The 115343-nt window shown below is 43.4% G+C and carries 98 protein-coding genes, 2 tRNA genes and 4 pseudogenes (1 of these 104 running past the window's edge); 57 read left to right on the top strand and 47 right to left on the bottom strand.

What is annotated here, in order from left to right; genetic code table 11:
* Window positions 1–5: the final stretch of a tetratricopeptide repeat protein gene (locus IM473_RS04510; RefSeq protein ID WP_287658829.1), read on the top strand. It extends 949 nt beyond the left edge of the window; only the last 5 of its 954 coding nucleotides appear in the window; its start codon lies beyond the left edge, outside the window; it ends in the stop codon at window positions 3–5.
* A 14-nt stretch (window positions 6–19) separates the two neighbouring features.
* On the opposite strand, the gene IM473_RS04505 is transcribed toward IM473_RS04510, so the two are convergent.
* Window positions 20–2947, bottom strand: coding sequence for a DEAD/DEAH box helicase (locus IM473_RS04505; protein ID WP_287658827.1), 2928 nt, complete (start codon window positions 2945–2947; stop codon window positions 20–22).
* 214 nt (window positions 2948–3161) lie between these two features.
* Between IM473_RS04505 and IM473_RS04500 the strand changes: the two genes are divergently transcribed.
* The 3 genes from IM473_RS04500 (at window position 3162) to IM473_RS04490 (ending at window position 5598) form a co-directional block, all read left to right on the top strand.
* On the top strand, window positions 3162–4094 hold the full coding sequence (locus tag IM473_RS04500) for a GGDEF domain-containing response regulator (protein ID WP_287658825.1): 933 nt from the start codon (window positions 3162–3164) through the stop codon (window positions 4092–4094).
* On the top strand, window positions 4091–4873 hold the full coding sequence (locus IM473_RS04495; RefSeq protein ID WP_287658824.1) for a transporter substrate-binding domain-containing protein: 783 nt from the start codon (window positions 4091–4093) through the stop codon (window positions 4871–4873). Before IM473_RS04500 ends, IM473_RS04495 begins: the two co-directional genes overlap by 4 nt.
* 188 nt (window positions 4874–5061) lie before the next feature.
* Window positions 5062–5598: a tetratricopeptide repeat protein gene (locus IM473_RS04490; RefSeq protein ID WP_287658823.1), complete on the top strand. Its 537-nt coding sequence runs from the start codon at window positions 5062–5064 to the stop codon at window positions 5596–5598.
* Window positions 5599–5652: 54 nt separating this feature from the next.
* Here the strand turns inward: IM473_RS04490 and IM473_RS04485 are convergent, their stop codons facing one another.
* Both IM473_RS04485 and IM473_RS04480 read right to left on the bottom strand, forming a co-directional pair.
* Window positions 5653–7452, bottom strand: a complete 1800-nt coding sequence (locus tag IM473_RS04485; RefSeq protein WP_287658822.1) for an SLC13 family permease — start codon at window positions 7450–7452, stop codon at window positions 5653–5655.
* 4 nt (window positions 7453–7456) lie between these two features.
* Complete coding sequence (locus tag IM473_RS04480; protein ID WP_287658821.1) at window positions 7457–10237, bottom strand: cation-translocating P-type ATPase; 2781 nt, start codon at window positions 10235–10237, stop codon at window positions 7457–7459.
* A gap of 312 nt (window positions 10238–10549) precedes the next feature.
* Between IM473_RS04480 and pds the strand changes: the two genes are divergently transcribed.
* Both pds and crtB read left to right on the top strand, forming a co-directional pair.
* On the top strand, window positions 10550–11980 hold the full coding sequence (gene pds / locus IM473_RS04475; protein WP_287658820.1) for a 15-cis-phytoene desaturase: 1431 nt from the start codon (window positions 10550–10552) through the stop codon (window positions 11978–11980).
* Between the two features lie 105 nt (window positions 11981–12085).
* Window positions 12086–13018 (top strand): 15-cis-phytoene synthase CrtB, encoded by a 933-nt coding sequence (gene crtB / locus IM473_RS04470; RefSeq protein WP_287658818.1) that lies wholly within the window; start codon window positions 12086–12088, stop codon window positions 13016–13018.
* 93 nt (window positions 13019–13111) lie between these two features.
* Here crtB and IM473_RS04465 read toward each other — a convergent pair.
* A pseudogene (locus IM473_RS04465) lies at window positions 13112–13586 on the bottom strand (hypothetical protein).
* 257 nt (window positions 13587–13843) lie between these two features.
* Between IM473_RS04465 and IM473_RS04460 the strand changes: the two are divergent.
* Window positions 13844–14086, top strand: coding sequence for a hypothetical protein (locus tag IM473_RS04460; RefSeq protein WP_002762569.1), 243 nt, complete (start codon window positions 13844–13846; stop codon window positions 14084–14086).
* Between the two features lie 64 nt (window positions 14087–14150).
* On the opposite strand, the gene IM473_RS04455 is transcribed toward IM473_RS04460, so the two are convergent.
* Window positions 14151–14843 (bottom strand): pirin family protein, encoded by a 693-nt coding sequence (locus IM473_RS04455; protein WP_287658815.1) that lies wholly within the window; start codon window positions 14841–14843, stop codon window positions 14151–14153.
* A gap of 451 nt (window positions 14844–15294) precedes the next feature.
* Here IM473_RS04455 and IM473_RS04450 point away from each other — a divergent pair, with 451 nt between their 5' ends.
* Window positions 15295–16023: a PEP-CTERM sorting domain-containing protein gene (locus IM473_RS04450; protein WP_287658814.1), complete on the top strand. Its 729-nt coding sequence runs from the start codon at window positions 15295–15297 to the stop codon at window positions 16021–16023.
* A 216-nt stretch (window positions 16024–16239) separates the two neighbouring features.
* Here the strand turns inward: IM473_RS04450 and IM473_RS04445 are convergent, their stop codons facing one another.
* Window positions 16240–16884, bottom strand: coding sequence for a Uma2 family endonuclease (locus IM473_RS04445; RefSeq protein ID WP_287658813.1), 645 nt, complete (start codon window positions 16882–16884; stop codon window positions 16240–16242).
* Between IM473_RS04445 and IM473_RS04440 the strand changes: the two genes are divergently transcribed.
* The 3 genes from IM473_RS04440 (at window position 16883) to IM473_RS04430 (ending at window position 24537) form a co-directional block, all read left to right on the top strand.
* Window positions 16883–17842, top strand: coding sequence for an enediyne biosynthesis protein UnbU (locus IM473_RS04440; RefSeq protein WP_287658811.1), 960 nt, complete (start codon window positions 16883–16885; stop codon window positions 17840–17842). The two genes, IM473_RS04445 and IM473_RS04440, sit on opposite strands and share 2 nt — an antisense overlap.
* A 118-nt stretch (window positions 17843–17960) precedes the next feature.
* On the top strand, window positions 17961–23921 hold the full coding sequence (locus IM473_RS04435) for a type I polyketide synthase (RefSeq protein ID WP_287658810.1): 5961 nt from the start codon (window positions 17961–17963) through the stop codon (window positions 23919–23921).
* 49 nt (window positions 23922–23970) lie between these two features.
* Window positions 23971–24537, top strand: a complete 567-nt coding sequence (locus IM473_RS04430; protein ID WP_287658809.1) for a hypothetical protein — start codon at window positions 23971–23973, stop codon at window positions 24535–24537.
* 130 nt (window positions 24538–24667) lie between these two features.
* Here the strand turns inward: IM473_RS04430 and IM473_RS04425 are convergent, their stop codons facing one another.
* Complete coding sequence (locus IM473_RS04425; RefSeq protein WP_287658808.1) at window positions 24668–25609, bottom strand: RpnC/YadD family protein; 942 nt, start codon at window positions 25607–25609, stop codon at window positions 24668–24670.
* Window positions 25610–25663: 54 nt separating this feature from the next.
* Here IM473_RS04425 and IM473_RS04420 point away from each other — a divergent pair, with 54 nt between their 5' ends.
* Window positions 25664–25876: a hypothetical protein gene (locus IM473_RS04420; RefSeq protein WP_287658807.1), complete on the top strand. Its 213-nt coding sequence runs from the start codon at window positions 25664–25666 to the stop codon at window positions 25874–25876.
* Window positions 25873–26286 carry a type II toxin-antitoxin system VapC family toxin gene (locus IM473_RS04415; protein WP_287658805.1) on the top strand — a complete coding sequence of 138 codons (414 nt, stop codon included), beginning with the start codon at window positions 25873–25875 and terminating at the stop codon, window positions 26284–26286. Before IM473_RS04420 ends, IM473_RS04415 begins: the two co-directional genes overlap by 4 nt.
* Window positions 26287–26298: 12 nt before the next feature.
* Here IM473_RS04415 and IM473_RS04410 read toward each other — a convergent pair whose 3' ends face one another.
* The gene (locus tag IM473_RS04410) at window positions 26299–26682 is read right to left on the bottom strand and encodes a hypothetical protein (protein ID WP_287658804.1); all 384 of its coding nucleotides are present in this window, start codon (window positions 26680–26682) and stop codon (window positions 26299–26301) included.
* A 303-nt stretch (window positions 26683–26985) separates the two neighbouring features.
* Between IM473_RS04410 and IM473_RS04405 the strand changes: the two genes are divergently transcribed.
* A complete protein-coding gene (locus tag IM473_RS04405; RefSeq protein ID WP_172970477.1) occupies window positions 26986–27417 on the top strand; it encodes an acyl-CoA thioesterase in 432 nt (143 codons plus the stop codon).
* A 194-nt stretch (window positions 27418–27611) separates the two neighbouring features.
* On the opposite strand, the gene devC is transcribed toward IM473_RS04405, so the two are convergent.
* Both devC and IM473_RS04395 read right to left on the bottom strand, forming a co-directional pair.
* The gene (gene devC / locus IM473_RS04400) at window positions 27612–28775 is read right to left on the bottom strand and encodes an ABC transporter permease DevC (protein ID WP_287658803.1); all 1164 of its coding nucleotides are present in this window, start codon (window positions 28773–28775) and stop codon (window positions 27612–27614) included.
* A gap of 16 nt (window positions 28776–28791) precedes the next feature.
* Window positions 28792–30159 carry an ABC exporter membrane fusion protein gene (locus IM473_RS04395; RefSeq protein WP_287658802.1) on the bottom strand — a complete coding sequence of 456 codons (1368 nt, stop codon included), beginning with the start codon at window positions 30157–30159 and terminating at the stop codon, window positions 28792–28794.
* A gap of 50 nt (window positions 30160–30209) precedes the next feature.
* Here IM473_RS04395 and IM473_RS04390 point away from each other — a divergent pair, with 50 nt between their 5' ends.
* Both IM473_RS04390 and IM473_RS04385 read left to right on the top strand, forming a co-directional pair.
* Window positions 30210–31262: a DUF1702 family protein gene (locus IM473_RS04390; protein ID WP_287658801.1), complete on the top strand. Its 1053-nt coding sequence runs from the start codon at window positions 30210–30212 to the stop codon at window positions 31260–31262.
* Window positions 31263–31313: 51 nt separating this feature from the next.
* Entirely contained in the window at window positions 31314–33212 is a 1899-nt protein-coding gene (locus IM473_RS04385) for a CRTAC1 family protein (RefSeq protein WP_287658800.1), read from the top strand.
* 245 nt (window positions 33213–33457) lie between these two features.
* Here IM473_RS04385 and IM473_RS04380 read toward each other — a convergent pair whose 3' ends face one another.
* The 4 genes from IM473_RS04380 to IM473_RS04365 all read right to left on the bottom strand — a co-directional run bounded on the left by IM473_RS04380 (window position 33458) and on the right by IM473_RS04365 (window position 37688).
* The gene (locus tag IM473_RS04380; protein WP_287658799.1) at window positions 33458–33952 is read right to left on the bottom strand and encodes a hypothetical protein; all 495 of its coding nucleotides are present in this window, start codon (window positions 33950–33952) and stop codon (window positions 33458–33460) included.
* Between the two features lie 47 nt (window positions 33953–33999).
* The gene (locus IM473_RS04375; RefSeq protein WP_287658798.1) at window positions 34000–35661 is read right to left on the bottom strand and encodes a metallophosphoesterase family protein; all 1662 of its coding nucleotides are present in this window, start codon (window positions 35659–35661) and stop codon (window positions 34000–34002) included.
* A 76-nt stretch (window positions 35662–35737) separates the two neighbouring features.
* Entirely contained in the window at window positions 35738–37480 is a 1743-nt protein-coding gene (locus IM473_RS04370; RefSeq protein ID WP_287658797.1) for an ABC transporter ATP-binding protein, read from the bottom strand.
* Window positions 37481–37496: 16 nt separating this feature from the next.
* On the bottom strand, window positions 37497–37688 hold the full coding sequence (locus IM473_RS04365; protein ID WP_046660734.1) for a hypothetical protein: 192 nt from the start codon (window positions 37686–37688) through the stop codon (window positions 37497–37499).
* Window positions 37689–38546: 858 nt separating this feature from the next.
* On the opposite strand from IM473_RS04365, the gene IM473_RS04360 reads away from it, so the two are divergent.
* The 4 genes from IM473_RS04360 (at window position 38547) to IM473_RS04345 (ending at window position 44055) form a co-directional block, all read left to right on the top strand.
* Window positions 38547–39869 carry a CmpA/NrtA family ABC transporter substrate-binding protein gene (locus IM473_RS04360; RefSeq protein ID WP_287690359.1) on the top strand — a complete coding sequence of 441 codons (1323 nt, stop codon included), beginning with the start codon at window positions 38547–38549 and terminating at the stop codon, window positions 39867–39869.
* Window positions 39870–40043: 174 nt separating this feature from the next.
* Complete coding sequence (gene ntrB / locus IM473_RS04355) at window positions 40044–40871, top strand: nitrate ABC transporter permease (RefSeq protein ID WP_287658795.1); 828 nt, start codon at window positions 40044–40046, stop codon at window positions 40869–40871.
* A gap of 132 nt (window positions 40872–41003) precedes the next feature.
* Complete coding sequence (locus IM473_RS04350; RefSeq protein WP_287658794.1) at window positions 41004–43010, top strand: ABC transporter ATP-binding/substrate-binding protein; 2007 nt, start codon at window positions 41004–41006, stop codon at window positions 43008–43010.
* Between the two features lie 46 nt (window positions 43011–43056).
* Window positions 43057–44055, top strand: coding sequence for a nitrate ABC transporter ATP-binding protein (locus tag IM473_RS04345; RefSeq protein ID WP_287658793.1), 999 nt, complete (start codon window positions 43057–43059; stop codon window positions 44053–44055).
* A gap of 283 nt (window positions 44056–44338) precedes the next feature.
* On the opposite strand, the gene IM473_RS04340 is transcribed toward IM473_RS04345, so the two are convergent.
* Window positions 44339–44965 (bottom strand): DUF2301 domain-containing membrane protein, encoded by a 627-nt coding sequence (locus IM473_RS04340; RefSeq protein WP_287658792.1) that lies wholly within the window; start codon window positions 44963–44965, stop codon window positions 44339–44341.
* Between the two features lie 244 nt (window positions 44966–45209).
* Here IM473_RS04340 and thiO point away from each other — a divergent pair, with 244 nt between their 5' ends.
* Together thiO and IM473_RS04330 are read left to right on the top strand one after the other, a co-directional pair.
* A complete protein-coding gene (gene thiO / locus IM473_RS04335) occupies window positions 45210–47141 on the top strand; it encodes a glycine oxidase ThiO (protein ID WP_287658791.1) in 1932 nt (643 codons plus the stop codon).
* Window positions 47142–47201: 60 nt separating this feature from the next.
* The gene (locus tag IM473_RS04330) at window positions 47202–47954 is read left to right on the top strand and encodes an SAM-dependent methyltransferase (RefSeq protein ID WP_287658790.1); all 753 of its coding nucleotides are present in this window, start codon (window positions 47202–47204) and stop codon (window positions 47952–47954) included.
* A gap of 203 nt (window positions 47955–48157) precedes the next feature.
* Here the strand turns inward: IM473_RS04330 and IM473_RS04325 are convergent, their stop codons facing one another.
* From IM473_RS04325 to lpxD, 3 genes are all read right to left on the bottom strand, one after another.
* Window positions 48158–49693 carry a TolC family protein gene (locus IM473_RS04325; protein WP_287658789.1) on the bottom strand — a complete coding sequence of 512 codons (1536 nt, stop codon included), beginning with the start codon at window positions 49691–49693 and terminating at the stop codon, window positions 48158–48160.
* Window positions 49694–49761: 68 nt separating this feature from the next.
* Entirely contained in the window at window positions 49762–51303 is a 1542-nt protein-coding gene (ggt, locus tag IM473_RS04320; protein WP_287658788.1) for a gamma-glutamyltransferase, read from the bottom strand.
* 142 nt (window positions 51304–51445) lie between these two features.
* Window positions 51446–52477 carry a UDP-3-O-(3-hydroxymyristoyl)glucosamine N-acyltransferase gene (gene lpxD / locus IM473_RS04315; RefSeq protein WP_287658787.1) on the bottom strand — a complete coding sequence of 344 codons (1032 nt, stop codon included), beginning with the start codon at window positions 52475–52477 and terminating at the stop codon, window positions 51446–51448.
* A 564-nt stretch (window positions 52478–53041) separates the two neighbouring features.
* Between lpxD and IM473_RS04310 the strand changes: the two are divergent.
* The 4 genes and pseudogenes from IM473_RS04310 to plsY form a co-directional block, all read left to right on the top strand.
* Window positions 53042–53219, top strand: a pseudogene (locus IM473_RS04310) (RNA-guided endonuclease TnpB family protein); the annotation flags it as partial.
* 116 nt (window positions 53220–53335) lie between these two features.
* Window positions 53336–54361: an ABC transporter ATP-binding protein gene (locus IM473_RS04305; protein WP_287658786.1), complete on the top strand. Its 1026-nt coding sequence runs from the start codon at window positions 53336–53338 to the stop codon at window positions 54359–54361.
* 82 nt (window positions 54362–54443) lie between these two features.
* Entirely contained in the window at window positions 54444–55139 is a 696-nt protein-coding gene (gene fabG, locus IM473_RS04300; RefSeq protein WP_002799931.1) for a 3-oxoacyl-ACP reductase FabG, read from the top strand.
* A 69-nt stretch (window positions 55140–55208) separates the two neighbouring features.
* Window positions 55209–55892 carry a glycerol-3-phosphate 1-O-acyltransferase PlsY gene (plsY, locus tag IM473_RS04295; protein WP_407069724.1) on the top strand — a complete coding sequence of 228 codons (684 nt, stop codon included), beginning with the start codon at window positions 55209–55211 and terminating at the stop codon, window positions 55890–55892.
* Window positions 55893–56109: 217 nt separating this feature from the next.
* Here plsY and IM473_RS04290 read toward each other — a convergent pair whose 3' ends face one another.
* Window positions 56110–57111 carry an Npun_R2821/Npun_R2822 family protein gene (locus IM473_RS04290; protein ID WP_287658876.1) on the bottom strand — a complete coding sequence of 334 codons (1002 nt, stop codon included), beginning with the start codon at window positions 57109–57111 and terminating at the stop codon, window positions 56110–56112.
* A 180-nt stretch (window positions 57112–57291) separates the two neighbouring features.
* On the bottom strand, window positions 57292–58797 hold the full coding sequence (locus IM473_RS04285) for a hypothetical protein (RefSeq protein ID WP_287658785.1): 1506 nt from the start codon (window positions 58795–58797) through the stop codon (window positions 57292–57294).
* Between the two features lie 127 nt (window positions 58798–58924).
* Here IM473_RS04285 and IM473_RS04280 point away from each other — a divergent pair.
* Window positions 58925–58997, top strand: a tRNA-Glu gene (locus tag IM473_RS04280).
* A gap of 18 nt (window positions 58998–59015) precedes the next feature.
* Here the strand turns inward: IM473_RS04280 and IM473_RS04275 are convergent.
* Entirely contained in the window at window positions 59016–60365 is a 1350-nt protein-coding gene (locus tag IM473_RS04275) for a sensor histidine kinase (protein ID WP_287658784.1), read from the bottom strand.
* Between the two features lie 300 nt (window positions 60366–60665).
* Between IM473_RS04275 and IM473_RS04270 the strand changes: the two genes are divergently transcribed.
* The 3 genes from IM473_RS04270 (at window position 60666) to IM473_RS04260 (ending at window position 62330) form a co-directional block, all read left to right on the top strand.
* A complete protein-coding gene (locus tag IM473_RS04270) occupies window positions 60666–61139 on the top strand; it encodes an EVE domain-containing protein (RefSeq protein WP_287658783.1) in 474 nt (157 codons plus the stop codon).
* Window positions 61140–61142: 3 nt separating this feature from the next.
* Window positions 61143–61997: a prohibitin family protein gene (locus IM473_RS04265; RefSeq protein ID WP_287658782.1), complete on the top strand. Its 855-nt coding sequence runs from the start codon at window positions 61143–61145 to the stop codon at window positions 61995–61997.
* Between the two features lie 261 nt (window positions 61998–62258).
* Window positions 62259–62330 (top strand) — tRNA-Gly (locus tag IM473_RS04260).
* A 62-nt stretch (window positions 62331–62392) separates the two neighbouring features.
* On the opposite strand, the gene IM473_RS04255 is transcribed toward IM473_RS04260, so the two are convergent.
* The 6 genes from IM473_RS04255 to IM473_RS04230 all read right to left on the bottom strand — a co-directional run bounded on the left by IM473_RS04255 (window position 62393) and on the right by IM473_RS04230 (window position 66508).
* The gene (locus IM473_RS04255) at window positions 62393–62662 is read right to left on the bottom strand and encodes a type II toxin-antitoxin system RelE family toxin (RefSeq protein ID WP_194016025.1); all 270 of its coding nucleotides are present in this window, start codon (window positions 62660–62662) and stop codon (window positions 62393–62395) included.
* Complete coding sequence (locus IM473_RS04250; protein ID WP_287658781.1) at window positions 62659–62877, bottom strand: hypothetical protein; 219 nt, start codon at window positions 62875–62877, stop codon at window positions 62659–62661. Before IM473_RS04250 ends, IM473_RS04255 begins: the two co-directional genes overlap by 4 nt.
* Window positions 62878–63055: 178 nt before the next feature.
* Window positions 63056–63454, bottom strand: a complete 399-nt coding sequence (gene vapC, locus IM473_RS04245; RefSeq protein ID WP_287658780.1) for a type II toxin-antitoxin system VapC family toxin — start codon at window positions 63452–63454, stop codon at window positions 63056–63058.
* The gene (locus tag IM473_RS04240; RefSeq protein ID WP_002758634.1) at window positions 63441–63653 is read right to left on the bottom strand and encodes a type II toxin-antitoxin system VapB family antitoxin; all 213 of its coding nucleotides are present in this window, start codon (window positions 63651–63653) and stop codon (window positions 63441–63443) included. Before IM473_RS04240 ends, vapC begins: the two co-directional genes overlap by 14 nt.
* A gap of 230 nt (window positions 63654–63883) precedes the next feature.
* Window positions 63884–64588, bottom strand: coding sequence for a Holliday junction resolvase-like protein (locus IM473_RS04235; protein ID WP_002737990.1), 705 nt, complete (start codon window positions 64586–64588; stop codon window positions 63884–63886).
* A 495-nt stretch (window positions 64589–65083) separates the two neighbouring features.
* On the bottom strand, window positions 65084–66508 hold the full coding sequence (locus IM473_RS04230) for a protein adenylyltransferase SelO (protein ID WP_502845922.1): 1425 nt from the start codon (window positions 66506–66508) through the stop codon (window positions 65084–65086).
* An 82-nt stretch (window positions 66509–66590) separates the two neighbouring features.
* Between IM473_RS04230 and IM473_RS04225 the strand changes: the two genes are divergently transcribed.
* Both IM473_RS04225 and IM473_RS04220 read left to right on the top strand, forming a co-directional pair.
* Window positions 66591–66848, top strand: coding sequence for a CRR7 family NDH-1 assembly protein (locus tag IM473_RS04225; protein ID WP_287658778.1), 258 nt, complete (start codon window positions 66591–66593; stop codon window positions 66846–66848).
* Between the two features lie 42 nt (window positions 66849–66890).
* A complete protein-coding gene (locus tag IM473_RS04220; RefSeq protein ID WP_287658777.1) occupies window positions 66891–67301 on the top strand; it encodes a salt stress protein, Slr1339 family in 411 nt (136 codons plus the stop codon).
* Window positions 67302–67307: 6 nt separating this feature from the next.
* On the opposite strand, the gene IM473_RS04215 is transcribed toward IM473_RS04220, so the two are convergent.
* From IM473_RS04215 to IM473_RS04205, 3 genes are all read right to left on the bottom strand, one after another.
* Entirely contained in the window at window positions 67308–68537 is a 1230-nt protein-coding gene (locus IM473_RS04215; RefSeq protein ID WP_287658776.1) for a hypothetical protein, read from the bottom strand.
* 55 nt (window positions 68538–68592) lie between these two features.
* The gene (gene menD / locus IM473_RS04210; RefSeq protein WP_287658775.1) at window positions 68593–70302 is read right to left on the bottom strand and encodes a 2-succinyl-5-enolpyruvyl-6-hydroxy-3-cyclohexene-1-carboxylic-acid synthase; all 1710 of its coding nucleotides are present in this window, start codon (window positions 70300–70302) and stop codon (window positions 68593–68595) included.
* 174 nt (window positions 70303–70476) lie between these two features.
* On the bottom strand, window positions 70477–71817 hold the full coding sequence (locus tag IM473_RS04205) for an ArnT family glycosyltransferase (RefSeq protein ID WP_287658774.1): 1341 nt from the start codon (window positions 71815–71817) through the stop codon (window positions 70477–70479).
* Between the two features lie 87 nt (window positions 71818–71904).
* On the opposite strand from IM473_RS04205, the gene IM473_RS04200 reads away from it, so the two are divergent.
* The 3 genes from IM473_RS04200 to IM473_RS04190 all read left to right on the top strand — a co-directional run bounded on the left by IM473_RS04200 (window position 71905) and on the right by IM473_RS04190 (window position 74713).
* Window positions 71905–72900: a formylglycine-generating enzyme family protein gene (locus IM473_RS04200; RefSeq protein ID WP_287658773.1), complete on the top strand. Its 996-nt coding sequence runs from the start codon at window positions 71905–71907 to the stop codon at window positions 72898–72900.
* Between the two features lie 60 nt (window positions 72901–72960).
* Window positions 72961–74223 (top strand): glycosyltransferase, encoded by a 1263-nt coding sequence (locus IM473_RS04195; RefSeq protein ID WP_287658772.1) that lies wholly within the window; start codon window positions 72961–72963, stop codon window positions 74221–74223.
* 67 nt (window positions 74224–74290) lie between these two features.
* Window positions 74291–74713: a M67 family metallopeptidase gene (locus IM473_RS04190; RefSeq protein WP_287658771.1), complete on the top strand. Its 423-nt coding sequence runs from the start codon at window positions 74291–74293 to the stop codon at window positions 74711–74713.
* Here IM473_RS04190 and IM473_RS04185 read toward each other — a convergent pair.
* The 3 genes and pseudogenes from IM473_RS04185 to IM473_RS04175 form a co-directional block, all read right to left on the bottom strand.
* Window positions 74692–75255: a DUF4334 domain-containing protein gene (locus IM473_RS04185; protein ID WP_287658770.1), complete on the bottom strand. Its 564-nt coding sequence runs from the start codon at window positions 75253–75255 to the stop codon at window positions 74692–74694. The genes IM473_RS04190 and IM473_RS04185 overlap by 22 nt on opposite strands.
* Before the next feature lie 78 nt (window positions 75256–75333).
* On the bottom strand, window positions 75334–75777 hold the full coding sequence (locus tag IM473_RS04180; RefSeq protein ID WP_287658769.1) for a site-specific integrase: 444 nt from the start codon (window positions 75775–75777) through the stop codon (window positions 75334–75336).
* An 11-nt stretch (window positions 75778–75788) separates the two neighbouring features.
* A pseudogene (locus IM473_RS04175) lies at window positions 75789–76274 on the bottom strand (hypothetical protein); the annotation flags it as partial.
* 245 nt (window positions 76275–76519) lie between these two features.
* On the opposite strand from IM473_RS04175, the gene IM473_RS04170 reads away from it, so the two are divergent.
* Complete coding sequence (locus tag IM473_RS04170; protein ID WP_287658767.1) at window positions 76520–77683, top strand: cysteine desulfurase family protein; 1164 nt, start codon at window positions 76520–76522, stop codon at window positions 77681–77683.
* A gap of 62 nt (window positions 77684–77745) precedes the next feature.
* On the opposite strand, the gene IM473_RS04165 is transcribed toward IM473_RS04170, so the two are convergent.
* From IM473_RS04165 to IM473_RS04145, 5 genes are all read right to left on the bottom strand, one after another.
* Complete coding sequence (locus IM473_RS04165) at window positions 77746–79218, bottom strand: NADH-quinone oxidoreductase subunit M (protein ID WP_287658766.1); 1473 nt, start codon at window positions 79216–79218, stop codon at window positions 77746–77748.
* Window positions 79219–79455: 237 nt separating this feature from the next.
* Complete coding sequence (gene ribE, locus IM473_RS04160) at window positions 79456–80127, bottom strand: riboflavin synthase (protein WP_287658765.1); 672 nt, start codon at window positions 80125–80127, stop codon at window positions 79456–79458.
* Window positions 80128–80142: 15 nt separating this feature from the next.
* A complete protein-coding gene (proA, locus tag IM473_RS04155) occupies window positions 80143–81438 on the bottom strand; it encodes a glutamate-5-semialdehyde dehydrogenase (RefSeq protein ID WP_287658764.1) in 1296 nt (431 codons plus the stop codon).
* Window positions 81439–81806: 368 nt separating this feature from the next.
* Window positions 81807–82979: a 1-deoxy-D-xylulose-5-phosphate reductoisomerase gene (dxr, locus tag IM473_RS04150; RefSeq protein WP_287658763.1), complete on the bottom strand. Its 1173-nt coding sequence runs from the start codon at window positions 82977–82979 to the stop codon at window positions 81807–81809.
* Between the two features lie 468 nt (window positions 82980–83447).
* Window positions 83448–84281: an acyl-CoA desaturase gene (locus tag IM473_RS04145; RefSeq protein ID WP_002748596.1), complete on the bottom strand. Its 834-nt coding sequence runs from the start codon at window positions 84279–84281 to the stop codon at window positions 83448–83450.
* A gap of 119 nt (window positions 84282–84400) precedes the next feature.
* Here IM473_RS04145 and IM473_RS22665 point away from each other — a divergent pair.
* Window positions 84401–84499 (top strand): annotated as a pseudogene (locus IM473_RS22665) (aluminum resistance protein); the annotation flags it as partial.
* A 207-nt stretch (window positions 84500–84706) separates the two neighbouring features.
* Window positions 84707–85993, top strand: coding sequence for an ABC transporter permease (locus IM473_RS04140; RefSeq protein ID WP_287658762.1), 1287 nt, complete (start codon window positions 84707–84709; stop codon window positions 85991–85993).
* Between the two features lie 12 nt (window positions 85994–86005).
* Here the strand turns inward: IM473_RS04140 and IM473_RS04135 are convergent, their stop codons facing one another.
* A complete protein-coding gene (locus IM473_RS04135) occupies window positions 86006–86668 on the bottom strand; it encodes an ABC transporter ATP-binding protein (RefSeq protein WP_287658760.1) in 663 nt (220 codons plus the stop codon).
* A gap of 576 nt (window positions 86669–87244) precedes the next feature.
* On the opposite strand from IM473_RS04135, the gene IM473_RS04130 reads away from it, so the two are divergent.
* The 9 genes from IM473_RS04130 (at window position 87245) to IM473_RS04090 (ending at window position 100222) form a co-directional block, all read left to right on the top strand.
* Window positions 87245–87898 (top strand): hypothetical protein, encoded by a 654-nt coding sequence (locus tag IM473_RS04130; RefSeq protein WP_287658758.1) that lies wholly within the window; start codon window positions 87245–87247, stop codon window positions 87896–87898.
* A 715-nt stretch (window positions 87899–88613) separates the two neighbouring features.
* On the top strand, window positions 88614–88943 hold the full coding sequence (locus tag IM473_RS04125; RefSeq protein WP_287658757.1) for a hypothetical protein: 330 nt from the start codon (window positions 88614–88616) through the stop codon (window positions 88941–88943).
* 328 nt (window positions 88944–89271) lie between these two features.
* Complete coding sequence (locus IM473_RS04120) at window positions 89272–90885, top strand: cytochrome b5-like heme/steroid binding domain-containing protein (RefSeq protein WP_287658755.1); 1614 nt, start codon at window positions 89272–89274, stop codon at window positions 90883–90885.
* A 153-nt stretch (window positions 90886–91038) separates the two neighbouring features.
* Complete coding sequence (locus IM473_RS04115) at window positions 91039–92226, top strand: type III polyketide synthase (RefSeq protein ID WP_287658754.1); 1188 nt, start codon at window positions 91039–91041, stop codon at window positions 92224–92226.
* Window positions 92227–92269: 43 nt separating this feature from the next.
* A complete protein-coding gene (locus IM473_RS04110; RefSeq protein ID WP_287658753.1) occupies window positions 92270–94171 on the top strand; it encodes an ATP-binding cassette domain-containing protein in 1902 nt (633 codons plus the stop codon).
* A gap of 26 nt (window positions 94172–94197) precedes the next feature.
* A complete protein-coding gene (locus tag IM473_RS04105) occupies window positions 94198–95757 on the top strand; it encodes an HlyD family secretion protein (RefSeq protein WP_287658751.1) in 1560 nt (519 codons plus the stop codon).
* A 659-nt stretch (window positions 95758–96416) separates the two neighbouring features.
* Window positions 96417–97640, top strand: coding sequence for a methionine gamma-lyase family protein (locus tag IM473_RS04100; RefSeq protein ID WP_287658748.1), 1224 nt, complete (start codon window positions 96417–96419; stop codon window positions 97638–97640).
* Between the two features lie 192 nt (window positions 97641–97832).
* Window positions 97833–98648, top strand: a complete 816-nt coding sequence (locus IM473_RS04095; protein WP_287658747.1) for a prohibitin family protein — start codon at window positions 97833–97835, stop codon at window positions 98646–98648.
* Window positions 98649–98959: 311 nt separating this feature from the next.
* Window positions 98960–100222 (top strand): vWA domain-containing protein, encoded by a 1263-nt coding sequence (locus tag IM473_RS04090; RefSeq protein WP_287658746.1) that lies wholly within the window; start codon window positions 98960–98962, stop codon window positions 100220–100222.
* Here the strand turns inward: IM473_RS04090 and IM473_RS04085 are convergent.
* Window positions 100216–101118, bottom strand: coding sequence for a DMT family transporter (locus IM473_RS04085; protein ID WP_287658745.1), 903 nt, complete (start codon window positions 101116–101118; stop codon window positions 100216–100218). The two genes, IM473_RS04090 and IM473_RS04085, sit on opposite strands and share 7 nt — an antisense overlap.
* A gap of 151 nt (window positions 101119–101269) precedes the next feature.
* On the opposite strand from IM473_RS04085, the gene IM473_RS04080 reads away from it, so the two are divergent.
* Together IM473_RS04080 and gshA are read left to right on the top strand one after the other, a co-directional pair.
* A complete protein-coding gene (locus IM473_RS04080) occupies window positions 101270–101662 on the top strand; it encodes a pre-16S rRNA-processing nuclease YqgF (RefSeq protein WP_016515004.1) in 393 nt (130 codons plus the stop codon).
* A gap of 39 nt (window positions 101663–101701) precedes the next feature.
* A complete protein-coding gene (gshA, locus tag IM473_RS04075; RefSeq protein ID WP_287658744.1) occupies window positions 101702–102856 on the top strand; it encodes a glutamate--cysteine ligase in 1155 nt (384 codons plus the stop codon).
* Between the two features lie 4 nt (window positions 102857–102860).
* Here the strand turns inward: gshA and IM473_RS04070 are convergent, their stop codons facing one another.
* Window positions 102861–103148 carry a YggT family protein gene (locus tag IM473_RS04070; protein ID WP_287658743.1) on the bottom strand — a complete coding sequence of 96 codons (288 nt, stop codon included), beginning with the start codon at window positions 103146–103148 and terminating at the stop codon, window positions 102861–102863.
* Window positions 103149–103400: 252 nt separating this feature from the next.
* On the opposite strand from IM473_RS04070, the gene fumC reads away from it, so the two are divergent.
* Window positions 103401–104804: a class II fumarate hydratase gene (gene fumC, locus IM473_RS04065; RefSeq protein WP_287658742.1), complete on the top strand. Its 1404-nt coding sequence runs from the start codon at window positions 103401–103403 to the stop codon at window positions 104802–104804.
* A gap of 121 nt (window positions 104805–104925) precedes the next feature.
* Here fumC and IM473_RS04060 read toward each other — a convergent pair whose 3' ends face one another.
* The 5 genes from IM473_RS04060 to map form a co-directional block, all read right to left on the bottom strand.
* A complete protein-coding gene (locus IM473_RS04060; protein ID WP_287658741.1) occupies window positions 104926–107253 on the bottom strand; it encodes a WD40/YVTN/BNR-like repeat-containing protein in 2328 nt (775 codons plus the stop codon).
* 134 nt (window positions 107254–107387) lie between these two features.
* Complete coding sequence (gene pth / locus IM473_RS04055) at window positions 107388–108014, bottom strand: aminoacyl-tRNA hydrolase (protein WP_287658740.1); 627 nt, start codon at window positions 108012–108014, stop codon at window positions 107388–107390.
* Window positions 108015–108063: 49 nt separating this feature from the next.
* On the bottom strand, window positions 108064–108288 hold the full coding sequence (locus IM473_RS04050) for a DUF2811 domain-containing protein (protein WP_287658739.1): 225 nt from the start codon (window positions 108286–108288) through the stop codon (window positions 108064–108066).
* Window positions 108289–108726: 438 nt separating this feature from the next.
* Complete coding sequence (locus tag IM473_RS04045; RefSeq protein WP_287658738.1) at window positions 108727–109128, bottom strand: universal stress protein; 402 nt, start codon at window positions 109126–109128, stop codon at window positions 108727–108729.
* 103 nt (window positions 109129–109231) lie between these two features.
* Window positions 109232–110077 carry a type I methionyl aminopeptidase gene (gene map / locus IM473_RS04040; protein ID WP_287658737.1) on the bottom strand — a complete coding sequence of 282 codons (846 nt, stop codon included), beginning with the start codon at window positions 110075–110077 and terminating at the stop codon, window positions 109232–109234.
* 349 nt (window positions 110078–110426) lie between these two features.
* Here map and trxA point away from each other — a divergent pair, with 349 nt between their 5' ends.
* The 7 genes from trxA to IM473_RS04005 all read left to right on the top strand — a co-directional run bounded on the left by trxA (window position 110427) and on the right by IM473_RS04005 (window position 114653).
* Window positions 110427–110744, top strand: a complete 318-nt coding sequence (gene trxA / locus IM473_RS04035) for a thioredoxin (RefSeq protein ID WP_002765348.1) — start codon at window positions 110427–110429, stop codon at window positions 110742–110744.
* 33 nt (window positions 110745–110777) lie between these two features.
* A complete protein-coding gene (locus tag IM473_RS04030; RefSeq protein ID WP_287658735.1) occupies window positions 110778–111062 on the top strand; it encodes a DUF427 domain-containing protein in 285 nt (94 codons plus the stop codon).
* Window positions 111059–111532 (top strand): pantetheine-phosphate adenylyltransferase, encoded by a 474-nt coding sequence (gene coaD / locus IM473_RS04025; protein ID WP_002758057.1) that lies wholly within the window; start codon window positions 111059–111061, stop codon window positions 111530–111532. Before IM473_RS04030 ends, coaD begins: the two co-directional genes overlap by 4 nt.
* Before the next feature lie 36 nt (window positions 111533–111568).
* Complete coding sequence (locus IM473_RS04020; protein ID WP_004163116.1) at window positions 111569–112228, top strand: ATP synthase subunit B family protein; 660 nt, start codon at window positions 111569–111571, stop codon at window positions 112226–112228.
* 150 nt (window positions 112229–112378) lie between these two features.
* Window positions 112379–113176 carry a hypothetical protein gene (locus tag IM473_RS04015; protein ID WP_287658734.1) on the top strand — a complete coding sequence of 266 codons (798 nt, stop codon included), beginning with the start codon at window positions 112379–112381 and terminating at the stop codon, window positions 113174–113176.
* 127 nt (window positions 113177–113303) lie between these two features.
* On the top strand, window positions 113304–114146 hold the full coding sequence (folP, locus tag IM473_RS04010; protein WP_287658733.1) for a dihydropteroate synthase: 843 nt from the start codon (window positions 113304–113306) through the stop codon (window positions 114144–114146).
* A gap of 48 nt (window positions 114147–114194) precedes the next feature.
* Window positions 114195–114653, top strand: coding sequence for a cupin domain-containing protein (locus IM473_RS04005; RefSeq protein ID WP_002800061.1), 459 nt, complete (start codon window positions 114195–114197; stop codon window positions 114651–114653).
* 17 nt (window positions 114654–114670) lie between these two features.
* On the opposite strand, the gene IM473_RS04000 is transcribed toward IM473_RS04005, so the two are convergent.
* Window positions 114671–114871, bottom strand: coding sequence for a hypothetical protein (locus IM473_RS04000; protein WP_079207132.1), 201 nt, complete (start codon window positions 114869–114871; stop codon window positions 114671–114673).
* Window positions 114872–115343 lie beyond the last annotated feature (472 nt).

The following is a 115343-nucleotide window of genomic DNA, read 5'->3' as shown; positions in this document are numbered from 1 at the left end:
TTTAAAAGAGCGATCAATATTATAAAGGAAAGCGCTTCATGGCTGTGACGGCGAGACGGGCATTATCTTTAAGGACTTGGGAAACTCGGGGAATTTGGGGAATTTGCCAGAGAACATCGACGGTGCGCCGTAATAATCGCACTAGATCTCCCTCATCGAGGCTAGTATTTTCGCACAATTCCGGCCAGGATGTCCCCTGGGCCCAACGGGAGGCAATCCCCATCAGTTGGGTTTCTAACCAGACGGGAATGGTGATATCGTAGCGAGATTGAGCTTGATAGAGTAAACGGCGAACTTCTCGCAGACCAGGGGAATTTCCTTCTCCTTGCCGCAAAATATCGATAACTTCTGGCACAGGCGGGTAATTGCACCAAGTATCGGGGCGAGGGGGTTCCGTAATCATGGCGCTGATGGCGGCGGCTAGTTGGCTAGGAGTCAATCTGTCCAAATCTCCGGACATCATCGCTAATCCTAACCAGAGTTCATTTTCCCCGCGAATAGTGGCCGCCGCTTCTCCGAGGGGAGTGGGCAAATAAACCTCTAATGCTTGGAATTCTCGCAAAATCTCGATTAGATTCAGAAATTCTTCCCAGTAGTAGGATTTACGCGATTGTTGTTTTTGGTATTTAATCTGGGTCTTGTGTAACTTATCGCGAGCAATCTCTCGATCGTAGTATAATTTCATCAATCGTCCCGGATTTTTGCGTTTTTGCAGGGGATGAGCAGCAATTTGACTATTGACAATTTCAATTCTTTGTGCCTGTGTTTCCAGTTCCACCACCGGTGGGATGCCCTGCACTTGTTGGGGGATGAAATCGGCGATCGCCTGAGTATTTTCCTCACCCTTGCGCCACCCCCCGAGGGAAACAGCTTCTAGGGAAGGGGGTATCAGTTCGCCTAATGCCGCAGGAGGGAGAAAACCTCGATCGATCTCGCTAATATCGGCATAGGCGGCTAAATACCAGCGATTATCACTGCCTAAACAAACAAGGGTTCGCACCTGACCGGCTCCGTGCAGGGTATTGACAAAGATAGCGGGGACGGGGGCGGGGACCTTAATATGTTTGCCCTTGAGATGGAGGATAGTTCCGACGGGAATATTCGGCAATTTTAGATGTATTTCCTGTCTTTTCTGTGCCTCTGACTGACTAGCGAGGATTTTATACAGTCTTTCTTCTTCCCGCAGTCTTTCCCGTAGCTTTTCGTAACTGAAGACCTGCTCCCGCTCGATACCGGCTAACTCCATATCCAACTTAGCTAATTCGGTGGTTAAGGCAGTAATCTGTTGTCGTTCGGGGCTTAACTTCAAACGAGCGAGATATTCCGCGAAACTGCGCTCTAAGAGGTCTTTTACCTCCTCTAGACTGTGTTTTTGCAGGAGATTTAAGACCATGCCGTAACTGGGCGCAAAACAGCTTTGCAGGGGTTCCGGTTGGGCGGTGGCCAGAAAAGCCGCTTCTTTTGTCCCTTCAAAGGGCGTTTGTACTGTCACCACATGGCCGACCGCGTCCATTCCCCGGCGACCGGCCCGGCCGGCAATCTGGACAAATTCCGAGGGAGTCAGCATACTATGACCATCATCGGTGCGCTTGGAGAGGGCCGAGATGACGGTGGTGCGGGCGGGCATATTAATCCCGGCCGAGAGGGTAGCGGTGGCAAAAACCACCTTAATTAAACCGGCTTCAAAGAGTTGTTCGACTAATTCTTTCCAGAGGGGTAAAATCCCGGCATGGTGAACACCACAGCCCCGGGTGAGGGGTTCCACTTGGTCGGCGCGCACCAATTGGGAAGCACTGGCCAGGAATTCAAATAGTTGATTTTTCGTCTCGGGGTCGGCGGTTAAGAGGCTGAGGAGTTGCTCGTCAGACTGGGGGTTATTAGCGAAAAAAGCCAGTAATTTTTGGTGTAGGGGCGGATTTTCGACGGCAAAGAAGGAAAGGGTCAGTTCTTGCAGATTGGGATTATCTTCCAGGAAGAAAATGAGTAACCGGTAGTAAATGGCTCTAGCTTCTTCTGGATTAACGAGATTGAGGTTTTTTAGCTCTCGAATCGCCTGATCGCAACCTTTGCGGCTGAAAATGACGTAAATAGCCGGGAGCATATCCTTGTCCCGCAGAGTGGTGACAATCGAGGCGATGGTGGGACAATCTTCTCGTTTTAAGCGTCGGGGTTTGCCGTGGCCGACTTTTGAGCGTAGTTTCGGGTTAACTTTGCTCTGTTTTGGGTCGAGCAGTGGGAATAATCCCTCTTTATTGGCGAAATAAAAGCGCAGGGGGACGGGGCGAAAATCGGAGTTAATTAGCTCGCAGCTGGAGGTCTGCTGATTGTCGCCGGATTGGGGCAGTTGCCGCACCCAGTTAATCCAGTCGGTGAGTTCCCCCGGGTTGCCAATGGTGGCGGAGAGGGCGACTAATTGGATACTAGGGGGACAGTAGATAATTGATTCTTCCCAAACGGTGCCACGACCTCGATCGCTGATATAGTGACATTCATCGAGAACCAGGGTTTCCACGTTTTCTAGGGAAGTGCCTACCTCACCGATCGGAGTTTGGTACAGCATATTGCGAAAAATTTCTGTAGTCATGACTACAATTAATGCTGAGGGATTGATCACCACATCGCCGGTAATCAATCCCACTTCGGCAAACAGCAGCGGGGAATCCTCATCGCCATCGGTGGGGGTACGACCGAATTTTTCTTGAAAATCCCGGAATTTTTGGTTAGAAAGAGCTTTCAGGGGAGTGGTGTAGAAAACCCGTTTGCCCCTTTCTAGGGCGCGATAGATAGCGTATTCTCCGATTAAAGTTTTGCCGGAACCCGTGGGAGCGCAGACAACCACTGATTTACCGGCGGCGAGAGCGGCGATCGCCGATTGCTGGAAGTCGTCGAGTTTAAAGGGAAAAATGGTTTTGAGATCCAAAGAAGTAGGGTTGAGGGACTCTTTCACGTCAAGTCTAAGAGGAGAAATTTTCTTAATTGTGGCTATTCTGGCTGGCTTTTTTTATTCTAGTCGAAAAAAGCGGACTTCTATAAACTAGGGACAGCTTGACCTTTGGGGGTGATTCCCGATCCCATCATACTTCATCTTTATGAGAAATGCTGTATCACTAATAATTGTATCTCTATTTTGTTCTTAACTTGATTAATTATACCTACTGGTGATGATTAAATTTCGTCCTGAAGACTGTCTAGTTTTATTGGTTGATGATGTCAGTCAAAATCTCCAATTGGCTCTGGAGATTCTTAATTCTGCTGGTTATGCCACCATTTTTGCTAGTAGTTTTCAACAGGCAATAGAACGAGTAAAAACTGCTAATCCTGACCTAATTCTTCTTGACTTAATGATGCCAGAAATAGGGGGTATAGAAGTTTGTAAAAGGCTAAAAAGTGATAATTTATACGCTCATATCCCGATTATTTTTGTAACAGATAGTAACAAAAAAGAAGATATTATCAATGCTTTTAATTCTGGGGCTGTGGACTATATAAATAAACCCTTTCATAGTTGGGAACTGTTAGCCAGAGTTAAAATTCATTTAGAAATGAAAAAAACTCAAGAAGAACTTAAAAATATCAACTCTCAACTAGAAAAGCTAGTCAGAACTGATAGCCTAACCGGGGTCAATAATCGTCGAGAGATTCTCTCCTTGGGCGAGAAAGAATTTCAACGATGTCATCGTTATCATCGTTATTTTTCACTGTTAGTCATCGATATGGACTATTTTAAACATATTAACGATACCTTTGGTCATCTCCTAGGAGACAAAACTTTAATTACTGTGGCTGGGGCAATTAAAAACTGTCTGCGTCAAGTGGATAGTTTTGGGCGCTTTGGGGGCGAGGAATTTGTCGCTATTCTCCCAGAAACTAATCTTGAGGATGCCGAAACCTTAGCCCGGCGCATTTGTCAAGTAATTAATAAGTTAAATATTGAAATTGATCGACAAAAAGTGCGAGTTACTGCTAGTATTGGTGTGGCAACATTTAGCACTCAAGATAATAATCTGGAAGAGGTGATCGAGCGGGCGGATCGTGCTATGTTCGCCGCTAAAAATCAAGGTAGAAATCGAGTTAGTCTAGGTAAAACAGTATGAAAAATTTGTTATTTATTCTTGGTTTTTTGCTCTTAGGTGTAGCCCCAAGTTTTAGCGCCGATCTCGATACAATTATACGCCGGGGAAAATTAATTGTCGCTGTCAAAAATAATCTCCCTCCCCTCGCTTTCCTTGATTCTCAGGGCAATCTGCAAGGATTGGAAATCGACATCGCTAAACGTCTAGCTGAAGAAATTCTCGGTTCTGACAGTGCTATTATTCTCAAACCCGTTAGTAATCAAGAACGTTTACAGGTGGTTATTGATGATCGGGTGGATTTGGCGATCGCTCGTGTGGCGATTACTCCCGCACGTCAGCGTCTCGTGGATTTTAGCCCCTTTTATTACCTCGATAGCAGTGGTTTTGTGACAAAAAACCTGCAATTTCAGCGTTTAGAAGACCTAGCTAATTCTAGAATCGCCGTACTCAACGGCTCGACGACAATCGCCCTTGTGCGTTCCCATTTACCTAACGCTACCCTGCGCGGGGTTGCTTCCTATCAAGAAGCTTTAAATTTACTGGAAACGGGGGAAATAGACGCTTTTGCGGCTGATAATAGCCTTTTAACTGGTTGGGTGCAGCAATTCCCCAATTATCGTCAATTACCGATCCAGTTGGGGGCGATCGCTCTAGGAGTCGTTCTCCCTAAAGGTTTACAGTACCAAAGTCTCCGAGAACGCGTCAATCAAGCGATCGAGCGGCTAGAATCCTCCGGCTGGTTAGTAGAACGGGTGAACTATTGGGGACTCCCCCAGAGAATTCGCGAAATGGGGAGATAGGGTGTGGAAATTATAAATTATGAATTATGAATTATGAAGTGGGGAGAAGGGAGTTTTTTGCTGTGAGCAATGAACAGTGAACAGTGAACTGAAAACTCACATCTGAGCGGCGATCACTGATCACTGACTAAATCCTGCTATAATTTGGGGGAATAAGTATAAAAATATTAATTGCTCGATCGCTAATTATGGAAGATACCCTGCCGCTTATTTACGTTTCTGGATTGCTAATTTTCGTGATCGGTTTAGGAATTTTTGTCATCGTGCAAATCTTTAAAACCCGTCGAGTGGAAGGAACTTTTAACAAGCTACAAAAGAAATTGCAAAACGAAAAAGGTACAGCTAAAGATTACTATGAGTTAGGGAGTCTCTATCTCGATAAAAAACTCTATGTTCAAGCATTGAGCTTACTACAAAAGGCTTTAAAAATCTCTGGGGAAGAAAGCATCGAACCAGAAAATCAAGCCCTAATCTACAATGCGATTGGTTTTTCTTATTTTGCCCAAGAACAATTAGAATTAGCGATTCGTAACTACAAAGAAGCAATTAAACTTTATCCTGAATACTCGATCGCTCTCAATAATCTTGGCAATGTTTACGAAAAGAAACAAATGGCTAAAAAAGCTCTCGAAACCTACGAAGAAACTCTCAAATTTGATCCTAATAATACCGTAGCGAAAAAGCGGGCCGAATCCCTGCGTAAACGCTTCGCTGAATCGAAATAGTTTTGACTACTATCAAATTCTTTTTAGAGCTCGAAGAATCTTCGATCTCTTTCTTTATTTCAAGCCATAAAACACCACGATTAAAACTGGGGTTAAAATCGTCAAAATTAAATTTAGGGGTGCACCCAAACGGGTAAAATCGAGGAATTTATAGCCGCCTGGTGCATAAACCATGGTGTTAGTTTGATAGCCAATCGGTGTTAGATAACTATTAGAAGCAGCAAAGGTGACAGCATACATAAAAGCCAAAGGATTTAAACCCAAAGTTTTCGCCACTTCCACGGCGACGGGAATCATTAAAACCACGGCGGCGTTATTAGAGAGGATTTCAGTCAAAAATGAGGTAATTAGATAGAAGAAAACTAAGATCCAAAACCCCGAAAGATGGCCGCCGATAGCCACTAAATTATCTGCTAACCATTTAGTCGTTCCCGAGTTATCCATGGCAGTACCCAGGGGAATTAAACCCGCTAATAAAAAGATAATATCCCAACGAATGGAACCATAGACTTCCCCCGGTTTTAGACAGCCAGTAATTACCATTAAAACCACCCCAACTAAACTGGTGACGAGAATTGGTTGAATATCAAAAGCAGCAATAATAATCACTAACAAAGTAATTATTAAAGCAATAATCCCCTTGTCCTTTCGCAGGGATTCGATATCTTTTTCTTCTAAGACTAATAATTCTCGCGTGGTTTGTAAGCCAATAAAACTCTGTTTTGGTCCTTGAACCAAGAGCAAATCGCCAAACTTTAAAGGAATTTTCCCCAATCTTCCTTGTAGTAATTCTGAACCACGCCGAATCGCTAAAACCGTTGCGTTATAACGCTGACGGAATTTCAAATCTTTTAAAGTTGTCCCAATTAAACGGGAATTAGAGAGAATCAAAACCTCGGCTAATTTTTCCTCACCTGTAGTAATTGTCGATTCAATATCTCCTTTCTGAAATTTGACATCGGCAAAGATTTCTAAGCCTCGTTCATCTTTAATTTTTAATAGTTCTTCCCGACTACTATGAACGATTAAAATATCGCCAGCATTGAGAACTTTATCGGCTAAAGGTTGGGATAAATGTACCTTATTTCTGATTAATTCCAACACATCAAAATTAAACTTTCTTTGTAGTCCACTTTGAGATAAAGTTTGACCGATAAGATTAGAACGAGGGCTAATAATTACCTCACTCAGATATACTTTAGAACCATAATCATCCTCTAAAAATTCCCCGGTGGAAGATTTGCGATCGGGTAGTAATTTCGGGGCAAAAATTGTTAAATAAATCAAACCTGCCAAAAAAGTGACTAATCCTAAAGCAGTGAATTGAAATAAGCTAAATTCCCCATAACCCAGCTTGGCAGAAATACCACTAGCGAGAATGTTAGTAGAAGTCCCCACCACGGTAATCATCCCCGCTAAAACCGTCGCGTAGGAAAGGGGAATTAATAACTTAGAAGGGGAAATTTTTTGTTTTTTACACCAATCTTCGACGATGGGTAAAAAGATCGCCACCACTGCCGTGTTATTAATAAAAGCACTAATCGGCCCCACTAATGCCCCTAGGACAAATACCTGTTGGTGGGGACTTTTGCCCCCCCAAACCAACAAGCGATCGCGAATCACTTGAATCACTCCCGTGCGGGTAATTCCGGCACTAAGTACAAACATCGCCATCACTGTCACCGTGGCAGAACTACTAAATCCGGCGATACCTTCTTCGGGAGTAACTAAACCCAAAAGAATCAGGACAATCGCCACGCATAAAGCGGTTAAATCTACCGGTAGCCATTCCGCCACGAAAGCGACTAAAGCAACGACTAAAACCGTTAAAGTCAGAATAATTGGTGTTGGCATTGATTTATTTTTTCGTCATGAACCAGCGAATAAATAACTTCTCTAACTCAATCCAAACAAACATTAAGGCGCTAAATCCAAAACAGATTAATAATTCTGTGCCACTAATCCATTGAGTGCCGAAGAAGTTTTGTAGGGGAGGAGCATAAATTAACAACAATTGTAGGATCGTTGTCAAGCCCACGGCGGCGATAATGTAAGGATTAGAGAAGGGATTCATTTGCACAGCTAACTGGGTATGGGAACGCACCGCTAAAGCATGACCCATTTGTGCTAAACAGAGGGTAGTAAATACCATGGTTTTCCAGCGTCCGGGATCTCCGATTTCGGGGGTTGCCTGAGTATATTGGTAAGCCCAAGCCATCATAATAATGGTCAGAATCGCAAACACCACACCGATGCGAATCATATACCAACCCAAACCGCGGGCGAAAATGCTTTCCCGGGGGCTAAAAGGTGGACGTTTCATCACATTAGGTTCAGCGGGTTCCATTGCCAGAGCCAGAGCCGGTAAACCGTCGGTGACAAGGTTCATCCAGAGGATTTGCAAGGGAGAAAGGGGTACACCGCCTAAACCGAGCAGCGGAGCCGCCGCAATCGTTAAAACCTCGCCAATATTACTGCCGAGAATGTATTTAATAAAGCGCCGAATGTTACTGTAAACCACGCGCCCCTCTTCGGTGGCAGCGACGATGGTGGCAAAATTATCATCCAGCAAAATCATATCGCTGGCTTCTTTGCTGACATCGGTTCCCGTAATCCCCATGGCGATGCCGATATCCGCTTGTTTTAGTGCCGGAGCATCATTGACTCCATCCCCCGTCATGGCGACAAATTTGCCCCGTTTTTGCAGGGCTTGGACGATTCTCAGCTTATGTTCGGGAGAAACGCGAGCATAGACGCTCACACCATCTACCTCTGCCTCTAGGTCATTCTGAGACATTTTTTCTAATTCTTTACCCGTGATTACTCGCTCCCCGGCAGCAGCAATGCCTAATTCAATGGCGATCGCCTTGGCCGTTAATTGGTGATCCCCGGTAATCATAATCGGACGAATTCCCGCTTGACGACAGAGAGCAACCGCTTCTTTAACTTCTTTGCGGGGTGCATCGAGCATTCCCACCAATCCCAACCAAACCAGGGATTGTTCCTCACTATCTTCTCTTTCCGCTTCTGGCACTTCTGTCATCGGTTTATAGGAAAAACCTAAGACTCGTAGGCCATTACCCGCCATTTCGTCATTTTGTGCCAAAATACGGCTTCTTTGTTCAGATGTTAAGGGTTGACTTTCCGCCCCAACTTGGATCAGAGAACAACGTTCGAGAATTAATTCCGGTGATCCTTTGGTAAACATTAAATAGGCAGAATCCCCCAAACCTAACTGGGCATTCTCACAGATTACTGACATTCTCTTTCTTTCGGAAGAAAAGGGAAATTCGCCTAAACGAGGGCTTTTTGGTGCCAATGCTTCCCGATATAGTCCTCCTTTACCCGCTAACGTCAGTAAAGCTCCTTCGGTGGGATCGCCTAAAATTGACCATTCTTGAGCTTTATTTTGCAAAAGTGCATCATTACACAGCACACAAGCCGTTAAAATTGCCTGTAGTTCGGGATCACTTTCACTAGCACCATTAAACTCACCGATGGGCGCGTAACCTTCCCCTGTGACAGTAATTGTCTGCCCGGAAGTATTGACTTTCTGCACCACCATTTTATTTTGAGTTAAAGTTCCGGTTTTATCGGAGCAAATCGTCGTTACCGAGCCTAAGGTTTCCACTGCCGGCAATTTACGAATTAAAGCTTGTCTTCTCACCATTCTTTGGGTTCCAATTGCCAAAGTCACCGTTACCACTGCCGGTAAACCTTCGGGAACAACGGCCACAGCCATACTGAGGGAAGTTTCGAGGAATGATTCAAAAAACTGCCAACCAAAGCGAATTACGCCACCAAGCACGACTACAGCCACTAAAGCTAGGGAACTACTCACTAAAACGTTACCTAACTGCGACATTCGCTGCTGTAGGGGAGTTGGTTCACTTTCTACTCCTTGCAACAAAGCGGCGATTTTACCGATTTCCGTATCCATTCCCGTCTTGGTAATCGCCACTTTCCCCCGTCCCTGTACTACTTCTGTACCCTGATAGACGAGGTTAATGCGATCGCCCAAAGAGGCATCTTCTGGTAAAACCTTCTGTGCTTGTTTATTCACCGATTCCGCTTCCCCCGTGAGGGCAGCTTCGCGAATTTGCAGGTTTTGTGCTTCTAATAATCTGCCATCGGCGGCAATTTGTACCCCCGCTTCCAGTAACATGATATCCCCGGGGACAAGTTCCTTGGCCGTCACTTCAAAGGTGCTACCATTACGAATAACTCTAACTTTGGGCGAGGATAACTGCTTAAGGGCTGCTAATGCCTTTTCTGCCCGACTTTCCTGTAAATATCCTAAAATACCGTTTAAAATAACAATTGTAAAAATAGCGATCGCGTCTTTGGGAAATTCCCCTTTTTTCAGATCCAAAACTGCCGAAACCACCGCCACGGCGATCAGCATCACTAACATAATGTTAGTAAACTGTTCCCATAAAATCATTAACGGGCTACGTCCCCCCGTTTCTTTTAGTTCATTTAATCCGAAAAAATCCTTTCTTTTAACAATTTCCGCCTCGATTAAGCCGGTTTCCCCATTGGTTCTCAGTATTTCTAGGGTTTGTTCCCCAGTTAAATTATGCCAAGCACGATTATTCTCTATTTCCGAGACTTGAGGTGACGTAGTGGGAAAAGTCATAGCGATCGATTGAAGAGGGTGTACGCGTGAACTAAAAAGGTAAGCGAATTAAGCTAATTACATATCACAATATCAGTTATCAGTTATCAGTGACCAGTAAGCAGTTATCAGTGACCAGTTATCAGTAAGCAGTCAGCAGTTATCAAGGAAGTGGGGAGACCACTTCGTGCGCGTTGCGGGGGGAGAATAAATAAAAATAATCTCCTGTCTCCTGCCGACCGCCTTCTCGACAATCTGAAAAAAATGTAACGAAATGTGAAGTATAATAGCGAATGTGATAGAGACAAAACATTAGAGAGTAGATAGGAAACGATGCGAGTTGCGATCGCTGGTGCGGGACTAGCCGGATTATCTTGTGCGAAATACCTTGTCGATGCGGGACATACGCCCATCGTACTGGAACGTCGCGATGTATTAGGGGGAAAAATTGCCGCTTGGAAAGATGCCGATGGGGACTGGTACGAAACCGGTTTACATATCTTCTTTGGTGCTTATCCCAATATGCTGCAATTATTCCAAGAATTAGGCATAGAAGATCGCCTACAGTGGAAAGAACACTCGATGATCTTCAATCAGCCGGAAAAACCGGGGACCTATTCGCGGTTTGACTTCCCAGATATTCCCGCCCCAATTAACGGTATTGTTGCCATTCTTCGCAATAATGATATGTTAACTTGGGAGGAAAAAATTAAATTTGGACTCGGTTTAATTCCTGCCATTGTTAAAGGCCAAAGTTACGTCGAGGAGATGGATCAATATTCTTGGTCGGAATGGTTAGAGAAGCAAAACATACCGCCTAGGGTAGAAAAAGAAGTGTTTATCGCTATGTCGAAAGCCCTAAACTTTATCGATCCTAACGAGATTTCCGCCACGATTCTACTAACAGCCCTCAACCGCTTTTTACAGGAGAAAAACGGCTCAAAAATGGCTTTTCTCGACGGTTCACCCACGGAAAGACTCTGCCAACCTTTAGTCGATTACATCAGCTCTAGAGGTGGCGAAGTGCGCTTAAATGCCCCTTTAAAAGAGATACTCTTAAATGAAGACGGCACAGTTAAAGCCTTCTTAATGCGCGGTTTAGACGGTGGGGAAGATTATCTTTTTGAAGCCGATATTTATGTTTCGGCGATGCCTGTAGATCCTTTAAAAGTTTTGATGCCTAAGCGTTGGCAAGAAGATAAATTCTTTCAAAAATTAGAAGGATTAGAAGGGGTTCCCGTCATTAATTTACACCTCTGGTTTGATCGCAAACTAACCGACATCGATCATTTATTATTCTCCCGTTCGCCCTTACTCAGTGTTTATGCTGACATGAGCAACACCTGTAAAGAATACGCTAACCCCGATCGCTCGATGTTAGAATTAGTTCTCGCTCCCGCTCACGATTGGATTACTAAATCCGATGAAGAAATTATCGCCGCCACGATGAAAGAATTAGAAAAACTCTTTCCCCAACATTTTACTGGCGATCATCCCAGTCAATTGTTAAAATATCATCTGGTGAAAACTCCCCGATCAGTTTATAAAGCCACCCCTGGCCGACAAGCTTATCGACCTTCCCAGAAAACTCCGATCGAGAATTTTTATCTCGCCGGTGACTATACCATGCAAAAATATTTAGGAAGCATGGAAGGAGCGGTTTTATCGGGGAAATTAGCGGCAGCAGTGATCAGCAAAGATCACCCCGCAGCACCGCTAAACCCCAATAAAACCCAATCTACACCAGTGTCCAGCGCTCGTTAATTCTCTGGCTAGGGACTAATGACGAAAATGGCCTTGAGTGAGACAATGCTATATCATTAGCCACAGTTCGCCGTTAATCTAAGTCAATCATTCCGCCCCAGCAGAATGCTCCAATTGCCAAAACCGACCCACCCCACCAAACCCCTCGTCTCCCTTGCGGAGTCCTACGAACTCTGTCGCCGGATTACAGAGAAGTATTCTAAAACGTTTTATCTCGGTACTCTCCTGATGCCGAAAGCAAAACGTCAAGCGATCTGGGCAATTTATGTCTGGTGTCGTCGTACCGATGAACTGGTCGATGGTCCCCAAGCCCGGTTAACTACCCCTGAAACCCTTGATTTATGGGAAAAACAGCTAGAAACAGTCTTTTCTGGGGTTGCCCTTGAGGATGCCGATGTCGCTCTCGTGGATACTCTAGAAAAGTTCCCCATGGATATCCAACCCTTTCGGGATATGATCGCCGGGCAACAGATGGATCTCTATCGCAGTCGTTATCAAACCTTTGATGAACTAAAACTGTACTGCTATCGGGTGGCGGGGACGGTGGGGTTAATGTCCAGCGCCGTGCTAGGATTAGAAGATGGCGATCGCTCGGCTCCTTGGCGACGCAATCAAAGCGTCTATATCCCTCAAGAAGAAGCGATCGATCTCGGTATTGCCAATCAATTAACCAATATTTTGCGGGATGTGGGGGAAGATGTCCATCGTGGGCGGATTTATCTACCTTTAGAGGATTTAGATCGTTTTAACTACAGCGAAGACGATTTACTCAAAGGGGTTAATGATCACCGTTGGCAGGCGTTAATGCGCTTCCAAATTGAGCGGGCCCGTTATTACTACGATTCCGCCGAAAGGGGGATTCGCGCCCTTAATCCCGATTCCCGTTGGCCAGTTTGGGCGGCTTTACTGCTTTATCAAGGCATTTTAGACGTAATTGAAGCAAATAATTATGATGTCTTCGCCCGTCGTGCCTTCGTGCCTTTACCTAAGAAAATGCTCTATTTACCCGTGGCTTGGTTGCGATCGCAAGCGTTATAAAAATTCGACGGGTTTTGCTGCTTGCCGACTCCACCCGTCGAGTCTCAACTATTAAGTTTTCCCAATTCAGCTGCTTAACTTGGGTTGGCTTTTTCAGCGCGATTTAGGAGTCACCAACCAGAAAGGTCCAGTTTCCGTGCAGGGAACATCTCGATCGGTTTCGTAAACCACAAGACCATCTTGCCGATCCAAAACTAAGGCTTCTCCTAGACGGACGTAGGATATAAACGGGACAAGATAGCGGACGACAGGCTCATCGCTACAGGCCGGCAACACCCGATCATTAAAATACTCGTATCCTACATCCTCGACGCTTTCATAGTAGCGGACGCTGAGCTCATCGAGCGCTTTTCCCGGAAAGCGGTATTGGATAGCTGACCAGAGAAATTCTGGCAGCGGTCGATCGGGCGATAATAATGTTCCAGATTTCATGGCTTTTCCCCCTAAAACCAAAGGAAGCGGGGAACTCTGACCAATAGTCCCGATCGGGACTATTGGCTTCCGCTCCCTACCCCGGCAATTTTTTACTAGGGATGGGAGCTGGCGCGGGGAGTTCCCTTGTATTCATTGTAACAAATTTCCCCGCAAGGGTTCGGGGCGATACCGTGAGAACAGGTTCTCTTGATTTCTCGTTACAAAGATTGACAAATTTATCCCTTTATTTTGGCGATAATAATAATTAACCGGCGACAAGCCAGAAAAAATAGTGGAAATAGGGAAAGACGGACGAGGATGGGACTAACTAACTAGCAATAATGATAGCGAGAAAAGAAGTGGTTTAGTAGTGCCGAATTCTCGTTCCCGATCATTTAGGAGGTAGGAAAGATGACAATTTATGTCACCCGCGAGGGATATAAACTGGTGGCCGATTCCCCACTGGAATTGGTGGAAAAATTACAACAATGTCAGGGCAGAATGACGGAAACAAGACAGGACTTCATGACTCGGATGGCCGCACAGATGGTAGCTAGCCAAGGCGTTACTGTTCCCATCACCGATCCGGAGAATTTTATCGCCGAGCTAATCCACAACGATTTTCTGAGCGTGGTGGACAGTATTGATGGCTAAAAGTCGGCCGGGGAATTGGCGGCAAAACTTAGCCCCTAGGGTTCCTAACACTCACTCAACCCCACTACCCTAGGTCAAAAAGCAAAATTTCCGAGTCTTCTAGGGATTGAATAGCCAAAGAAGTTTCCTCGCTAATTGCCGCTCCATCCCCCGCTCGTAAATGCACGCCATTTAGGGTTATTTGCCCTCTAGCCACCTGTAACCAGGCATAACGACCTACATCTAAGGAATGGGTGAGGGACTGGTCTAGGGGCAAAATTCCCGCATAGAGATTAACATCTTGATGGATTTTGACTGCATTACCCGCACCGGTGGGAGAGGCGATTAATTGTAAGGTATGGGGAGAAAATGCGATCGCTTTTTGTTCATAACTGGGTTCTAGGTTTTTTGGGTCGGGAATAATCCAAATTTGCAGAAGATGGAGGGGATTAGTGGCAGAATGATTAAATTCACTGTGTTTTATTCCTGTTCCTGCGCTCATCCGTTGAATTTCACCGTGTCGAATCACGGAACCCGTGCCGAGACTGTCTTGGTGTTCTAGTTCTCCCTCCAAAACATAGGTTAAAATCTCCATATCGTGGTGTCCGTGGGTGTGAAATCCTTTTCCCCCAATCACTTTATCCTCATTAATAACTCTTAGACTCCTAAAATTAATCTGTTGGGGATCATAATATTGGGCAAAAGAAAAAGTATGATAGGTATCCAACCAACCATAGTTAGCGTGGCCTCTTTCCTCCGCTTTGCGTATAGTAATCATCGGTTTTCCTCTTGTTTATCTCTATTATATTCTCAAGGCTTTTTGCTAGATCAACTAAGGATAGCTGATGGGTTTTGTTATCCCTTTTCTGTCAGAGGAGGGATAGGAAGTGTAGATAGTCACGGCAAGCGCATCTTAACAATCCTTGACAAAATCAACCTAGAGGTCGATTTGGGTATATTTGGGTAGAATTTGCCCTCTCAATTGTTAAGCAACAATCGACCAAATAGGTCAAGTTTGTAACTATTGTGATTGACTGCTATCATTTGAAATGCCTACACAGCAAGCGGCTGACAAAATTAGCCAATTATCAACAGCGTTTGAGCTACGCTTACCCGGGTAAATAGTGTAATAAAACTTAATAAATTATCCTGATTTATAACTTGACAAGAAAAATTATTACTGTAGAATTGCAGGAAAGAATGTAGTTACTCGAAGGAGTTTCAGTCAAATGATTAATACTCGGTTAAAACCCGTCACTACGGGTCTCATTGGTGCTGTGGGTTTGGGGGTTGCTTTATTAGGGATGCCAGAAGGAGCGAAAGCTGTAGATATAAAGGCAGGCCGCGACTATTTTGAGACAAATCCCTCAAATACGACTGTTACTATACCTGGTATAGGTGTCGTTCCGCTTCAAGGATCTCCCATTACTCCAGCCCCATTTCCAGGTTTTCCTGTTGATACCATTCTTGAAAGAATTGGAGATTGTACCTTCGATGAGGGATTAGGCGATCTAAATCCAAACTCTTGTACAGTTGGTCTAAAAATCATCGCTTTGAGTGTAAAATCGGCTAGTCCTGTTGGTCTTCCTGGTGGTGGACAATCATTCATTTTCATTACCTTAAATGGTGCCCAAAGTGACGGAAGCATTACAATTAACAATAATAATACTTGGGAGGCAAACCTACCAGTTAAAGCGGTTGCTAAAGATGAAAATGGAGGGGTGTTAGCATCTTTTGGTCCATCAACACTGATAGGGAGTGGTACTTGGAGTATTAGTCCAAACACGGGTAACTTTTTACCTATCACGACCATCCCATTTACAGGGCCAGAAGAGACTCATGGTTTTCTTAGAGTTTTTGATATTCCTCCAGTACCCGAACCTTCAACTGTATTAGGCTTAATTGCGGTAGGTTTAAGCTCAATAGTCGGATTTAAAGGCAAAAAAGAGCCAAAATAAGCCTTCGATCGCTTCTTTTTTACCAAGAAAAAGCCCCCCATTGGGGGCTGAGGAAGAATGTAGTTACTTCTTGGAGTATAGCAAATCATGTCGAGAACTGGCAAATATAGCTCGATTTTTGTTTATTGTTGCGGTAAAAACGCCTAACTGTAGCATTTGGGCAGATTACTTCATAAGTTGCAGTTCAGCTGGCTTGAGCGAGATTTCAGGTCAAACTTAAGTCAAATCTCGCCAATCTATCCCTAAATCTTGTAATTTCCGAGCCATCTTTTCTGCCACTTCTTCAGGGGTGGGAACAAGTTTACCTTCAGGGGTAAAAAAGCGTAATTGGCTGTCATGAACCCCTAAAAATAATTCTAACTGTTGACTCCATAACCAGCCCTGTTCATTCGCTGCAATTTCTTCGTATTTTCCTACCATCAACTGAAAACCCTTAAATTCTAAACTATTGGGATCAAACCAAAAATAGTTAGGAGTCCGGAAAGTTTCCTGATAAATTTCTTTCTTGAGACCTCGATCAGTTTCTGCCGTTGAATCAGACAAAATCTCGATGATGACATGGGGATATTTCCCCTCTTCTTCCCACACTACCCAACTTTTACGCGGTTTTCTTGCTACTCCCAAAACCACAAAAAAATCAGGACCCCTAAAATATTCTGATTTACGTTGATTAGGGCTGTAATAAATAGTCAGATTACCAAAAGCATAGAAATCTTGGCGGTCTTTCCATAATAACTCTAGTGATTGGATCAAAAGCATCAATTGACGCAGATGTAACTCTGTTTCCATAGGGGGTTCATCACTCAGTAAATCACTTTTGGGAAAGATAATTTCTTTTAACTCATCTTCAACAATAACCATGACGACCACTCAATTATTTAATCTTCCCTATTTTAGCTCTTCAGTAGAGCGTTCTACTGTTTCCTATCAACCTAATCGTTTAGCAGGATTACGACGCTTTGCCATAGCGATTACCTTTCTCAATATTTTAGGTCATACTGTCCTCGGATTTGAACAATCTTGGGCGCAACCTCTGGTGGCTTTAGCAACAGGTTACAGCGTAGAATTATTATTAGAAAGCGTTGATGCTGGGGTAAATAGCTTTAAACCTAGATATTTAGGAAGTATCGGTCAGTTTGTCGATTTTCTGCTTTCTGCCCATATTACCTCATTAGCGATCGCTATGTTACTCTATGCTAATGAGCGTTTATTTCCGATTATGTTTGCAGTAGCGGTGGCTATCGGATCTAAAGCAATTTTTCGGTTAAAAGTGGCAGATAAAACCCGTCATTTTCTCAATCCTTCTAATTTTGGTATTAGCGTTACCTTACTCTTATTTCCTTGGATTGGCATCGCACCCCCCTATCAGTTTACTGAGAATTTAAGCGGTTGGGCAGATTGGATTTTACCCGTCTTAATTGTTTGTACGGGAACGTTTTTAAATGCCCGTTTTACTCGTAAATTGCCTTTAATTGCGGGATGGTTAGGGGCTTTTATCTTACAAGCAATCCTCAGAAGTGCTATCTTTCACACAGCGTTAATCCCCGCCCTATTACCCATGACAGGGGTGGCTTTTGTCCTCTTTACCTTCTATATGGTAACGGATCCGGGAACAACACCAATTAACCCCCGTGAGCAGATAATTTTCGGGGCATCTGTAGCCGTTGCTTATGGCATTTTGATGTCCTTTCATGTTGTTTTTGGGATGTTTTTCGGATTGACGCTGGTGTGTTGTTTCAGAGGGTTGATATTAGCGGTTGAACCCCTGAAAGCAAAATTACCCCTAGTACAGGCTTCCGGCATTTTATCAACTCCCTAACCAATATATTATGGGGTTTTTGTGGGCAAAGCCCACCCTACAGCTTTTAGCTACAAACTACAAATGAAAAGGGCGTAAGCCTTACGCCCCTACAGTAACATTCTCCTGGTCATTGACTATGAAAGCTTCTCCTCAAATTGCTATTGTTGGCATGGCTTGTCTTTATCCTGATGCCGATTCTCCACAGGAATTATGGGAAAATGTCCTGTCTCAGCGTCGGGCATTTCGTCGCTTTCCCTCAGAGCGATTATCGTTAAGTGACTACTATTCTCCCGATAAAAGCGCCCCCGATGTCATTTATTCGACTCAAGCTGCCGTGATTGAGGGCTATGAATTCGATCGCATTGCTTATAAAGTGGTGGGGAGTACCTTTCGTTCGGCTGATTTAACCCACTGGTTAGCGTTAGATATTGCGTCTCAGGCGTTGAATGATGCTGGATTTCCCGACGGAAAGGGGTTAAATAAAGAAACAACCGGGGTTTTACTGGGAAATACTCTCACAGGCGAGTTATCGCGGGCTAATACCCTAAGATTGCGTTGGCCCTATGTGCGTCATAGGGTAGAAGAACAATTATTAAAACAAGGATTATCGGACAAAGAACGGCAAATTTTCTTAAATGAATTAGAAAATCGCTTTAAAGAACCCTTTGAACCGATTGGAGAGGAGTCTTTAGCGGGAAATCTCGCGAATACGATAGCGGGGAGAATTTGTAATTATTTTGACTTAAAAGGGGGCGGATATATCGTCGATGGGGCTTGTAGTTCCTCTTTACTGGCAGTAGCGAATGGTTGTTCGGCTTTAGTAGCTGAAGATTTAGATATCGCTTTAGTCGGGGGTGTGGATATTAGTATGGACCCTTTTGAGTTGGTGGGTTTTGCCAAAACGGGGGCCTTAGCCTCTGGGGAGATGAAAGTGTATGATCAAGGGTCTAATGGGTTTATTCCGGGGGAAGGATGCGGTTTTTTGGTGTTAATGCGTCATGAGGATGCCCTAGCCCAAAATAAACGGATTTATGCTGTTATTCAAGGTTGGGGGATTTCTTCCGATGGCAAAGGTGGAATTACTCGTCCAGAAGTGGAAGGACAGTTATTGGCGTTAAATCGCGCCTATAAACGGGCTGAATTTACGGGGGATACTATAGCTTATTTTGAAGGCCATGGTACGGGAACGGCGGTGGGTGATGGAACCGAATTAGAAGTCTTATCTCGTATTCATCCAGATACGGTAAATAAAGCCGTTATTGGTTCAATTAAAGCGAATATTGGCCATACTAAGGCGGCGGCAGGGATAGCAGGGTTAATTAAGGCGACTATGGCGGTTCATCGTCAAATTTTACCACCAGTGACGGGATGCGATCGCCCTCAGGCTCGGTTAACCGAAGACAAGGCAAGATTACAGGTATTAAAAGAGGGGAAAATCTGGCCAAATTCCTTACCTTTACGGGCAGCAGTGAGTGCCATGGGTTTTGGGGGCATTAATAGTCATATTATCATCGAGGGATTAAGTCAGATTCGTCGTCACACTCTAACGCCACAGGAACAAAAATTAATCCATTCTCCCCAAGATGCGGAGTTATTCCTATTGAGTGCAAATAGTCAAGAAGACTTACAAGCACAGGTTAATCGGTTATTAAATATTGTTCCTCGCATATCCCAGTCAGAAATGACCGATCTTGCCGTTGAATTAGCGAAAAAGGTAAATCCTCATTTACCCTATCGTCTGGCCATTATTGCATCTTCCCCCGATAGCTTAACCAATCACCTTGTAGGAGCGCAAGGCTTGCGCTCGTTGATCCCCGCCGGTCAAAATTTAGATAATATCTTTACCAATCACGAAAAACAGATCAATAAAATAGGTTTTCTCTTTCCGGGGCAATCCGCACCAGTTTATCTTCATGGGGGACTCTGGGAAAGACGTTTTCCTGTGATTAAACAATTATATAACAAGGCTCAGTTAGCCAAGGGTAAGGATAACACGGTGACGAATATTGCTCAACCGGCGATCATTACGGCTTGCCTAGGGGGGTTACAACTCTTAGAAAACTTAAATATTAAAGCAGATTTAGCCATAGGACACAGTTTAGGGGAATTATGCGCTTTATTTTGGGCAAATGCCTATGATAAGACTCAATTAATTAATCTAGCTAAAATTCGCGGTCAAGCAATGGCACAACTGGGCCACCCAACAGGTAGAATGGCCAGCATTAACGCCGATGCAGAAACGGTTAAAAGTTTATTAAATGGACGTATCGTTGAGATTGCGGGATTAAATTCACCCTATCAGACAATAATCTCAGGAGAGGCCTTAGGGATTAAAGATGTTGTTGAAAAAGCCCAAAATCAAGGCATTAAAACCGTTTATTTGCCTGTCTCCCACGCTTTCCATTCTCCCCTAGTGGCCCGGGCTGTGCAACCCTTAGAAGATTATTTACAAACTTATCCCTTAAATTCCCTACAAAAAACGGTTATTTCTACCGTAACAGGCGAAAAATTGCCATTAAATACCGACTGGCGCTCGCTTTTGTTAGAACAAATGACCTCACCGGTGCGCTTCATCGATGCAGTCAAGTCAGCAGAGAAAGAGGTTGATTTATTCATTGAAGTGGGTTCTGGTTCGATATTAAGCCGTTTAGTGGCAGATATAACGGATATTCCCGTAATTTCTCTCGATAGCAGTAGTGAGTCTTTACAAGGGTTATTGAAAACGGTGGCAGTGATGTTTGTTAATGGTGTCAAGGTTAACTATCAAGGGTTATTTGAAGATAGATTTAGTCGTCCCTTTAATTTAGACTATCAACCCCATTTTATGGCCAATCCATGTGAGATCAAGGCAAGGGGCAAAAGTCAACAGGCAAAAGTAGAGAATATTGATCTTTTATTGCCTAATCATAGCCAAAACCTCAAACCTAATACCTCAAACCTGAAACCTGAAACCTCAAAAATTGAAGTTATTCGTCAATTAGTCGCACAAAAAACAGAGTTACCCCTAGAAACCATTGAAAATCATCATCGCTTGTTGGCGGATCTGCACCTTAATTCTATTAGTGTCAGTCAATTAGTGATCGAAGCAGCGCGTCAGTTAGACTTATCTCCTCCCCATTCACCGACAGATTATGCCAATGCAACTATTCAGGATCTAGCAGCAGCTTTAGAAGAATTAGGAAAAAATAATCCCCAAATTCCTCAAGAATCAATCCCTATGGGTGTTGATAATTGGGTGCGTGCGTTTACGGTTGAATTAATCGAAAAACCGTTAATTAAATCAGATAAAAAGCAAATAAATCGAGAAAAAGCGGGAAATTGGCATATTATCGCCCATGCTGATCATCCTTTATTACCTAACTTATCTGTTTTACAACCCACCTTAAAGCATGAGCAGGAAAAAGGGATTATTATTTGTTTAAAACCCTATCCTGATGAATCAGAAATTGGTTTGCTTTTAAAAGGGGCAAAATTATCTATAAAAGAGAAAAAAACCTTGATTTTGATTCAACAAGGAGGAGGATATGGGTCCTTTGCGAGAACTTTTTATCTAGAAAATCGTCAAATTCCTACCTGTGTCATTGATATTCCTTTTCATCATCCCAATGCAGTTAATATCATTCTCTCAGAAATCACTGCAACCGATAGCTATACAGAAGTTTATTATGATGAAAACGGAAAACGGTTTGTTCGTCAATTAAACTTGTTAGGGTTAGAAAAAGATACCGATAACCCTAAGCAGAAAAAAGCCCTAAAAAGGTCAAATAAAAGCAAAATCAAGGAGCTTCTTTTGGTGACGGGGGGAGGGAGAGGTATTGCCTCAGAATGTGCCTTATCCTTAGCTAAAGAAAATAAAGCCACCTTAGCGATTTTAGGACGTTCTCAACCTGAAGATAACCGAGAATTAGCCGAAAATTTAGCGAGAATGAAGTCTGCAAACATCCAAGTCCATTATTATTCCTGTGATGTCAGTGATGCTGAGTCAGTTCAGCAAACTATCGCCGAAATTAAGACAAATTTAGGAGAAATTACGGGAATTTTACACGGTGCGGGGGTTAATACACCGAAATTAATTCAACATCTCGAACCAGAAGATTTCTTAGCAACTTTAGCCCCAAAAGTCAAGGGTTTGCAACATATCTTAACGGAAATTAACCCCGATTCTCTCAACTATTTAATCAGCTTCGGTTCAATTATTGCCGAGACTGGATTGAAAGGAGAAGCAGACTATGGGTTAGCCAATGAATGGTTAGGGAATATTGTAGCGGAATTTAGTCGAAAATACCCTAATTGTCGCTGTTTAAACCTAGAATGGTCGGTTTGGTCCGGTATTGGCATGGGAGAACGTTTAGGAACAGTTGAAAAGCTAAGAAATGAAGGCATTACCCCTATTTCTCCCGATATTGGCATTAAATACTTACATTTACTTTTAAATCAATCCCTACCCACTGCCTCTGTTATCATCGCCGGGCGTTTTGGTGAACCTCCGACTTTAAGCTTAAAACCGCAAGAATTATCTTTTTTACGCTTTTTAGAGAGAAAGAAAGTTCATTACACGGGAATTGAACTGATTACTGAAGCAGAATTATCCTTAGACAATGATCCTTATTTACAAGATCATGTTTATCAAGGAGAATACATTTTCCCCGGTGTCCTGGGGTTAGAAGCGATCGCGCAGGTGGCCACTGCATTACTCCCCACCTTAGCAAGGAAGGAGGATCAAACCCTTAACAAGGGGGAAAACCAAGATCCCCCTTCCGTCCCCCTTAACAAGGGGGAAACTGGAGGATTAAGGTTTGAATCGGTTAAATTTAACCGTCCGATCGTGGTTTCTGCCGATCAACCCTTAAAGATACAAATTGCTACCTTAATCACCGATTCTGGAAAGGTTAAGGCCGTTATTCGCTGTGCCAATACAGGGTTTAGTATCGATCATTTTGAAGCCATCATCAGCCATTCTTCTGTGGGGGAGCCAGACTGTCGCCCAATGATCCCCCCTGTCCCCCTTAAAGAAGGAAAAAATAACCCTCAAATTAACCCAGATACGGACTTATATGGTCATTTATTGTTCCATAAAGCAAGATTTCAACGAATTAAGGGTTATTCTCATCTCAAAGCAACCGAATGTATTGCAGAAATTAAGATTGAGCAAAAAACTGCTTGGTTTAGTCGTTATTTACCTCAATCCCTGATTTTAGGCGATGCAGGGGCAAGAGATGCCGTTATCCATGCTTTACAAGCTTGTGTTCCCCATGCCACTATTTTACCCACTGGCATAGAACGCTTAACGGTATATTCTGTCAATTTAGGCGAAAATCAGTTTGTTTCAGCCAAAGAAAGACTGCATCAAGGAGATACCTTTGTCTATGATCTTGAGGTATTGGATAACGAGGGGAATCTCTTAGAAGTGTGGCAAGGATTGGAATTAAAGGTGATTAAACACAGAAATCCTCAAGATCCCTGGATTCCAGCCCTTTTACCCTGTTATTTAGAACGAAAGATTAAGGAGGTGATGCCTAATGTCGATTTAACTTTAATTCTCGATCAGGATGCAACGGTAGAAAGACGAGTCAGAAGCGATCGCAGTTTAGGGATGTTAACCTCATCCCCTAGTGTAATTCAGCGTCGGGGGGATGGCAAGCCCGAATTAAGCGATAACGAGACGGTTTCGGTATCTCATGCCGAAGATTTAACCCTTGTGCTTAAGGGTGCGTCAGGCTGTGATCTTGAACCCATTATCTCCCGTGATAGGCAGATGTGGCGCGATTTATTAGGGGAAAATTCCTTTAATTTAGCGGAGGTAATTAGTCAAGAGAATCATGAGGATTTTAATATGGCAGCGACTCGCATTTGGTCTGCTAAAGAAAGTATTAAGAAAGCGGGTTTGAGTCTCGATATCCCGTTAACTTTATCGTCTTTCTCTCAACAATTAACCCCTTTATCCCCTATTTTGTGGTTATCTTCAGGAAAGGATTTAATCATCACTTTACCTGTTTCTTTCCGAGAAATCAAGACAGCTTTCATCTTGGCAATATTTGTCCAAACAGTTCAGAAAAAATCGGATTTACTTCAGACAGAACCAGCAAAGGTTTTCTGATAAAACTTATCCAGTTTTACCCTTTTTTAAACCACAGGAGAACCAAATCATGACCACAGTTCGACAAATTCCCAACCAAAGAAACCCTATTCAACCGATTTCAAATATGATCCGTTCTTTCGTTTATGCGATGAATGGACGCTGGCATAAATTGGGGATGCAAATCTTTATGATAGTGACTATTGCCCACATCTCAGAACATATTATTCAAGCTTATCAATTGTGGGGTTTAGGATGGCCGAGACCGGAATGTTTAGGGTTATTAGGACTCTGGAAACCTTGGTTAATGCGCTCGGAATGGCTACACTATGGACACGCTCTTTTTATGTTATTAGGGTTAGCTATTTTTCGGCCTTCTTTTCATGGAAAAGCTCGTCTTTGGTGGGATTTGGCATTAGGATTACAATTCTATCATCATTTTGAACACGCTTTACTCTTAGGACAGGCAATTATTGGTCAAAACTTATGGGATTCTCGCGTTCCTATTAGTATCGGACAAATTTGGTTTCCTCGGTTAGAACTGCATCTTTTCTATAACTTAATGGTTCTAATTCCCATGATGATTGCCATGTATTATCATCGTTTTCCACCTATGAATGAGGGGAGATTAGTTTAAATTTCAGCCAAAGTCAAAGAAAGTATTAAGAAAATGGGGGTAAATGAGTATTTACCCTATTCTTCTAGTTAATTGTGCTGAAAAGTTGTCTCTAGTTCTTAAAAAAGGCATGATTGCTCTCCTTCTCATATTATGATAAAGAGTCATTAACTAAATGTTGAAATTCCTCCAATGAATTAATAGTAATACTGGGAACAAAAAGACCCTCTAAGACAGACACATCCTCAATTTGGTTAATCGTTTCAATCAGGGAATTAGGAATCTCCCCAAAACGACTTTGTAAAGCTAAAATAATATACTTTTGGCTAGTTAATTTAGCTCCTTCTTCGAGAGCCATTTCTTCTATGGTGCTTAAAAAAGGCATTTTGTTTTCCTCCTCGTATTGACTGAGTTTTGTTTTAAAGTTAAGTTGAAGTTGCGGGGGTAAGGTCATCATTTTATCAATGAATTTCCCTAGATTGATAATCTCAAACTTGGTTAATCCCCTTTGATATAAACCTCTGACTAAGTTCCACTTCCATTGTTCACGCTCCCTGAGATTATTAGTCGTAGCCTTAGTTTTTAGGTGTGCCATGACTATTATAGCCCAAATATTCTCACTTTGTTCTAAGTCTTCCCATTGATAATCCAATAATTTGACCATTAAAAAATCGACTCTCACTTGACTTCCCCCTAACCCATATTGATAAAAATCCGGTCGCCAAGACCTACTTTCATCCCCTAAAATAGCTAAACTAATAACGGGTTTATGGTACAAGTCAAAGGCTCGATAATTATAAATAAACATTCGTTGAGGGAATTTTAGATCATATTGACTTTGGACTTCAATATGAATTAAAAGCCAGATTTCCTGATTATCTAATAACCAAACTTTCAATAATTTATCAGCATAGCGTTGCTCAGTTTTAGCAGCGGCCGTAATTTGTTCTAATTCTTTATCAAGGGAAATAGGAGTTTGATTCCAGTCAATTTCTTGATAAATATTGGGATAAAAGAAGTTTAAGAACTCTGCCAAATAAGTGCTAATCGCTTCTTTCCATGTTTTGTCGTAATTAGCTGTCACCTCAGCCATGCCTTTCCCGCCTAATTGCTATATAATAAATAATATCCTAATCTTTCAAAAACAATGGACAATTCTAACCCTACTCCTATCCCCTGCGAAAATAGTGATACTTCTTCCTTAGAAACCGCTAACCACAAACCCTTTTGGAAAGCCATTGTGGAAATTGGTGAAAAAGTTCCCATTGAAGAGTGGAACAAATTACCTAAAGATTTTGCTCGCAATGCAGAGCATTATATGTATGGCGCGCCCAGAGACGAGGATTACGAAGACGAATGAGAAAGATTTTTTTAGATACCTTCTATCTTCAAGCATTAGCTGATTATCAAGATAACGCTCATCAAATGGCTTTGAATATGACTGACAATTTAGGTGATTTTCTATCTGTTACTAGCGAAATGGTGTTAACTGAATTACTCAATGCCTTATCTGGAAGGGGTGGGTATTTAAGAGATGCTGCCCTAGATATTGTGGATAAATTACACCAAGACTCATCGGTAGAAATTATCCCTCAAACCTCTCAGTTATTTACCGAAGCATTGCTATTTTATCGCCAAAGACGAGATAAAAGCTATAGCTTAACAGATTGTGCTTCGATGTTGATTATGAGACAACAAAATATCTCCGATGTTTTAACTTTTGATCGCCATTTTCAACAAGAAGGATTTAATGCACTACTGAGAAATTAGGAGGTAAAATAATTAATTGACTTTTTGAGCTACTTCTGCTAGACAATCAAAATGACGACCATATTTAACAATAATCGTCATCGATCCTCGATAATCAATTAACCCTGTCATTACCGCTTTAACTGCACCAATTTCTTGATTAACGAATCGTTCCCAATTCTCTCTAGTCGCTGAAAAAATCGGTAAAGATTCATCCATTTCTTCAATCAGTTCTAAACTAACAATCTGACCCTGATCATCCCATTCTGAACAAACAGAAACCCCCTGATGATCACTAAACCAAAGAATTACTTTTCCCAATTTAGCGAACTTTTTACTTAAGGTTTCTTGTTCGTTCCATGTCGTTTGATAGGCAGACCACCATTCTTGAGAAAAACGAGTTAACGGTTGATTCATGAGGTATAATCAGAAAATAAAAAACTTGTGTTTAGTTTATCATTATCAGGATAACCTATGATCATCTTAAAATTCCTACTTTATGCCCCTCAGGGTAAGCGCATCTTAACAATCCTTGACAAAATGAACTTTATATGGGTTGCCTACCCAGAGCGCGGTTTAGACATATTTGAGTAGAATTTGCCATCGCAGTTGTTAAGCAACAATCGACCAAATAAGAGGACAAGCAGCTGACAAAATTGGCCAATTGTCAATAGCGTTCTTTTAAAACCGTTGTTAATCTCGAAAAATCGCTAAATAATCATGATGAAAGCCTACGAATATCATCACATTGTCAGTTTTCAAGAAACCAATTTAGTCGGTAATGTTTATTATGCCAATTATGTGCAATGGCAAGGTCGTTGTCGAGAAATGTTTCTCAAAGATAATGCCCCAGATATTATCACAGAATTATGCCAAGGATTAGCCTTAGTAACGGTTCGAGTATCCTGTGAGTATCTGTCCGAATTATTTGCCTTTGATCATGTTATTATTCGGATGCGTTTAGGAGAGATTAAACAAAACCGAATTACCATGTTATTTGAATATTGGCGAGTGACTGATGAAGGTGAAGAATTAGTAGCAAAAGGGGAACAACAAACAGCCTGTATGCGACGAGAGGATGGTGAAACCAGACCCACTCCAATTCCTGCTCAACTGAAATTAGCTTTAGAGAACTATCACATCCCGATCTAAAGGATAACCCGAGGAATGTGAGATAAAAATAACCGATAAAAAATGACTCTCCTAGACTGGTTATAGCCAATTAGTGGTTTAAATGAGCTTAACCCGAAACTTCCGTAGCTTTCATTTATCCCAGTATGAGCCGACTCCTGTTGAGGCAGCTTGCCTAGATGACCACACTACCCGTAAACCTTTTCAAACATACTCTAAAAAATATCGGCAGGATCGGCATATTGGAGCTTATTAATAGCCGTGGCTCCAGCAATCAAGGACATGAGCAAGGTTAAGCCAAAGACGAATATTGCTCTAGTAGGGGTCATTTCAATGGGAAGTAAGGTGTATTTTTGGGTAAAATAATACTGAATCATCCCTAATAAAAAGCCAGGAATATAACCCAATACTGCAATAATCAGAGCTTGCTGAAAGACGAGCCACAGAAGATAACGATTGTGATATCCCATTGCTTTTAGAGTTGCATATTCTGCTAAGTGTTCTGCAACATTGGTATAAAGAATTTGATAAACAACCACAATCCCGACCACTAATCCTAAAAATACCCCCAAATTAAAAATAAAACCAATAGCTGTACTGGTTGCCCAATAATTTTTTTCAAAGTTAATAAACTCTTGCTTGCTTAATATTTTGACATCTTTCGGCAAATATTTCTTTAACTTTTTGAGTAAGGATTGCCGATCAATATCTGGTTGAAACTTAATTAAGCCAATATCAATGAACCGAGATGAACGATTCTGAAATATTCTTAAAAAGTTAGAGTAGCTCATTAATAAGTTACCATCTGAACCAAAAGATGTCCCTAATTCAAAGAGACCAACCACTTCTATTTTTCGATTATTGCCAGAATTTCCCACCTCGGTAATAATAGTTTTACCCTTCTGGAAATCTTCGGCAATATTTCCAAACTCACTACGAGAATTTTGGTCAAATAAGGTGGTATATTTTAGCTTTAATTTTTGCCAATTTTCTTTGATTCCCACAGCCTTAAATGCTTGATATCTTAAATCAATTCCAATTACAAAAATATTACGCCAATAGTTTTTTGTATCAGGATTTTTCCATTGAGCATAGCCTACATAGATTGGACTGACTAATTCCACTTCATTAAAGGATAAGGTTTGTAATAGTCTTCGCTCACTAAAACTTTCCATAGCAATTAAGGATGTAGAACGAGGACTAATCAGGAAAGCATCACCTTCTAAACTATTATGTAAATGAACAGCACTCTCAAATAAAGCATCTCGAATTCCCAACTGCATAAAAATAATCACAGTGGAAAAAATAATACCAGATAGTGCAACAATTAAACGAGTTCTTTTATGAGCTAATTGTAACCAAGCAGTAGGAATATTCATCTTCTGAATGAGTTATTTAGTTAGGATGAATGATCACATTAACCTTTAAGTTAGTTAACCGATTAACTTTAGCACTAGAGCGATGATCTAAGCTAATTTTTACCTCGATAACTCTGGCATCTGTATCGACAACAGGATCGGTTCCTAAAACATCTTGTCGTCCCACTTTCCAACCTATTTCTTCCACAGTTCCCTCTAAATCTCCGATCATTTTATCGGTTTTTATCGTTACAGATTGACCTAATTTAACTCGACTAATATCGGTTTCATACACTTCTGCTTTAACATACATTTTTTGAATGTTTCCCAAATCTAAAATTCCTTCATTTTTCACTAATTCTCCAGGAAAAGTATGAATTTTTAAAATTCTTCCTGCATGGGGCGCACGCACATAGGATAATTCTAATTCCGCCTGAGCGCGTTCTACATTAGCCTTAGCTGTCATTACTTCATCTTGAGCAATTTGAAGATCAACAGGACGAATTTCCGTCACTGCACTTAGCATAGCTTGGTTTTCTTGAATTTGTTGTTCTAAAGTATTAAGAGTTCGTTGTAGATTGGCTCTGGCTTCCTGAATTTTTTGTTCTAAAGTAGTTGTAATGCGTTGCAAGTTAGCCTCAGCTTCTTGGAGTCTTTTTTGTGTAGTTGTCGCCTCTAAACAAAATCGCTCTTTTTCCCCTTGAGAAACTGCACCATTACGGTATAAAGATTGATAACGTTGACAATCTGTGAGAGAATTATTCAATTCTGCTTTAATTCTTTCAACGGTAGCTTTTTGTCCTAGTTTTTCCCCTTCAAGTTCCGATTCCAAACTAGAGATCGCTGCTTTTTGCCTCATTATTTGTCCCTCTAATTCCGCTTTGCTTTGACGCATACGGGAATCTTGAGCCATAATTTCGCCTTTTTTTGCCCCTTCTCTCACTTTTTCGAGTTTAGATTCTGCTAAACCCAGATTTGCTTGAGCTTGTTTCAGGGCTGCTCGCAAACGGGCATTATTATCTAAAATAGCCATAATTTCGCCTTTTTCAACTTTTTCTCCCTGTTTTACCAGTATTTTATCTACTCTACTTCCTTCCAAAAAGGCAGGAGCTGATATTTGAGTAATTCCACCTTGGGGTTCAAGATAACCAAGGGCAGCAACAGCTTCGGGAGTATCAGGAGAAACCGTCGGGGAAATCGATAACTGGGAAGCTTTTAAGGATGATTCTGGTCTAAAATAGAAGATAATAACGGTTGTTCCCAAGCTAAATCCCATAAAAGCTCCTAAAAGACCCCAAAACCAATATTTTAAAGAATGGGAATTTTGAAGGCGAAAGTTAGCCATTGTTGTTAACAGGGATAAGGATTCATCAAATAAACTTTGTTTAAGGTAACATGAGGTCATATCTTCGGCCTCCCATCAAGGGTTGTCAACTTTGTCAACTTTTTTTAACAATGGCATCTAATTTCTCAGGCACACCCTTCGAGCATCCTGCTGTCAATTTTGATCACAAATTTTCTCCTAGGCAGGTAAATCGTTTTCCACAACGATTGTTGCTCCTTTCACCCCAAGCCGCAACCTTTAATCAGCGTGGATTAATCTGTGATCCGCAAAGCGGCGGCCTAGCCGTTCAGCCTCAAAAACAGATATATTTGGAAACGATCGGGCAAACTTTTATCTATGGCTATAATGCAGCAATTATGGCTCATTCTCTCGCGGACTTGTTTCCTCTTCTTGAAGGTGTCACGCTCAATTTGAGAGGATTTGCTTATGAAGGGGCAGCGATGGCTTTATCTTTGCTAGATTGTTTAACCCTGGGTAAGCGCGATCGCTTTGAGCATTTTTTAGCAAACGAGGGGAAAAAGCATATTTACATGGCCTATGTAGGGAAAGGATGGCAATTAGCCCGTATTCCTTTTTCTTTGCGCTTTTATCTCCAAAAATTAGCAGATTCTGCCCAACATTTTCCAGATTCTCTATTAGGGTGGTTAGCCCTTGACGGCTATGGATTTCATCAAGGATACTTTGCCTGGCCTAAGTATATCCGAGAGAGAAAGTCTCCTCAAGAATTATCGGGTTATGCGCGTCTTGTCTTTGCCCAAGGGTTAGGGCGCAGTCTTTGGTTTGTGAAAGGGGCAAATATTCCCGAAATTGCCGATCAGATCCAAAAATTCGACCCGCTGCTTCAACCCCATTTATGGAGTGGGATCGGCTTGGCTTGCACTTATGCGGGGGGAGTGTCTCCCGAAGAAATTCAACATTTAAAACAGCTGGCTGAACCTTATAGGGCAGAATTAGCCCAGGGAGCAGCTTTTGCGGCAAAAGCACGTTTACTAGCCGAAAACTGTACGGAAAATACCGAAATAGCCTGTCAAATTTTGTGTGGAATGGCTATTACTGAAACAGCCAAGATCACTGATGATACCCTCATCGGCTTAGATTACCACGACCAAATCCCTGCCTATGAACAATGGCGACAAGCCATCCAAAGTCATTTTCGCACCTAATCCCCTAAACTGTCTTAAGCTTAGATTGAATGTAGTTACTTCTTTGAAACCATGAATCGTTTGGAAAAATTCATCCGACGCTATAGCAAGTCTATCTTGGCATTGGGGCTAATTTTAGTCTTATTCTTTGTTTCCCGTCTCCCTGCCCTATCAATGGCCGAAAGAGATGCGATCGCTTCTCGCTTTGCCTTTACTCGTTTTCCCTTACCTGAATTAGAAAATCAACCCTATCAAGTAGAAAGACCGACAAATCCCAGTTTAAGCCGTCATTCGGCCTGGATTTCGGCAGTTGGGGCGGCAGTTGCCCTGGGGGATCTCGATGGAGATGGCTGGGATAATGATCTCTGTCATGTAGAAACCCAAAGCAATCAGGTGATTATCTCCCCTGTTCCAGGTACGGGCAATCGTTATCAGCCCTTCACCCTGAATGTCACCGATTTTGACTATAACGATCAAACCATGGCCCCCATGGGATGTATTCCCAGTGATCTCAATGAAGATGGACTCAGGGATTTATTGGTGTATTATTGGGGACGAACACCGATCGCTTTTATCAAGCAAGATCAAGGTTATCTTCAGCAGCAAATCAGCCAAAAAAGGGAAAAATGGTACACCAATGCGGCAACCTTCTCGGATTTAGATGGGGACGGACACCCAGACTTAATCATTGGCAATTACTTCCAAGATAATGCCGAGATTTTGGATGTTAATTCTCAGAAAATCGAAAAAATGCAAGATTCGATGACCCGTGCTTATAATGGCGGTAAAAATCGAGTTTTCTTGTGGTCCGATGCCTCTACCACTGGAGTGACTTATCAAGAAGTCCAAGATGCTTTTGAGGAGAAAATTGCTCATGGTTGGACATTGGCCGTCGGAACAGCCGATTTAGACGGGGATTTATTGCCAGAGATTTATTTTGCCAATGATTTCGGACCCGATCGCCTCTTACATAATCGTTCTACTAGAGGACATCTCCAATTTGACTTACTGGAAGGGCAAAAAGGGTTAACGACACCCAATTCTAAGGTACTCGGCCATGATAGCTTTAAGGGAATGGGGGTAGATTTCGGGGATATTAACCATGATGGACTCTTAGACATCTATGTGAGTAATATTGCTTCGGAATACGCCCTAGAGGAAAGTCATTTTCTCTTTACCAGTACGGGAGAAACGGAGAAAATGTCTCGAGGAATCGCCCCTTATGTCGATAAAAGCGAACCCTTGGGAGTCTCTCGTAGTGGCTGGAGTTGGGAAACAAAATTCGGCGATTTCGATAATGATGGGGAGTTAGAAGCGTTGCAAGCTACAGGATTTCGTAAGGGTGACATCAATCGTTGGCCGGAATTACATGAGTTAGCCATGAGTAATGATCAAGTCCTGAAAATCCCCAATAGTTGGTTTCATTTCCAAGATGGAGACGATTTAAGTGGTCATCAACATAATCCCTTTTTTGTGCGGGGTAAAGATGGACGTTACTATGATTTGGCATCGCAATTAAGCTTAGATGATCCCTCTGTCACCAGAGGAATTGCCACCGCCGATGTAGATGGAGATGGGGATTTAGACTTTGTAGTAGCAAATCAGTGGGAAACCTCTTATTTTTATCGCAATGATAGTCCAAATATCGGTCAATCTCTGGAATTAGAGCTTTTAAACCCTGCGATCTCCCCTAATCCCTCTTCAGAAAAGGGGAAAATGGGTACTCCGGCAATTGGCGCAGCGGTTAAGGTGTCTCTACCTGATGGCAGTCAGCTGGTGGCGCAGGTAGATGGGGGCAATGGTCATTCTGGCGTGAGAAGTCCAGTATTACACTTTGGTTTAGGCAAAATTGACCCTAATACCGCTTTACCCGTTGACATTCAATGGCGTAACCACAAGGGAGAAATTAAGCAAACCCAGTTATTATTAACATCGGGTAAACAGACAATTTTGCTAGAGCAATCGGTTTAAAATCATTCTGTCAAGGGCGTAAGGTTTGCGCCCTTTATCGAAAAAATCGGGTCTAAAACCTCGCCTTAAAAGGCGAAAAGTTTTTGGAGCGGGGTATGGGTCTCCGTTACAAAAACGGCCTCCTGCCCCCTGCCTTCTGCCTTCGTTAACGTTTGTGTTGCATACTCTTTAACCGCTTTCGGAGAAACCCTGAAACCGACTATTCTGCAAATGCACCAATTAGGAATTGAGAAAAATACTAGACTTTAAGGTTTTAAATTTCCTCCTCGAATAAACCAAGTAATTGTGGCACTGGTAAAAGCAGTGATAGCGACAATAGCTATTTGTTTCCAGTTTTTTAATTCCCCAACTTTCTCGATTAAATCGGGAATTTTTTGGGTTAATACTGCTTGGGATTGAATTGTTACTTCAATTTTAGACGTGATAATTTTGACTTCCGTGATTTCTTTGTGTAGGTTAACAAATTGCTTGTTATTTTCTTCTCTCAGGGTTTCTATTTGTTGGCGATTATCTTCCTTTAGCGTATCAATTTGCTCGCGGGTTTCTTCTCGCAGGGAACTTATTTGCTCGCGGGTTTCTTCTCGCAGGGAACTTATTTGCTCGCGGGTTTCTTCTCGCAGGGAAGTCATTTGCTCGCGGTTTTCCTGTCGCAGGGAAATCATCTGCTCGCGGTTTTCCTGTCGCATTGCCGAGAGTAAGTCTTTCAATTCTTGAATATCATTGCTAGTAACAGTAGTCATAGAATTAACCCCAAGAGAATCTATTTAACCAGCATCTTTTAATTTTATTATACTTCACTGACGCTAAAAAGGTCAAATTCATCAAATTTAATTACTTCGGAGTCAGGATAACGAGTATCAAAACGATAACTGCTCACGGTTCCTTTTTCTGTATCTAAAATGCTAAAAACCGTTACATCATTACTGGCAATATAGGGTAAAGGTTGATTAACCCAATCCACTAGAGGAGCAATGTTTGGGATAATTGCTGGTAATCCATTGGGATTACCGATGACCGCATAATTTCTATCGAGAGGTACAGGACGTTTTTTATCACCTAAATGAGCGCCATAACTATTACCAACGTTAGAAGATTCGAGAAAATTCATACCCTTAGGACTAAGAAAACGATTCCATAAATGGGAATGACCATAAAAAACCAAATTAACCTTGGCTGATTCTAATAAAGGAATTAGATCACGAATAATATAATCATTTTCTTGGGGATAATCATAACGTACTGATCTAACTTTTCCCGTGGTATCCCGTTCAATTTTCGGCACGGGATCGGTGTAGGGTGGCACGATATTTCCTCCTAGGGTATGGGGAGGATGATGAAACATAACTACCTTATATTTAGCCTCTTGAAATTCTCGACTATTTAACTCTTTTTCTAACCATTGATATTGAGGACTACCCTGGGCAATTGGCTCAAAAATATGCTGACCATAACCCCAGCGTTCGGGTCTATCTAAATCTCTTTGATTTTCGTAATATCTTCCCCTTGCACTGGGTTCTAAATTGGGATTTCTCCAGATATTAGTAACATATAAAACCACTAAACGAATATCGCCAAAGGTGAGAGAATAATATTTATCTTGAGGCAAAGAAAAAATTTCTTCGTAGGTTTCTGTGTTGAAAGAATTATTTTTTAACCATTTTTCATTAATTGCTGCTGTATCCTCTGCTAGTTGTTTAGAAATAAATTGAGGAATAGCATCTTCAAACTGTTCATTTAAACCTGTGGAATTAGAAAATCTGCCCATAACTTCATGATTACCAATAGCAGGAAATAAGGGGGCATTTTGAATAATTTTCCCCCCTTTATAAATAGTCTGAATACCATTCTTGGTAAGAGTATAATTAGCACGACCTTGTAAACAGGGAAAGAATGCCCCACCGCGACTATCATCAAACCATTCGGAAGCTCGATCGGGTATATTAACTAAATCTCCCGCTAAAAAAACTGCATCTACCTGTCCAATAGTTTCAATAACTTTTTGTAAATTAGCGGCAGTCATAGGCATTAATTGATGATCGGAAGTGAGCAGAATTTTGAGATTAGTTCCTTTTTTGGGTCTTGGGGTAAGGGTATAAATATCACTTCTAATCGCCCTATTTTCCTGAAAACTGGTGACTTGATAGGGAATCCTTTCCAGGTGATTTAAATCAGTAATTTCGGCCTGATGTCGCCAAATTTCTCGAGCGCTTAAAGATTGATAAGCTTCAAGGGTTCTCGATTTGGCATCTTCTCTAACTCTAGTTAATTTGCTAGTGCGAGCGGGGGCTATTTTTTCTAGTTTTTCCCCGTAGCGGACTTGATGACCAGTGCCAAAAAATTCCGTAAACCAAATCACTTGTATTGATGTTTCGGTGGGTAATTGTAAAAAAGGTTCGGTTAAAAGTTGATCCTTGTTCATTGTCGCTAAAAGATAACTGCTGTACTGCATTTAAACAGTTTTAAGGAGTAATTGAGATAGTCCACAACTTCACCGGTAATAACTAGCAGATTCCCTATTTTATCGGCTAATCTAAAACCTTAGACTCTAACTGCTGCCGTTGCCAGAGATTTTGATAGACTCCGGGGATTGCGATTAACTCCTCGTGGGTTCCCATCTGGACAATTTCTCCGCGATCCATGACAAAAATGCGATCAGCAGTGGCAGCGGCCAATAATTGATGGGAGATAAAAATCACGGTTTTTTGGCTTTCTTGGGCGAGATTTTCCAAAATAGCCGTGGCCGTTTGATTATCGACGCTAGATAGGGCATCATCAAGGATTAAAATCGGTGCTTGGATGGCTAAAGCGCGCGCTAAAGAGACCCGTTGACGTTGACCCCCAGAAAGAGTAATCCCACGTTCTCCCACTAAAGTTCCGTATTTTTGCGGGAAATTCTCGATTTCCTCCTGAATTCTCGCTTGTTTGACCGCCGATTTCACTGCCGGAAAATTCAGCAGCGGATCGCCGTAACGGATATTATCTTCGATGGTGGTACTAAATAAAAAACTTTCTTGGGGAACATAAGCGATCGCTTTTCGCAGATCTTCAAGAGCAATTTGAGTCACATCTTGATTATCAATAAATAACTGTCCTTCCGCAATATCCAAAAGACGGGGAATAGCGTTAGCAAGGGTAGATTTTCCCGACCTGATCGCACCGACTACCGCTACCATTTCCCCCGGATTAATGGTAAAAGAAAGAGATTTTAAGGCGGGTTTCTTAGCATCAGGATAGGAAAAAGTCAAGGCTTTGGCGGTAATTTTTCCTTGAATATTTTTTAAGTGAATACAATCGGCATTATCTTTAATTTTAGCCTCGGCTAACAGGATAGTTTCTAGGCGATCAATACTCACTTCTCCCTGTTGGTAGGCCGTAATAGTGAAACCTAATAAAGCAGTAGGAAAAACTAATCTTTCGGCTAAAATTAACAGAGCAATAAAGTCCCCAATCGTGATATTATCCGCTATAATTTGTCTAGTACCGAGGGCAAGCAACGCCAATAAACTTACATAGGCTAAAGCTTCAATCAGGGGAAAAAGAAAATTACGAGTCTGGACTAAATCTAAATTAGCCTGTAGTAATTCGCGATTTCTTTGTTGAAATGCTAGGCGCTCGTTACCTTCTTGGGCATAGATTTTAATCAGAGTAATACCACTCATATCCTCTTGAATTAAATCGCTCAGATGCGAGAGTTTTTCTTGTACTTTTTTCTGTTGCCGCTGGAGACGACCACTAAATAACTGCACAGCAATTAACATCAAAGGATAGACAGAAATGGCGGCGACTGAAAGGGGAATATGAATCGCTAACATTACGGGCAAAGTTAACCCATAGGCAAAAAAAGTATTAGCCAAACTGAGCAAAGCAAAACCCACCAGACGACGGATATTATCCACATCGCTAGTGGCACGGTTGATTAAATCTCCCGAAGTTTGCCGCGAAAAATAGGCAGGTTCAAGGGTTAATAAATGTTGAAAGATTTTTTGTTTAAGATCGAACTCTACCTGACGACCGATCCCGAATAATAACACTCTGGATATCATGCGGATAAACCACATAATCGAGGCTAAAGCGATAATAAAAATCACATAGTAAATGATTTTTTGGAAGTCAAAAGATTTACTTAAATCATCGATGCTATCCCGGATTAAAAGCGGTATATAAACACCCAAAAGATTAACAATAAGCAAAGCAACTACCCCACCAGTTACTATTTGCCAATGGGGTCGTAGATAATTTGCTAGTTTTTTAATGCGAGAATAAGCCATATTCAGTTATCAGTTATCAGTTATCAGTTAGAACAGGGAACAGGTAAAAGGGGGCATAGATAATCAGTGGGTTATTTTTCTCCTTGTCCTGATTTAGTGGCGGTTTAACATTAGAACCACCCTGGGGCGGTTTACCCGGGGGTTGATCAATTTTAGCTTGATAGCCGCGCTTAAATTTATCATATCGTCTTTCTTGTTTGTCCGACATTTAAGTTACCTCTGTTTGATCCTGCCAAAATTCAATATAGCGAATTTCCTCTGCATTAATCAAAATAAGCCGCCCGCGCATCTAAATTAGTCTAGATCGATAGGGCAACACCAGAATACTGGAACACTGGAACAGCAAGGGTTATCTGCTTTTTAGCTAACTTAATAATGCCCAGTTTAAATTCGTCTTAGCTTATCTTCAATAGTTAAAACTACCCCTTCTAATTCGGCGAACTCATCTAATAAAAGGGAAGCATCGATCGATAATAATATGCTTTTGCTCTTGGCAAGTTCCAAAGCATAACAGAGATTGTCTCAAGCTGCTGGCATCGCTAATACTTGCGGGGATTTTTCCGTAATCGGTAAATAGTAACCGGTAATCAGTGAACTGCAAACTCAAACCCGATAACTGAGTCAAGATAGCTAAAAATCACCATCGCCCCACCATGCGTTTCAGACAAATTTTTATGCTTTTATTACATGACTGGCAATATTTTGTAACAATCTATACGAATTTTCCTGTTGAAGACTGTAAATTTAAGTTAATTGCTTCGGTGATAACCCTGAAATAAACTGATCTTTCTAGCCCAGATGACTAAACTCCCCCTATCTGTCTATCCACTCCTCAAAACTGTTATGCTTCTAGAAAAAATCTCTTAGACAAAAACTACTGCTAAATCTCCCCAGATGGAGAAGCAAAAGCGATCAAGAGATAAAAATAGTCAAAGCCTCCTTACTGAATCAACAGTTACTTTCAAGAAATTTTCTCGGTTATCACCGCAGTCAGTTAGGGGAAATAATGAGAATTTTTCACCGTTTCATCACCTTTGTTTAGTTTCTAATCACGATTTTTTAGTCCATGAGTAAACTTTCCAGACGTAGATTTATCTTCACTGCCGGGGCAACTGCCGTAGGAACGGCAATTCTCCACGGTTGCGCCACTCCCAATAATACCGCGACCAGTCCCTCCCCGGCCGGCAGTCCTGCAGCTTCCCCCGTTGCCAGTGGAGAAACTCCCGAAGTCACCACCGCTAAACTAGGTTTTATTGCCCTCACCGACGCTGCCCCCTTAATTATCGCCAAAGAAAAAGGTTTATTCGCTAAACACGGGATGCCCGATGTGCAAGTGATGAAACAAGCCTCTTGGGCTGCAACCCGGGATAACCTCGAATTAGGTTCGGCGGGTAACGGTATCGACGGGTCCCACATCCTCAGCCCCATGCCCTACCTAATGACCTTGGGCAAAATCACCAAACAGCCCGTACCGATGTATATTCTGGCACGTTTGAATATCAACGGTCAGGCCATATCGATCTCCAAATCCCACGCGGATTTAAAACTCGACCTCGACAGTTCTAAACTCAAAGAAACCCTCACCAAAGCGAAATCTGCCGGCAAAGAAATGAAAGCTGCCGTCACCTTTCCGGGGGGCAACCACGACCTGTTCATGCGTTACTGGCTATCTGCGGGCGGCATCGATCCCAATAATGACATCTCCCTCATCGTCGTTCCCCCGCCGCAGATGGTGGCCAATATGAAAGTCGGCACCATGGACGCGTTCTGTGTCGGCGAACCGTGGAACGCCCAAATCGTCTCCAAAGGCCTCGGGTACACTGCCCTGATCACTGGAGAATTCTGGAAGGATCACCCCGAAAAAGCCTTCGCTTTACGCGCCGATTGGGTGGATAAAAATCCCAAAGCGGCAAAAGCTTTAACTATGGCTGTTCTAGAAGCGCAGCAATGGTGCAACGATCCCGCTAATGTTAAGGAAATGTGCGAGATTATTTCAGGACGGGAATGGCTGAAAATTGACCCCGCCGATATCTTGGGCAGAATGCAGGGTAATATCGATTTCGGTGATGGTCGCAAGATCGAAAATAGCCCCGTAGCCATGAAATTCTGGGCTGATAACGCTTCCTATCCCTACAAGAGTCATGATACTTGGTTTGTGACTGAAGACATCCGTTGGGGCTATATTCCCGCCGATACGGACATCAAAGCTTTAGTTGATAAGGTTAACCGGGAAGATATCTGGAGAGAAGCCGCCACAGCCCTCAATGTTCCGGCCGATCAAATTCCCACCTCTACCTCTCGCGGTGTGGAAACTTTCTTTGATGGTGTTACTTTTGACCCCGAAAATCCCACCGCTTACCTGAAATCTCTCAAGATTAAAAAGGTTTAAATCAGTGATCACTAATCAGTAATCAGCGATTCAGTAATCAGTAATCAGTAACCCGTCAACAGTTAAAGATCATTTGCTGATAACTGGTAATTAATAACTGATAACTGATCACTGATGCTGATAACTGAACCACTGATAACTCAACCACTGATAACTGATAACTGATAACTGATTATGGCTGTTTCTATTTCTCGTCGTTCTCAAGGTTCAAAATGGGTAAAAGACCTCAAAAAAAAATTACCCAAACTAGCAACTTCGGCGATTGCTTTATTAATTTTCCTTCTCATCTGGCAAATACTCTGTTTTAGTCCCGATGCCCCCCTCCCTAGTCCCACTAAAGTGGTTAGTGATACCTGGGAATTAATTATTAATCCCTTTTTCAATAATGGTGGCACGGATGTGGGGTTATTCTGGCAAATTTTCGCCAGTTTACAACGGGTGGCCGTCGGTTTTACCCTTGCCGCTATTGTTGGCATCGCTGCGGGTATTTTAATCGGTAGCAGCGCCCTAATTTATGATGCGATCGATCCGATTTTCCAAATCCTGCGTACCGTTCCCCCCCTAGCTTGGCTACCCATCTCCCTAGCGGCTTTTCGTAATAACGAACCTAGTGCCATATTTGTAATTTTTATTACAGCAATTTGGCCAATTATTATTAATACAGCCGTGGGAGTGCAACAGGTTCCCCAAGACTATAAAAACGTCTCTAGAGTGTTGAAATTATCTAAAGTTGAATATTTTTTCAATATTCTTTTTCCCGCCACCGTTCCCTACGTTTTCACGGGATTAAGAATCGGTATCGGTTTATCTTGGTTGGCAATTGTAGCGGCGGAAATGCTGATCGGTGGCGTGGGAATTGGCTTCTTTATCTGGGATGCTTGGAATAGTTCCATGATCAGTGAAATTATCCTCGCCCTGATTTATGTGGGTATTGTTGGTTTCCTACTCGATCGCCTCATGGCCTACATCGCTAAATTAGTTGTACCCGAAGAAAATAAATAGGGTTTGCTGAAAAAATTTTTCGGTGGGGGCAGGGTGTGGGGAGCTTTTTAAGTAAACAGTAAACAGTAAACTAAAAACTCACATCTGATAACTGATAACTAATAACTAATAACTGATAACTGATAACTGAAAATGTCTGCATTTATTGAAGTCGATCACATTGATAAGGTTTTCCCTCTCCCCGATGGCCGTCAATATATTGCCCTGAAAAATATCGATCTCAGCGTTACTCAAGGGGAATTTATCTCTTTAATCGGTCACTCCGGTTGCGGGAAATCCACCCTCTTAAATATGGTCGCTGGACTCGATCGCCCGACGGTGGGAGGGGTGATTTTAGAGGGAAGAGAAATTAAAGGCCCCGGCCCCGATCGCATGGTGGTGTTCCAGAATTATTCGCTGCTGCCCTGGTTAACCGTCCGGGAAAATATCGCCCTAGGAGTTAACCGCGTGCTGCGTCATCTACCGGCTGCTGAACGCAAAAGTGTCATCGAACATAGTATCGATATGGTACACCTGCGCCATGCGGCCAACAAACGACCGGGAGAATTATCGGGAGGCATGAAACAACGGGTAGCGATCGCCCGCGCCTTAGCCCTACGGCCAAAAGTCCTGCTACTCGATGAACCCTTTGGGGCGCTGGATGCGTTAACCAGAGGCAATTTACAGGAACGTTTGATGGAAATCGTCGAAGAAAGCCACGTTACCTGTATCATGGTCACGCATGATGTAGATGAAGCCCTATTACTATCCGATCGAGTGGTGATGTTAACCACTGGTCCAGAGGCCCATATCGGTCAGATTCTCGATGTTCCCATTCCCCGGCCCCGGCATCGTTTGGAAGTAGTTAATCACCCTAGTTACTACTCCCTCCGTAACGAGATCGTTTATTTCCTCAACCAACAGAAGCGATCGAAGAAAGTCGGCCAACCCACCGAACCAGTAACAGTGATCGGCCAAGCTACCAGACTGAAAACCAATCCCACCATCGGTTTTATCCCCCTCACCGATTGCGCCCCGATTATTATTGCCAAAGAGAAAGGTTTCTTCGCCGAGGAAGGATTAGAGGATGTTGTCCTGCAACGGGAACCCAACTGGAAAGCACTCGCCCAAGGAGTGGCCACCGGTCGTCTCGATGCGGCCCAGATGGTGGCGGGAATGCCCCTGAGCATGACCATTGGGGCCGGCAATAAGCCCTCTGTCCCCGTGATTAGCGCTTTGGTACTCAGTCGCAACGGTAACGCCATCACCCTCAGCAATAAATACAGGGAATTGGGGGTAGAAAAACTCGAGGACTTGAAGGATGCCCTCCTGCAAAGTCCCGATAAAATCGCCACTTTCGGCATGGTTCACCCCGCCTCCATGCACAATCTGCTGTTACGCTACTGGTTAGCTAGTGGCGGCATCGATCCCGATAGTGATGTGAATTTAGCCGTAATTCCGCCGCCTCAAATGGTTTCCCTACTAAAAGCGGGTAAGATCGACGGTTATTGTGTGGGGGAACCCTGGAACTCCTACGCCGTTCACGAAAAATTAGGCTTCGTTATCGCCACCGATCTCGATATTTGGCCCGGACACCAGGAAAAAGTCCTCGGGGTTAAGGAAACTTGGGCAGCGAAACATCCCGAAACCCATATCGCCATGGTGAAAGCTTTAATTAAAGCCTGCGAATACTGCGATGATCAGCGTAATCGAGAAGATATCGTTAATATTCTCAGTCAGCCCCAGTATGTGGGTGTGGATAGGGCAATTATCCGCCCCGGTTTTCTCGATGGTTACGATCGCGGTTTAGGAACTGCCCCCGAACCCCTATTCCGATTTAATCAGTTTTACGTCGATCAAGCTAACTGTCCGGGCCGGAGTGAGGCCCTATGGACCCTAACTCAGCTGGCCCGTTGGGGTTACGCGCCTTTCCCCCGCAACTGGGTAGAAGTGATTGAACGCGTCCGTCGTCCCGATCTGTTTGGCGAAGCTTGCCGGTCCCTGGGCCTTCCCGATTTGGAACCCGATCGCCACAGTTTCGCCCTCTTTGATCGTCTTATTTTCAATCCTGACGATCCAATCGGCTATCTGGAACGTTTCTCGATCCGTCGCGATTATCGCGTCTCGGAAGTTCTCCTCGATGATCCTGTCGCTAATTAATGGTTGTGGTGGGCAAAGCCCACCTTAGAATAAATCTAGGACGAATATGCAAACTTTTACCGATAAGACCGTGAATTCCAGCACCACCACCCAGCCTTTTTTATTAGTTAGTAATGTTGCCAAAGAATACCCCTCCCCCGAAGGGGTTTACACCGTTTTAGACGGTGTGGAGCTGCAAGTCAATGAGGGGGAATTTGTCTGCATTATCGGTCACTCCGGCTGCGGTAAATCGACCCTTTTAAATATGGTGGCGGGGTTTTCTTCTCCTAGTCGTGGGCAAGTGCTGCTACAGGATAAAGAGGTTAAGGAACCAGGACCAGACCGGATGATGGTATTCCAAAATTATTCGCTTTTGCCCTGGAAAACTGCCTTTGAGAACGTTTATATCGGGGTTAATTCCGTTTATCCCGAAAAATCTCAGGCTGAGAAGGTGAAGATCGTCGAAGAAAATCTATCCTTAGTGGGATTGACAGAAGCAGCCCAGAAAAAACCCCCCCAATTATCGGGAGGGATGAAACAACGGGTTGCGATCGCGCGCGCCCTGGCCATTCGTCCCCAAGTCCTCATCCTCGATGAACCTTTTGGGGCTTTAGATGCGATCACCAAAGAGGAATTACAGGAAGAATTGCTGAAAATCTGGCAAGAACACCAGTTAACGGTGTTGATGATTACCCACGATATCGATGAGGCTTTGTTCTTGTGCGATCGCTTGGTGATGATGACCAACGGCCCGAGCGCTAAAATCGGTGAGGTGTTAAAGATGCCTTTTGCTCGTCCCCGGGTTCGTTCCCAAATTACGGAGGATCCCCGTTACTACGAACTCCGCAATGAAGCCCTCGATTTCCTCTACAATCGTTTTGCCCATTCAGAGGATCCCAACGAGGATGCCCCCGAACAACCCCGCACAGAAAATCTCGTGGGTAAAATTGTTACTGCTATTGGTGGCATAGCTTTACTCGCTTTTGTCGGTTTTAGTCTGATACAAATGTTCACCAGCAAGACTCCCAATACTGCTAATCCGGCCACCATAGAGGACCCCAGATAAGTAACAGTTATCAGTTATCAGTTATCAGTTATCAGATTTGAGTTTTAAGTGACAGTATTAAATAGAAGTTTCCTACTGTCTTTTCACTGATTAGTGCTTACTGTTTACTGATTACTGACCAAGAATAAACCAGAAAGAGACAAAGAACAAAAAGCTGAAACCCGATCAGTTTAACTTATATAGTAGTGATCGATCTTTGTGTCCTTTGTGTCTCTGTGGTTCGTTCCACTCACTTGCCCGCAAGACTGTATCTTAGAATAGATTTTAATATCTGGAGAGTTAGTCAATGATTAAGATGTTCAAAGACCGATTTATCACCGATATCGTTGGGGAGAGGTTGGCTTAATTTTCTCAGAGCAAAGATAACGAATAAAGTCGCCCAGAGAATTAATAGCCCCTTTTCCCAATTTAAGGGCAATATCCCCAAAAGATGACCGAGTAAAAGAGTGGGAACTAGAGGGGTTAAAAACTTGGTCTCTAGACGATTAAAACAAAAAGCTTCTTTGAAATAAATCCCCGTGAGACTAGCAAAAATAAAGCCCACACCGAATAAACTCACCGGGTGGTTATAGACAAATTCTAGGGGAGAAAGTTGATAATAAAGGCTGAAAATTAGGGAAGTAATCGCCCCAATTAGCCAAAAAACTTGCAGGAGACGATGAAGGGGAATTAAATATATATGGATAGTCAATAAACTGATGCCTAACCCCAGACAAAAACCCATGTATAAAAGGTTAGTCAGGGGCAGTAATTGCGGTCGGGTGAGAACTATAATTGTAGCGACAGCGAAACTAAAAGCCGCTAAATTTAACCCCAAACGGTAGAGACGCACACCTAGGCGATCGCCATCCGTAATCGTAAACTCTCCAAATTGACCTTGATAAACTCGATCGACAGCAGGGGAAGTCATAAGCTCTAAAGAAAAAGGGAAGCTTAGAAAAGATCGACTACAAATCATCTTAAGCTTAAATTATGCCCGTAGCCCCACTTCTTCCCCCTCTCGGCTGACTAATTGCGATTTTAGTAGTCAATCAAGCTAAAAATTATGATTAATTGGGATAATAAAGACTATATATGTTATTTTACTACATTTTTCTTTTTCTAACTTCTGATTCCTTGTCATTTCAGTAATTATTTTTGGTGCCAGAGACTTTATGAACTCAACTAGCGAAATTTTGATCGTGGGCGGTGGTATCATCGGATTAGCGATCGCCGTCGATTTGCAATTGCGCGGGGCAAAAGTTACCCTCCTAGTTCGAGATATAGCTCAGGCCGCTAGTCGTGCGGCTGCGGGAATGTTGGCTCCCCACGCGGAGGGGATTCCCCCGGGTCCATTTCTCGATCTTTGCCTGCAATCGCGCTGGCTATATCCAGAGTGGACCCGCAAAATCGAGGATTTAACGGGAATAAACAGCGGTTACTATCCCTGCGGTATTCTTGCTCCCGTTTACGAGCTAGATCAGCCCGTTACTACCGAGGAAGTTAATAAAATTTGGTTAGACAGCAATGCAGTTCACCTCTACCAACCCGGACTAGGTAAAGATGTGATCGGTGGTTGGTGGTATCCCGACGATGGACAAGTGGATAACCGGCAGCTAGTGACGGCGCTGCAACAAGCGGCCGAAAATTTAGGGGTAGAAATTCGCCAAGGGGTAGAAGTCCACGCCGTACAACAAAAGCAGGGAAAAGTCAAGAGTATTTATACCTCAATTGGGGAATTAGAAGCAAAAATTTACATTTTAGCGACGGGAGCCTGGGCCAGTCAACTTTTACCCCTCCCTATCCATCCCGTCAAAGGTCAAATGGCTGCGGTAAAAATGCCCCCTAACCAGACCTTAGCTAGGGTTTTATTCGGTCCACAAACCTATCTGGTTCCCCGTCGCAATGGTCGTTTAATTATCGGGGCCACTTCCGAAAAAGTGGCCTGGCAAACGGGTAATACACCCCAAGGACTGCAAACCCTTTTTGAGCGGGCCACCCGTCTCTATCCCCCTTTAGCTGACTGGGAAATCGAGGAAATGTGGTGGGGATTCCGTCCAGGTACAGCGGATGAATTGCCCATTTTAGGCCGCAGTAGCTGTGATAACCTCATTTTAGCCACCGGTCACTATCGTAATGGCATTTTACTCGCTCCTGTCACTGCTTCCTTGATTGCTGACCTGGTGATTAATGACAAAGTTAATCCCATTTTGACCCATTTTCGCTGCGATCGCTTTAATCAACCATCACCCGTTACTATTCCACCTATGTCCTTAACTATTATTGAGAATAAACCCCAAGCACTTTTATCACCCCAGAATGATCGCCTCACCATTGCTGGGAAAACCTTTCACTCCCGCTTGATGACTGGGACTGGCAAATATGCCAATCTGACGACTATGCAGGAAAGTATTAGTGCCAGTGAATGTCAGATTGTCACCGTTGCCGTTAGACGAGTACAAACGAACGCTCCGGGTCATGAGGGATTAGCAGAAGCGATCGATTGGTCAAAAATCTGGATGTTACCCAACACTGCCGGTTGTCAAACGGCCGAAGAAGCGATTCGGGTGGCCCGTTTAGGGCGAGAAATGGCCAAATTATTGGGACAGGAAGACAATAACTTTATTAAACTCGAAGTTATTCCCGATCCTAAATATTTATTACCCGATCCGATCGGAACTTTGCAAGCGGCGGAACAATTAGTTAAAGAAGGTTTTGCCGTACTGCCCTATATTAACGCCGATCCTCTCTTGGCCAAACGTTTAGAGGAAGCTGGCTGCGCCACGGTTATGCCGCTAGGATCGCCGATTGGGTCGGGACAGGGCCTGAAAAATGAGGCAAATATCGCGATTATCATCGAATCGGCCCAAATTCCCGTGGTGGTAGATGCCGGGATCGGTACACCCTCAGAAGCAGCCCGGGCCATGGAAATGGGGGCCGATGCTTTATTAATTAACAGTGCGATCGCTATGGCTGCCAATCCGTCCTTGATGGCGCAGGCCATGGGAATGGCGACAAAAGCGGGACGTTTAGCCCATTTAGCGGGAAGAATGCCGATTAAGTCCTCTGCTAGTCCTAGTTCCCCCCTGACGGGAACGATCGCCTAAGCCAGTGATCTTAAGCCCGGAATTGGCTGTTTTCAGCTATTAGAGCCAGCAAAAATCCCTATGACTACAGACAATCAAACTGAGTATGTTGCCGCTTTAACTGATTTACACCGTGGACTTGACCGTAAAGGGCCAGGTGACTCTGACTTCTCCCTAAAAATTTTGAGCAATCTCTCTATTTTGCCCCTCAAGCCGCGAATTGCCGATCTAGGATGTGGAAGTGGTGCTAGTGCTTTACTGCTGGCACAATACTACCAAAGCCCTGTCATGGCAGTGGATTCCTCGTCGGTTTTTATCGACGAACTCAAAACCCGAGCAAAACAGCTTGGTCTTGAGCATTTAATCATTCCAATTCATGGTGACATGGCTAAACTTGATTGGTCAGTGGGTTCAGTTGATCTGCTTTGGTCTGAGGGGGCTGCTTATAATCTTGGGTTTGAGCAGGCCCTTAAAATCTGGCGACCTCTTCTTTCTAACAACGCTATTGCCGTCATCTCGGAGATGAGTTGGTTTACTGATGATCTGCCAGAGCCTGCTGTGGCCTATTGGCAAAACGTCTATCCTATGATGGGTAATGAGTTTGAGAATATCGTTCGGGCTAATAGGTCTGGTTTTAAGGTACTTTCTACCCATCGGCTGCCAAGTCAAGTTTGGTGGCTAAATTATTATGAACCTCTCCGTGAACGAATCGGGCAGCTGGAAATCAGCCCAAGTAGCCAATCGGTTATTCGTGAAACCGAAGAAGAGATGAAACTTTTTGAGAAATTCAGCAACTTCTATGGTTATACCTTCTATGTTCTGCAAGCGGTCTAGAAAAAAAGCCGTCCAATTTATGATCAGCTTTGTTTGGCAGTAATTCCTCTCGTTGTAATAATCTGCGTCCGCAGGTGCAAGAGCGACAGGAAACTCCCACCCTGCATCAATTGCGGGAACAACAGATTAGAATCATCGAAACCCGTTAAAATAGGGGAGATTTGACCATCTCCCCCCACACCACAGATCAATAAATCCCACAATTAACGCACTTCAAACAAACGATTATCCGGTAAATTACTAATCGATCGCTGGAGACTATTCAAGGATTTATTGTAATCGACGATCGCCTGTAGATAACGGCTTCTGGCATCGGTTAAATCCCGTTGGGAGTTGATAACGTCCGTTTGGGTTCCCACACCCGCCTGAAAGCGTAAACGGGCTAATCGCAGACTTTCCGTGGCGGATTCAATGCTTTTTTGCGAAGTTTTGATGTTTTCTTGGTTAGAAATCAAACTATAGTAGGATTCCTCCACCTGAAGGCGGATTTCATTGCGACGGAGGGAGAATTCCGTATCGGCGCGATCGATATTTCTTTCCGCTTGACGGGCCTGGGCAAAAGCGCGACCACCATCAAAAAAAGTCCAGCGAATCCGGCCACCAACGCTAAAACCATCGCCAAAACCAGCAGCATCACTGAGATCGTTGAGGACATTATACGAGCCCAAAAGGTCCACTTGGGGAATCACCGCCGAAATGGCGATCGAGCGATCCTGTTGGCTAATTTCCCGTTGTAAGAGTTGTTGTTCTAATTCCGCACGATTTTTATAGGCCAAAACGATACTATCATCAAGACTTAAGCCCCAAGTTCCCGCCTCGCGAATCTCATCGGCAGCGGTTAACTCGATCTGCTGACCGACACTCAATATCTGTGCCAGTCGTCGTCTAGCGATGCGTTGGGTAGAAATCGCCCGGGTTAAGTCTTGGTTAGCGTTGGCCAGGTCAACTTCCGCCTGTAGGACAGCAAATCGGGTTCCTAGTCCTGCTTGCTCCAATAATTGTGCATCGCGTAAACTTTGACTAGCATCTTCGATCGCAGCTTGGGAGATCGCTACCTGAGCATCACCCCTCTGTAATTCATAATAGGCATCGGTGGCATCAAAACGAGTTTGTTCCGAGACTGTTTCCACCTCTAATTCCTGCTGCCGGATGACTTTTTCGGCCCTTTTGATCTGGGCTGCCCGTTCACCCCCTGTATAAACCCCATAGACGATGCTAACACTACCCTGAAAGTTGGTACTATCTTCGGGTGTAGTGGCTGGGATTCCCTGTTGACGAGCCAAATTATTCTGTCTTTGGGCAACTGCCGATTGATCTTGAGTGAGACTGGTTTCCGCTTGGGCCGTGGGTAATAAAGCAGCCTGTTGTTCCTTTAATTGGGCGCGAGCGATTTCTAAATCGACCCGGGCTGTCTGTAAGGTCTGATTATTTTTTAAAGCTAATTCGATCGCTTGATTTAAGGTGATCGGTTGTACTACCCTAATATTCACCTCATCCGGTTTGGTGGGAAAAATTAGGGGATTGCCACTAGGATTAAGATAATTAGGGGCTTTGGGATCCGCTTCCGTGGTTGCCGGTGCCGCCGAGGGGCCAGGTAATTGAGAAACTGGATTGGCAGTAGGTCGGGGTTTCTTCAATAAATCGGCAGCGGACTGAGTTTGTGCCTTAACCGAGGATTCAGCCAAGAAAATCAACCCAAGCACCGCACTCACGGTAATACCATAACGCAAGAGCAACATGAGTATCTCAAAAGTAAACAGTAAACGATAAGAAGTAAACAAGCTCACACCACTATGTTGGCCGATTACTAATTACTAATCAATAATCCTACTCCATCCCGACGCGGATCGCCCGTAGCGGTTAACTCCCCCCGCTCGTTCACTGCCACCCCATGCACACCCCCAAAAAACATATTTTGTTCTTGCCACCAGGATACTTGAGTATTTGCGGGTAAAACCAGATTTTCGAGCAGATTTTCCCGATCTTCTAGGGGTTCAATTCCTAATTGTTGATTTTCCCAATGTATGCGCGAGGCAGCGATCGCAGCGGCTAAAGATTGCCGAAAATCGATTAAATTGCTAATAACCTGGAAAATAGCGGTGCGAATGCGATTGGAACCCCCAGAACCGAGAACAAATCGCGGCTTTCCTTCCTCTAAAATCATCGTCGGGGACATCATTGAGGATAAACGACGATCAACAGGCCAATTGTGAAAACCAAAGGGATTTAAGTCCGCTTCCCCGATCATATTATTGAGCATAATTCCCGTCCCCGGCACGGTATAAGCCGATCCTTCGCCGTTGGAAAAGGTGGCACTGGCGGCGTTACCTTCCCCATCGATAACACTAATATGGGTGGTACTGCCCCATTTATTGGCATATTTGCCTAAAAATTCTGATGAGAGAAACTTGTCTGCGATTCCCTCCTGATGGATAAAATCATCGTAGCCTTGAACCCGCGCTTGATTGGTTAAGGCCATCACTTCCGTTAAAATTTGCAGATGTTTGGCTCCTAGAGGCTCTAAAGCCGATAAATTGACTGTTTCCAGTAATTTTAGGGCAAAAGCCAGGAGAATTCCTCCAGAACTAGGAGGCGGATTGGTCAGTATTTCGTACCCGCGATATTGGGTTTTTAGGGGTTTTCTCTCAAGGACTTGGTAATGATTTAAATCCTCTAGGGTAAGATAACCACCCTCCTGCATATCCTTGGCGATTTGGTGGGCGATTTCTCCCTCATAAAAGTCTTTTACGCCTTTTTTGCTTAATTCCTCTAAGCTATTGGCAAAATCCCTCATCACACAGCGATCGCCAGCTTGGAGGAGTTTTCCTTGGGGAGCATAGACTTTTAAACCCTCTCTATCTTTGAGCAGGATCGAAGATAGTAAACCCAGGCAAAAGCCGTTATATTGGCTCAAAATGTAGCCTTGTCGAGCATATTCGATCGCTGGCTCCGCTACCACGGCAAAGGGCAATTTTCCTAGTTTTTTCTGCACTGTTTCCAATCCCCGTAACGCCCCAGGAGTAGCGATCGCACCTCGGCCAATGTGAAAATCTTGACTAGCACCACCAAAATTGATCGCCACAGGGTAAAAGTCGATATTTGTCAAGGGTTTTTTAGATTTGGGAGTTTGACAAAAAAAATCAAAAAGGGTATTGACTTTTTCTTTGGTATGTGCTAGTAAAAAACCGCCGCCCCCCGCCGAAGCGAGGGTGAATTCGACCACGAAAGCCGCTAAAATCGAGCCAACTATCGCATCGAAGGCATTTCCGCCCATTTCTAAGATTAATTGTCCAGCTTCGGCAGTTTTTGGATGTCCTGCGGCGATAGCGCCCTTGCTTTTGCGAGTCACTTTGATCGGGGTGTGGGGTGTAGGGTGTGGGGTGTAGGGAGATGGGGAAGTGGGGTGTGGGAAGTGGGGAGAAGGGAGAAGGGAGAATAAATAAAAATAATCTCCTGCCTTCTGCCCCCTGCCCCCTGCCTCCTGAATAGAGCTATTTTTTTAATTGCTTAACCGCTTGATAGATTTCGGGTAAACGCTTGTAAGCGGCTGCTACCTTGAGGAATAGTTTATGCGGCATGGCGGGAGAACCAGAAACCACTTCTCCTGCCCCGATATCGTTGTGAATGCCAGTTTGGGCGGTTGCGATCGCACCGTCTCCGATCGCTGCTTGATTGGCAATGCCCACCTGTCCCGCTAAAATAACGCGATTGCCCAATTTTACGCCTCCTGCCATGCCCACCTGTCCTGCTAGGGCGCAAGCTTGGCCAATTTGGCAATTATGGGCAATATGGACGAGATTATCGATCTTAGTCTGGCTACCGATGCGGGTTTCTCCCACTGCCGGGCGATCAACGGCGCTATTGCAGCCAATTTCTACCCCATCTTCTAAGACCACGATACCCGATTGTTCCATCTTAAACCAGCCTTCGGGAACTGGCACAAAACCGAAGCCCTCAGCACCGATAACAGCGCCACTGTGGATAACGCAATCATTGCCGATTTGTACCCGTTCATGGATGGTACAGTTAGCGTGGAGAATTGTGCGATCACCAATATGCACCCCGGGGTAAATAACGGCGTTAGGATGAATGCAAACACCATCACCGAGGGTGACATTCGCTTCTACCACAGCATGGGCCCCGATGGCGACTTTATGGCCGATTTTAGCCGATGGATGCACCACGGCGGTGGCGTGAATGTAGGGTTGGGGCTGAAAGGGTTGATAGAATAATTTGATGGCGTGGGCGAATAAAAGTCGGGGATTGGCACTGGCTAACCAAGCGATGCCGCGTTCGTCGGCCTGTTGTTGTAAATTGGTATCCAGGGGCAGAATTAGGGCAGTAGCGTCAGTTTTGGCGACAAAGGCAGCAAATTTTCCCCCTTCGATATAGCTAATGGTATCGACTAGGGCGGTTTCGATGGGAGTTATGGCTTTAATTTGGGGATTTCTGTCGGGATAGGCAGTTAAACTGTGAGCAGAGACTAAAGGGCTTAATTTTTGGGCAATTTCACTAAATTTCATAAATATATATTGCGATCGAGATAGGGCTGATGATAGGATCGTCTAACAGTCTAAAACTATACCGATAATCTTGTCGTTATTATAGTCAAAAAAGTTGCTAGTTTTTTAGGGAATAATCCCTGTTTTCCATTTCAACAAAGCCGATCTCGATCTAGAGCAGTTTTGGGGATAATTTTGCTCTCTCCAAAACCGATTGGTTTTAGTTTTTACTCCTCGATCGAGTTAATAAAATTGACCCGAACAGTATTAAGGCACTCGGAGTTGATGGTTCGGGAACTGTTAAAAAATCTAGGTAAAAAATTCCTGACTCTCCCTAACAAACACCAGTATCTACCGGCTTAAGTAGGTAGGCGTTAAAAATTATCAGATGCCCCCCTTATTAAGGGGGATCCCCCCGCCTATCGGCACCCCCCTTATCAAGGGGGGCAGGGGGGATCGAACCTAAAATCCATTTTTAATTTAATTATAACCAGCTACTTAAAACTGGCTGAATATTTTGCCAGTCGAGAGCCAAAAAACTTCGCTAAAAAGGAGAATTTATCGAAAAATTGTGGTTAAAAATCGGAACCTCGAGCGGTCACGGTAATTAAAGACGCGGCGAATCGCTATTTTTTAGGCTTTGTCGTTGAGATTAAACTGGAAACCCTTCCCAATAACGGGCAATCAGTAGGGATTAATCTAGGGATTGTCAACGAGTGCCACCCTCTCAACATTTGATCTGTCGGTCATCACCGCGCCGAAGTCGCAGTGAGGAGGTCAGATTTACAATACCAGATTTTCAAGTGGGGAATCTGGGTTAAAATAGACCGAGAAAGTTAACAAAAAAATTGTCTCGCTCAAGTGGGCGAAAATCAGCTTATGACCCTTGCGGTGGCGATCGAAAAGTTAAAAAAATCCTACGGTCAGACAGCAGCGGTTAAAGATATCTCCTTTACCGTGGCAGCGGCAGAAATCTTCGGTTTACTCGGTCCCAATGGTGCGGGGAAAACCACCACGATCCGCTGTCTTTGTACCCTTGCTAAACCCGATGGCGGCAAAATCGAGGTGGGGGGTGTCGATGCCCTGAATAACCCCAAATCCGCCCGTAAACGCCTGGGTTACGTTGCCCAAGAAGTCGCCCTCGATAAAATGCTCACCGGCCGGGAACTGTTGCAACTACAAGCGGCTCTCTATCACATTCCCCCTCAAAAGTCAAGAGAGCGCATCAAAGAATTAATAAATCTTTTAGGATTAGAGGAATACGCCGACAAAAAAACGGGGACCTATTCCGGCGGCATCAAAAAACGGCTGGATTTAGCGGCGGGATTACTGCACCAGCCAGAAGTTTTAGTGCTAGATGAACCGACTGTGGGCCTCGATATCGAAAGTCGTTTGATTGTCTGGGATTTTCTGCGACAATTGCGGGCGGCCGGAACCAGTGTATTAATTACCAGCCATTATCTCGAAGAAATCGACGCTTTGGCCGATAACTTGGCAATTATCGACAATGGTATCGTCATCGCTCGCGGTACCCCCTCACAACTGAAGGAGCAACTGGGCGGCGATCGCATTACCTTAAAAGTGCGGGAATTTTCCCCAGAGGAAGAAGCTTTCCAAGCGAAAGAGTTATTATCTCGTCTGCCTTTTGTCGAGGAAGTGATTGTTAATACCGCCCAGGGTAACTCCCTTAATCTCATCGTCACGGCCAATAGCAATCCTTTAAGCAAAATTGAACAAACCCTAGCCGAATCGGGATTACCCGTGTTTAGCATGGCCCAATCCCGTCCTAGTCTCGATGATGTCTATCTAGCGGCCACCGGACGCACCCTGATGGATGCGGAAATTGCCGCCGCCAGCAGTCGCGACCTGAAGGCGGAGAAAAAACAAGCGATGAAGGAATCCTAGTCCGGCGAGAAAAGCTGTAATATTGCCCAATTGCCCGGTTAAATCGTCTATAATTGGAGCGATCGACTATCTATCAATCAATATGAAAGATAAACGGGTATTGCTGACCGGCGGTACGGGAGGACTGGGTTTAGGAGTCACTCCGGCGGTTTTACACCATGGCGGTCATCTGACCATGACCTATCGGGAGGAAAGGGAGGTAGGTCGTCTGAAATCTCGGCTGAGTGCGGCGGAATTTGAGCGTATTCGCTTTGTCAGGGTGGATTTGACCCAAGAAACTGCCGTGGCTAGATTAATTGATGATCTCGGTCGTGTCGATGTTTTAATTCATCTAGTCGGGGGTTTTACCATGGGGGCGACGGAGGAGTTTAGCTATGAAGATTGGCTAAAAATGTTCGATTTAAACCTCCATAGCACTTTTTTACTGTGTAAACACTGTTTACGCTCGATGAAACTTCATAATTATGGTCGTATAGTCACTATCGGTTCTCGTGGCGCCGTACAACCGGGGGCAAATTTGGCCGCCTATTGTGCCTCGAAAGCGGCGGTAGTGGCTTTAACTCAAGCGATCGCAGAAGAAACCAAACAGACTAATATTACTGCTAACGTGGTTTTGCCAAGTGTTATCGATACTCCGGGCAACCGGGAAGCGATGGGGGAGGCAAATGCCAAGGACTGGGTAAGTCCCCAATCTCTAGCCGAGGTGATCTGTTTTCTGGCGGGGGAAGGGGCGAAAGACCTGCGCGGGGCGGCAATTCCCGTCTATGGTTCCCTGTGAGTGGTTTTTTGTCTTCAGGCTGATACACTGATAACGGCGCTCGCTCTTGCTAAAAATTGGGGTTAATTTATGCTTATTCCGATTCTTATCAGTCTTATTATCTTGCTTTTATCCTATCTGTTCGGTTCGATTCCCACGGGTTATTTAATCGGTAAATACAGCAAAGGCATCGATATTCGTGACTATGGTTCCGGTTCCACCGGGGCCACCAATGTGCTGAGAACTCTGGGAAAACCTGCTGGGGCGACGGTGTTATTAATTGATATGTTAAAAGGAATGGCGGCGGTGGCCCTGGTACGAGGACTATATTTTATGGATGTCAATCCTCTCCCAGAAAGTTGGTATTACTGGTTAATTATCGGGGCAGCATTGGGGGCAATCATCGGTCATAGTAAATCGATTTTCTTGAATTTTAGTGGTGGTAAATCCGTCGCCACCAGTTTAGGGGTTTTATTAGTGATGAATTCCCTAGTGGCTTGCGGAACTTTGGCGAGTTTTTTAGTTATTCTGGCACTTTTCCGGATTGTTTCTTTAGGTTCGATTATCGGGGCGCTGGTGGTGAACATTTTAATGGTTGTTTTGGGTCAACCTCTCCCCTATATTTTATTTAGTTTGATCGGGGGAATCTATGTGATTATTCGTCATCAGGGTAATATTAAAAGATTGTTGGCAGGGACGGAACCAAAAATAGGTCAGAAAGTACAGCCATCATCGGAATTAGGTTACAGCGTTTCTTCTACAGATGAAGTGTAACCTAATTTGCTATCATCTCTGGATGACTGGCTAATGTTCCCTGTTGCCCGTTCCCTTTTCCCTAAAACCAGAGACTTCCTAACTCACCCTTAAGATAACTGATACTAAATCCATTGAGTATAAGCTACATATCAGGACAGGCAATAGGCAATAGGCAATAGGGGCAATAAATAATCAGTCTTTAATAACCTGAAAACTGATTATTCACTCCTAATTATTATTTTCCTAAGCCGAGTTTTCTGGTTACTTTTTGCCAAAAAGTTGGGGTCGGTGGTTGATAGGGTTTGGGACTACCGGTAAATATAGGACGTTGACTAGGTTCGTAGAGATAACGATAGTGTAAGAAAATATCTCGATAGGGAAAATCGAGGTTTTCACCGCTACAAAGTCGAGTGAACAGAGAGGAAGATAAACCAATGTAGTGAAGGTATGTCAAACGTTTGCCCTTATCGTAAAGAATATTATCTAAAGCCTGAAAATGGGGAGAGGTGACACAGCAGCCGGTGCGTTCTTCTTTAGGCAATTGAAGAGCTAGATTATATATAGAAAAATTTGAGCGCATCATCATATAATTGACGATAGTTTGATCGGGAGCCATCGGATAGAGAATTTCCGCTTCTCCTGCTCGCAATTGTTCTACTAGCCAATCTCGCTGATTTCCATCGAATAAACCAATTTTAGAAGCATAGAAACCCGCACAAAAAATCTCCTTTTCGATACGATCACGGGAAAAAACCTCGAATAATTTTGGTTGAGAAACTTCGTAGACATGAGTGGGATCTTTGTGCTGAAAGTCATAAACAACACAATCGTGCCTATCTAGGATAGCGAAGATTTTATCAACGGCATCGAGTAGCAAGGTGTCCCCATCCATGTAGATAAAACGCTCGAAGGGACTATCAAAAGCAATAAAACGGTGGTGCATTCCCATACGATAATATCGGTCAGTGCAACCCGATTTCAACCAACGTTCGCGGGCTTGCGGGTGGCTATCCCAAATCGACTTGGCGAAATTTTCCCAGCGTTCGATAATTTCCTGATTATCAAATAACTCTACATTAGGACGTTGAGCAATTTCCGCCTTGATACGTTCGGTGTTGTCATCGTAGGGATAGACACAAACAGGAAGATCTTTTCCTCCATTGACCTCGATGCTGTTGAGTAGGGCGACTAATTGATCGTAAACGCGATCATTGGCTAAGGTACAGATACCGTCCATAAGTAATGCCAAGGAAAAAAATCAAAACCTATTATCTTTGCCGTTAGTTTAACTTATTTTTGTCGTTAACGGAGGCAGGGGGCAACAGTAAAGGGATTGGAGGAGATTCGGCTAATCCAAGAATAAGCAGTTTAAATACGTCTTAGCTTACCCGATCGGCTATACCCAAAACCGATCGATTTAGCGTTTGCGTTTGAGTAATTTAGAAATGCGTCGATTGTACCGCAACCAACGCCAGATTTTAATAACTAATTCCTCCACCCATAAAATAATCGCATCTAATCCCTCTAAAATCCGTTCTAAGGGGTGTTTAACGTAGCCGACGGGGGTTGATTCGGTTTCTAACCATTCTTCGTTAATTGGTTGAATTATTTCCTTGGCATAGCGGGGATCTAATTGGGTTGCGGGGGGGGATTCTCCAGGAGTAATTTCAGCGGCGGCCGGGGGGATTTTTTGTAAAGATTTATTTTGTTTTTCTTGACTAAAAGCTTTTTTTGTGATGAAAGGCTCGGCTGGTGTGCCTGGGGACTGGGGAAGGGGATAAGCGGGGTTAAGGCGCGGTTTTTCGGAGTCTTGGGGAGAAATAGCCAAGATATCGGCGGATTCTAGCCATGGTTGCTCGCTGACGGCGGAAAATGTCAGGGATTGGCCAGAGGCAAAGAAGTGATCGATCGCCGCTTGGATGAGTTTGCCGATCGTGAAGGGATCCGCTTGGGTTTGTTTTTCTAGCCAATCCTGGAGACGTTGCTTGAAGGTGATCAGCAGAGAATTAGGAAGACTTAGGGGATATTTTGCCGATAAAGCGGGTGAATCAGCACTATATTCTAAATTATTCTTCTCTTTTGCCCAGAAATGCTCGATCGCCGCATAAATTAACCAATAAAGGCGCCAGAGATAGGAGGAATTTTTCTCGAGAGTCGGGGACTGGTTAACGAGATCGGAAGGGGGGTTAGAGGTGTGACTAAAACTGCTGGGGATTGCGGGGGAGATAGCGAGAAATTTAGTCTCGAAAATCGCTAATTTTTCGTCAATGACTTCTAAAATCGCTTGAGAATTTAAATTAGGCAGTGGTAAAGAGGGTGGTGTCGAGGTTTTGACGAGATGGGATTCCTGGAAGAGATTTATGGCGATCGCTATTTGCCCCTGTTGTTCCCAGCGTAGTAGGTTCCAAAACCAACGTATCGGAGGCAAGACAGGATTTTTGTCGGTAAAATTCGGTAATAAAGGCGGATACTGAGGATTTAATCGCTTAATTCTCCGTTTTTCGAGGGCGTAGTTAGCCAGTGCCGTCCTAATTTGTTTTTCTATTTGTCTTTGGGTTTGATTATCGGTGATTTTAACGGTCTGGTGATCGTTAGTGACGAAAACTAAAGCTTGATCCTCTAGATCGGCTGCTATGCCAATAAATGCCGTTTCTTGGTCGGATAAGCTCTGGAGAAATTCTTCGATCGCATCCGTCCCCTCTTTGCCGGGGGGTGATAATTGTTTCTGGAGACTGTTCCCCAATTGATTAGCCGTCACCCGCAGCGATTGTATCAGTAAATAGACGGGATAGATGGCTATTTGCAGGGCAAGAGCGATCGCATTTTGACCGCGACGGGAAACGCGGCCGAGGTTATCTTTCAGACGGATCAAGCGACGGTTGATCAGGTTGAACAGTCGGCTTTTATAGGGATCGGCAGCCATGGATTTTCGGCGATAACATCTTCATTTAGACTATCCTATTGTGCAAGGGCGGGATAAAAAAATTTTTTGCCAAAACCCTTGACTCCCAGAAAGATTATTGTTATATTTAAAAAGGTCTGAAATCCACGCCCCCATCGTCTAGTGGCCTAGGACACCTCCCTTTCACGGAGGCGACAGGGATTCGAATTCCCTTGGGGGTATAAAAAAAGTCAGAGGTGTTAAGCTTCTGACTTTTCGGTTTTTTTCTCCCGTTGATGGCTTTTCGGTAGGGTGACGGTGAAAACTGTTCCTCGATCGATCTGACTTTCGACGCTAATTTGTCCATGATGACTGAGGGTAATCGCTAAAGCGATCGCTAATCCTAATCCTGTTCCCCCGGAAGTGGCGGAATTTTGCCGTGCGGGATCGAGACGATAAAAGCGATCGAAAATATGGGACAAAGCAGCCTCGGGAATCCCGATTCCGTTATCTTTGACGCGTACCAGTAACACCGATTGTCGATCGCGTTTACTTTTTTCCAATTCCACTGCCACATTTTTAGGCTCAGATTCGGGCAAAAAAGCGTGTTTTAGGGCATTAGAAATTAAATTTGTGAATAAACGGGCTAATTGATACCAATCTCCCTGCATAGTAAACATTTCATCGCTGTAGGAAAAATCCTCTTGGTCCGGTTCCACAATCGACAAAGAGAGGCAAATTCCCTGCTTATCGGCGATTAAACGCTGTTCTTCCACCACTTCCATCAATAAAGCATCCAAAGGTACAGCTTGCTCGATCGGTTGGACGATGCCACTATCAGAACGGGCTAAAAAAAGCAGATCATTGACTAAATTGCCCAATCTTTCCGTTAAACGATCGATCACCCGCAAGCGTTGATCGCCAGTTTGGGGATAAGCGATCGCCATTTGCACGTTAGTTTGGATAGTGGCGATCGGATTGCGTAATTCATGGGAAGCATCGGCGGTAAATTGTTTTAAACTCTGATAGGACTCTTTTACTGGTTGAATGGCTAAACCGGACAAAAACCAACCAATCCCAGCGACACTGGCAATCATCAGGCAAATTCCGACGATTAAATCCCATAATAGCTGTCTAATCGGTTTTGTCACCTCAAACCAAGGATGACTTACCCGCAGATATCCCAAAACATAATGACCGATTTCCACCCTTTCGGTTACTTGTCGCAGCAGACGATTATCGGATAAGCGAATAGTTTCCCCTTGACGGTGGGGATGGAGGGGAATATCTAAGGATTCAGCCAAAGTTGACCAAACTAGATTACCTTGGGGATCAAACCATTCCAAATCTATATGATCGTCCTCGACGGATTTACCCTGACTGGGAAAACTTGCGAGGGGATCGACGCGATAACGTCCTTGATCCGGGGGAATCGATTCGATCACGAGGGAACGATTTACCACCTCAATGATGTGTTTGAGGGTATCATCAATGCGATCCACTAGGGTATGGCGCACATAAAAATACATTCCCGTAGCGAGAAAAAGCAGTAGTATGGCAGTGACGGCAGTGTACCATAAGGCTAAACGGCGGCGAGTGGCTTGGAACACCGATAATCTATGGATTGGCTAGAGATTTTTAGAGCAATGTATCTTATTTTACAGCTTATTTGAGCGATTTAATAGTGGAGAATAAATTATTTTTAGCTATAGGGAAAAACTGACGGTTGCCAAGAATAGCTAGACTTGGACGCTTATAGTCCTTAAAAATTGCCGCTAACAAAAGTATTTTTAGATACATTCTTCTCAATAATTGTTTGAGTAGAACTACAAAAGCAGTCAAAGTGAATTATATTTAACCCTATGGTGACAGGGCTGACAGGAACGGCTTTGAATTAATAACAACTATAAATGATGAATTTCAATTACTGGTTAATGAAATCGGAACCCGATGTCTATAGTATCGAGGATTTAAAAAAAGATGGTCAAACTATTTGGGAGGGAGTGCGAAATTATCAGGCCCGCAATTTTCTCCGTCAGATGAAACGGGGAGATTTGGCCTTTTTTTATCATTCTAATACGACCCCGCCGGGGATTGTCGGCTTGATGCGAGTGGTGCAAACTGATATGATCGATCCCACACAATTCGATCCCGATAGTCCCTACTATGATTCTAAATCCTCCCCAGATTCCCCGCGCTGGTGGACGGTTAAAGTTGAATTCGAGCGCCTTTTTCCCCAACTGCTGCCCCTGGGAATTTTAAAACAAAATTTTACCGCCGATGAATTATTATTAGTAAGGACAGGAAATCGTCTGTCAGTGATGCCTGTCAATCAAGCAATTGCGGTAAAAATTCTCGCTTTAGTCGCTCATCAAGGAGTATAAACTGTGAACCAGAAAGATGCTATTAATTTACTTTCCCTGATCGGGGGATTATTGGTCACTATTGTCATTTTAGCGGCCTTTAATGCCTATGTGATTATCACCCCCGGACAAGCCGGGGTTTTAAGTGTGTTAGGAAAGGCTAAGGACGGGGTTTTATTGGAGGGATTTCACTTTAAACCTCCCTTTGTTTCTAGTGTCGATATCTACGATGTTACGGTGCAAAAATTTGAAGTTCCCGCCCAAAGTTCCACTAAAGATTTACAGGATTTATCCGCTAGTTTTGCGATTAATTTTCGTCTCGATCCGACGCAAGTAGTGGCCATTAGAAGAACCCAAGGCACCCTCCAAAATATTGTCGCTAAAATTATCGCCCCTCAAACCCAAGAATCCTTTAAAATTGCCGCCGCTAAAAGAACCGTAGAGGAGGCAATTACTCGACGCAGTGAGTTAAAAGAAGACTTTGATAATGCCCTATCGACTCGGTTAGAAAAGTATGGTATTCTAGTCTTAGATACCAGTGTGGTAGATTTGAATTTTTCTCCAGAATTTGCTCGGGCTGTCGAAGATAAACAAATCGCAGAACAACGCGCCCAAAGAGCCGTTTATATCACCCAAGAAGCGGAACAACAGGCCCAAGCAGAAGTTAATCGCGCTAAAGGGAAAGCTGAGGCACAAAGACTATTAGCAGAAACTTTAAAAGAACAGGGAGGCGGATTAGTTTTACAGAAAGAAGCGATCGAAGCTTGGCGCGAAGGTGGGGCGCAAATGCCCCGGGTTTTAGTCATGGATGGATCGGGAAAAAATAGCGTACCATTTTTATTTAATTATAGTGATTCTTTTCCAGAAAATACCCCCTAAATTCCTGTCCAAGCTCAGAGGCATTTTCAAAGAAACCTTGCCAACTTCTCAAAATTACCCGGTGATATTATCGACAAATGGCATTTAAAAAAATCTCTAGCTCCTTGACTCTTTGAGGATGAAGAAGTTGAACGGTGAATATTTTTGATCATCCGCTGGCGAGTCTATTTAGCGTTTCTGGACAAACCGGCGCGATGATGAAAAACAGCCTAGAGCAGTTGCTCTTGTCGGGGGGTCAATGCTATGATTAGGGATGGTTTTGCGGGTATAGTTCAGTGGTAGAACGTCACCTTCCCAAGGTGAATGTCGCGCGTTCGAGTCGCGTTACCCGCTTCTGACGACAATGGGAATCTTCCCTAACATTCCCCAACTGGGCCTACCAGAGCGGCACCGCACTACAATTGATCCAGCAGCATATCGTACTCTGCATGGGAACCAACCCAGAACCAAATCACCGTATCATCCTCTAATTGACCGACAGCACGATAATCCCTATTGATGCGTGCAGAATAGATGGGCAGCTGTGGATGGACTTTCTTGAATCGCAAGCTGGGATAGCTTGGGTCTTCTTTGAATTGCCGATACGCTTTACGGGTCTGCTCTTGAATCGGTTTTGGAAGATCTGCAAACATCTCCCGAAAACGAGCAGTGGTACAAGACTTCACAACGTTTCTGGGTCTAATTCTTGAGTCTTGCCCAATCGATGTTCTGCCATTGCTTCGGCTGCTAGTTTAGCCAGCAAGTTTGGTGAGCGGGTAAAGGAGTCATTCCATCGCTTTTCTTCTTCGAGTTCTGCCAAAATTAGGGTTGCGATCGCGTCCTGTTGATCGCTTGACAAGGTTTGTAATTGGGCGATCGCCTGCTCAAGTCGTTCAGTCATAGACAACATCTAACGTATAGGGCTTAATATATTCTAGCCTCCACGTTGCTACAGCGATGGCGTACTGCTACCCAGTGCCTTCAGCATCGCACTTAAACTCACAGCTTCAATCAATGTGCATGGTGCGTTCCCAAAAATCGATCGGTGGAGCAGTAGGACCCCCATTAGGGAACGCACCCTAGGGCTGAAAACGGAGATTTTGAAGAGATCGCACTTGAGCAATGGTTTCAAAATCACGGTCGTTGTGAATCAGAAGCAGATCATTTTCTAGTGCCGCTTGAGCAATACAGCAATCAATTGGGCTGCGAACAGTCAATCCTTGACGACGCAGATCATAGTAAATACGTGCAGCTGCTTGCCAGGAAGAAGGTGTGAGTTCAACATAATCCTGCACTTCGAGGTAAGTAGAGAGGATTGTCCACTCTTGCTCGTTTAAGCTCCCTTGAAGCAGTTCCAGCTGAGTAAAGCGGGTGAGTAAAATCTCACGATTTGCAATTAACGTTTCCAGTTGCTGGCGAACTTGACCATCGCGACTGCGGAAGACGCTGATCCACACAGATGTGTCAATCAGCAACATGACCGGTTTCCCGTAGGGCTTTATAATCAAAATCTGGAGCAAATTGAATTTGTCCGGCAAGGTCGAGAAGGTTTTTCTTACGGCGCGATCTCACGAATTCTTGTAGAGCAAGATTCATTAGTTCCTCTTGGGTGGTGAGGTTAGTCAGTTGAAAGGCTTCCTTGAGAAGCGATTCATCAAGGTTGAGGGTAATTTGCATAGGATGGATATTAGATTGAAGTATGGGTGATTATTCTCTTTACATTTTAATCCGATAGATGACTAACCCAACTCTGGGCATATCTTTGTTAGTTGGCCCTCAAACCTTGCTGTAATCTATGGGCATGGTGCGTTCCCCAAAAATCGATCGGTGGAGCAGTAGGACCCCCATTAGGGAACGCACCCTAGGGCTAACATTCCTCAACTCCAACGGGATTGTTAGGCTGCGGTTTATTGCAGCAACCCTAATTTCTTCAACCGAGAACGAATACCTCCTGGCTTTCTTTGAAACTCCCTAGCTAAATCGTTGATCACTATACCTTGTTTGTAACGTTGCCTTAGCCGCTCATCTTCAGCTTTAGTCCAAGGCTCATAAGCACGCGGGTGCGTTTTCTGAATGTCCTTAATGCTGTAAGACTTTTTAGGCAAAGCTTCTTCTGATGACTTATCGTAAGCTCTAGCACCTTCTTGCTTGGAAGTTTCAGGTCGAACCACCTCAAAGCGTACTCGCCCCGCATTGATTGCTTTCGCAATAGCCTGTTGCAACTGGGATAGATTTGCTTGCCCTGTTTTAACATCTAAAATTACAACTTCTAGATTGTTCTCGTTACCACCGTTATCTTTGATATCTGTATAACCATTAAAAACAACGTAATCGATCGGATCGCCTATAAATCTAGCATCTGACGGCAAATACTTAAAATTTGGAAGAACTGGTGCTAACTGCTCTGCTATTTTCCCCTTTATAACAGCGCGACTTCCATCTAAGCTTCTATTCCTGGCATCCTTAAGGGCTTGCTGATGCTGTTCTTTTAAAACTTGAATTTGAGTTTCATATTCTCTAACGGTTTTTCTCAGGTTTATTTTCTGCAAAACGTAATACGTGACCGCACTACCAATAATTATGCCCAGCAGTAATGAAACTACAATTTCCATTATTCAAGCCCAACAGCTTTTCTTCGATTTTATCAATTAAGGAATACCCCTCAGATAGCACCAAATAAGGTCTCAATCGAGAATTTGAGCGGTCTAACGACATATTATAGGTCAACTTTCTATATAACACTCTCCAGAGTAACGATATGGGTTAACTTTCCCTATATCACCCCCAAAAGCCTGTTAGCCAGATTAGTTTACTGCAAACAATCTCCTTTAAGGAGACTTATCAGAGAAGCCTTCTGGTATTCTAGCAAAGATTCTTAGATATGACTGCACTTTGTCACAAAATTTTACTATTATTTTGACAATCTTAATGGTTGGAGAGGAAACATTGATCGCCAAGTCTGGTCAATTTTTGTCCAACGCATTTCAGGAAATGACCTGAATAAGTAGCTAGAGATAATTAATTACACATATTTAACTACCTCTTGCCTCTTGCCTCTTGCCTATTCTAACCAAGAAATTAACTTTGCACCACTACTTATTACTTAATTACTGTTTATTTTGTAATTTTATCACTAATTCTTGGAAAGGTTGCCAATCATCTTTATAGGTAATGGCTTCCCAGACCGATTCGATTAGCGGTCTAAGTAAAGCGGTTTTAGGATTATAATGCGTTAAGGTATCGCCAATTTGAGCTAAGGAATCTGAGGGTAATTGATTTAAGACCAAACTATATAACTCTCGCCAACGTTGCCAATCAGCTTTTGGTAAATCTATATTTTCAAGAATTAGAGAACTATTTTCTCGCCAACCGTAATTAAATTGTTCACTTAATTGATAGAAAAAGTCGTGATAACCCAGGCCAGTTTCTTGGAGAACTTCCACAGTTTTGCTGACCAGTAAAGCGGATTCGGGAGTAAAAATATCCTCAAAACCTAACTTTTTGAGCATCATTTTTTGATAATAAAAATTGTAATGCTGGTCATAGTTAGCCAAAGCCATATCTAACTCTAACAAGGAGACAACCATGGACAGGGGAGATTGCAGTAACTCTAGATTTAAGCGACAGATAAAAGGCTGATTGCCATAACTATAACGGCCACCGTAGTCGAAATAGTCCGCCGTAAATTGGGGGTTATAGGAAGGAATAAAAGCGTAGGGACCATAATCGAAACTTTCCCCAGTAATTGACATATTATCGGTATTGAGAACCCCATGACAAAAACCTGCGGCCATCCATTGGGCTGCTAATTTAGCGGTTCTTTCAATCAAAGCGGCGTAAAATTTTAAATAGCGATCGCTATCTTGGGGATCGATTTCAGGATAATAATAAATAATCACATGATCGAGGAGTCTTTTAATTAAATCGCCACGTTTAATATGAAATAAACGCTCAAAAGTCCCGAAACGAATATGAGAATTACTAACTCGAATCATCACCGAAGATCGTGTCGGGGAAGGTTCATCGCCGCGCCAGAGAGCTTCCCCCGTTTCCACCAAACTCAGACAGCGAGAGGTATTCACCCCTAAACTGCGTAAAGCTTCCGCGGCTAAGACTTCTCTGACTCCACCCTTGAGAGTTAACCTACCGTCCGCATGACGGGAATAGGGGGTCCGTCCCGATCCTTTCGTACCAAAATCGTATAATTTGCCATCAATACTCCTAACTTGACCGTAGAGAAAACCGCGACCATCTCCCAAAAAAGGATTATACTCGCCAAATTGATAACCGTGGTAACGCAGGGCCAAAAAGGGGGTCAGGGATTGAAATTTACCAAAAGCCTCGATAAAATGCTCATCTAAGGTTAATTGTGGCTGAATTCCCACCAAAGGTAATAAAGCATCATTGCGAAAACGAAGGATATGACTGGGAAAATCCGCGGCCGCAACTTGATCGTAGTATTGGTCCCCCAAGTCCTGCATGGCGCTTTCGTAAGGGAGACTGAGAAAGGGATTGGTGAGATGGTCTGTCATAGTGGTGGTGTTGATCGAGCGTTGAGGCGATAAAGTGATAAAGATAGCCAAAAAATTTTCCTACTGAGACTATCAAACAGCGATGCCCGATTCTATTATGTATCAAGGGGACTATTTTCTTGTCCTCGAGGCCGATCAACCCGAACAATTCCAGACTCCCGACCAGTTGCGGGATAAGTTAAAAGATTTAATCACCGCAAAACCGGAGATTTGTCCCCGACAATTGGCGAAATTCTCTAGTTTTGAGGAAAAAGCTCTCTATCTGCGCGATAATTACTGCGAGTTGGACCTGAGTGAGGAGGGTTATTTACAATGGTATCTAGTGCGTTTGGAAAAATAAGTAAACCCGCTTTTTAACTTTTTACTTTCTAACTTGATCATTATGGGAGAAATAGAAGATTTACTGGCACAAATGAAGGCAGAATACCAGAAACGGGATCAGGAAAAACCGATGCCGTCCCCTTCTTCTCGCCAAGAAAAAGATCGTTCCCCGGCCGAATTTAAGGTTAATTATACCAGCGATTCTGCTACCGATGCGCTTTTAAAAGCTTTAGCCTTAGAAAACCAAGAAAGGCAACAACAGGAGGCAGCGGAAAAAGAAAAAGCAGCGGCATTAAAACAGCAGCGCAAGCGACAAGCTTTAACTAGAAAGGCGAAGCAATGGTTAGATAAATTAGATGCCAAATCGGAGGAAGGACGCTGGTTTGAGGAGTTTTCATATAGCTACGATTCTCCTTTAGAAGCGGCGATTACCTATCTAGAAGCTTTGGGAGAAGTGGACATTTCTAAATGATCAGGTCTAATTTAAAGTTGTGGATAAATTGGCCGCGTCAAAAACTTGATTATGCCACCAAATATTATCACCGGCTATAATATTTGTGCCGTAACGAGGGACGATGCCATAAACAGTGCCAGGGTCATAACCCAAAGCTTGACTGATGAGATTGTAGAGACGTTGTAGATCAAAACCCCGGGGGTCACAATGGGGATATTTTCCTTGATTAATCAGAAAACTATCCACGGCAAAATGGCTGACAATTTGCGGTAATTGTCCCGTTTGTAAGGCTGCTAGGAGATAATATTTCGCCGTTTGTTGGTATTGAAAATCGCTGTAACCGGGGAGGGGTTGCAAGCGTCCTTTGGTCAAACAGTGGGATCCCGGCGCTTGTACCAGTTCAATGTTAACGCTGGAGATAACCCGACGATTTCTTTCGGCAAAAACCGGTCGCAAGCGATCGCAATTAGGGTGGGACAGCTGCTGACAAATCGCTTCTGTTGCCCATAATGCGGTGCTTTTTGCCCCATCAAAGTAATTTATGGGATATTGTTTGACTAAACGCTTAAAAACGGCTTCTGAAGGCGTATTTAACCAAATTCTCGCCCTTTTTTCTAACTCAGGGGCCGATCGTGTACTCAAAGGAACACCCTCTAAAGCAAGTGCAAAACCCTTGACGCGGATAGTTTCTGGGGTAAGTTGCCACAGTTGACGCACTAATTGATCCCTGGTGTCTGCGGGCAGCATTTCGGCCGCTTGTTCATAAAAAGTGGCCGTGGGACGGTGACGTTCAAAAAAAGGCCGGGCGATCGAGTCTAAAATATCTCTATCCCTAGAACTCGGTTTGCGGGGGATGTAAACATTCGGACCCAATTTCATCGGACCGCGAGCATATTTTTTCTGCTCTTCGATGTTACCCGCAGTCATACTCCAAGCTGTATCGTGGAGAATAAACAAGGGAGTGCGATCGAGGGTTAATTCGGTTTCTGGCGGGGCAATTTGCAAAAATTCGGCGATTTTCTGCTTTTCTAACTCATCTAGACTCTTACCGGCTAAATTCTCCCCCACAGTGGAGGGATTAAAAATATTTATGGTGGCAGTGGAGAGACTAGAGGTATTCAGTTTTAAAATCATTAGGGACAAGACCAAGCTAATCACCAAAGAAGTCACTCCCCATCGCCATTGTTCCAGGGGAAAGATAGAATATCTAGGGAGAGAAAATTGTCTTGATTTTTGCCGTCTTTGTCGATTCATCGGCCTCTTTTAACTCGCTTTCCACCCATTGTATTGACTTTCTCGAAAAAGGCAATTAACTATAATTACTGAGGAACCATTGAGTATTAAAAGCTCGATCGCAGGATATTTCTAGTAATCTTATCCCTGATTCCGGCAAAACTGCGATTTTTTGCTCAAAATCAGTCCAATCGCTGATTAAATGGTAATCGATACCGTAGGTGCGACAGAGTTGGCAAAAGTCGATATTTTGGGGAGTGGCAAAAAATTCTTCAAAGGGAGGGTCAAATTTGGCGATCGGCAACATCTGGAAAATGCCTCCCCCCTTGTTATTGATTAAAATTATGGTCAAGGAGCCAACAAAATATTTTTTGATTAAAAAACCATTTGTGTCGTGTAATAGGGCTAAATCTCCCGTTAATAGCAGACTAGGGACATTTTTATAAGCTATTCCTATAGCAGTGGAGAGGTTGCCGTCGATGCCATTGGCCCCGCGATTAAAATAGGGACGAATTTGGCGATCGCTAGGCGGGTTAAAAAATTCGGCATAGCGAACAGGCATACTATTAGAGATAAAGATCGGGGTGCGGGGGGGGAGGTATTGGGAGAGCAGCCAGGGGATTTTCCCTTCAATCAGTTTAGTCTCTGCTGCCAAAAGGCGATCGATGGTTAATCTAGCTTGCTGGTCGAATTTTTGCCATAATTGCCGATATTCTTGGTTATTATCGGTTTTATCTGGGAATAGATGCCCTAATTGCTCGATATTTCCCCTGAGATGTCCGGTTTTTCCCTGTAGAGGATCGTAATTATCGGGATGGGGATCGATAATCCAGCGCGGACAGTCGATTTCTTCTAACCAGGTCCGTAATTCTTTGCTGGTGGGTAATTCGCCAATTTGCAGGACAACATCGGGGGTTAATTGGGTTTTAATGGCAGGATTCCGCAATAATAAATCATAGGTAGTAATGAGATGGGGATTTAACCCTGCATAGTTTCGCAGAGGAGATAAAGCTTCCGCTAAGACGGGATATTGTTGTGATCGAGCCAAATTAGCGATCGCCTGACAGTAACTTTCGGGGTTTTGCGGGGAAGCTAATCCCGCGATGATAATTCCTTTGGAGGATAAAGAAGGAATTTCGAGAATTGAGTGGTTAATGGCGATATTTTGCCGAGATATATTGCTAAAAAAAGCTTCTTCGTCAAAATTAGCTTCTAAATTGTTAATTTCTAGATCGGGAGTTGGTGCGAGGGGATCCCGAAATGGTAAGTTCAGATGCACCACTCCGGGGACAGGATCGAGACAGCGCCACCACGCGTGGATGATAGTTTGACGGAGATAGCGTAAACGCTCGATATTGGCACTAGGACAGCTAATTTCCGCTTGCCAGTTGGGATAATTGCCGTAGAGTTTGACTTGATCGATAGTCTGACCGGCGTGAGCATGACGCAATTCTGGGGGGCGATCGGCGGTTAGAATTAATAAGGGGACATGACTTTCTTTTGCTTCAATGACTGCGGGATAAAAATTAGCCGTGGCAGTGCCAGAAGTGCAGACTAAAACCACCGGTTGATATAATTGTTTGGCTAATCCTAGGGCAAAAAAGGCGGCCGAGCGCTCGTCTAAGATGGGAATAGCTTCAATCTGAGGATGTCTTGCCAAGGCTACCGTTAAAGGAGTCGATCGCGATCCGGGAGAAACCACCCCTATCTTCAATCCCAAACGGGCCAATGTTTCGACTAAAATAGAACCCCAAAGTGTATTAAGATTGCGAAAATCGATCGACATTTATTAGTTCAGTGGAAAAGGTTAGGGGACAATCGGTTAAAGAGTCTATTAATAAATTTAACATTGGCCGGAACTGGCCAAGAATAAGTTATTCCTGAGTCAGCGATCTGGGTTAAGTTTACTCTCGATTCCCAGGCCAATTTATCCCTTTTCGGGGTTCCTTCTCAGCAAGTTTTAACCGGAAAACTTATAGGTTAATACCACATTGATATTAGCTGCCAGCAGGGCCAAGAATAAGAGGAAAGTAAAGCGATCAATCCAGAATTTTTTAAAGAGACCAAAGATATCCTTGAGATAGAATACTCCCAGAATTGCTGCCGTACCGATCATAAAATAATAGCGACCGTAGGGAGAAGCTAAAATCCATGCTGTCAAATTGAGATGAATCGACCAAACTCCCAGAAAGATAAAAATAATTGAGGCAGTTAATCCGTCCGTTTCTTGGCGAAAATCATCGAGAAAGATGCCTAGAATAATAAACATAAACGGATAAAAAGGAATCATATACCAAGTAAAAAAGTGACTTTGCGCTCCCGTGGCAACTAAAATTAAGGTGTAGAGGATTACTGGTAAAGCGAGTAATCTAACTTGGGGACTAGCGGGATTCTTTCTGAGAAAGGGTAAGAGGGTTAACCAGCTAAAAATTAACCAACCATCCTCGAAAAATACCGTGGGAGTGGTTAGATATTTGACAAAATTAAAGTCCTCAAAGCGCAGGGATTGTTCTTGAAATATCTTACGAAAAAAATCGTAATCATAGATAGCACCGTAGAGAAAATAGAGAGAGAAAAAGAAAGCACCAATCCCAGTCACATAAATGGCTTCTCGTCCTTGCCTTTCGTAAATCAAGAGAACAATTAATAATACTACTAAATAAATAGCTGTTACCTTGACTAAACAGGCTAAACCAGCTAAACAAGCGGCGATGTAGAGATATTTTTTCCGATGAGTTTGATAGTATTGCCAATACAGTAAGACGACCAATAAGCACAAAACAATCATTAAATTTTCACTAATAGCTAACCGAGAGAGGAAAACTGTATTGGGATTGGTGGCATAAATTAAACTAGCGATTATAGCGATCGATAAATTACTTAACTTGAGAGCGAGTAAATAGACCAAAACTATCGCAGCAATACCTAATAGTAAAGAAGGGACTCTAATAATAGTTAAACTGCAATCAAAAAAAGTTTTTGCTCCTCCTAAAAGAGCAAATAAACCCACCAATAAACCAAATAAAGGAGGATGATCAAACCAGGGAGTAACCAAACGATAACGGAGATTTTTCGCTTCCCAAACCACCGTAGGAAAATTATCCGTGGGACTCAACCATGACCAACTGGTGGGGATACCCGTTTGTAATAAACTCATGCCACTCCAAGCAAAAGCATATTCATCAGAAGTCCAATTATCCGGAGGCAAAGAATCATAATTATAGATTCGCAAAAAAGCACCTAAAAAGGTGATAATTGCTGCAATCAACCAATGTTTATGGACAGTCAAAAAGCTGGGCATCGATTATTAAGGACAAGTGACAGTGACCAAATAATAGTCAGAATTTCATGGTATACTAGATGGGGTGATAATGACAGAAAAATCGGGATGATTAAAGTAAACAGACGTAAATTTTGCCAGTGGATCAGTCTGATCGGTGCAGGAGTCGGCCTGGCAGCGATTCTAGATAGAAAAAATATTGTTTCCCCCTCCACCGCTACAGCAATCATCCCCCCGCACCCCCCCCAAAATTCCTCTTTTCCCCCCCGACAAAGCTTTTCCTTTGAAACCGTTACTCTCGATCCTAGCGGTTTCGTGATCGAGCGCAATTCCCGCAGTGCCGAATACTACAGCGAAACCCTTGCGGGATTAGAGATGATTGCTATCCCTGCTGGCACTTTTATCATGGGGACACCAGACGGAGAAAAAGGAGACTTTACCGGTAGTGATAAACCCCAGCGCTTAGTCAAGGTGAACAGTTTCTACCTGAGTAAATACCCGATAACCCAAAAACAATGGCAAATTGTCGCTAATCTGCCCAAAATTAACCGCGATTTAAACCCCAATCCCTCCCACTTCCAAGGGGATAACTTACCCGTCGATAGCATCTCTTGGTATGATGCGATCGAGTTTTGCGATCGACTTGCCAGGGCCACCGGCAGAAACTATCGGCTCCCAAGCGAGGCACAATGGGAATATGCTTGTCGTGCCGGCACTACCACACCCTTCTACTTTGGTGCCACCCTTACCAGTGAATTCGCTAACTACTATGGCATTAAATTTCCCTACGCAGTGGAAAGAGAGAGCGAATTTCGAGCTAAAACCACCCCTGTAGGCAGTTTTCCCCCAAATGCCTTCGGATTATACGATTTACACGGCGGTTTATACGAATGGTGTGCCGATCCTTGGCATCGCAACTATAAAAATGCTCCCAGCGATGACCAAGTATGGCCGGCCGATCCTAATAGCACCGGCAATCGTTATCGCGTCCTGCGTGGAGGTGGTTGGGGGACAGAATTGAGGGAATGTCGCTCCGCTAGTCGGGGCCAATTTAGTCCCGATAATCGCTATAGTGTATTAGGATTCCGCATCGCCAGTAGTTAGCTCAAATTTGCGGGTAAACTGTGCGTCTCTAAACCTGTTTTAGTCTGTGAGTGTAAGCGAGTGACCAACTCTCCACCCTATCCCTTTTTAACCACCCCCGTCGGCTCTTTGCAAATCCCTTTTTTAGAGCAAATTGAAGGAATTATTAGCAATAATAGTTATATTCTCAGAGATTCACCGCAATTACTCAAATTATCTCTAGTTATTCCCACTTATAACGAGCGAGATAACGTTATTCCCCTAGTCGAGAATCTCAGTCAATTACTCGATCAAAAAATTCCCGATCAGTATGAACTAATTATCGTCGATGATGACAGTCCCGATCGCACTTGGGAATTAGCCAGCAAATTAACCCTGGATTACCCGCAACTGCGGGTGATGCGTCGTCAGGGAGAAAAGGGATTAGCGTCCGCAGTGGTGCGGGGTTGGCAAGGGTCAAGGGGTGAGATACTAGCAGTAATCGATGGAGATTTGCAACATCCCCCCGAAATTCTCTACAATCTCCTCGAAACTATCGAAAAAGGAGCCGATTTAGCTCTTGCTAGTCGTCACGTCGAAGGGGGAGGAGTGAGCGAGTGGAGTCTGCTGCGAAGATTTCTCTCCCGCGGCGCTCAAATTCTTGGTTTAATTCTACTGCCAGAGGTGGTCGGTCGCGTCTCCGATCCGATGAGCGGTTACTTTATGGTCCGCCGTCAAGCGATCGCTGGTCCAATTCTCAATCCCACCGGTTACAAGATTTTACTAGAAGTCATCGGCAAAGGCCGCATCGAAACCATCGGAGAAGTGGGTTATGTCTTCCAAGAGCGGCTAGAGGGGGAAAGTAAGGTAACTTGGAAACAATGGCTAGAATATATCTTCCATCTGCTGCGTTTGCGCTCTCAAAAGCCATTAAGGTTTTTAGATGTAATTGTCAATCTACCTTTAGATAGATTTATTCGCTTCGGTTTAGTGGGATTAACCGGGGTTTTTGTCGATATGGCCTTTCTCTATCTTCTCAGTGATCCCGCCGCTTTGGGTTGGGGATTAACCCGCAGTAAAATCATCGCCGCCGAATTAGCAATTATTAATAATTTTATCTGGAATGATCGCTGGACTTTTGGCGATTTATCCGCTCGTCAACGGGGTTGGAATAAACGCTGGAAAAGATTTTTCAAGTTCAATTTGATCTGTTTAGCCGGTTTAATTTTAAACGTACTGCTGCTCAACCTTCTCTTTAATGGTTTAGGAATCAATCGCTATCTAGCTAACTTTATTGCGATTGCCATCGTCACGGTTTGGAACTTTTGGGTTAATCTTAAACTCAGTTGGCGGGTGACAAAATAGCCAGCTAGAAGCAAAAAATGCGTTTACCCTGTTGTCCATAGCATTTGAGACCCGCTTACTCCACCCTATGATCCTGATTACAGACCAAATTTACCAGTCTATTTTCACCCACGCAGAATCCACCTATCCCGAAGAATGTTGTGGGTTACTCCTAGGAAAAATTACCGAGACAGCAGCCGAAGTTATCAGCATACAAGCAACGGAAAATAACTGGTCAGGCAATAGAAAAAACCGCTTTAGTATTGCGCCAGAAGTGCTTTTACAAGCTCAAAAATCGGCGCGGGAAAACCAGCTAGAAATTATTGGTATCTATCATTCCCATCCCGATCATGCCGCCATTCCCTCGGAAATTGATCGCCAATTAGCCTGGTCAGGATATACTTATTTAATTGTCTCCGTAGTTTCAGGCTGGGCGATCGATTTACAAGCTTGGCAACTGGACGAGCGCGAACAATTTCAAATCCAACCTCAAGAATTAAAATGTTTTTGACATCGCTTGAGAACAAAAAAGAAAGGCTGGGGAAAGTTTTTAAAATCCATAATTCCCAGCACCGTATTATCATCTACTTTCCGAAAAGAGTCATTAATCGGCAAATAATCATAAATCATCGTGGCGCTGACTTTGTCCCGATATTCCATCATTCGCAGTCTAGCCTGACTTGTCTGCGTTTTCAGCAAGGAGTTGGTCAGCATCAGTAAAGGTTTCAGAGAATTATTTTTCAGTATCGGCAGCTTCAAAATCCAGTTCATGGCCGTGGGATTGGGTGCCACCTTAAAAATTTTTCCCTGACCATCTAAAAATAACAGGGGGTGGACATTCTCAGTATCAACAAATTCTTTACCATACCAATTAGATGCTTCTAATAAACCATCCATGGGGTGATTTGTCTGAAGTCCAGAACCTTGCCAAAGACCGAGCATAAAGTCTAAACTCACGGGATCGAGAGCGTCAAACAATTGTAAAGCTCTTTCTGTCGTCGTTTTACCAGCCTTAAGAATCGACTGGCAGCTTTCTAACTCTAATGTTGTCATTGTTTCGCTCTTTTTGTGTCCCGACCATAATATTATAGCTTCTCAGCCAGAGGGTGGGGGATTGCCCCTCGGTTAAAATCACCAAATATCCGACATATCTTCAGTCAATGGGTCATCGTATCGCTTTAGGGTTTCCAGCCATTCACTCATTTCTTCCTTGATGGTTTCTTTAAGTTCTCGCAAATCATCTTTATCTATTAAGCCTTTTTCAAGTAAGAAAGTGTAGAACTTTTTCAGACTACCTGCGTTAGCCTTGATACTTGATTGACTGGCCCACAGTGCCTTTTTGATAAACCAATAACCCAAAAAGTCACTGACCATATCTACCCCGTCTTTAGCTTCTACGGCATCTTCATAGAGTAAATATTCGTTGATATAAAAATCTATATTTGAAACATGATTATTAATGGTTTTTTCCGACAGACCTGATGATTCTAGCCAACTCTCAAAATCCTTTAGTAATTCATGATTGGCTTTTCTTATCTTTTGACAATCGGCTTCGTATTTCTGGGAATCATCCATCAGACATTTCTCTCCGGCGACAAAGTTGAAGCAACAGAGATATGATAGTTGCTTCCTAGCTCTTTTAACTCAAAATCCACAATCATTCGCCTGTTTTCCGAAAAATAACGGTTTTTCCTGGGGATTAGCTCCTCGATTAGCCCTTGAATCTCCGCCTTGAGCTTTTCATCTCCGTTAAGAAGGTCTTTGTTAAAAACTCGGTCTATCACCCCTTGCCGCTCTGATTCGGGGGACAACGCCAGATTCCAAGCGATTGTCCCTAGGGTCAGCAGTCTTTGCATGGACTCCTTCGTTTCACTGGGTTCACGGTAAGGCTCGACAAAATCCTCGAGAACTTCCGACATTTTGACTTCCCCGGAAGGAGAGACGACAATTTCTTTGAAAGGCAAGGACTCTTGTTTTAATTTCTTCTCAAAGCTTTTCAAGGGTTTTTGGTATCCTTGGGACATTTTCTGCAGCCTGAGCAGTTCACTAAATGTCTTCGATTTTTTAGCCATGATTGAGCGGGAAAATATGTGTTATTAATCCTGTTGGGTTACTGAACAACATTGGGATAGGGGAATTGTAACTGCTGTCAGGGAGCGATTGCGCTCTCATTATTAAATCTTAAAGTTCTGGCCTGAGTCGTAAGCTGTTGACTAATATCCGATACTTTTTTGTTAACATGGATTAGCAATACACTTTCAGAGATTCTCTTAAAACAGGGGATATATCCTTCTCAAATCCCCCGCAGGGGAAAAATATGTCTCAAAAGCCGATTTATCTAGATTGCCACGCCACGACACCGATGGAGCCGCAGGTTCTGGCGGCGATGTTACCCTATTTTACCGAACACTTTGGTAATGCCAGTAGTATTAATCATGTCTATGGTTGGACGGCCGAGGCCGCGGTTAAACAGGCACGAGAAACAATCGCCGCTGCTATTAATAGTAGTCCCGAAGAAATTATTTTTACCAGTGGAGCAACGGAGGCCAATAACCTGGCTATCAAAGGGGTTGCCGAAGCTTATTTCGCCAAGGGACGGCATATAGTTACGCTGATGACAGAACATCGGGCCGTTTTAGATCCCTGTCATTATCTGGAAAAATTGGGTTTTGAGGTGACAATTTTACCCGTCGGTGCTGATGGCTTAATTGACTTGGAATTACTAGAAAAATCTTTACGTCCTGACACGATTTTGCTGTCAATTATGGCGGCTAATAACGAGATTGGGGTGATTCAACCTTTAGCGGCAATTGGGGCGATTTGTCGCCAGTATCAGGTACTTTTTCATACGGATGCGGCCCAAGCAATCGGGAAAATTCCCCTAGATGTGGAGGAAATGAATATAGATCTGATGTCCTTAACTGCCCACAAAGTCCACGGACCGAAGGGAATCGGTGCGCTGTACGTCCGGCGCCGGAACCCCAGAGTTCGTCTTGCCGCTCAAATTCAAGGGGGAGGCCAGGAAAAAGGACTGCGATCGGGTACAATATTTACACCACAAATTGTCGGTTTTGCCAAGGCGGTAGAATTGGGCATCAAAGCGATTGAAGAAGATACCAGCTACTTAAATCAGTTAAAAGCCCGTTTATGGGAGATTATCAGTCAATTAGACAGAATTTATCTCAATGGTCATCCTAGCCAAAGATTAGCCGGAAATTTAAATATTAGTATTGAAGGGGTGGACGGTGCGGCGTTATTGTTAGGATTACAGCCAATAGTGGCTCTTTCCTCCGGTTCTGCCTGTTCTTCTAGCCATACCGCCCCCTCTCACGTTTTAACTGCCTTGGGTCGCCCCGAATCTCTCGCTTATGCTTCCCTGCGCTTCGGGTTGAGTCGTTTTAATACTTTAGAAGAAATTGAACTGGTGGGGGAACAGGTGGTTTTAACGGTTAATTCCCTCCGCAAAGCCAAAAATTTTTGACGTTTCGGCACCTATCCACAAGTTAGTTTCGGTCTAGGTTTAAAAAATTCCGGAAAAGGTGTCTATGATTGCTTTTGACTGATTGCCGTGCCAGTTAATAACATTGATGCTTGGTTTTCAGTCCAGTGAATCATCCAACTCGGTTGTAATCCCAAAACAATAATAAATAAAGCCAAAGCAATTTCGGGAAATCTTTCGGGCCAGGTACTGCGAGGAATGCGCGATAATTCAGGGGTTAAACGACCAAAGAAAACCCGATTAATCATCAGGAGAAAATATACTGCGGTTAAACCACTAGCAACCAAACATAAGAGCGTTTGTATCGGAAAAATCGGGAAACTGCCACGAAAGACCAAAAATTCGGCGATAAATCCCACCATTCCGGGGATGCCGGCGCTGGCCATAGCCGCTAAAATCATTAACATTCCCGTGATTGGTAAACCTCTTTCTGGATTTAATAAACCGCGTAGATAATCCACATCCCGGCTGCCGGTTTTTTTATACACTACTCCCACCAACAAAAATAACAAAGCGGAAATTAAACCGTGACTAATCATCTGCAAAATCGCCGCGGTGATGCTTAATCTGGTGGTGGCCGCCGCCGCTAGTAAAATATAGGCCATGTGGGAAATGGAAGAATAGGCGACCACTTTTTTCATATCCTTTTGGGCAATAGCGCAACTGGCCCCGTAGAGGGCGCTGATAGCTGCTATCGTTGCTAACCAAGGGGCGATAGTCACCCAAGCATCGAGAAATAAACCGACTCCAAAGCGCAGCAGTCCATAGGTTCCTAATTTGAGTAATATTCCCGCTAAAAGCACAGAAACGGGGGTAGATGCCTCGACGTGGGCATCCGGTAGCCAAGTATGAAAGGGAAAAATCGGGATTTTGATGGCTAATCCAATCAGAAGGGGGATGAGGAGCAGTAATTGGGTTTTAACGTCTAAATTATTCGATAAAAGGGGATTATAGGCGAAATTATTAGCACCGGTTAGCCAAACTAAGCCGAGGAAAGAGATTAGCACTAAAAAGCCTGAAATTGCCGTGTATAATAAAAATTTCATGCCCGCATAACCGCGTCTTTGACCCCCCCAAATGGCAATGAGAAGGTAAAGCGGGACGATTTCTAATTCGTAAAATAGGAAAAATAGCAGTAAATCTTGCGCTAGAAAGGCCCCCGCTACTCCGGCATTGAGTAACAAGAGCAGAGAATAGTAAAATCTCGGTCGGTTAACCTCTGTACCACTAGCATAAAGAGCAATTATTGTCAAGATGCTGTTAAGAAAAAGTAATGAAAATGATAAGCCATCGACACCGAGGGCATAATTGAAACCGAGGAAATTAATCCAAGGCAGGTTAACCGTGAACTGCATTTGCGGGTTACTAGGGTCAAATTGCCAGCCAAGGAGAATATTCAGCAGTAAGAGAACGACAGAAAGAGTTAGAGCTAATCCTCGCACTTTTTTCGCCTCTAGAGGCGTGTAGGCAATCAGTATCGCCCCTATAATCGGTAGCCAAATAAAAGCGTTCAGCATTCTTTACTTTAATGGCGATGATAAACCTTCCCATTATTGCCTGAGCGGTCAATCTTTAGCAAGATAAGCTGTTAAACATTTAACTGGAGTTTAGACTAATTCCGTCACGCCACTCCTAGGTTGAGCTTAAGGGGTAGGTTTGCTCGAATCCCTTGAAACTGGAGTTTAGACTAAATTTTCCAAAAATCAACCCTAACCAGTTCAGGCTCAATAGCTGAAAAGGCTTTTTCTGGAAAACTAATAACCATGTTCAGCCAGAAATTCTAGGCTAATCTCGCTAGGAGGATGATAAGAGCGCATTCTTAGCAATTTTTCCACATATTTGCCTAAAATATCCCCTTCTAGATTCACCCAATCGCCTAATTTTAAATGGGAAAGATTGGTTTCGGCGTAGGTGTGGGGGATGACAGCCACTTTAAACCAGCTACCGTAGGCATCACAATCGGCCACGGTTAAACTAATGCCATTAACAGCTATACTGCCCTTACCGACGATATAACGAGCTATGTAGTTATTCCACTGCTCTTCTAGTGAACTAGGCGCAGCAAAGGTCATTTCCCAAGAATTAGCCACGATTATCGATTCGACTAAACAGCCAATACCGTCCACATGACCGGTGACAAAATGACCGCCGATTTTACTACCCACCCGCAGAGAGGTTTCTAGGTTAACGTTGGTTTCTGTGTGAATTCTTCGTCCCAAAGTAGTGCGCTGTAGGGTTTCTGGGGAAGCAGTGGCCAGAAAACCCTCTGGGAGAATTTCCTCAACTGTCAAACAAACCCCATCCACAGCCACACTATCACCAATCATTAAATCGTGGAGAATTGTATCAGAGGATACAGACAAATAGAGTCTATCAGTATGCACGACCCGAATTGTTGCCAAGGCTTGAATTAATCCTGTAAACATCTGCTTTTTTCTCGACTATAAATCCTGATGAGTGAAAGATTGGGCATTTTCCCCAGAATAATCGGCGACAATATGACCATCTCCCACTAATTGATATTTGTAGGTCACTAATCCCTCTAATCCCACCGGACCGCGGGGGGGCATTTTTTGGGTACTGATACCCACTTCGGCCCCAAAACCGTAACGGAAACCATCGGCAAATCGGGTGGAACAATTATGAAAAACTCCGGCGGCATCGACTCGATCGCTAAAGGTTTTGGCCGTGTTAAAATTTTCGCTGACAATGGCTTCCGTGTGTCGAGAACCGTAATAATTAATATGTTCGATTGCCGATTCTAGACTATCGACAATTTTAATTGACAGGATTAAATCACTATATTCTGTTTGCCAGTCCTGTTCTGTGGCCGATGGTACGTTAATCATCTGACAAGTTGCTTCATCTCCCAATAATTTAACCTTTTTTTCCTCCAATGCCTGGGCGACTGCAGGTAAAAATTGTCTAGCGATATCTTGATGAACCAATAAAGTTTCAATGGTATTACAAGCGGCAGGATATTGGGTTTTGCCATCGACGGTAATCCTAATTGCCTTGCTTAAATCGGCTTCTTTGTCGATGTAGAGATGACAGATACCATCGGCGTGACCAAGGACAGGAATGCGGGTATTATTTTGGATATAACGCACAAATTCGTTAGAACCTCTAGGAATTATTAAATCGATGTATTGATCAAGTTTTAAGAGTTCCTGAATTTCTTCTCGTGTTGTTAATAATCGTACCGCCGCCGGATTAACTTTAGTTTGACTCAATGCCTGATGAATAATTGTTACTAAAGCTTGACAAGAACGGATCGCTTCTTTCCCCCCTTTTAAAATAACGCCATTACCAGATTTAATCGCTAAACTGGTAATTTGAATTAAAGCATCGGGACGAGCTTCAAAAATAACGCCTAAAACCCCTAAAGGACAGGTTATTCTCCGAAGAATTAAACCTTGATCTAATTCCCGATTAATTTGCATCGTAGCTAAAGGATCTGCTAATTTAGCCACATCTCGCACCCCGGCAATAGCGGCTTTTAATTTGCCCGGACTTAACTCTAATCGCGCACATAAAGCCGGAGATAATTGCATCGCTTTGGCAGTTTGAACATCGGCGATATTAGCTTCTAGTATCTGATCGGCATTGGCAGTTAAAGCCTCAGCAATAGCCTCTAAAGCTTCATTCCTTTCTTCGTTAGTCAGGATAGCCAGTTGACGACTCGCTTGACGGGTTTCTCGTGCGATTTCGGGCAGGGATAGAGAAGTTGTAACCATAGAAAATTAAAAGTAATAACCGCTATCTTGTTTATTTTATCTTATTTTTGATCAAGTTTCAGGGTCATTACACCTCATTGTAAAAATCAAAAATTGTTGTTAGGGTTAGGAGTCAGTAGTCAGGAGAATTAAGAATGAATAATAGTCAATTAAATGGTCTGTTTACAGATTTTAGGCAATTTAATCCTTATTTTTGCCGTTTTTGAACCCTCAAAAATTAATTAGTCAAGAGGTTTATTGAAGGTTATCAACTTTTGTCATGATCATCATAAATCTAGTTAACTAGAAAAAATAGCCGAAATTAGTGATTTTTCTATCCTATATCTGTAGAGACATTATAGTTAACATCCCTACAGGATCTAGACTATCTAGACCGGATTGGCAATCAGACAGTTAGATACCTCTTGACGCGCCCAATTATCGGCGGCTAAAATATCATCTAGGCTAGGGGTAGAACTGTTATGAATTGTAAAGTGATCGCAAACTTTTTCGATCACCCGGGGAATATCTAAGAAGCTAATCTTTTCTTCTAAAAATAATGCTACCGCTTGTTCATTGGCTGCGTTTAATACTGCTGGCATTGCCCCACCCGCGCGCCCAGCTGCGTAGGCTAATCCCATACAGGGATATTTTTGATGATCGGGTTCTTTGAAGGTTAAACTGCCGGCTTTAACTAAATTTAAAGGTTCCCAATCGGTATAAATTCTTTCGGGCCAAGACAAGGCATATAACAGGGGTAAACGCATATCGGGCCAGCCTAATTGGGCTAAAACAGAGGTGTCCTGTAACTCAATTAAAGAGTGAATAATACTTTGGGGATGAATAACAATATCGATCGCATTATAATCGACACCAAATAAATAATGAGCTTCGATAACTTCTAGACCTTTATTCATTAAAGTAGCCGAATCGATGGTGATTTTTCTGCCCATAGACCAGTTAGGATGTTTGAGGGCATCAGCTACGGTTACTTGTGGCAATTTTTCCACGGGTAAATCGCGAAAAGCACCCCCAGAAGCGGTGAGAATAATCTTTTTTAATCCCCCAGTGGGAACTCCCTGTAAACATTGAAAAATAGCTGAATGTTCCGAGTCAGCAGGTAATAATTTAACTCCGTGTTTTTCCACTAAAGGCAGCACCACCGGACCGCCAGCAATCAGGGTTTCTTTATTAGCGAGGGCGATATCTTTACCGGCAGTAATAGCGGCAATTGTCGGCAGCAATCCCGCACAACCGACAATTCCCGTGACGACGCTTTCGGAATCGCCATAACGGGCCACTTCGATTACTCCTTCCTTTCCTGCTAGGATAATCGGGGTATAGTCAAGGTCGGAAATTAGGCTTTTTAGGTCTTCTAGTTGACTTTCGTTATTAATCGCCACGATTTGCGGGCGAAATTGCCGAATTTGCTCCGATAGTAGTTGAATATTATTACCCGTGGCTAATCCCACCACTTGAAACTTATCGGGATGATCGGTGACAATATCGAGAGTTTGAGTGCCGATCGAGCCTGTAGAGCCTAAAATCGAGATTTTTTTCATTAGAAACTTAATATAATTTGGGGATTAGCTTTTAATATACGTTCTCTGGGGTCCCTCCGGCACATCAGCGTAAATATTAAACATTTGTTAAAAAAGTTGATAGTTTGACCTTTTTATGCTACGGGTTAGAGAAAGTTAGCGATAGAGATGGTGACAGAGAAGAAATCGAATAGAAAGGCCAATGGATTAGGCTGTCTAGCGGGGGGTCTTGTTTTTTGCCTCTTATTTCCCCTGTGTGTTTACGTTTTTGGTTGGTTATCCTTCGCTGTTGGGATGAGTTCGGTAGGGGGATCAATCATGATGGGGATTCTGTCCTTAACTCTTTTATTTGGGGGAGGATTGGCATTACCTATATTCCTCAGTTATGCCGTGGGAAAAGCTGTTAGATTTGGGTTAAGTCGGAGAAAAAATAACCGAACTTAAACATAAGTTCGGCTAGATTATAATCTATTTAACAACTGGATAAAACTAACTTTCTGTCGCCGTTGCTGTGGTGGGAGGCAACTTAATATTAGTGGCTAGTCCCAGAATTTGCAGCAGACGAATGGTCATCCAAGTCAGGTCAACTTCCCACCATTGTAGGCCATGACGGGCAGAATACTGATAGGCATGGTGATTATTGTGCCAACCTTCACCGAAAGTTAAGAGAGCAACCCACCAACAATTTTTAGAATTATCGTGGGACTCATGGCTAACATAACCAAATTTGTGGGTGGCGCTGTTGACAAACCAAGTGGAGTGGAAAACTAAGACCAAGCGAACAAAAATTCCCCAAATTACAAACGGCCAACCACCCATAGCATAGAGAATTAAGCCTAAAACAATTTGGATAGGAACAAAATAATTTTGACAGAATTTATAGAAAGGATCGTCGGCGATATCTTGGGTAAAACGGGCAATTTCTTCGTCGGCAGGAATTTCGTGCAGCATCCAACCCATGTGACTCCACCAGAAACCTTTATTAGAATCGTGGGGATCGGGAGCAGTATCAGAATATTTATGATGAATACGATGTAAACCTATCCATGCGATCGCACCCCCCTGACAAGCGAGGGTCCCGCACAAAACCAGAAAGTATTCTAACCATTTGGGAGTCTTAAAACTCCGATGGGAGACCAAACGATGAAAACCGAGGGTAATTCCTAAACCCCCGGTAATCCAATAAAGAATCAATGTCACTCCCACAGCACCCCAGCTAAAATTGCCAGGCAAGAAGGCTAAAAGAGCCACTAAGTGGATAAAAGCCATGTAGATGAGAGTCACCCAGTCAATGGGAAGTTTTTCGGAAGTCGCAACAGTCATTGAATAACCCAAAGGGAAACAACAGGAGACAGAGCATCATTGTCTTATCTGTCTCGATTTGACACAGGGGGAACTTTGACGCTTAATAAATAGTAACAAATATCACAGTCTATTGTTTGATGGATATCCCCTCTCTACTCCACAGGGCAGAAAAGGCCTTACTCCCCATCTTTTCGGAAATTGACGCACAGGTCAAGGAAAATCTCGCTAAAATCTTATTGGGAAAGTATGGCGAAGCGATTGATTTCCCTAAGTGAGGGTTTTTATAGGCAATGCTATCGGACGGGAAAGCCCCAGTCAATACAGCCTCATCTCTTCTAGAAACAGTAAATAAGGTAATTTATAGACAAAAAAAGATAAATAAGTCCCAAATATCTCTTTTATCCCCTCAGAACTCTATATTTAGCCAGATTACATCGAACTCAATGACTCTTAACTTACCTAAACAAATAGTTCAGACTAATCATCCTCATCCCGTGGCGATCGGCGAAATTGTCTCGATAGCGATCGAAGCTCTCTGGAGTAATAAACTGCGGACTTTGTTAACCATGTTAGGGGTGATTATTGGCATTGCCTCCGTGATTGCTCTCACCTCCGTAGGCCAAGGAGTACAAAAAGCCACCGAACAAAAAATTCAATCTCTAGGTACTAATGTTTTACAAATTTTACCCGGAGAAGCCAGAACCGGGGGGATTAGTCTCGGCCGCGGTTCCAGTAGTACCTTAATCTGGGAAGATGCCAAAGTTATTCAAAATCAAGTTCCTGGTGTGCAGGTGGTCTCCGCCTATCTGCAGCGTCCAGCACCAGTGGTGGCGGGCCAGGTCAATCATGCCACTAATGTGGTGGGAATCGATCTCAACTACATGAAAGCCAGAAATACAGAACTCAGCCAAGGTCGATTTTTTACCGAGGAAGAAATGGCACAGGCGACACCAGTGGCGATTTTAGGCTCGACTCTGTTAACAGAACTCTTTGGCGATGATACTAATCCTATCGGCAAAAAGCTTTGGATTGAAAGAAAAAATAGTTACGAAATTATTGGGGTATTTGAGCCAAAAGGTGCCGAAGGTTCGATTGATCGCGACGATCAGGTCTTTATTCCTCTGAGCAATATGTCTTCTCGTCTGGTGGGCAATAATTCTTTAAGTGGTAAGGCTGTTAACGGCATTTATGTCAAAGTTGACCAGCAAGATCAGATGAAAAATGCCGAGTATCAAATTACTAATCTTTTGCGTCAGCGTCACAATCTCGCCGCTTCTCAAACCGATGATTTTAGCATTAGAAACCAAACAGATGTGGTCAAAACCTTGACCACGGTAGTGGGTTTGTTTACAGTGATGCTAGTGGCGATCGCTGGCATTTCCTTAGTAGTCGGTGGTATTGGCATCGCTAATATCATGTTAGTTTCCGTGGTGGAACGCACTAGGGAAATCGGGATTCGCAAAGCTGTGGGGGCTACCCGTTCGGCAATCCTCCAGCAGTTTTTAGCGGAATCGGTGATGATTTCCCTGACTGGCGGCGGCATCGGTGTATTATCGGGAATTTTAGTCGCCCTCTGTAGCGCCCAGATTTTCCGATTTCCCTTTGTCTTGTCAGGTTGGTCGATAATCAGTGGATTTGGCTTATCTTTTATCGTTGGTTTGTTAGCAGGAGTAATTCCCGCCCGTTCTGCCGCTCATTTAGACCCGATTACCGCTTTACGACGGGATTGAGGCCAGTACACCCTAAAAAACGATTAAGCCATCTTGAAGACGGATCACCCGGCGAGTTTGGGCAGCTACATCAGGATCGTGGGTGACAATCACAATCGTGATCCCCTGTTGATTGAGTTCGGTTAGTAAATCCATCAGTTCTTGGGAAGTTTGTGTATCTAAGGCCCCTGTCGGCTCATCGGCCAACACCAGAGCCGGTTGATTAACTAGGGCCCGGGCGATGGCGACTCGCTGTTGTTGTCCCCCAGAAAGTTGGCTAGGCCGATTGTGGAGATAATTAGCCAATCCAACTCTAGCTAAAGCTTGCATTGCTCTTTGACGGCGCCTTGGCTTGGGAACATTGGCATAGACCATCGGCAACATGACATTTTCTAGGGCAGTGGAGCGGGACAATAAATTGAATTGTTGGAAGACAAAGCCAATCCTCTGATTGCGAATATAGGCCAGTTGGTTATCGTCCAAGTTCTTTAAGTTTCTGCCTTCTAAAATATATTGTCCCCCCGTCGGGCGATCGAGGCAGCCGATAATATTCATCAGGGTTGATTTCCCGGAACCCGAAGCTCCCATAATGGACACGTATTCCCCCGACCGAATTTCCAGATCTATGCCCCGAAGAACCGGAATTTTCACTTCCCCTAGAGAGTAAATTTTTGTAATTGTCTGCAAGAAAATCATCGTTTTTACCAGGGGTGATTTAATACCCACATTCCGCAGGTTGACAAACAAAAAAAATCATTAAACCTGAAAGCCTTTCTGTGCAAGGGCTTTATCTAATTTAGTTCACTTGAATTAATCTGTTTCTTGATATTGATAATGAATCCTCCTTATTGAGAATTTGTTGAGCAAGGCTTGTACGATATTGCTTTGCGAAAATTATCCCTCTTTTGTCAGTTTAGGAAATTTCCAGGAAATTAGGCCGTTTCAGCCCAAGATAAATCAAGGTTTGACAAAAGAGGGGGGAGCATCTCACCTTTGTAACCCCTAAATCAGGTTTTATGTCAAGCTATTTTGAAAGCCTTGCTAGAAACCAGTTTTAGGGACAAGTGTAATTACTCACTTGCATAAATAAGATACTCCCAAAGAGGGATATTTATGAAGTGGAATCTGAACTGCGGAATGTTGGATATAATCCAATTATAGTCATTTCAGATAAGTCTGATACACTCTAGACCGACAAAACCCTTATGAACTTTGGGATTGATATTCTCAATCTTAATTGAAATGACTATATGTACTAAAAACAGGAAATTCATGACAGATATTCACTCGATCATCGGTATATTCCCCTCCAATGAAGAAGCAAACATAGTTGTATTGGAGTTACAAAAAAAAGGCTTCGATATCAAAAAACTTTCATTGCTAAAAACCATTATACCCCCAAACATAGAGGGTGCAGACTTCCACCCACCTCACCCGGCAGGAATTCAACCCCCTCACCCAGAGGGGATGCAGCCTCCTTACCACCCAATGGGCATTCAACCCCCTCATCTGGAAGGAGTTCAACCTCCTGTCTCAGAAAGAGTTGAACCCCTTCATCCGGAAGGAGTTCAACCCCCCTGTCCTCATTTCTTGCCCGGAAGATTACCATCTTCAGCAGTTGGCTTGGCCTTAGTAGGAGCAGAAGCAGCTGGAATACTATTTATTCCAGGTCCTGGACCTGTTTTGATTGCCGGACCGATTGCGAGAACACTGGTAAGTTATGTGGAAAAAATGATTACTGATGGCCTTGATCCAGCCGCAATCTCAGCAACTGGGGGACTAACAGAGGGATTGGGCATTCCCAAGCATAAAGCACTGCAATACGAGGCTGAAATCAGAGCAGGCAAATATGTTTTGCTGATGTCGGGGAGTGAGGAAGATGTCAGTCAAGCTAAAAATAGCAGTGGGAGCATCTCACCTTTGTAACCCCTAAATCAGGTTTTATGTCAAGCTATTTTGAAAGCCTTGCTAGAAACCAGTTTTATGGATAAATATAATTACTCACTTGCATAAATGAGATGCTCCCAATAGCAGTCTTACTTCGCCTAAAGGGAGCATACCATTTTCGTAAAATTATTACCAATAGTAAGGCGATAGAAAGGGTTTCAGTTCGCCTGAGAATGGCTAACGTGCCAAATTGGGATGCTCCCCGCCTAAAAGATAAATTTTTGTAATCGTCTGCAAGAAAATCATCGTTTTTACCACGGGTGTTTTGGGATAATTTTGTCCTAAAAATTAGGTTAAGCACTGGAATGTCAAAAATGGCACTATGCTAACAAATATAAAGTAAATTTTTTCAGTGCTGGTTGACTATCAACTGCTATTTTTATCGGTAAGTTACAATTATGTCCACATTTAAAGATGAATGTATCCAATTTTGTCTGCTTTCTGGGAGTTATCTCAACTAAGTAGTCGTGCAAAATAAATTTCCTAGTGAAGACAGGCAATAGGCAATAGGCAATAGGCAAGGGGGGGTTAGATATGTGTAATTAATTTTGCTTAGGTAATTATGTACTTGATTAAAACTCTTTTTTTGCTCAAGAGAGGCAATTATTAAGAAATAAAAAATATCTGGAATCACCAGCAAATAGTGAGAATATAATAAAAGAACTAAATAGTAAATATACGGAGAAATCAATCAATGTTAACACCAAGACATCCTCACCCCCCCGCTGCCCCGCAAAGCCCTCCTCCTGGTGTGCCGCAAAGTCCTCCTCCTGGAGCGCATCAAGGGTTTCCACCTGGTGGACCCCAGAACAATCCTCCGGGGACACCGCAGCCCTTTGCACCAGCTGGGGCAGGACAGGCCAATCTACCGCGTCTAACAGAACAAGATCAAGAACTCTTAAAACAATTACTCGGTAATGATGAACAGGCTCAAGCTTTAGGGGGAATGTTACAAAACTCACCGCCAGAAATTGCCGCTTTGGGTTATTTAATCTTACGAGTATTTGAACGGAGTCAGTCCTAGTTAGTTGGTCTGGTTCTTCGGTTGCTTGTCTGCTTACCAAAGAGCAGAAATGTCATAGTTGCCGAAGAACTTTTATACCGTTTTTTTGAGATAGAACAATTTTGGCAATTCCTAATTTTTCCCTGATAACATAGTTATTTCCCTCTATAAGCCCTGGGAATTTACCTTTAGCACCTCTCAAAAAAACATTTTTAGATCCCATCCTACTCCGTCAATCCCTATCTACACAACCCCAGAGACTTAAGAGAGCCTTATCTTGATTTTCCCCGCCAGCTTAGGTCAGGATTCTGCCAGAGAAAATATAGTCAAACGAGGATAAAAATTTACCATGAACTCAGAACAAGAAATCAATACTCCTCAAAACGTCCCAGCACCAACACCATTTCCTAATCAGTCGGGAGTGATGCCCTCATTGCCGCCCACAGATGCCGGCCGGGGGGCGCCTCATAATCAAGGTGGAGTCAGTCCCTTCATGCCGCCCCCCTTGCCAGGAGATATCGAACCACCGCCCCATCCCCCCGACGGTACACCCTTGCCGAATGTCTGGATTTATGAAGGAGAAGCCTATGATCTCACGGAATTTATTGCCAAGCATCCAGGGGGACAATTTTTTATTGGACGTACCAAGAACAGAGATATAACCACGATTGTCAATATCTTTCATCCCAATCCTGAAAGAGTCAAAAAAGTCCTGCAAAAATATTCCCTTGGACAACAGGGAAGACCAGAGCATATTCATCCTAAATACAACGCTCCTGCCTTCTTATTTAAAGAGCATTTCAACGGTTGGCGGGATACCCCTCGCTATGATTTCCGCAACCCAGAACAATTGCTTAATAAGATTAAAGCCAGAGTTTACTCTCCAGAATTTAAACAGAAAGTGGCACGCATGGATTTTCTGTTTAATGTGATCAGTATCTGTCTTTTTCTTATCTATTTTGTAGTGCAGGGGCTGTACTTAGAGGCCAGACAGTATATGCCGATTTACCTATTTGTGCCTCTCATCGCTATGCTAAGAATCGCCCTAGCAGGGGTAGGTCACTACCTAATTCATCGGCCACAAGTGGGATTAAACAAGGTATTTGCCAATATTTTTGATATTAACTACGTTCCCCTCGCTTTAGTAGTAATAGACGGTCATACTTTACTGCATCATCCTTTTACCCAAACCGATGTTGATATCAAAAAGAATGTTTTCACCTTCATGTTAGAATTGCCTCGTTTTTATCGAGTTCCAGTACATACATTCCATAAAATAGGTCATGTGGTTACGGGAATGTTTGTTCGCATTATGGAATTATGTATCCTCGCTTTTAAAGCAGGTGTTAAGAATATGTATGGCAGTTGGCAGCTGGGATTACCCCATTTTTTAGGTAGTTTTGGTATTCACTTATTACTATTAATCGAACTGGTTATCTTTTGTCTGTACGGTCAATTTTGGGCTTGGTTAGCGCAGTTTTTCCTTACGCTCTGGATTAGCACTTTTATGATTGTGGCTAGTCATGATTTTGAAGCCGAAGAACCGCCAATAGATCCTATGGCACCACCTCAATGGGAAAACCAAGATTGGGCGGTTATGCAGATTAAAAATTCCTACGATTTGACCATGGTAGGTAATAAGTATATTGACTGTTTTCTCTCGGCGGGCTTGGCTCCCCACCGGGTGCATCACGTTCTTCCCCAACAAAAAAGTGGTTTTGCCAATATCATCAGTGAAGATATTGTCCGGGAAGAATCGGAAAAATTCGGAGTTGAATGGGCGGCACCTCAAAACTTCTTTTTTGACCGCCTACCAGGGCTAATTAAATACTATCTAGCCGTGCCATCCCGATTAGCCAAAGAGAAAGAGTTAGGCTTATTGAAAGAACATTTTCACCCGCAAGCCTTAAGAACAACCCTAGACTATATTGTCAAAGGTTGGGCTGGCATTGGTTCGATTTGAGCCGACAAAAACCAGAAATTCTGGCGGAAAGTTTCGGGAAAATTATTGGGCATCTTACGGATATAATAAAGACCCAGACTTTTCCCTAGCTTTCCAGGCAATTGGTTGACAGAAACCCTCCCTATAATACCTAAACTGGTTCTGATATTTGCCATGCAATCTTCTCAGTTTTTACCTGTCATTGAAAGTCTCGCCACTGGCACTCCGGGCAATCTTGTCCAACAAACTGATGCCGCTAAATTTTTAGCTAACCTCAAAGGTCTAGAGAAGAATCAACATCGTATCGAAAAAATCTACGAACATACCCGTATTGACACTAGGCATCTAGCGATTAATTTATTAACCGAAGAAACTGTTAACTTTAGTCGAGAAAAGGGAACTATTGAACAACGAATGCAAATGTACGAAAAATATGGGCTTCCCCTAGCAGAAGATGTGACGAGAAGAGTGCTTTTAGCCGCATCGGAGCAACAGAAAAAGCATAATCCTTTGAGTACAGAAAAGATCGAGGATTCTATTGGTCTAATCGTATTCGTCACCAGTACGGGTTTTGTGGCTCCGGGTATAGATGCTCAATTAATTAAAAGTTTAGGACTTCGACGCAACATTGCTAGAGTGCCAGTTAATTTTATGGGTTGTGCAGCCGCAATGAATGGTTTACGAGTAGCCTGTGATCATGTAAGAGCCAACCCTGAGCATAAAGCTTTAGTAATTTGTTTAGAATTAAGTTCTATTAATGCCGTTTTTCAAGATGATTTAAATGACATTATCATTCATAGTATTTTTGGTGATGGTTGTGCGGCAGTAGTAATCGGAGCCTACGAACCAGAACAAATACAAGGTCGAGGAAAATTTATCATTCGGGATAATTTTAGTTATCTGGCTGAAAATACCGAAGACGGGATTACCTTAGGCATTAGAGACAATGGTATTACCTGTCTGCTGTCCCGTCAATTACCTGATTATATTGAGTCTGGTGTCGGTCGAATTATTACTAATTTTCTGAATAGTCATGAGATAACCAAGGAAGATATTGATTTATGGATGGTTCACCCTGGAGGGACAAAAATTATTGAAAAAGTGCAACTTTCCCTAGATTTAAATGATGAACAAGTGGCCGATAGTTGGGGAGTTCTCCGTCAATACGGCAACCTACTTAGTTGTGCGGTTTTATTTGTAATGGAACGCATGATCTTAAGATTAGAACAAGGATGTGGGACGCAAGCTCTTAAACAAAATAAGAGCGGAGTTACTCGTAAAAACGCCGCATCTTTGACAGGTTTGGCCTTCTCTTTTGCCCCAGGAGTTGGTATTGAAGGAATTCTCCTAGAAAAGATTTAACCCCACCCTTGAAAATCTATCACCCGACAGGAGGACAAACTTAATGGAATTTTTGAGATTTTTGCTGGCCATATCCTGGAAACATATCACTATTGCTATCGTAGCAGGTTTAGTTAGCGGTGTTGGCAACGCTCTTTTAATTTCTTTGATTAATCGAGAAGTCCATGAGGGTCATGCGGTCAATGCTCTACAATACTTTAGCATCTTGGCCATATTTATTATAGTGACCAGCATTATCTCGCAATTTATGCTGATTTTTCTCTCACAGAATGCTATCTATGAACTGCGAGTCAAATTGAGTAAAAATATTTTGTCCTCTCCTTTAGAACATCTAGAGAGACTGAAAGAAAATCGTCTTTTGGTTAGTTTTACCGATGATGTTCATACCCTAACTCATGCAGTGGCATCCGTGCCGAATATCTGTGTGGATTTTGCTACAGTTGTCGGCTGTTTCGTTTACTTTGCTTGGCTATCTAATGCCCTTTTCGTCTTAACGATAGCTTCTACTGTTAGTGCCATCTGGTTTGTGCAAACGATCCTGAATAAAGCCGAACGTTTATTTTTTAAGTCGAGGGAAGAAGAAGACACCCTATTTAAGGATTTTAAAGCCTTGATGAGCGGCATCAAAGAACTCAAGCTCAATCAGTCCAAAAGGCAGGCTTTTATGGAGAAGGAATTGCAGAGTAGTGCTGTACGGCTTCGGCAACTAAATACCAAAGCGATGAAAAGATTTGCGATCGCTAACGGGTTTGGACAACTATCTCAGTTTCTCAGTTTGGGATTTATTCTGTTCATTCTACCTTTGTTTTTAGACATTCCTTTAACAATGTTGGCCGCCTATGTTTTAATTGGTACTTTCATCGCCTTGCCAATGCAGAATATGCTCAATCGCATTCCTGAATTAGTCCGGGGAAATATTGCCCTGCGAAAAATTGAAAGGATGAAATTATCTCTCTCCAGTCTCTCGGAAGCAGATACCCTAGTTTTATCCATCAGTCCCTCCTGTCAACTACAATTTCAAGCTGTCACCTATCTCTATCACCCAGAATTACCACCTTTCCCCCCCGAAGGTTCTCCCGAAGGCCATCCACCTTTCCCCCCCGAAGGTTCTCCCGAAGGCCATCCACCTTTCCCCCCCGAAGGTTTCCCCGAAGGCCATCCACCTTTCCCCCCCGAAGGTTTCCCCGAAGGCCTTTCTCAAGATTTTGCCAATAGTTTACCGGCACTGGTACCAGAATCCCCCTCTTCCGAGAGGAAACTAATTCCCTTTCCATCCCATCCCCCCTATTCTCAAAAAGGCAACCCACCACCACCGCCAAGGACAGATGAAAAGGGGTTTCTGCTCGGACCAATTAGCTTTTCTTGGCAACCAGGGGAACTGATCTTTATTATTGGCGGCAATGGCAGCGGCAAGTCAACTTTAGCTAAACTAATTACAGGACTATACCCACCCCTATCGGGAGCAATTTATCTCAATGGTAAACGTATTACCCAAGATAATGTGGAGTGGTATCGTCAACATTTCTCGGCAATTTTCTATGATTTTTACTTATTCGATAGTTTTCTCGGTTTTGATCGCCCCAATCTCGATCAAGAGGTAGAAAATTATCTGATACAACTGCAATTAGCCCATAAAGTTACGGTCAAAAATGGAGTTTTATCCACCACAGAACTATCTCAAGGACAAAGGAAACGACTGGCTTTATTAACAGCCTATTTAGAAGATCGTCCTATCTACCTGTTTGATGAATGGGCCGCCGACCAAGAACCCCGTTTTAGGGAACTATTCTATAAACAGATACTGCTACAACTGAAAGAAAGAGGAAAAATAGTTATTGTTATTAGCCATGATGAGCGCTATTTTCATCTAGCCGATCATATTATTAAGCTCGATTATGGTGCTGTGGAATCGGAACAGACTGTTCAACAATCAGGTTCTCTCTAAATTAACCCACCAGTTTCTTACTCACTATGTCAGATAGTTCCTCCTTCCAAAAACTTAACAAACAGCCCGCAATTAGCTGGGTATTGGGATTACTAGCTTTATTTTTAGCCATTGGTGGTATTGTTCTCGCCTATCGTCAGTTTGGGCATACCCCCCACCGGGATAGTTCCCGTCCGCTGCCTGTAGCCGTGGAAGAGACGGATCTAACGATCATCGTTTCCGCTAATGGCACTGTGGAACCGGAAAAAGTGGTTAATGTTAGCCCTAAAACAGCAGGAATTTTGAAGGAACTGCTAGTAGATGAGGGTTATACTGTCAAAAAAGGACAGATAATTGCTAAAATGGACGATTCTGATTGGCAGGGTCAATTATTAGAATCCCAGGGCAAACTAGCGGCAGCCCAAGCTAATCTCCGCAAACTAATCGCCGGTAATCGTCCCCAAGAAATCGCTCAGGCCCAAGCGAAACTGGAAGAAATAGAAGCAAACCTACAAAAATTGATGGCTGGTAATCGTTATCAGGAAATTGCCCAAGAAAAAGCTCGTTTAGAAGGTTTAAAAGCCATTTTCAAAAAATCTGATGATGAATATCGTCGCAATCAGCTACTTTTCAACGAAGGAGCCATATCTCAACAGACTTTAAACGAAAAACTGGCAACCAGGGATAGCGCCCAGGCTGCCGTGATTGAATCCCAAGAAAAGCTATCTCTCCTGAAAGAAGGAACTCGCTCGGAAGAAATTGCTCAAGCACGGGCGGAAGTGAGAAATCAACAACAGGTCTTAGACCTTCTCCAAGCAGGAACAAGACAGGAGGAAATCGATCAAGCTCGGGCGGAGGTGACTACTGCTCAGGGTTCTCTACAAAATGTCAAAACTCAGATTGAGGATACCATCATTAAAGCACCCTTTGACGGGGTGGTTACTTTTGTCTACGCTGAACCGGGGGCCTTTGTCGCTCCTACTACGACCGGCAGTTCCGTATCTTCGGCCACTTCTTCCTCGATTTTATCCCTGGTTTCACAAAATGAAGTGGTCAGCAATGTAGCAGAAAAAAACATTGATAAGATCCGGGTTGGGCAAAAGGTGACGGTTACAGCCGATGCTTATCCAGATAAGGTATTTCATGGACGAGTCTCTCTGATTGCCACCCAGGCAACGGTAGAACAAAATGTCACCAGTTTTGAAGTGAAAGTGACCCTAGAAGAAAAGGCGGCCAGGGAATTGAAAGCGGGAATGAATGTTTCCACCGATTTCCAAGTCGGCCAACTGAAAAACGCTTTAACCGTGCCAACTATTGCCGTTACCCGTCAAAACGAGCAAACTGGTGTTTTTGTTGGCGCACCTAACCAACCACCCCGATTTGTCCCCATTACCACGGGCGTTACTATCGGCAATCGTACCGAAGTCAAAAGCGGACTCGATGGCTCCGAACATATCCTAATTAATCCACCCTCGGACACCCGACCACCCCAGGGTTTTTCTTGGCAAAGTCTCTTTGGTGGTGGGGGGAATGAACCTGCTGCCGGTGGCCCTCCCCCCGGTGCCCCACCACAGGGAGCCTCACCCCCCCCAAGTGGGCCGCTCTAATCATTCCTATTGTCAACCTTGGCAGCTGTTTTCAGCGGAAGGATTGACGTTGTAAGATCAGTAGGCTTGTTGACAATCCCCGAAGCGCTCAGGCGAGGGATTCTTGAGCTAATCACTGCGCTTTCTGGTTTCCCCTACTCACGTCTTACACGATTATGTCCTATCCGAACCTACTAGAATATCACTTGTTATCTAGTTGTCCACTTGTGGATAGCTCTCCAAGCGTTTTGGTCTTTCAACCAAGATTCGGGTATGCCTTACCCTATCTGCCTTACGGCAAAATGTTCTTAGTTTATTTCAGTCTTGGAAAAGACTTACTCCCCTGTTTTAAGAGTTTTCGGGTGGCTCTTGTCTTCTTTTTTCTCCTCAAAAGTGCCGTACTATTGCAACGGGATTTCCACGATGTGAGCGGCATTTCAACCTGTTGACTCTTAGATTTTAACACAACTGTTTAGAGTTGTGCTTCGTGTCACTGAGCCTTGACATTGAGCCTTGACATTGAGCCTGTCGAAATGTGTCGAAATGTGTCGAAATGTGGACACTGAGCCTGTCGAAGTGCTGTTCTATATTGGTCGGCTTTTCATCTCCGAGGTAAAACCGAGAGTTTCTTCAAGCCGACATTTAAGGTAAATGCAATACAGATCAGAATCTATTGTTTGATGGATATCCCCTCTCTACTCCACAGGGCAGAAAAGGCCCTACTCCCCATCTTTTCGGAAATTGACGCACAGGTCAAGGAAAATCTCCGTCAAGTCCTCTGCGCTTTCCGTGAAAACCGCGTCGGGGTGCATCATTTTGCTAGTGTTAGCGGTTATGGTCATGATGACTTGGGACGGGATACTTTAGATCAAGTGTTCGCCCAAGCCCTGGGGGCTGAAAAGGCGGCGGTGCGGGTACAATTTGTTTCAGGAACCCATGCGATCGCCTGTGCCTTGTATGGGGTTCTTCGACCGGGGGATGAGATGTTAGCGGTAGCTGGTGCGCCCTACGATACCCTAGAGGAAGTAATCGGGATTAGGGGCAGTGGTCAAGGCTCTTTAAAGGATTTTGGCGTTAGTTATCGGCAATTAGAGCTAGATTCTACCGGTGCGATCGATTGGTTGGCCTTGGCAACAGCAGTTAAACCCCAAACCCGTTTAGTACATATTCAAAGGTCTTGCGGTTATTCGTGGCGATCGAGTTTGTCTATTGACGAAATCGAGAGAATTGTCGGTATAGTTAAACAACAAAACCCGAATACGGTCTGTTTTGTCGATAATTGCTATGGAGAATTTATCAACACCCAAGAACCCACCGACGTGGGGGCAGATCTGATGGCCGGTTCTCTAATTAAAAACCCCGGAGGTACAATCGTCACGGCCGGGGGATACATAGCAGGTAAAGCGGAATTAGTGGAAATGGCCTGCTATCGTCTGACAGCACCTGGAATCGGTAGCGAGGGAGGGGCAACTTTTGACCAAAATCGTCTTCTTTATCAGGGATTGTTTCTAGCGCCGCAAATGGTGGGAGAAGCGATGAAAGGCAGTCATTTAATTGCCTATGTGGGCGATAAGTTGGGTTATCCGGTCAATCCCGCTCCTTTTGTGCCTCGACGCGATATTATTCAAGCGATTAAACTCGGTTCCCCCGATAAGCTGATTGCCTTCTGTAAAGCCATTCAAGCCTATTCTCCCATCGGTTCCTATCTAGATCCCGTTCCTGCCCAAATGCCGGGCTATGAGAGCCAAGTAGTGATGGCTGGTGGCACGTTTATCGATGGTAGCACCTCGGAATTCTCCGCCGATGGACCGCTACGGGAACCCTATATCGTTTTTTGTCAGGGGGGAACCCATTGGACTCATATTTCCCTGGCCCTAGAACAAGCGATCGCTGCTTTATCTTAAACGGTTCCTCTCACTTTCCTTCTCTCCCTTAGTTAAAGTCCTCATACCTTTAATAGTATTATTAACTCCCAATCGAACTTTAAAAACTCAGTTATGGATTGTTTCTCCTCACTCCCCACTTTCCCATACTTTTTAAACAGGATTATAATAACAGTGGTACGATAAAACCGATCAAATATCTAAGGAGTTATCATGAATTACAATCGCAATATAATACCATTAATGGCGGGGGGAATTTTAATATTAGCCATTACTACCGTACTGCGCCCTTTTGTTATTATTGATACTGGCGAACGCGGCGTTGTCATGTACTTTGGCAAAGTGCAAAAACAAATCCTCGATGAAGGAATTCATCCTGTTATACCGATTGTCACCAAGATCAAGACCCTCAACGTTCGAGTGCAAACAACGGAAGTAAAGGCAAAAGGATCTTCCAAAGATTTACAAGATGTGGAAACAACTATTATCGTTAACTGGCACATCGACCCCGACCAAGTTAATCAGATTTATCAACAAGTTGGCGATATCAATGTGATTGTCTCTGGTATTATAAATCCAGCAGTATCGGAAATTGTCAAAGCGGCAACAGCACAACGTCCCGTACAAAATATCTTGCAAGAGCGAGGAGAACTCAAACGTGAAATTGACACTTCCCTCGCCCAAAGATTAAGACGTTATGGGATAATTATCAATGATGTATCTCTCGTTAATTTTGGTTTTTCTGAAGAGTTTAACGCGGCGATTGAAGCCAAACAAGTAGCAGAACAAAAGGCACAAGAAGCTGCTTTTCGCGCACAACAAGCAGAACAGGAAGCGAAAGCAGAAATCAACCGTGCGAAGGGACAGGCAGAAGCTCAAAAACTATTGCGCCAAAACCTAACAGCAGAAATTTTACAACAACGAGCAATCGAAAAGTGGGATGGACGTTTTCCTGTCGTCATGGCTGGTTCAGGCTCCCTTCCCCTGATCAATATCGATTCCAATTTGTTATCATCTCAAAAAAAGTAAATAACTTTAGTTTGCGTTAAAGAGATTTTGCCATGACTTCCACGAAAGAATAGGGACGACTGGCTAAGGTAAAATTTCCCACAAGAACTGCGGGGGCTGCATCTTAACTTTGTAAAAACATCGACAATCGAGAATTATCAGTGATTCTTAAATTATTCCCAATATATGAACAACCGCAGGTGAGTATCGTAGATTGACAAAAATGAGATGCAGCCACTTCTCGAATTGGTTTAACTCGATGCCGGACGGGAAAATAACCACAAATCTAACTATACTCATTACAATATAAATATCAACGACCACAAGCTCTTATGCGGGTAATTCTAAAATCGGCCTTGAGTGACAGTAATATCGATGCTAATCAGAGCAGCAGTCAACGTCAACTGATGCTATCGATCGCCGCAACCAGTGAACAGATCAACACAAATTTACCGATTAATCTTTGTTTAGTTCTGGATCATAGCGGTTCTATGCAGGGAAAACCCCTAGAAACGGTCAAAAAAGCGGCTTTCAGTTTAATAGAATCCCTCGGGGTTAATGATCGTCTCTCGGTGATAGCTTTCGATCATCGCGCTAAAGTTATTCTTCCCTCCCAATCGCGACAGGATGATCTGACGTTAATTCGCTCAAAAATTCAACGATTACAAGCGGGAGGAGGTACGGCGATCGATGAAGGGATAAAATTAGGTATTCAAGAAAGTTCCAGCGGCAGCAAAGGTTATGTGTCTCATATTTTTCTGCTTACCGATGGTGAAAATGAACACGGAGATAATCAACGCTGTTTAAAATTAGCCGCAGTAGCGGCTGAGTACGGTATCACCTTAAATACCTTCGGTTTTGGCGATCATTGGAATCAAGATATCCTAGAAAAAATTGCCGATATCGCCGGTGGAAGTTTATCCTATATCGAAAGACCCGAACAAGCTTTAATTGAATTTACTCGTCTGTTTAACCGTCTGCAATCTGTCCGGTTAACTAACGCTTTCCTGCAATTAGAATTAGATGCCCAGACTCATTTAGCCGACTTAAAACCCATTGCCCAAGTTGCCCCGGAAACCATAGAAATGAGCTTGCAAAAAGAGGGCAATTTTTACATCACCCGTTTGGGGGATTTAATGATAGATGAAGAAAAAATTCTCCTCCTCAATCTCTATATTGACCAAATTTCCCCTGGTACTCACACCATAGCTAAGGTGAAGATTCGCTACGATGATCCCGCTTCCGGTCAAAAAGGGCTAGAAACTGCGACTTTTAACCTTGATATCACCTCCCAAGCTCTCTATCAATCCCAATTAAACGAGCAAGTTCAGAAATCAATTCTGACTTTAGCCAAATATCGTCAAACCCAAATCGCTGAAGAAAAATTAAAAAAGGGCGATCGAGCAGCTGCTGCTACCATGCTACAAACCGCAGCCAAAACCGCTCTACAATTGGGAGAAAAAAATGCCGCCACTGTCCTCCAAACTAATGCCACCCGTTTACAGGTGGGAGAAGAATTGAGCGAGGGTGATTTAAAGAAAACCCGCATTATTGCTAAAACAAGACTACAAACCGATGGAGAAACCACTCATTGAAACAAAATCCCGATTCCCAGCAAAGCGATAATCACCCCGAAAATCGTCCGCAAGTTAATCCGATCCCCCATCATGGCCGCGATCGGTAAGACAAATAAAGGACTGGTGGCGGTGAGAGTTTGGGCAATAGCCACAGGAGAGAATTTTAAAGCAGTTTGCTGTAACCAAATGCCTAAAAACGTACTGCCGAAAGCGGTGACAATAATAATAGCAATCAGACGCAATGACCAGTTAATCGGTGGTGATGATTCTTGACGGCGAAAAAACATCAGAATTAACACTATTCCCGTCCCCGCTAACAGACGAAACAGGGCACTCTGCAAAGACGACATTCCCGACTCCACCAGTGCCTGACGAGATAAAACCGCTCCCACCGCTTGGGAAATCGCCGCAATTAAAGCCCAGAGAATTCCCTGCCGCCAGGGGCGTTGACTATTGATTTCAGGAGTTTTTTCGGAAATAACCCAAGCAACCCCGAAGATGGTCAAAATAATGCCAATATAAGCCGATATTTTGAGGGATTCCCCCAAAAAAGTCGCCGCTAGAATTGCCCCCAAAGGAGGCGAAAGGGTTTCTAACAGGAGGGTTTTTCGCGGTCCCAAATAATTGAGGGCGGTAAAATAGGCCGTGTCACCGATTCCTATACCAATTGCGCCACTTGTCAAGAGTATAAATACCGAACTTTGTTGATTAATACCGCGCCATTGTCCGGAAAGGGGCAGCGTCAGGGCAATTAAAGTGATCGCGACTACTCCTTTCAGAAAATTAAGCAATAAAGGCGGGATTTTCTGGCCTAATAGGCTATAAATCGCGGCAGAAATCGCCCAAAGCGCCGCCGTACTCAAAGCCGCTATCTCTCCCGTTAAATTTTCACCGAGACTAAATCCGTTGAGCATTATCATATTTGTCAGGAGACAGTATTAAGAAGACTCCGAGACTATTTTTATTTATTATCCCCACTTCCCACACCCCACACCCTTGACAATCAAGACAGTTGCTAATTTAGTGATTTAATAAAACCGACCACTGCTGCAGAAGATAAAAACTATGTGTATTCTCGGTTTTGATCCGGGTAAGGATAAATGTGGGATCGCGGTCAGGTCGTCGACGGGGAAAATTTATACCCATGAGGTGATAGCATCGTCACAAGCGATCGAGCGTTTAGCTAGTCTCTGTCAACAATATCCGATCGAATTATTGGTGATGGGGAATCAAACCACCTCAAAAAGTTGGCGCGAAAAAATTGCCGCTCGTGTCACCGTCCCGATTACTCTAGTAGATGAACGCAATAGTACCCTAGAAGCTCGCGATCGCTATTGGCAAATGTTCCCCCCCAAAGGATTACAGAAACTCATCCCCCAGGGGATGCGTCTTCCCGATCGTCCCATTGATGATATAGTGGCGATTCTGCTGATTGAACGTCATTTACAGTCCAAATAATGTCACACTACAAAATAGACACAGCAGGGTGGATTGACGATGCTCCTAAGTAAAGGTTTTGAAGTGGAAATGTACACCGGAACAGCAGCCGGAGAAATTATCGGTTTATCCGATCGCATTGTCAAGGATTTAGATGGTTTTGTCCGAGAACCGGATAGTCGTAACGTAGAATATACTACGGCTCCCATGACTAACTATGACCGTCTTTTATGCGCTACTTTAAAACCTCGTCTCGCTCTGCGGCGATATTTGCGTCGTTTAGGCGATTATACCCTCATCCCTGGCAGTACCCTCTCCTTGGGCGATAGTCAACATTTTTATCGCAGTGACCCCCACAATCCCTATCATGACTATATTGAACAGACCTACGGCACTAATGTAGTCACGGCCAGTATTCATATTAACGTCGGTATTAGCGATTATGAGGATTTAATGCGTGCCTGTCGCTTAATTCGCCTAGAAGCTCCTTTATACTTGGCTTTAAGTGCTTCTTCTCCCTTTCTCGACGGTAAAATCACCGGTTCCCATTCCCGTCGTTGGCAAGTTTTCCCCCAAACTCCCGCTTATGTTCCCCTCTTTGAAAGTCATAAACATTTTGTCACCTGGACTGAGGAACAATTAAAACTCGCTACGATGCAGAATGTTCGTCATCTCTGGGTGTCAGTACGTCCTAACGGTAGCAATCGTCCCTATAATCTCAATCGTCTAGAATTGCGAATTTGTGACCTGATTGCTAATCCTATTAGTTTATTAGCAGTTATGGCTTTTTTAGAGGCCCGTTTAACTCAACTTTTACAGGATACCCAATTAGACCCCTTAATTTTAAGTCAATTACCCAGCAGCAATCGCAGCGAGGATTTATTAACTTTAACCCAAGAAAACGAACAGGCCGCCGCGCGTTTTAGTCTTGATGCAACCCTGAGACATTGGTACGATGGCCGGGAAATCTTAGCTAGGGATTGGATTAAAGATCTCTATGTTCAAGTTTATCCGATCGCTAAAGAAAGGGGTTTTAGTTGTTTCCTCTCTCCCCTACAAAAAATCCTCCGCGAGGGTAACACTGCACAACAATGGTTAAAACAATCCGACCAGGGTATGGATGTTAAAAGTATTATCACACAGGCGATTCTTACCCTAGAAAAAGAGGAACGAGAGTTAGAACATAAATTATGTCAGCATATTCTAGTCGCTTAAATAATTATTTAAAGGCCATGGTAATTAAACCCTGTTGACCGAGAAGAATTTCCCGCAGCAGCGTACAAATTCCCACCCAAATAATTGGAGAAATATCAACTCCTCCCAAGGGTGGGATGAGTTTACGCACGGGGATTAAAAAAGGTTCTGTGGGCCAGGCAATAATATTAAAGGGAAAGCTATTTAAATCTACCTGTGGATTCCAAGTCAGCACGATCCTTAAGATAAACAAAAGGGTCATCAACCCTAAGATAATTCCCAATGTCCAACTTAATGCGATCGCTGTGTCCATAGTCTCCAATCCCGTCTTTTTTACCGATTATCTTCCCTAAAATATCACAGTTTTTGTCTCATTTAATCATCCTAATCGCCCCAGCACCCTGCCAGTTATTCTTGTAACCCTCCTGGGTAAAAATGCCGCCAGAAAAAGTCCCCATAGGGCTTGACAAACCAGCCAGACTTGACTTATACTTTTATTATAATGGGAATCCGTGTCGTCCTGGAGACCCTCTCTTTTCAGGCCAGATGCAGAAGTAACTTAAAGATGACAGAATTTCGCATCGAGAAAGACAGCATGGGAGAAATTCCCGTACCTGCCGATAAACTTTGGGGAGCGCAGACCCAAAGATCCCTACAATACTTTAGTATCGGTGATAATCTCATGCCCCGGGAGATGATCGGGTCCTATGCCATTCTCAAAAAAGCCTGTGCAATTGTCAATCAGCAAAAAAATCGTCTCAGTCAGGAGAGAAAAAACCTTATCTGTCAAGTCTGCGATGAAATTTTAGCCGGACAACACGCAGATAACTTTCCCCTCTACGTTTGGATGACGGGAAGTGGCACCCAATTTAACATGAACATCAACGAAGTCATCTCCAATCGTTGTAGTCAACTGACGGGGAATCCTCTGGGTAGCAAAACTCCCGTGGATCCCAACGATCATGTTAATATGTCCCAATCGACTAATGATTCCTTTCCCTCGGCCATGTATATTGCCGTTGCCTTGGCAGTCAAGGAAAAATTAATTCCCAGTCTGCAACTATTACGGAATAGTCTCGATGAAAAGGCGCAATTATGGGCAAATATAGTTAAAATTGGTCGCACTCACCTACAGGATGCCACCCCTTTAACCCTCGGACAAGAATTCTCCGGTTATGTGGGTTTATTGGATGATGGCAGCGATTGGCTAGAAAAATGTCTAGAAAAAGTCTATCGTTTATCCTTGGGAGGAACTGCCGTCGGTACGGGAATTAATGCTCCCCCAGATTTTGATCGAGATGTGGCTGCCGAAATCGCTAATCTGACCAAATTACCTTTTATTACCGCCCCTAATAAGTTTACCGTGCAAGGTTCCCACGATGCTCTAGTTTTCTTGAGCGGGGGATTGAAAACTATCGCTAGTTCCCTGTATAAAATTGCTAATGATATCCGTTTACTTAGCTGTGGTCCCCGTTGTGGATTAGGAGAATTACAGCTGCCAGAAAACGAACCGGGTTCTTCAATTATGCCGGGGAAAGTTAATCCCACCCAATGCGAAGCTTTATCGATGATAGCAGTGCAGGTGATGGCTAATGATTTAGCGGTGACGATGGGAGGCGCCGGAGGACATCTGGAAATGAATGTCTATAAACCGCTGTTGATTCATAATCTCATGCAGTCTATCCGGCTGCTCACTGATGGTTGCGGTAATTTCTGTCAGTTTTTGGTTCAGGGGATGACTGCTAATCAAAAACAAATTGAGACTTTTTTAAATCAATCCTTGATGCTGGTGACTGCCTTAAGTCCCGTGATTGGCTACCAAAAGGCTGCCTACGTCGCTCATTATGCCCTAGAAAAAGATTTAACTCTGAAAGTGGCAGCCTTGCAACTGGGATACATCGAGGAAGCGGATTTTGATCGCATTGTTGACCCCGCTAAGATGGTTAATCCCTACGTTGCCGATGGTTAATTGTCTGAGGGGATAACTGCTGTAAAAATCATGAGGTCGCAGGCAGGCACGGATTCCCATTATATATATAAGTATAAGGCAAGCGGCGGGATTTGTCAAGCCCCGCCGGTCAAAATTTCTCCTAAACTTGGGTGATGATAGCGAAGAAAACAAAGAGAAAAATCATAAATGCCCCTGCCATAGGGAAGAAGGATTTAGGAAGATTAATAACTTTCTCCAGTTTCAAGAAACCCACCAGAAAATAAGCGACGATTGCCAGGAGAATCGGGATAACTAAGCGTAGGATTGTGCCAAGGGGACCAGAGAAAAACTCACCGATTTTATAGCGGGGTGTATTTTCTTCCGCGTGAGGAGGAATAGTTGCACTTGTCCAAGTTTCTCCCCCATCGGTGGAACGAAAAACTGTAGTTTTAGCGCCACCAAAACCGAATAAAGTTTTATCTTGAGCGTAATTAGGAGAAAACCGGACTGAGATACCAGCGGAAGGGATACTATGAATTTTCACTAGGGGTATTTTAGGATCACCAATTGATTTAAAAGTTTCTCCTCCATCGGTAGATTTAAACAAACCATCTCCCTGTAAACTAACCATTACCGTGCGATCATTAGCATAATCAGGAGAGATAGCAATGGTTTCTACTGATGCTTGAGGATTAAACCCCGGTTTCTCTAATTTTGTCCAACTTTTAGCCCCATCTTTGGTGACAAACAAACCAGAAATTGTCCCAGCAAAAATAGTTCCATCGCTGGGATAATTGGGAGACATTGCCAACTGCACATTAGAGCTTTTTGATAGGGGGGTTCCTTGGCTGACATTTTTCCAAGTTAGTCCACCATCGACACTTTGATAAATACCCTCTTTTCCCGTGACAAACAAAGTTTTATCCTTAGCAAAATCGGGGGAAGCTACCATAGCAGGGGCATAATTACCAGAAATTCTGCCCACTTCACTAATATTTTTAACCGTATTTCCTCCATCGGTAGAACGAAATATTCGTCCCTGTTGATTGGTGAGAAAAAGAGTTTTATCCTTGGCAAAATCTGGAGAAGGAACTATTCTCGGACCGCGGACTCCTTCATCAATTTCGATAATTTTCCATAAATCACCACCGTTAGCGGATTTGGCAAATCTATTGCGTAAAAACCCAGCAAAAATAGTTCTATCTTCTCCATAGTTAGGAGAAAAGGCAATGTCAAAGAAACGCCGGGGATCCTGTCCTGATTCTTCGGTATCTTTACCAAGTCGATAAACCTCTAAACCGCGATTAATTGGTGTCCAAGTTTCCCCTTTATCCCGACTGATGAAGATATTACCTACATAATTAGCGATGACGACAGTGGCATCCTCGGCATAATTAGGAGAAACCGCCATGGCGATAACTGTTCCCCGGGCTAAAGTTTCTATTTGCTGCCATTGTTTGCCGCTATCCGTGGTTTTAAATAAGCCATTAAATCCCCCTAAAAACATCGTATCTTGAACTATTTTTAAATCCATAAAATGGGGAACTTTATAATCATCAGCTTGTGTATCTTTTGTTAAACCCTCGCTCATTTTTGTCCAAGTTTTCCCCCCATCTTGGGAAACATACATTCCGTCATACCAAGTGATGGCATAAAGGGTTGAATTTCGGGCGTAGTCGGGAGAAATAGCAATGTCTTCGATGATTTTATCTTTAATTCCTTCGTTAACAGCTTGGAAGGTTTTACCATCATCAACGGTTTTAAAAATACCTGCTTCTTTTGTACCGACAAAAAAGGTTTTATCCCTGTCTAGATTAGGAGAAAAAGCAATTGTATCCACTGCCCCCACATTAGCAGGTAAGGGGAGATTCTGCCAAGTTTTCCCCCCATCGGAGGAACTGTATAATTTACCTTCTTCATCCCCGAAAAAAATTCGCCCCGGATTGTTGGGGGTAATAGCTAGAGAGGTTATCAGTGCCGTGGTGGGGAAAATATTTGACCAATTTTTACCGCCATCTTCGGTTAAATAAACCCCTTTTTCTAATCCCACTGCCGCTACTATATTGGGATCGGAAGGGGCAATTTCTAGGAAGTTAATAAAGTTAGTTTCTAAACCCTGATTAACTTTCTGCCAAGATTCCCCCGCATCTTCACTTTTATAAATACCATCGGATCTTGAAGCTAGATAGAGAATATTTTTATTGAGGGGAGATAGGGATAAGGAACTTAATTCCCCCCTATAATCTAAACCTTGAATTAATCTTTTCCAGTTGCTACCTCCGTCGCTAGATTTATAAAAGTTATTTCGCACTAAGATATATACTGTATTATCTGTCTGGAAATCGGGAGAAACTTCCACTTGACTAATTACATCATGGGGACGATGGGCAAAAGCAGCATTACCCCAAAGACAAAAAACTGTAGCGATTATCAATAAAATGAGATTAAACTTGTGGGCGAATCTCAGCAAACTTTGGCGATTAATCATACTTAAACTGCTAATATCAAGGATAAAAATTGACCTAATCTAGCAAAGGGCGATCAAAATTTAAGCAAGGTTTCTGTAAGAGTATAGACGAAAATGGCGATTATAACCATTACTAAAATCAGGCTTATTTGCTATCAGCATAGATTAGAGCCAATCTCTACACTTTGATTATTGTAGAGACTCATTGCCTTTTGTAACCCTTGTTTGAGACCAAGTTCGATCGCTTTTCTGGACAAGTCTAACACTTTCAAGATCACTTGGTTTTCTTGGGGGGTGAATCGACCTAAAACGTGGGAAACAGTCGCCTTTTCGGTTGATTTACCGATTCCTATGCGTAAACGAGCGAAGTTTTCCGTGCCAACGTGGGCAATCATCGATTTAATACCGTTGTGTCCGCCCGCCGATCCCGATAGACGGATTCTCAACCGGCCTAGGGGCAGATCCATATCATCGTAAATGACTAAAATCGACTCTGGGGCTAGTTTATACCAGTCCAGCACCGATCGCACCGATTGCCCGGAGCGATTCATATAGGTTTGGGGTTTCAAGAGACGAATTTTGCCCGGGAGAGGACTGTCACCTTCGGCAATAAAACCTTGAAATCGCTTGTTTTCCTGCCAAGATAGCCCCCAATCCCGCGCTAATGAGTCCACAGCTTCAAAACCGATATTATGACGGGTGCGATCATATTTGGGTTCGGGATTACCCAAACCGATAATTAGCTGAGGAATGATTAAATTAGGGGTTTTATCGGAATTCATAGGGGAAAATCGGGCTTTTAACCATGACCCGACTCTTATTATCACTGAATTAGCACTCGGAGCGCTGGAACAAAGTTTCTAGATAAACCTTGGCATAGCTATTTTGCTCCTCAAAATTCATCCTTTCGGAGGATTGACAATTAAGTAGAAAAAATGACAAGGCCGCCGTAAACACACCATCTTGATCCCAACCGGGATGAGTTTCTAGATATTGTTGTAGGGATTGGTGGAGGATTTCGGGGATTTCTGCCAAGATACTGACTGATGTATTCATATCGTTTACCTCTAAATCTGAAGTGGGGAAATCCCTGACTGGTGCAGTGGACAGTAAGGACTATTGTGAGCCAAGTTGCGGGGAGTTGCAATATTACCAGATGTAAAGGAATGCTTTAGAAAAACTTAATATTTACGAGGGAATAAGGGTTAGAGCTAGATTTTATTTACTCAAATTAACAATAACTCAGTATCTATCGATGGGAATTTTGACAATCAAGATTAATTTTTTCTCGAAGCAAGTGCCGATTCTATCGCTGTTGCCTGTGGAAAAGTCTGGGTAAACTGTGGAAAACTTGGGAGTGAGTGGGGAAATACTGGGGAATGTATGGGGGAAAACATTGGGGAAAAATAAGATTTGCAAATTTTAGTCAGCAGTGATGCTCAAGACTACTTAGGCACTCTTGCCAGAGTACCTTTTCTAGCTGAATGCTGGCTGCTATGCTTTCACCACCAATACTGAACAGGTAGCTTCTGCCACCACGAGACTACTAACAGAATCTTCGATCACCCGTTGAACTCCCGTTAATCCCCGGCTGCCGATCACGATCAGATCAGCATGATAGATATTAGCTAAACGAATAATTTCCTCCGCTGGATCACCAAAGATGACCTCGATTTCACTAGGGGTAGCAATCTGGGATTGATAGCAGCGCAATTGATCTTCAATGATCTCACGGGAGGGGTGAGGGCGATCCACTGCCGATTCATCTCCCTCCTTGCCAAGGATATGGGTGAGTATGATGCAAGAATTTGCCGTTAGAGAAAGGTAATTCAAGGACTGAAGGACTCGATCCGATAATTCCCCACAATCTAAGGCAACAACGATATTTTTAAACATTTTGACTAAATCCTGCCGTTAAACAAACTTCCAATTAAGATTAAGGGGCAAAAAATCTTTTATTTTGCCATTATCTAAGGATAATAAGCCTAGATAGACAATTTTATAGGTTATTGCGCTCGGTTAAGATTTCGTAACCCGTGGCGGTTACTAAGACAGTATGCTCAAACTGAGCGGAGAGAGCATTATCCATCGTCACCACCGTCCAACGATCGCGCAAAGTTCTGGTATGTTTAGATCCCGCGTTGACAATTGGTTCAATTGCCAGAGTCATCCCGGCGCGGAGTTTGACATTGGGTAACTGATTAGTGCGAAAATTAAATACCGAGGGTTCTTCGTGGAGATTTCTGCCGACTCCATGACCGGTAAAATCTTCTACTACTTGGAAACCGTTAGCTTGAACGTGATCTTCGATCGCTCCCGCAATATCGAGCAGATAATTGCCCGCTTTTACCTGATTTATGCCTTTATATAAAGCTTCTTCCGCCACGCGGATTAATTTTTCGGTTTTTGGAGAGACGGAACCGATAGCGATCGTGATACAGGAATCCCCATGATAACCTTGGTAGTAGGCCCCCGTATCTACCTTTAACACAGAACCGGCTTTGAGGCGTTTTTTCGGGCTAGGGATACCGTGAACGACTTCGTTATCGACGGAGGCACAAATCGAGGCAGGAAAGCCATAATAACCTTTAAAACTGGGAGTAGCACCCATTTCGCGGATACGTTTTTCCGCATAGGCATCCAAATCCGCCGTCGTCATCCCGGGTTGAGCGATCTCAGCAATTTCTTTGAGGACTGTAGCGGCAATTTTACCCGCTTGTCGCATAATAACGATTTCTGTGGCGGATTTAGTTTCGATTCCCCGGCGGCTTTTCTGTACTCGCGGTGAACCTACTTGCTCTGGGGTTTTAGTTTCGGGAAAAAGCAGCTTGGTTAGGATGTTCATGGAGATTTGGCTCAGAGTCTTTACCTAACTTAGCATTTTCCCGGCGATCGATGACTGCTCTGGAGAAATCAAGGAACATCTAGAAAAAGAAAAGTCTCAAGGGGTGACAAGCAGATTGAAAGTGAAACAGGGTGTGGGGGTAAGGTGTAGGGAAAAACCTTGAGACTTTCCCCGAAATGAGGACGAGAGAATCAGGTTTAAGCTTAAGTAAGTTAATGAATTTGACGGCTGACAGCGAGGAGATTTTCCCCACACCCCACACCCAGCCTAGACTTCAACCTCGTTGTCACCCCTTCAGTAGAAAAGCTATAGTAGGGAAAAGGCTATTTTTCCGGCGAGGTGACAATTTATGGCAGTCAAAAAAGAGTTTTCCAGTTTTCAGGAACTGTTGCAAACCACTAATCTTCCCGTGTTAGTGGATTTCTATGCCACTTGGTGCGGTCCTTGTCAAATGATGGCTCCGATTCTAGAACAAACGGGAATGTATTTCAAAAATCGCCTACAAATTGTCAAAATTGATACAGACAAATATCCCAATTTAGCCACTAAGTACGGTATTCAAGCTTTACCGACTTTAGTAGTCTTTAAAAATGGTCAACCGATCGATCGAATCGAGGGAGTGGTGCAGGTTAACCAACTGGTTCAACATTTACAAACTCTGTTGTAAGATAATTTTGAACCAGAACTAGGAGTTAGTGTCATGGCAAAGGCGATTTGGAATGGTGCAGTGGTAGCGGAAAGCGATAACTGTGAAATTGTCGAGGGTAACTACTATTTTCCCCCCGATACCATCAAAGCTGAATATTTTCAACCCAGTAACACCCATACAATTTGTTCTTGGAAGGGAGAGGCTAGTTACTATACTCTCAGGGTAGATGGACAGAACAATAAAGATGCCGCTTGGTATTATCCCGATCCTAAGCCAAAAGCCCAAAATATCAAAGGATATATCGCTTTTTGGCGAGGTGTGCAGGTTGAGAAATGATCGCCATCTACCCCGGCAGCTTCGATCCAGTTACACTCGGTCATTTAGATATTATCGAACGCAGTGTGCCACTATTCGAGCGAGTAATCGTGGCAGTTCTCTGCAATCCCCATAAAAACCCCTTATTTACCGTCGAAAAACGCATAGAACAGATTAGCTACTGTACAAAACACCTGAAAAACGTTGAGATAGACAGTTTTTCAGGATTGACGGTTGAATATGCCAGATTGAAAGGGGCCAAGGTACTTTTACGGGGGTTGCGGGTCCTCTCGGACTTTGAAAAAGAACTGCAAATGGCACACACCAATAAAACCCTCTGGGAAGGGATCGAAACGGTTTTTTTAGCCACCACTAAAGAATATAGTTTTTTAAGCAGTAGCGTGGTTAAAGAAATCGCTCAATTCGGTGGCTCCGTCACCCATCTAGTCCCAGAAAACGTTTCTAGGGATATTTACTCATACTACAGTTAACATACTAGAATACAGCAATGAGGACGATCTGAACCTATGGCGCGCCGAGAACCTAATGATCGCAGAAAAGCAGTACCTAACACTTCTAATAGTGGGGTTCCCAGTCCACCCGTCGATTTCGATATCTATCAGGATTTGGCGCGTCTGCAAGAGATGATTTTTGATAGTTTCCATATCCCCCTCACCCGTTGGACAATCATCGATGAGGGACAGATAGCCGAACAGATCGATCTCATCTATGAAACCGTGCCACCCGCAGTACAGAAAGCTTTAGCAATTTTGCAGGAAGAACAGGAAATTATCACTAAAGCGGAGGAATACGCTCAACAAGTCCTTCGTTCCGCTCAACAAAGAGCGGCCCAAATTCTCGATGAGTCCGGTATTATTCAACAAGCAGAACGGCAAGCGGCCCAAATTCGTCAACGGGTTCAGCAGGAGTGTGAATCCTTGCAACAACAAACCCTCGATGAAATCGAACAGATGCGTCACAGCACCTTGCAGGAAGTGCAACAGTTACGACAAAAAACCCAAGCTGAATGTCATGAAATTCAAAAAGGCGCTGACGACTATGCCGAAGCGGTTTTAGAACATCTCGATCGAGAATTAGGGGAAATGTTACAAGTTATCCGCAACGGTCGTCAACAGGTAAGATCGAAACCAACATCGTCAAAAAATCTACCCGGAGAACGTCCTTAATCAGTTATCAGTTATCAGTTATCAGTTATCAGATGTAAGTTTTAAGTTAATTAGTTAGTTATCTTTATCCCTGATTACTCTTTACTATTTACCGATCGCTGAAAAGAACCAAACCTCCGATTCCTCACCGATAACTGATAACGGAATTTCATGAATAACTCCTCCTCGAATTCCCATCTATTCGGACGCTTTCTTAGCGGGTTATTCAGCTGGAAAATTTGGTTATTTGTCCAGATATTTCAAGGTAGTAAAAGCTTTTATCGATTCCTGTATCATTATTTATATCGTCGTCCTAAAATCGATCGCATTCTCGGTAGCGATGTCATCTATATTCCCGATAAAAAACTTTATAGCATTCCCCTCGATGTGGTGAAAATGGAGCAGCAAATGGTTAATAGTGATCGCCAGCAGTTGACTTCTATTACTACTTGGAAAGTTAAAACGATTCATCCCACCATCACCGAAACCGAGATACAATTCCACGATATTACCGTCGATTTACAACAGGTACACCTGATTAAATCCGATCTTAATAACTACGATTATACTAACACTCGCCGCTTGGCTCCTCTGGTGAAAACCTTACTTTTTGAAATTAACCCCCAAATTGCCAGTTTAGTAGAAAAGAGAAATCAATTACATAGACTGCGAAATCTGGCCGCATCTTCCGAAATTTTTCATTCACAAACTCCATTATATGATCGAGCAATTAATCAAGTCCAGCTAATTATTGATCAAGCGGAAACTTTGAGACAAGAATGTTTAAAATTTATCCGAGAAACCCTGATCGAACGGGAATTAGTCCAATCCGATATCGATACCAATCTCGTTGATTGTACCCTCGATTTTGCCAGTCAATATCAACTAATTGAAGAAAAATATCAACTCTGGAAAGAAGAAGTACAAGCTTATTTTCAATTAAAAGATTCTTCCCTACCTAAAAATTAACTATGACCATCAGTATTCAGGAGTCAGGAGCCAGTATTCAGGAGTCAGGAGATTATTTTTATTTATTCTCCCCACTTCATAATTCATAATTCATAATTCATATACTTTTTCAACAGGATTTAGTATTATGTCTAGTTTAACGGCAATTCGTGAACATATTTTTGCGTGGGGAAAACGCACCTATATCATGGGTGTTTTAAACGTTACTCCCGATAGTTTTAGTGATGGGGGAGAATTTGACAATGTTGAAAATGCCCTGCTACAGGCGATGAAAATGATCGAGGCCGGGGCTGATATAATCGATATCGGTGGTCAATCCAGCCGTCCGGGAGCCGAAGAAATTAGCCTAGAAGCAGAATTATCGCGAGTTATCCCCGTAATCACCGCTATTCGACAACAAAGTTCTATTCCTATCTCTCTCGATACCACCAGGGCGATCGTGGCAGCCCAAGGTATCGCCGCCGGGGCCGATTTGATCAATGATATTTCTGGGGGAACCTTCGATCGCCTATTATTGCCCACGGTGGCTAAATTGGCCGTTCCCATCATCCTCATGCACCTGCGGGGCAATCCGCAAACGATGCAATTCTTAACACATTATGATGATTTAGTCAAGGAAATTAAAGAATTTTTACAGAATCGCGTTAAGGAAGCTTTACAGTGGGGCATTGCTAGGGAAAATATTATCATCGATCCGGGGATTGGTTTCGCCAAAACTGGACGACAAAATCTTGAGTTATTGCGAGAATTAGGGCAATTTCGGGATTTAGGTTTACCTATTTTAATTGGATTGTCGAGAAAACGCTTTATCGGCGAGATTACAGGCAAAGATGACCCAAAAGAACGAGTTTTCGGAACGGCGGCGGCCTGTGCCATAGCGATCGCTAAGGGGGCCGATATCCTGCGCGTCCATGATGTGGCCGCGATCGTAGATGTGAGTAAAGTGGTGGACGCAATCGAGCGAAGTTGAAAATTTTTGCTAGTCTTAGAATCATCCACAGTTCGATCGAAATTAGCGATGAATAGCCAACTAACCAGCGATCATTGTATGTTACCCGTGATTCGATCTCCCCGGGATTATCAAGTTTTTCGCATTAGCGCTGGGGATACGAATCGTTTAGCGATCGTCTTCGATTCTACCGTAGCGGGGGATTCCTTGACCGTCTGTGTGGAAATTTTCGATCCCCACGGTTGCACCCCTACCCATCGTCATCATTTTGCCGTAGAAATGTTTTTTATCCTCAAAGGGGAAGGAATGGCTATCTGTGATGGTAAACCGATTCCCCTGGGGCCGGGGGATAGTTTATTAGTCCGTCCTACGGGTATTCACGAGATTAGAAATGTGGGGGACGGAAGACTTTATGCACTATGTTTTATGGTTCCTAATGAGGATTTTTCGGAATTAATTCGCAATGGTATCCCAGAGGAGTTAGACGCAGAAGATTTAGAGGTGTTGATGGGAACTATTAAAGGATAATCAAGCAATACCATCCCTTAAATTTTGGGCTTTTTTTCTAGAAAGAGGGCGATAAAAAAGGTAAAGGTTCCTCCCAGAAGTCCGAAGATTAGCCAATTTAATCTTGGATAGCCTTTATTGATAGCGATGACTGTAGCAATGCCACCGATGAGACAATGCCAGAAAAAAAGCAACAAGAATAAATCCAAACTGGGAGAAATATCAGCAATTAGTTTCATATTTTATCAGTAGAGCAATAGAGTTAATTGTTTAGATAGCAAATCTCTAGAATTTTTCCAATGACCGAGTCCCTGACCCGATTTTATGTTTATTTACATCTATAAGTATTTCTCTTATTTTTTTGTCCAAGGCCATTTTGTTCCCATCTCGGTTAAAGCTGAAAAAACTAGATAGAGAATGAGAAAAGCAACACAAAAGAAGAAAGTCAATAAGTCGTTATTCATCGAGTTATCCCTGATAGCTTAAAGGTCACTGATTCGCTACTATTCATTTGCCAACTACTTAGCAACTGCTATTTTTCTAGATTGTTGAAAAAGGTTTAATTATTGCTGCTGTTGTGCCAAATAGTTAAGCACTGTTTCCAGAGTTAAGTCTAAGCGTTCTGAGATTTGTTGCGGGGTTAAACCGAGGTCTTGCAGTAGAGAAATTGTTTTCAATTTTTGCAAGTTTATTCCCTGTTCAATTCCCTGT

This window comes from Microcystis sp. M015S2, assembly GCF_020245945.1.
GTDB lineage: Bacteria > Cyanobacteriota > Cyanobacteriia > Cyanobacteriales > Microcystaceae > Microcystis.
This window is presented reverse-complemented; position numbering and strand designations above follow the sequence as displayed.

Bases quoted from the DNA above. Each gene is read 5' to 3' on its own strand.
- IM473_RS04500 (WP_287658825.1), top strand. From the start codon at position 3,162: ATGATTAAATTTCGTCCTGAAGACTGTCTAGTTTTATTGGTTGATGAT.
- IM473_RS04495 (WP_287658824.1), top strand. From the start codon at position 4,091: ATGAAAAATTTGTTATTTATTCTTGGTTTTTTGCTCTTAGGTGTAGCC.
- IM473_RS04490 (WP_287658823.1), top strand. From the start codon at position 5,062: ATGGAAGATACCCTGCCGCTTATTTACGTTTCTGGATTGCTAATTTTC.
- IM473_RS04485 (WP_287658822.1), bottom strand. From the start codon at position 7,452: ATGCCAACACCAATTATTCTGACTTTAACGGTTTTAGTCGTTGCTTTA.
- IM473_RS04480 (WP_287658821.1), bottom strand. From the start codon at position 10,237: ATGACTTTTCCCACTACGTCACCTCAAGTCTCGGAAATAGAGAATAAT.
- pds (WP_287658820.1), top strand. From the start codon at position 10,550: ATGCGAGTTGCGATCGCTGGTGCGGGACTAGCCGGATTATCTTGTGCG.
- crtB (WP_287658818.1), top strand. From the start codon at position 12,086: ATGCTCCAATTGCCAAAACCGACCCACCCCACCAAACCCCTCGTCTCC.
- IM473_RS04460 (WP_002762569.1), top strand. From the start codon at position 13,844: ATGACAATTTATGTCACCCGCGAGGGATATAAACTGGTGGCCGATTCC.
- IM473_RS04455 (WP_287658815.1), bottom strand. From the start codon at position 14,843: ATGATTACTATACGCAAAGCGGAGGAAAGAGGCCACGCTAACTATGGT.
- IM473_RS04450 (WP_287658814.1), top strand. From the start codon at position 15,295: ATGATTAATACTCGGTTAAAACCCGTCACTACGGGTCTCATTGGTGCT.
- IM473_RS04440 (WP_287658811.1), top strand. From the start codon at position 16,883: ATGACGACCACTCAATTATTTAATCTTCCCTATTTTAGCTCTTCAGTA.
- IM473_RS04445 (WP_287658813.1), bottom strand. From the start codon at position 16,884: ATGGTTATTGTTGAAGATGAGTTAAAAGAAATTATCTTTCCCAAAAGT.
- IM473_RS04435 (WP_287658810.1), top strand. From the start codon at position 17,961: ATGAAAGCTTCTCCTCAAATTGCTATTGTTGGCATGGCTTGTCTTTAT.
- IM473_RS04430 (WP_287658809.1), top strand. From the start codon at position 23,971: ATGACCACAGTTCGACAAATTCCCAACCAAAGAAACCCTATTCAACCG.
- IM473_RS04425 (WP_287658808.1), bottom strand. From the start codon at position 25,609: ATGGCTGAGGTGACAGCTAATTACGACAAAACATGGAAAGAAGCGATT.
- IM473_RS04420 (WP_287658807.1), top strand. From the start codon at position 25,664: ATGGACAATTCTAACCCTACTCCTATCCCCTGCGAAAATAGTGATACT.
- IM473_RS04415 (WP_287658805.1), top strand. From the start codon at position 25,873: ATGAGAAAGATTTTTTTAGATACCTTCTATCTTCAAGCATTAGCTGAT.
- IM473_RS04410 (WP_287658804.1), bottom strand. From the start codon at position 26,682: ATGAATCAACCGTTAACTCGTTTTTCTCAAGAATGGTGGTCTGCCTAT.
- IM473_RS04405 (WP_172970477.1), top strand. From the start codon at position 26,986: ATGATGAAAGCCTACGAATATCATCACATTGTCAGTTTTCAAGAAACC.
- devC (WP_287658803.1), bottom strand. From the start codon at position 28,775: ATGAATATTCCTACTGCTTGGTTACAATTAGCTCATAAAAGAACTCGT.
- IM473_RS04395 (WP_287658802.1), bottom strand. From the start codon at position 30,159: ATGACCTCATGTTACCTTAAACAAAGTTTATTTGATGAATCCTTATCC.
- IM473_RS04390 (WP_287658801.1), top strand. From the start codon at position 30,210: ATGGCATCTAATTTCTCAGGCACACCCTTCGAGCATCCTGCTGTCAAT.
- IM473_RS04385 (WP_287658800.1), top strand. From the start codon at position 31,314: ATGAATCGTTTGGAAAAATTCATCCGACGCTATAGCAAGTCTATCTTG.
- IM473_RS04380 (WP_287658799.1), bottom strand. From the start codon at position 33,952: ATGACTACTGTTACTAGCAATGATATTCAAGAATTGAAAGACTTACTC.
- IM473_RS04375 (WP_287658798.1), bottom strand. From the start codon at position 35,661: ATGCAGTACAGCAGTTATCTTTTAGCGACAATGAACAAGGATCAACTT.
- IM473_RS04370 (WP_287658797.1), bottom strand. From the start codon at position 37,480: ATGGCTTATTCTCGCATTAAAAAACTAGCAAATTATCTACGACCCCAT.
- IM473_RS04365 (WP_046660734.1), bottom strand. From the start codon at position 37,688: ATGTCGGACAAACAAGAAAGACGATATGATAAATTTAAGCGCGGCTAT.
- IM473_RS04360 (WP_287690359.1), top strand. From the start codon at position 38,547: ATGAGTAAACTTTCCAGACGTAGATTTATCTTCACTGCCGGGGCAACT.
- ntrB (WP_287658795.1), top strand. From the start codon at position 40,044: ATGGCTGTTTCTATTTCTCGTCGTTCTCAAGGTTCAAAATGGGTAAAA.
- IM473_RS04350 (WP_287658794.1), top strand. From the start codon at position 41,004: ATGTCTGCATTTATTGAAGTCGATCACATTGATAAGGTTTTCCCTCTC.
- IM473_RS04345 (WP_287658793.1), top strand. From the start codon at position 43,057: ATGCAAACTTTTACCGATAAGACCGTGAATTCCAGCACCACCACCCAG.
- IM473_RS04340 (WP_287658792.1), bottom strand. From the start codon at position 44,965: ATGACTTCCCCTGCTGTCGATCGAGTTTATCAAGGTCAATTTGGAGAG.
- thiO (WP_287658791.1), top strand. From the start codon at position 45,210: ATGAACTCAACTAGCGAAATTTTGATCGTGGGCGGTGGTATCATCGGA.
- IM473_RS04330 (WP_287658790.1), top strand. From the start codon at position 47,202: ATGACTACAGACAATCAAACTGAGTATGTTGCCGCTTTAACTGATTTA.
- IM473_RS04325 (WP_287658789.1), bottom strand. From the start codon at position 49,693: ATGTTGCTCTTGCGTTATGGTATTACCGTGAGTGCGGTGCTTGGGTTG.
- lpxD (WP_287658787.1), bottom strand. From the start codon at position 52,477: ATGAAATTTAGTGAAATTGCCCAAAAATTAAGCCCTTTAGTCTCTGCT.
- IM473_RS04305 (WP_287658786.1), top strand. From the start codon at position 53,336: ATGACCCTTGCGGTGGCGATCGAAAAGTTAAAAAAATCCTACGGTCAG.
- fabG (WP_002799931.1), top strand. From the start codon at position 54,444: ATGAAAGATAAACGGGTATTGCTGACCGGCGGTACGGGAGGACTGGGT.
- plsY (WP_407069724.1), top strand. From the start codon at position 55,209: ATGCTTATTCCGATTCTTATCAGTCTTATTATCTTGCTTTTATCCTAT.
- IM473_RS04290 (WP_287658876.1), bottom strand. From the start codon at position 57,111: ATGGACGGTATCTGTACCTTAGCCAATGATCGCGTTTACGATCAATTA.
- IM473_RS04285 (WP_287658785.1), bottom strand. From the start codon at position 58,797: ATGGCTGCCGATCCCTATAAAAGCCGACTGTTCAACCTGATCAACCGT.
- IM473_RS04270 (WP_287658783.1), top strand. From the start codon at position 60,666: ATGATGAATTTCAATTACTGGTTAATGAAATCGGAACCCGATGTCTAT.
- IM473_RS04250 (WP_287658781.1), bottom strand. From the start codon at position 62,877: ATGACTGAACGACTTGAGCAGGCGATCGCCCAATTACAAACCTTGTCA.
- vapC (WP_287658780.1), bottom strand. From the start codon at position 63,454: ATGTTGCTGATTGACACATCTGTGTGGATCAGCGTCTTCCGCAGTCGC.
- IM473_RS04240 (WP_002758634.1), bottom strand. From the start codon at position 63,653: ATGCAAATTACCCTCAACCTTGATGAATCGCTTCTCAAGGAAGCCTTT.
- IM473_RS04235 (WP_002737990.1), bottom strand. From the start codon at position 64,588: ATGGAAATTGTAGTTTCATTACTGCTGGGCATAATTATTGGTAGTGCG.
- IM473_RS04230 (WP_502845922.1), bottom strand. From the start codon at position 66,508: ATGACAGACCATCTCACCAATCCCTTTCTCAGTCTCCCTTACGAAAGC.
- IM473_RS04225 (WP_287658778.1), top strand. From the start codon at position 66,591: ATGCCCGATTCTATTATGTATCAAGGGGACTATTTTCTTGTCCTCGAG.
- IM473_RS04220 (WP_287658777.1), top strand. From the start codon at position 66,891: ATGGGAGAAATAGAAGATTTACTGGCACAAATGAAGGCAGAATACCAG.
- IM473_RS04215 (WP_287658776.1), bottom strand. From the start codon at position 68,537: ATGAATCGACAAAGACGGCAAAAATCAAGACAATTTTCTCTCCCTAGA.
- menD (WP_287658775.1), bottom strand. From the start codon at position 70,302: ATGTCGATCGATTTTCGCAATCTTAATACACTTTGGGGTTCTATTTTA.
- IM473_RS04205 (WP_287658774.1), bottom strand. From the start codon at position 71,817: ATGCCCAGCTTTTTGACTGTCCATAAACATTGGTTGATTGCAGCAATT.
- IM473_RS04200 (WP_287658773.1), top strand. From the start codon at position 71,905: ATGATTAAAGTAAACAGACGTAAATTTTGCCAGTGGATCAGTCTGATC.
- IM473_RS04190 (WP_287658771.1), top strand. From the start codon at position 74,291: ATGATCCTGATTACAGACCAAATTTACCAGTCTATTTTCACCCACGCA.
- IM473_RS04185 (WP_287658770.1), bottom strand. From the start codon at position 75,255: ATGACAACATTAGAGTTAGAAAGCTGCCAGTCGATTCTTAAGGCTGGT.
- IM473_RS04180 (WP_287658769.1), bottom strand. From the start codon at position 75,777: ATGGATGATTCCCAGAAATACGAAGCCGATTGTCAAAAGATAAGAAAA.
- IM473_RS04170 (WP_287658767.1), top strand. From the start codon at position 76,520: ATGTCTCAAAAGCCGATTTATCTAGATTGCCACGCCACGACACCGATG.
- IM473_RS04165 (WP_287658766.1), bottom strand. From the start codon at position 79,218: ATGCTGAACGCTTTTATTTGGCTACCGATTATAGGGGCGATACTGATT.
- ribE (WP_287658765.1), bottom strand. From the start codon at position 80,127: ATGTTTACAGGATTAATTCAAGCCTTGGCAACAATTCGGGTCGTGCAT.
- proA (WP_287658764.1), bottom strand. From the start codon at position 81,438: ATGGTTACAACTTCTCTATCCCTGCCCGAAATCGCACGAGAAACCCGT.
- dxr (WP_287658763.1), bottom strand. From the start codon at position 82,979: ATGAAAAAAATCTCGATTTTAGGCTCTACAGGCTCGATCGGCACTCAA.
- IM473_RS04145 (WP_002748596.1), bottom strand. From the start codon at position 84,281: ATGACTGTTGCGACTTCCGAAAAACTTCCCATTGACTGGGTGACTCTC.
- IM473_RS04140 (WP_287658762.1), top strand. From the start codon at position 84,707: ATGACTCTTAACTTACCTAAACAAATAGTTCAGACTAATCATCCTCAT.
- IM473_RS04135 (WP_287658760.1), bottom strand. From the start codon at position 86,668: ATGATTTTCTTGCAGACAATTACAAAAATTTACTCTCTAGGGGAAGTG.
- IM473_RS04130 (WP_287658758.1), top strand. From the start codon at position 87,245: ATGACAGATATTCACTCGATCATCGGTATATTCCCCTCCAATGAAGAA.
- IM473_RS04125 (WP_287658757.1), top strand. From the start codon at position 88,614: ATGTTAACACCAAGACATCCTCACCCCCCCGCTGCCCCGCAAAGCCCT.
- IM473_RS04120 (WP_287658755.1), top strand. From the start codon at position 89,272: ATGAACTCAGAACAAGAAATCAATACTCCTCAAAACGTCCCAGCACCA.
- IM473_RS04115 (WP_287658754.1), top strand. From the start codon at position 91,039: ATGCAATCTTCTCAGTTTTTACCTGTCATTGAAAGTCTCGCCACTGGC.
- IM473_RS04110 (WP_287658753.1), top strand. From the start codon at position 92,270: ATGGAATTTTTGAGATTTTTGCTGGCCATATCCTGGAAACATATCACT.
- IM473_RS04105 (WP_287658751.1), top strand. From the start codon at position 94,198: ATGTCAGATAGTTCCTCCTTCCAAAAACTTAACAAACAGCCCGCAATT.
- IM473_RS04100 (WP_287658748.1), top strand. From the start codon at position 96,417: ATGGATATCCCCTCTCTACTCCACAGGGCAGAAAAGGCCCTACTCCCC.
- IM473_RS04095 (WP_287658747.1), top strand. From the start codon at position 97,833: ATGAATTACAATCGCAATATAATACCATTAATGGCGGGGGGAATTTTA.
- IM473_RS04090 (WP_287658746.1), top strand. From the start codon at position 98,960: ATGCGGGTAATTCTAAAATCGGCCTTGAGTGACAGTAATATCGATGCT.
- IM473_RS04085 (WP_287658745.1), bottom strand. From the start codon at position 101,118: ATGCTCAACGGATTTAGTCTCGGTGAAAATTTAACGGGAGAGATAGCG.
- IM473_RS04080 (WP_016515004.1), top strand. From the start codon at position 101,270: ATGTGTATTCTCGGTTTTGATCCGGGTAAGGATAAATGTGGGATCGCG.
- gshA (WP_287658744.1), top strand. From the start codon at position 101,702: ATGCTCCTAAGTAAAGGTTTTGAAGTGGAAATGTACACCGGAACAGCA.
- IM473_RS04070 (WP_287658743.1), bottom strand. From the start codon at position 103,148: ATGGACACAGCGATCGCATTAAGTTGGACATTGGGAATTATCTTAGGG.
- fumC (WP_287658742.1), top strand. From the start codon at position 103,401: ATGACAGAATTTCGCATCGAGAAAGACAGCATGGGAGAAATTCCCGTA.
- IM473_RS04060 (WP_287658741.1), bottom strand. From the start codon at position 107,253: ATGATTAATCGCCAAAGTTTGCTGAGATTCGCCCACAAGTTTAATCTC.
- pth (WP_287658740.1), bottom strand. From the start codon at position 108,014: ATGAATTCCGATAAAACCCCTAATTTAATCATTCCTCAGCTAATTATC.
- IM473_RS04050 (WP_287658739.1), bottom strand. From the start codon at position 108,288: ATGAATACATCAGTCAGTATCTTGGCAGAAATCCCCGAAATCCTCCAC.
- IM473_RS04045 (WP_287658738.1), bottom strand. From the start codon at position 109,128: ATGTTTAAAAATATCGTTGTTGCCTTAGATTGTGGGGAATTATCGGAT.
- map (WP_287658737.1), bottom strand. From the start codon at position 110,077: ATGAACATCCTAACCAAGCTGCTTTTTCCCGAAACTAAAACCCCAGAG.
- trxA (WP_002765348.1), top strand. From the start codon at position 110,427: ATGGCAGTCAAAAAAGAGTTTTCCAGTTTTCAGGAACTGTTGCAAACC.
- IM473_RS04030 (WP_287658735.1), top strand. From the start codon at position 110,778: ATGGCAAAGGCGATTTGGAATGGTGCAGTGGTAGCGGAAAGCGATAAC.
- coaD (WP_002758057.1), top strand. From the start codon at position 111,059: ATGATCGCCATCTACCCCGGCAGCTTCGATCCAGTTACACTCGGTCAT.
- IM473_RS04020 (WP_004163116.1), top strand. From the start codon at position 111,569: ATGGCGCGCCGAGAACCTAATGATCGCAGAAAAGCAGTACCTAACACT.
- IM473_RS04015 (WP_287658734.1), top strand. From the start codon at position 112,379: ATGAATAACTCCTCCTCGAATTCCCATCTATTCGGACGCTTTCTTAGC.
- folP (WP_287658733.1), top strand. From the start codon at position 113,304: ATGTCTAGTTTAACGGCAATTCGTGAACATATTTTTGCGTGGGGAAAA.
- IM473_RS04005 (WP_002800061.1), top strand. From the start codon at position 114,195: ATGAATAGCCAACTAACCAGCGATCATTGTATGTTACCCGTGATTCGA.
- IM473_RS04000 (WP_079207132.1), bottom strand. From the start codon at position 114,871: ATGAAACTAATTGCTGATATTTCTCCCAGTTTGGATTTATTCTTGTTG.